This window comes from Flavobacterium sp. U410, assembly GCF_053570605.1.
The window spans coordinates 1-115,343 of the sequence record NZ_JBSEFI010000002.1; the positions used below are offsets into that span (position 1 = coordinate 1).

Genomic DNA, 115,343 nt, shown 5'->3' on the forward strand with positions numbered 1-115,343 from the left:
TAACTAATGATTGGATATTAGTTTATAAGGAAGAGTTTGTTTTACAAAGAGAAGCTATTCTGAGAGAAAAAGAAATTAAAAAATGGAAAAGTAAAACTAAAAATTCAAGATTTAATTCAACAAAAAAATAGCTCAGCTGGTTCAGAGCATCCCGATTTTATCGGGAGGCTCGGGGGTTCGAACCCCTCATCGTCCACTTTTAAAGAATAGTCAAAAGGGCTATCCTTTTTTATTTTGTAATAACTTTTCTTTTTTATGAATAGGTCATAAAACTGAATCACCTAAATATCTTTTGACTTAAAAACTATCTGTTTTTTCTAAAAAGCCATTAAAGGATATACTTCTAAATACTTAAAAATTTCGATACTTATTACGATAAAAACTGATTGTATTATTTTGTATTTTATAATTTGTATAAAATTTCGTACTTTGGTATGGCTTATAAATATTCAATGCTATGATATCACTTAAAATATTTTTGATAGAGGATGATGCTTTTTTTGGTGAATCATTAAAGTATCATCTTAAACTTAATCCTGATTTTGATGTTCATTTGTTTAAAACAGGTAAAGAATGTCTGGATAATTTATTTTTAAAACCAGATATTATTTGCCTTGATTTTGGACTTCCGGATATAAAAGGAGATATGCTTTTAAAAAAGATCCAACAGGCAAACAATCAAATCCCGATAATAATAATAAGCGGTCAGGAAGATATTGAAGTTGCAGTTAATTTTTTAAAATCAGGAGCAAGAGATTACATTGTAAAAAATAGTCATACTAAAGATATACTATGGAATTCAATTCTTAAGATAAGAGATAACTTGGATTTACTAAATGAAGTAGAAGAATTGAAAGAGAAACTAGAGCAAAAATTTAGTTTTGAAAATACAATTGTAGGACAAAGTGAAGCCATAAAAAGCGTTTTTAATAAGATCAATAAATCGATAAACAGTAATATCAATGTTTCCATAACAGGAGAAACAGGCACAGGAAAAGAGGTCGTAGCTTCGGCGATTCATTATAATTCTGATAGGAAAAACAAACCTTTTATAGCAGTTAATATGGCAGCTATTCCTAAGGAACTTGTAGAAAGTGAGTTTTTTGGTCACGAAAAAGGAGCCTTTACAGGAGCAGATACCAAAACTATAGGGAAGTTTGAACAAGCTAACGGAGGAACTATCTTTTTAGATGAAATAGCAGAACTGGATTTGAACCTTCAAAGTAAGTTGTTAAGAGTTTTACAAGAAAGAGAAGTTGTGCGTTTAGGAGGAACGTCCAAGATTAAATTTGATGCAAGATTGATAATTGCCACTCATAAAGATCTAAAAGAGGAAGTAAAAAACGGAAATTTCAGAGAAGATCTATATTATAGAATTATTGGACTACCAATAGAACTTCCGCCGTTAAGAGATCGGGGAAATGATGTATTGCTTTTGGCAAAACACTTTATAGATATGTTTGCTAAAGAAAATAAAATGAAGCCTCCGGTTTTATCTAAAGGAGCTAAAGACAGACTGTTAAAATATGCTTTTCCGGGTAATGTTAGAGAACTAAAATCGGTAATAGATCTTGCTTGTGTAATGTGTGAGAATTATGAAATTTTAGATGCTGACCTTACTTTTTCCAGTATAAACAATATGGATTTTTTCTTGTCGGAAAAGAAAACCTTAAAAGAATTTACGCATGAGATAATAATGCATTACTTGAAAAAGAATAATAATGATGTGTTGAAGACTGCCAAACAATTAGATATTGGTAAGTCAACTATATATAACTTAATTCAAGCAACCGAAAAATCCATCTAAATGAAAGTAGCTTCAATATTATTCAGAAACGGTTCTTTTGAACAAGAAAAAAATGAGGAAAATCTAAACTTTACAGACGCTGATCTTGTGCTTGGCTTTGGTGCAAGAGAATTAGTCTCTGATGAGGTTATTTATCAACGTATCAAAGAGGTGTTTCCTGTATCCAAATTGGTGTTGTGCTCTTCATCAGGAGAAATTAATGGAACGGAAGTTTTAGATGATACAATTTCCTTTACCATTATACAATTTTCGTCAACCATTATTAAGAGTTCAGAAGTTAACATTTCTGATTTTCCTAATAGTTTTGAAGCAGGGAAAACACTTATGCAAAATTTTGAACCCGATAATTTAAAGTTTGTATTTGTTATTTCAGATGGAGGATTAGTAAATGGTAGCGAACTGGTAAAAGGAATGAATATTTCCAAAACAAAAAATGTTCTTATAATGGGAGGACTTGCAGGAGATGCTGCCAGATTTGAGAAAACAGTAGTCGGATTAAACCAATTGCCTTCACAAGGACAGATAGTAGCACTTGGTTTTTATGGAGATAAATTGGTGCTGTCTCACGGTTCACTTGGTGGATGGGAAAGTTTTGGATTAGAAAGAACTGTAACCAAGTCAAAGGAAAACGTTCTCTCTGAAATTGATGATAAAAATGTACTTGAGCTTTATAAAAACTATTTAGGAAAGTATGCCGAAGAATTGCCGGGTTCTGCGCTCCTTTTTCCATTATCCATTAAGATAGACGATAGTGAAGAGCCAATAGTTAGAACAATATTATCTATTGATGAAAATAACCATACAATGACTTTTGCCGGCGATATTCCGGAGGGAAGCAAGGTTCGTTTTATGAAAGCTAATTTTGACCGACTCATTGATGCAGCAAGTGGCGCTGCAGATGCGTGTTTAGAGATCAACAGTTTTACTCCGAAACTAGCTTTATTGATAAGCTGTGTTGGTCGAAAACTGATTTTGGGAAACAGAATAGATGAAGAAGTTGAAGCTGTTTCAGAAATTTTTGGAGCACAAACCATGCTGACAGGTTTTTATTCTTATGGTGAAATCTCACCGGTAAAACCATTTGCAGATTGTGTTCTTCATAATCAAACCATGACAATAACATCATTAAATGAAATGGATTAATTATGGATATTCACAAGCTTTTACAGCGTCAGATCAATAAATATTTACCTTCGGGTTTAATAGACGACCCTTCATTTCAGTCATTTATTAAAGCTGTAAATGATTCTTATTTATCTTTTGAAAGAGATAAAGACTTAATGGATCATTCTTTTCAGGAAAGCGAGAAAGAATACAATCAAATTAATCAGAATTTAAAAAAAGAATATGAGTTAAAACAAGAGTCTATTTCTAATCTCTATGAAAGCCTTACAGAATTAAGAAACGATTACAATTTTGAAGAAGAAATAGAAAAAAATGACCTGCTTTTTATCTCAAGATATATCAGTGACGAGATTCGCAAAAGGAAAGAAACCGAAAAAAAACTATTTGAAACAGCCGAGTTTTTAAGGATTTTACTTGATAATCTTCAATCAGGGATATTAGTTGTTGATGACAACAATACTATTTTATATGTTAATCAGTATCTGTGTGAAACAAGAAATATAAGTGCATTGCCTCAAGAAATGATAGGGAAGAATCCGGATTTATATTTAGATGACGCAAAATTAATCTTTAAGAATACTGAAGCTTATAAAAATAGAATAGCGGAAATTTTAAACCAAGGAAATATCGTTATAGGAGAAATATTAGAAACCATTGACGGACGTTTCTTTGAAAGAGATTATATACCAATCATTGTAGATGATATTTGCATCGGACATTTATGGAAATCAACAGATGTTACTCAAAAGATTATAAGTAAAAATTTACTGAAACAGAGTGAAGAGCGTAATAGAATAATTATGAACTCTTCCTTAAATGCAATTATCACTATTGATATTAATGGAAAAATTACATTTTGGAATAATCAGGCAACGGTAATATTCGGATGGGATAGAGATGAAGTATTAGGCAAAACCTTGAATGAAACTATTATTCCCGATCGACATAAAAAACAACATTTTGATGGCTTGAAACATTATATCGATACAGGTGAAGGTCCTGTTTTGAATAAACAAATTGAACTTCCTGCAGTAAATAAAAATGGGGTAGAATTTCCTATAGAAATTTCGATTATTCCATTAGAACAAAATGGAGAAGTTTTCTTCTGTTCTTTTATTCAAGACATCTCCGAACGAAAGAAAGTAGAAACTAAATTAAGGATTCAGGAGGAAAAATATAGAAATATTATTGCCAATATAAATTTAGGACTTATAGAAGTCAACACGGAAGAAGTCATACAATTTGCAAATCAGAGCTTTGCCGAAATGAGCGGATTTGAGATAGACGAACTTATAGGAATGAGTGCTTTAGACACTTTTGTTTTTGGAGAAAACATTGAAGTGATGAAAGAGAAAAACCGTTTGCGAAAAAATGGTGTTTCCGATGTTTATCAAATTCCGGTACGAAATAAAAGAGGAGAATTAAGATGGTGGGCTGTTGGAGGTGCGCCAAATTATGACGATAAAGGGAATTTAGTTGGATCTATTGGCATTCATCTTGATATCACAGAACAAAAAAAGATGGAACTAGAGCTTGAAAGTGAAAAAATAAAAGCACTGGAAGCTTCTAAAGCCAAAGAATCTTTTCTCGCTAACATGAGTCATGAAATCAGAACACCATTAAATGCAATTATTGGCTTTTTGCGAGAACTTGAACGGCAAGGATTATCCGAAGTTCAAAAAAAATATGTAGATAATAGTGCAATAGCTTCCAAACATTTACTTTCTATTATAAACAACATCCTTGATATTTCTAAAATAGAAGCAGGAGAAATGTCTTTAGAAAATGAAGATTTCATCTTTGCTGATGCCATAAACAATGTGATAACTGTAATGCAACCCATAGCTTCCGAAAAGAGATTAAAGTTGTCATCTAAGATAGCCGATGATGTGAGTTCTGCATTTAAAGGAGATATATTACGATTGGAGCAAATCTTATTCAATCTGATTGGAAATTCATTGAAATTTACAAACCGAGGTTCAATTTCTTTACATTGTAAAGTAGTAAAGGATAACAATAATTTTCAGGAGGTTTGTATCTCTATTACTGATACAGGAATTGGTATGGAACAAAAGTTTGCAGACACTATATTCAATAAGTTTTCTCAGGAAGACAAATCCATAACACGGAAATTTGGTGGTACTGGTTTGGGTATGGCAATTACTCGGGAGTTAATACAACTAATGAAAGGGCATATTACTATAGAAAGTCAAAAGAATGTCGGAACTACAATTAATATTACTGTTCAATTTGAAAAAGGACAAATAGCTAATGTTAAGAAGTCTAAGAAAAAAGTAGATGTAGATATTACAGATACTAATATTTTATTAGTTGAAGATAATCTTATGAACAGAATGGTGGTCAACTATACACTCAATCATTTTAAATGTAAGGTTACAGAAGCTAATAACGGACTTGAAGCCATTGAAATACTCAAAAAAGAAAATTTCGATGTTATTCTGATGGACGTTCAAATGCCTGAAATGGATGGGATAGAAGCTACCAGAATAATAAGAGACGAATTAAAAATAAGTACTCCTATTATTGCGTTAACTGCCAATGCTTTTAAAAGTGAAGTTGACAAGTGTAAAGAAGCAGGCATGAATGATTATGTTCCTAAACCTTTTGAAGAATTTGTTCTTATCGAAACATTAGCAAGATATACCGTAAATAAAGATCTTCTTTTTCATAACAATATTGAGGAAAATGAAAACACAAAATTATACGACTTAAATATACTCAACACTATGAGTAAAGGAAATCATGAGTTTGTACAAAAAATGATTTCTATCTTTATAAGTCAAACAGAAGATGTAATTGAAAAAACAAAAGAAGCTTTAGATAAAGACAATTTTTTGCTTGTCAGTCAACTTATACATAAAATAAAACCCAGTATTGAAAGTATGGGAATTTTGATTATTCTTGACGATGTAAAACGATTAGAAAAGTTAGCCAAAGAATCTTCTGACCATAATCAAATTGCTAATTTATTTTCTCAAATAAAAAGTATCCTAGTAACGGCTATTGACCAGCTTAAAAAAGAAGTGAAAAACTGATTGAAAACCTAATAGCTGTGGAAACTTTTCCAATATTTGGAAAATTACAAAGCATATAAATATGTAAATACTTGTAAGTCAATTGTTTTTGATTTTGGTTTTAAAATTGGTACATGCTTTATCAAATAAAAAAAGATAAAGATGGAAACTCAAGACCAATTTAAAATTTTCATTGTAGATGATGATATTTTTTGTGCAAATGTCTACGAACAGTATCTCCTCACTACGTTGAATTATACAGACATTACATGTTACAGTAACGGTAATGATTGTTTAAATAATCTGCACCTAAACCCTGATATTATTTTTCTGGATCATAACATGGAAGATATAACAGGTTTTGAAGTACTCAAAAAAATAAAAAGATACAATCCTAATATTTATGTAGTCATGATTTCCGGACAGGAAAATATGAAGACAGCTATTGATGCTTTAAAATATGGTGCCTTTGATTATGTGATAAAAGACAAAGAAGTATGTGAAAAAATAGGGCAGATAATCCATAAAATCATCAAAGTAAAAGAAGAACTGGCAAAATCAGACCCAAGTATTATTAAACGTCTTTTATCCATCATTTTTTAATTAATCCTAAATATTTTAAGAAGATGAGAACTATACTAAACTATCTTTTAATCGCTCTGCTTTTTAGTGCTTGTAAAACACAAAATCTACTTGTAAGCGAAGATAAACCTGAAGACAAAAGCGCATTTTCATATGATTCAGCTTATCAATACAAGATACGTAAAGACGATAAAATATCAATTTCGGTATGGGGAGAAGATGATTTAAGTGTGGGTTCTGTCTATGGAATTTATAATTCCAATGAAGTGTATGGGAAATGGCTCATGGTCGATATAAACGGCAACATCGAAGTCCCTAAGATCGGTACTACAAATGTATTAGGAAAAACAGTACCGGAGCTAAAAGACATATTAACTGAAAAACTAAAAAAATGGTTGGTAAACCCTATTGTTGACATTAAGGTACTCAATAAAGAAATTACAATTTTAGGAGAAGTCAGAAATCCCAATACAGTTCAAGTGGATAAAGACAACGTTACGCTGCTAGAAATAGTAAGTAAGACAGGAGGATTTGAGTTTTATGCCAATCTTAAATCCATAAAAGTTTTACGTCAAGAAGGAGAAAACGTCAGGGTAACCAATATTGATCTAACTGTTGCGGATGATATTTTGAATACTAACATACAACTGCATCCGGGAGATATTGTAATTGTTCCTTCTAAAAAGAACAAAGAATTTGATAAACGCATAGCCACAATAATACCATTAACGACTACTATAAGTGCAGCAGCAATTGTAGCAGGACTATTATAGAACTAAAATTTGGATCATGAACGAGAACATCAGAATACTAAAGCCTTTTTTCAGAGGATTACCTATTATAATTGCAGTGATGGTTTTATCTGTACTTGCGGCAAAAAAATATCTTAATTATGTGACACCAATGTATGAAAGCACAGCAAAGTTAAAGCTGGCAGATGTACAGGAAGGTGTGCCTAGTGCTAATCTTTTTAAAGATTTCGATGTTTTTGCTTCTGCTAATAAAATAGCTACCGAAATAGAAGTACTTAAATCATCATTATTGATAGATAAAACGCTGAAAGAACTTCCTTTTCATAAAGAGATCTATAGAAAAGGAAGTGTACAATCTGTAGAGCTATTTGATAATTCTCCTATTTTGATAGATGCAACATTTAGTTCAGAAAAAGGATTAGATAAACGTTATGGAATCACCATATTATCCAATGAAGATTTCTTATTCAATTATCCCGATTCAGAAAAAAGTATCAAAGGAGTTTTAGGAAAACCTCTGAAAATGGACTATGGAACCGTACTTGTCCGATTGAATGAAGATTACATTAAAACTAAAAAAAATGTAAAAATCACCGACAATTATGAATTTGAATATTTGAGCTATGCAAAACTTATGGAGAAAATAAATAAAGGATTAGACATTGTAGCCGTGGATAAAGATGTACCGGTGATACGAATCAATTTTAAAAGCAATGTACCCGAAAAAGCCTCACTATTTGTAAACAAACTAGCTGAGGTTTATATTAAAGACTATATCGAAAATAAATATAAAGCTGCTGATACCACAGTTGATTTCCTTAAAGGTGAAATAGCATCTTCAAGTGAAAAGTTATCAAACTCTGAAAATAATATTCAGAATTTCAGAGATAAAAAGAATATAATTAACCTTACTCAGGAAACCGAAACCGACCTTCGAAAAATAGCCCAGCTAAAAATTGAAAAGACTAACCTTAAAATGAGCTTGAATGCGATTAAAGAACTTAATAGCTATATTGATTCAGGTAAGGATAATTATCTTGATTTAGCAGCAAATTTTGAAGCATTTACCGATTTGCTTTCTACCGAAATGGTTAAAAATATGAAAGCACTTCAGGCAGAAAAAAAAGATCTATTGCTTACGTATACGCCTGAAAATGATAAAGTAAAAATTATCGATTCTAAGATAAAAGACCTTACAGATTATCAAATTGAGAGTATTAAAAATACGGAGAAAAACCTACAGGTAAAGTATAACGAATTAGCTACCGAGATCAGTACTGCCGAACAAGCATTTGTAGGTTTGCCTGAAAAAGAAAAACAGTTGAATATACTCAACAGAGAATTCAATTTATATGAGAAAAACTATAATTTTTTAAACGAAAAACGCATTGATGCTGAAATCGCTAAATCGGCTAAAATAGCATTTCACAAAATAATAACTCCCGGAGATATACCAACATCACCGGTGTCGCCAATAAGAGCCATTATAATTATTGTAGCGGCTATAATGGGAATGTTTGGTTCTTTGGTACTGATATATGCAGTTCATTTTGCAAAAGCTAAAGTGAACGACACCTATACCATTGAAAAAAACAGTACTATCCCAATTGCACTGGCAACTCCTTTCATTAAAGATAAAGAATCTGTTAGAGAAACTTTCTTGCAAGAAGCCATGCAGATGGACTTGAAAGGGCTGTTACAAGAGAAAAGTATACTCGTAATTAGTTCACATGATCAATCAAAAGATCATAAATTTCATTCGTTAAATCTAATTAATTCTTTTAAAGAACAAGGAAGAAAAGTTTTAGTCATAGATGCTACAGGAGAACTTAAAAAAGAGAATTGTAAAGAAGATTATCTTAATTTTTCAGATAATAAATATTTAAGCTACACAAAAACAGTCTTTCAGGATATTATCAAAAAAGAAATGGAAAGGTATCAATTATGCGTCGTTCACAACCAACCTGTAAAAAAAGGAGCACTATCACTATTATTTATGAGTCTTGCAGATCAGAATTTTGTTGTGCTAGATAGCAGACAAACAGCAGAAAAAACGATCTTGAAAATTGAACTGCTTAAAGAAGAATACAATCTTCCGGGTATGTGGTTTATACTTAATAAATCAGGATATAATCCTAGCATTTTTTCTTCCTTTAGAAAAATGTATAGAAGAATTACAAACAAATAAGTCATAAGAAATGCAATTACTAAAAAAAATAACAGCTTCTCATTCCTTTCTGGCTTTTATAGATCAGGCATTATTTAGCGGAACCAGTTTTTTGCTAACCATACTTCTTGCTCAAAAATTAGATATTACAAGTTTTGGAATGTATTCATCTATAGTATTGGTCGTTTATTTACTAGTTAGTATATATAGTGCATTACTTATTCAGCCTTTTCAGGTTTCTTTTCCAAGAATTAAAGAAGCAAAACAATACATCTCTTTTTTGTTCTTAGGGTTTTTAGTTTTGTTGGTTTTTACACTCATAATGCTATTTTTTTTAATCTATTTTTTCTCTCAATATGATTATCATATAGCGATCGGATCTCTTTTATGCTTTTGTACAGGTTTTCTAATCAATGATTTTTTACGAAAAGTTTTTCTGGGTTTAGGAAATATATCTATTGTACTTATAATGGATGGGATCTACTTTTTAGTCCTTATATATTTACTTCTATTTTCCAACTTTAGTTTGTCGTATGCGTTATGGATTCTAGGTTCCGCAAATTTGCTCGCATCATTGCCCGGTTTAGTCTCTATTTTTAAAGATTATCAAAAACCTTTATTGTGGGAAGCATTTTTTAAAGATCATTTTTCACAAGGTAAGTGGCTGTTAAGCGTAGCGGTTTTACAATGGTGTTCCGCAAATTTTTTCGTGCTGGTTTCCGGTATTTATTTAGGTATTGAAGCATTGGGCGCATTGCGATTGGTACAATCTTTTTTTGGAATTATCAATGTAGGCCTTCAGACTATAGAGAATTATTTTGTACCCAAAATATCGTTAATCTACAATCAAAGCGTTGAGAAAGCAAAAACATATTTGACTAAACTCACAGTAACAGGACTAGTGATTTTTGGCGCGATCCTGTTGCCTGTTTTTATCTTTTCCGACCAAATTATAGTTTTGGCCGGCGGATTAAAATATCAACATTACAGTTATGTCGTAAAAATGATTTGTATTTTATATCTGTTTATCTTTTTGGGCTATCCTGTAAGGATATCAATAAGAGTCTTGATACTGAATAAAACATATTTCTTAGGCTATTTGCTGTCATTCATATTGTCTTTCGCTTCTTTCCATTTCTTATTGCAGTTTTATGGATTATACGGAGCAATTATAGGTCTTATTGCAAATCAAATAGTGATGATCTTGTATTGGCAAAGCCAATTAAACAATAAACAATTCGTGTTATGGAAATAATTCATTTAATACTCGGTAAAGCTAATCCTGAAAGGATGAATGGTGTGAACAAAGTAGTATACCAGTTAGCAACCAAACAAGCGGAGTTTGGTGAAAAAGTTGCCATTTGGGGAATTGTAAATGATATGGAAAAAAATTATGGCAGCCGCAATTTTGAAACCCGACTTTTTTTAAAGCAAGTATTTCCCTTTTTCTTTTCCAAAGCACTTAAAGATGCAATAATCGAAAAAAAAGGAAAAGCCGTATTTCATCTTCACGGAGGCTGGATTCCTGTATATTTTTTACTGGCAAAGTTGCTTTACAAGCATAATATAAAATTTGTAATCACAGCTCATGGCGCTTATAACAGCATTGCAATGAAAAAAAGCAGTTTTATAAAAGCACTTTATTTTCGGTTTTTTGAAAAAAAGGTACTTGAAATGGCGGATAGTATTCATTGCATAGGAAAAAGTGAGGTCTACGGACTAAAAAAGATATTTGATAAAGATACTGTCGTATTACTGCCTTATGGGTTTGAAAGTAACACATCTGTCACCATAAAAACTTTAGAAAAAGAGAACATCATATTTGGTTTCATAGGAAGACTTGATATTTATACTAAAGGACTAGATACTTTAATCCAAGCATTTAAAAAATTTCACAACAAGTATCCTGATTCTAAATTGTGGATAGTGGGAGATAGTAAAGAAAAGAAATTATTGGAGCAGTTCATCTTAAAAAATAACCTTCATGAATCTGTGGTTCTACACGGAAGTAAATTTGGTATAGAAAAAGACGAGCTATTAGAAAAAATGGATGTTTTTGTGCATCCTTCCAGAAATGAAGGTTTACCCTTATCGGTAATAGAAGCAGCCAGTTTTGGAAAACCTTGTATTGTTACAGATACGACTAACATAGGAAATGAAATAGCTAATTATAACGCCGGAGAAACAATATATTCCCAAAATGAACACAAATTGGAAGAAGCTATGGTTCACATGTTTGAAGTTTTTAATAATCCTGAGGCTTTTATGGCGATGCAAAAAAATGCGATACAAATGGTTCAGGAAAAATATAATTGGGAAAAGTTGCTTTTAAAATTTCGCCATAACTTATATCACATCTAATGGAAACTACAGTAAAAAAACACGATGCTTTTTTGAAAACAATAAATAATTATATGTTTATTGTGTTGCTACTCATGATTGCCTGTTTTTTTACATGGAGTGAAAATGTTGCAATAACCAGAGGAATAAAAGTAGTGGGGAGAATGGGATTAATGTTTTCTTCCATAGGAATTTATTATAAAATACTTAATTATGGTGCAGTAAATACTTTAGGATATAAAAATATATTTTCACTCTTATTTTATCTAATGTATCTCACATTGGGCTTTCTGTCTTTTATGTGGAGTACCAATCCGGGATTTAGCATGCTTCAATGGTTTATGACTTTTCAAAGTCTTGTTTTTGCTTATTTTTTTATAAAAAGTCTTAAAGTTCTGGATTATTTTTTTGAAGGACATTCCATACGTCTGTATCATTTACTAGGAAATTCTGTTTTTGTGCTGCAAACAATATTTGTGATAGGTATGTGGGTAGATCCTGATACTTTTTTCAGATTGACTAATGGTGGTGAAGAGGCAAGATTAGGTGGTGTAATGATGAATCCTAATGAATTGGGAATGTTAGCGGGATTAGGAGTAGCTTGTCTTATTTTTGACCTATACAGAAAAAAAAATAAAACATGGACCATTATTAAAATCCTGGTGATTTTTTATGCCTTGTTCATGACCGGATCTCGTTCCTCACTTATTGGTGTTCTTCTAATTATCTTTTTTCATATTAATCAAACTAAAAGACAAGGACTTAAAATAGCCATTATTGCAGGAGTGCTTTTAGTAGTTCCTTTTGCCATACAGCAAGTCATATTAAAAGGAGGTGATAAAGAACGCCTCGAAGAAATATTAACCTTAACAGGACGTTTGCCTTTCTGGCAGGCTCTCATTACCGAAGGTTTACCAAGAGAACCCTTATTAGGTTTCGGCTATATGCGGATAGACTACAAAGAGTTTTTTCAGAGTGTTCATACCTATCCCGGAAAAATGACGCATAATACTTTTATGCAGGTTTTAATGAACCTAGGATTTATAGGTTTATGCATAGCCATTTTTCAAATGATTTTTACTTTTAGAGCTTTCTTCTCTGAAGACAAAGAAAATAAGCTGATGCTCATCGGTATGCTTATACCGGTGCTGATAAACTCATTTACTGAATTTGGAATATTCGGCGAAAGCAATTATGGTATCCTATTCTATCAAATGATAATTTTTTCAGTTTCCTTTAAACACAATACACATCTTACTTCTATTCAGAAGATTTATTTAAGAAAAAGAAGAACAGATTTAAACGTATAGCTTTCCAAAAAAATATTTTCATTCCATAAAATGGAAAATAAGACACTTTGATTTGTTTGTAAAATGTTGTTTTTCAATGGTTTTTAGTTTTGGTACGGTTTTTCATCTAAACATTTTAAATTAAATTTTTTGTATCATGGAAAATATATTTAATAAAATAGGATATTCCCTATCACGTGTAAGAAAAAGTGCTAACGATTCTGTTTTGGATGTTTTATTTATTAAAAATCCTGATGGAAGTATAAGATGGGTTTGGAATGCAAAAAACAGAAAACCATTATTTTTAAAATTTTACAACATGGGCAGCAAAAGAGCCAAACTATTTGCTCTTATGATAAAAACTGTTTTTGCCTTGAGACTACAAAAATTATTCTTTAACAAACATAGATTCTACTATGATAAAGAAATAATTACACTTTTTGATTGTAATGAAGACTGGGCTTTGTTTACCGGAACTACAGGTCCAAACAATAAAGCTATTTTATACACTAATAACGTGTTCTTTAAAATAGCTACTACTTCTAATGCTCAGGAACTAATTAAGAAAGAAAGCATGATTTTAAGACACAGTTCTTTCACAAAATTCAAAGTTCCTAGGTCAAAACAAATATCAGATGATATCATTCAGCTTTCCGATGTTACAGGAAAAGGAATAAGAACAAATAAAATTGAGCAGGCTCATTTAAAAGCTCTGATAGAAATGAATCTACCGGACGATCAGGTTATAGAACTAAGTTCATGGAAATTATTTAATGAGCTTAAAAAAGATTTTAAAAAAATTAATGACGAAAGAATCCCTAAGAATCTGATCAGAAAAATGAATATTTTAATAGATGAATTAGCTTCAGAAGAAATTGTGGGTATTTGTCTCTCTCATGGTGATTTTACATCATGGAACATGTATGAAGTTGATGGGAAAATTGCATTGTATGATTGGGAATTAGCTGCTTTTGAAAGACCTAAAGGGTTTGATTATTTCCACTTTTTGATTCAGCAAGGCGTAATGGTCGATAGAAAATGCTGGAAAGAGATTTATGAAGATATTAAAAACCAATGTGTAGGCGATTTTTCGACCATAGTATTTGAAAATGATTTGGAAGTAGTAAAACGATATTTAAAATATTATTTACTGATAAATTGCATGAATTATTTGAAAGTATATGCCGAACAACCCAAATGGCATATACAAATCAACTGGCTATTTGAAGTTTGGAACGAGGCTTTCAATATGTTTCTGACTAATAGCAAAAGCTCAAGACAGTTAGTAATCATGGACTTATTTGACCATATACAAAATGAGAATTATGCAGCAGTTAAGTTTTTAAACGGATATCCTGAAAATCTTAGCATTAACTCAGATATAGATCTTATTATAGAAAACACTCTTAATGATAAACTGACTAAATTTTTTAAACAGCATTCACTTGTAACTAAAATGATCTCTAAACCGAAATCATTTATGAATACCATTCAACTGATATTAGATGATGGTTCTTTTCTGTCAGTAGATCTGATATGGCAGACAAAAAGAAAAAACATTGTTTTTATGGAAGTTAAAAAAGTGCTTAAAAATGCTTACATGAACAGTTTTGGAGTAAAAACAACTTCTGTTAATGATACTATGCGATATCTGTGTGGATTCTATTCCCTTAACAATGTTGAAATACCAGAAAAGTATAGAGTTTATGAAGAAGCTGTAGTTGGTATGAATAAAAAGAAAGATAGCCTTGTTAGTGAGTATTTTCAAGATTTCGGGAAAAATAAAAAAGCTCTTTTAAAAGAATTGAAAAAAAATAAAGAAAACAGAGGATTAAATGCTGTTAAAAATAGACTCTTATATTTTTATGATATTTTAACCTCATACAGAAGAAAAGGTTTTGTCATTACTTTTAGCGGAGTAGACGGAGCCGGCAAATCAACAGTTATAGAAAACGTAGCTCATTTAATAGAAAAGCAGTTAAGATATCCTGTAGTTGTTTTACGCCATAGACCATCTATACTTCCTATTATTAGTGTTATTTTCAGAGGAAAAGAAGAGGCTGAAAAAAGAGTTGAGTCTAGTTTACCTCGTACAGGTTCTAATGATAGATTGTTATCTTCATTATTGCGCTTCTCCTATTATTATGTAGATTATTTCATTGGCCAATTCTTAGTATTCTTAAAATACACATTAAGAGGTTATGTTGTGATTTATGATAGATATTATTTCGATTTTATTAGTGATAGCAAAAGAAGTAATGTGGTTTTGCCAAAAGGATTATCGTTTTTAGGCTATACATTTTTACTTAAACCAAAATTTAATTTTTTCCTTTTTGCAGATAAACGGATCATTTTGGAAAGAAAAAATGAGCTTGACGAATCAACCATCACAGAACTAACGAATAATTATGGTTCACTTTTTAGAAAACTAGGGAAAAATAATAAAAGCGAAGTATATGAGATTATTGAAAACAATGATCTTAATTTAACTTTAAATCATGTTTTACTAACCATAAAAAGCCATTAAGATGAAAACTTTATTACAAAAGATAATTCAGCTTAGAAATCCAAATTTCAGCTTTGACGACAATATAACTACAGCTATTCTCATGCAATTTATGTGGATACAGTTGGTGGCAATGTTAAGAGGTTTATGGGTGCTTTTTTATGGTAAAAGATCAAAAGGAATGATGTTAGGCAAGTCGGTAAATTTCTTTTACCTTTCCAAAATATCTTGGGGCAGATTTCTGCGTCTTGGCAACCAAGTTGTCGTATCAGCACTAAGCAAAAACGGGATCAGATTTGGAAATAATGTAAGCATAGGAGCCTTTAGTAGAGTAATCGTATCTACATCGCTCAATAATCTTGGCAATAAAATTGTAATCGGCGATAACGTAGGAATTGGCGAATATGCTTATCTGGGCGGCGGCGGCGGATTAGAAATAGGAGATGAATGCATCGTGGGGCAGTATTTTAGCTGCCATCCGGAAAATCACAATTGCGATGATCTTACAGTTTCTATAAGACATCAAGGAGTGACGAGAAAAGGAATACGCATAGGAAGCAATTGCTGGATCGGTAGTAAAGTAACAATACTTGACGGGGTCGAAGTAGGAAAGGGATGTGTAATTGCCGCCGGAAGTGTGGTAACCAAATCTTTTCCTGAAAACAGTATAATTGGAGGAGTACCGGCAAAAATCTTAAAAAGCAGGGATCATGAGTAGTAAAATCATATTGGCATCTTGCTACGCTGTTAATCCTTATAAAGGCTCCGAAGATGCTATGGGATGGAATTTTGTAATGCAAATTGCCCGATTCAATAAGGTGATCGCTATTACAAGGGAAAATAATAAAGAAGCTATCGAAAAGTTTATGACTGAAAATCCTGCTTCTGATTATTCCGGCATCACTTTTTTGTATTTTGATTTGCCTTATTACATGCGTTTTTGGAAAAAAGGGAGTCGTGGAGCCATGTTTTATTTTTACTTATGGCAAAGAGGAATTGTGAACTTTGTGAAAAAACAGAATATACATTTTGATATAGCTCATAATGTCAATTTTCATAACGATTGGACACCTAGCTTTTTATGGAAACTGAATAAACCTATGGTTTGGGGGCCTGTGGGGCATCATCCGCTTGTACCTAAAATGTATCTTAAACCATATTCAATAAAGTATAGCATTAAAGATAGTCTAACTTGGTTGGTCAAAAAAGTATTCTGGAAATATTCAACTGCTTTAAACAAAACAAAACAAAATGCGGCTCATATATGGTGTATGAATACAGATGTTCCGATTAAACTTAATTTAAAAACCGGTTATTCTGTTTTTCCTTCGGTAGCCTCAGAAGATTATTCTACAGTTGAGTCTGAAGAAAAAAAAGGGTTTCATGTTATAAGCGCAGGAAGATTTGTGCCTCTTAAAGGATTTGATCTTACGATCCGTTCGTTCATTAAATTTTTAGAGACTGTTCCTGTAGATGAACGCATGAATTGCAAATTAACTTTAGTAGGTTCCGGGGCGGAGAAAGGTTTTTATGAAAAATTAATAAACAATAGTATCGCTAAAGATAATGTTGAAATAAAAGAATGGGTAGAACGATCACATCTCATGAAACTGTATAAACAATCATCAGTATTTATGTTTCCATCGCATGAAGGAGCAGGAATGGTAGTTGCTGAAGCCTTGTCTTTCGGATTGCCGGTAATATGTCTTGACAACATCGGCCCTGGCCAATACATAACACCTCACTGTGGTTTTATAATACCTCAAACCAATTATAATCATACAGTTCAGGATTTAGCCGATGCTTTAAATACATTGTATTCTGAAACTGATCTTTTGAATAAAATGAGTCATAATGCCCGTGAAAGATATAACCAAAGATTTACATGGGATAGTAGAGGAGAACATTTAAAAGAAATTTATAACAACCTATCGATATGAGAATTATAGCAGCACATTTATTAAATGACTATAGCGGAAGCCCTAAAGTATTGAAGCAGCTACTGAATGGTTGGTCTAAAAGAGATATAGAATTGCATTTATTTACGTGTAACGGAAGAGAGGGATTTTTATCAAATTTGCCCAAAGTTACAAATCATTTCTATTGGTATCGGTTTGCAAAAAATCCTTTGATGAGGTTGTTTTTTCTTTTTTCCAGCCAATTATTTTTAGCAGTTAAATTATTTCTTTTCTTAAAAAGAGGAGATATTGTATATATCAATACTGTATTGCCTTTTGGTGCAGCTATAGCCGGCAAAATAAGAGGGAACAAAGTGATTTATCATGTTCATGAAACCAGTATGAAACCTTTGTTGTTCAAACAGTTTTTGTTTGGTGTTGTAAAGCATACAGCTACTGATGTAGTATATGTTTCAGAATTTTTAGCAAAGCAGGAACCCTTGAATATTCGCAAACATATAATTCATAATGCACTCGAAGAAGAATTTATAAAACAAGCCTCACTTGTTAACGAGCCTCTGAAAAAGGATAAAATTGTTTTAATGATATGTTCGTTAAAAGCATATAAAGGGGTTAATGAGTTTCTGAAATTAGCCCAAACAAATCCGAAATATATTTTCAAATTGGTAGTAAATGCTTCTAAGGCAGAAATCGATCTTTTTTTTAAAGACGAAGAATTGCCATCTAATTTAATGATTTACCCAACTCAGGTGAACACTCATTCATTCTACAAAGAAGCTAGTTTAGTCGTTAATTTATCAGATACGAATCTTTGGGTCGAAACTTTTGGACTAACAGTACTTGAAGCCATGGCTTATAATTTGCCTACTATAGTTCCGCCTGTTGGAGGAGTTACCGAATTAGTAGAAGAAGGCAAAAATGGCTTTTTAATTGACAGTAAAAATGCCTTTCAAATTTCTCAAGTGCTGTCCCGACTTTTTGAAGACGAAGCCTTGTATAAAGAAATGAGTGATTATGCTCAAAAAAAGAGTCAAATGTTTAGTCTTAAAGTTTTTGAGGAAAAATCACTTAATGTTGTTTCCTAATAATAAAATAAATTCCAAAATGTGGAATTTTTAAAAATCAAAATACTTATAACTATTTGTAATTCAGTAATTTAAAATTTTTAGTATGGTTTTGGTATTATATCCATAAAATATTTAGAATTATGAAAACATATAAAATTGCCATAATAGGAACCGTTGGCTTACCCGCTAAATATGGAGGATTTGAAACACTGGCAGATCATTTGGTAAGCAATCTGTCTGAAAAATATGATTTTACAGTTTATTGTTCCCAAAAAAAATATAAAAAAGAAGAACGTTTAGCATCATATAAGGGAGCAAAATTACAATACATCCCTTTGGAAGCTAATGGCGTTCAAAGTATACCCTATGACACGATTTCAATACTTCATGCCATCTTTAAAAATGATATTCTATTGATTTTAGGAGTTGCTGGTGCATGGATATTGCCTTTTGTAAAATTATTTACAAACAAAAAAATTATCATTTCAATTGACGGGATTGAATGGAAAAGAGATAAATGGTCGCTTTTAGCCAAACTTTACTTATGGTGGGCAGAAAAAATTGCCGTGAAATATTCGCATATCGATATTTCTGATAACGAGTCAATACAAGATTATACAGCCGTTCGTTATGAAACGCTAAGTCGTGTTATTGAATATGGAGCAGACCATACTATGAAAGTAGTACCCAATGAAGAAGATATTCAAAAATATCCGTTTTTGAGTGACAATTACGCTGTAAAAGTATGTCGTATTGAGCCTGAAAATAATGTTCATATTGTTCTGGAGGCATTCAAACAAAAATCAGATATGAACTTGGTACTCGTAGGAAACTGGAATAATAGTGAATATGGTAAAAGATTGAAAGAAGAGTATGGAAGTGTTAATAATATTCACTTACATGATCCGATATATAATCAAAGGGAAATTGATTTAATCAGAGGGAATGCCGGTTTATACATACATGGACATTCTGCCGGAGGAACTAACCCTTCACTTGTAGAAGCCATGTACTTAGAACTGCCGGTTATCGCTTTTGAAGTTTCTTATAATATCACAACTACAGAAGGTAAAGCTATTTATTTTTCATCTGTAGCAGATTTAATAGAACAATTGGAATGGATTAACGATGAAAGATTAACAGAATTAGCAGATAAAATGACAGCCATTGCACGAAGAAGATACACATGGAACAATATCGCTAAGAAATATGAGCTCTTAATAGAAGAAGCTCTTTCTACTAAAGGGAAAATGAATGTTTCTTCCGAAGTTAAAAAACTAGAAATCTCTTTTTTAGAAGAGTTCCAGTTATCCCATTTAAAAAATAGTAACTTCTTTTATGAAAAATAGATAGATTATGAAAACGCTATTAGAAATTACCTCTTACGGAGTTTTGTCACTTCTTCTAACCCTAATTTTTATTCCGTTTATTAGAAGTATGGCGATGAAAGTTAATTTGGTAGACAAACCGAATTATAGAAAGGTTCACTTGAATGCAGTGCCTTTAATAGGTGGAATTACCATTGCTTTGGTCGTATTTATGGTAGTCCTTATTTCAGGTTTTAGAGAAGTTTTTATTAAAGAGTACCTTTCGGTTTTTACAGGAGCTTTTATTTTACTTATTGTTGGGATTATTGACGACAAGAATGATATTCCGGCAAAATATAGATTAGCAATCCAATTGATTTTAGCTTTTATTATCGCATTTTCAGGAATTAGATTAACCTCATTATATGGTTTATTCGGGATTTATGAAATAAATGTGTGGATTCAGTACGTATTAACGATCTTGATAATTACAGGTGTTGTCAATGCTTTTAATCTCATGGATGGTGTTGATGGTCTTATTGGTGGAATTTCACTTTTAGGATTTGTACTGTTCCTCTTTTCTGCACTCTATTTTAAAGACTACTTTTTAGTGTTTTTAAGTACTGTTTTCATGGGATCTATTATCGGTTTTTTAAAATTTAATTTAGGGAAGAAAAAGATATTTATGGGCGATTCAGGTTCGCTATTTATAGGATTTATTATGGTAACCGAAGCTATTAAATTTTTACAAAAGAATGTAATGCTTAATCATAAAACTCCTGATATGGTAGTATTATTGTTAATTGTGTTTTTTTCAATTCCTGTTTTTGATTCGTTACGCGTTTACCTGGGAAGAATAAAAAAAGGAAAATCTCCCTTTAGTGCGGATAGATCGCACTTGCATCACCTGCTCTTAGGAATAGGTTTAACGCACAAAAAAGTAACTGTTGTAATTTCATGTATTTGCTTATCGCTTGTAATGCTAGGGTTAAGTTTGAAATTTTTTGCATCAATTACTTTAATTATTTTGATTTTAATCACTGCTTTTTCAATTATAGTAAGATTACTTTTAATGATGAACAATCTCAATAGTTGGAGAGATAAGATTAGAGAAATGGAATGTTCTGCACGATGAAAATTAACCGCTAAAAATCCCGTTTTAAACGGGATTTTTTGATTTTATAACGGTCTGAATTTATTTAAACTTTCAATATCTTTGTTATACAAAAAGCAAAAACATTGGAAACTAAAAATATTAAAATACTACATATCGATTCCAATAATCCAATATTATGGGATCAATTAGCAACATTAGGCTTTCAAAACGAAGTGGATTACACTTCTACTAAAGAAGAAATTGAAGCTAAAATTGAAAATTATCAAGGCATTGTCATTCGTAGCCGATTTAAAATTGATAAAACTTTTTTAGATAAAGCTAAAAATCTTCAATTTATTGCTCGTGTAGGTGCCGGATTAGAAAGTATCGATATTGAATATGCCGAAACAAAAAGTGTTTATTTAATTGCTGCTCCCGAAGGAAATAGAAATGCCGTGGGCGAACATGCTTTAGGAATGCTGTTGTCGCTTTTCAATAATTTAAACAAGGCAAATGAGGAGGTAAAGTCAGGGTATTGGAAGAGAGAAGCGAATCGCGGACATGAACTGGATGGAAAGACAGTCGGAATTATCGGTTATGGAAATATGGGAAAATCTTTTGCAAAAAAGTTACGCGGCTTTGATGTTGAGGTTTTGTGTTATGATATTTTGGAAAATGTTAGCGATGCCAATGCAAAACAAGTGTCTTTTGAAGAATTTCAACAAAAAGTAGATGTAGTGAGTTTACATACACCGTGGACACCTTTGACCGATAAAATGGTGAACAAAGATTTTATTGCCGGTTTTGCCAAACCGTTTTGGCTAATTAATACCGCTCGAGGAAAAAGTGTGGTAACGGAAGATTTAGCGGAAGCATTAGAAACTAAGAAAATTTTGGGCGCCGGTTTAGATGTTTTGGAATACGAAAAGCTGTCTTTTGAAACCTTGTTTGAAGGTGAAAAACCTAAAGCTTTTCAGTATTTATTAGAAGCTAAAAATGTATTGTTAACACCTCATATTGCAGGTTGGACGTTTGAAAGCCATGAAAAATTAGCACAAACCATTGTCGATAAGATTAAAGAGTTCTATAATTTGGAACCAAAAGTTGGACTTCAACCTAAAAAAGTAACCGGAATCGGTGGTTTTTTCTTTAAAAGTAAGAATCCAAAAGAATTAAGAGATTGGTATACTAAACATTTGGGTTTCAAAACAAATGATTATGGAAGTACCTTTTCTTGGAAAAATGAAGAAGGAGAAGATTGTACGACGCAATGGAGTCCATTTCAAGAAGATACCAAATATTTTAATCCATCTCAAAAAGAATTCATGCAGAATTTCCGCGTAGACAATTTGGAATGGCTTTTAGGCGAATTAAAAAAAGAAGGAGTTTCTCAAATAGGCGAAATGGAGTCCTATGATTATGGGAAGTTTGCTTGGATTTTAGATCCGGAGGGAAATAAAATTGAGCTGTGGGAAGAATAGATGATTGTGTTGTTAAACATTTTTATATATTAGTAGATAAAATTATATAACATTTTAAATCAAAATTATGGAGACAACTAAACCAAACGAAACATGGAATCAACCCAATCACTCAGAAGAACCACAGGAAAATAAAAAAATTCTAGCAGGTGTTTTAGCTTTATTATTTGGAGGAATTGGGATTCATAAATTTGTTTTAGGTTATACTAAAGAAGGAATAATACAAATTATATTATCAGTTGTTAGTTGTGGAGTACTTGGAATTATACCTTTTATAGAAGGAATAATTTATTTAACAAAATCCGATCAAGATTTTTATAATACCTATCAAGTAGGTAAAAAAGGTTGGTTTTAATACAAAAAAAGAGCTTGAATTTCAAGCTCTTTTTTTTGTGTTATTCTTGGGTAAGCCCAATTTCGTTTAATTCGTTGTCTTTGTCAAGTAAGTATTCTGCTGAACCATACCCTAAAATTGGATAAAAAATAAAAGGTAAGAGAATTAATCCAACCGTAAACCCTGTGTCTTTTCCAAAAGCTTTAGAAAGCTCGTTCGTTGCTACAACTGCATAATAAATATTAACAAAAGGAATAAAAAACATGAATAACCACCATGTCGGTTTTTTAATAATTTCAAGTAAAACAATTGCACTGTAAATAGGAATAATGCAAGCCCATCCCGGTTTACCCGCTTTTACGAAGATTTTCCAATACGCTCCGATAAAAAAGATAATAACTGCTAAATAAAAAATAAAGAATAGTAATAAAGCTGCCGCCATAAAATAAATATTTAAAAGTGTTAATGTTCTTGTGTTATCCTTTTTCTTTTCGTTCTAACTCGGCCTGAAATTCTTCCATAACAGGTTTGACCGTGCTTTCCGGTAAATCAGAAATTTTGATATACATTAAACCGTCAACGGCGTTGTTAAACAAAGGATCAACATTAAATGCAATAACTCTTGCATTTTGTTTAATATATTTTTTAATTAATACAGGTAAACGCAAATTGCCTGGTTCGACTTCATCAATAATTTTGTCAAACTTATTCAAATCGGCTTCTGTCTCATTAAAGACAAAATCTTTATCAGCATCTTTAAGTTTTACTTTGTATTCTTTTTTAGGTCTCACATATTGCGCTATGTAAGGATCATAATAATGTGATTTCATGAACTCAATCATCAACGATTTAGAAAAATCAGAGAATTGGTTACTGATACTCACACCACCAATTAAATACTTATGCTCAGGAAAACGCAATGTTGTGTGTACAATTCCTTTCCAAAGCAAAAATAAAGGCATTGGTTTTTGTTGGTATTCTTTACAAATAAAAGCACGTCCCATTTCAATAGATTTTCCCATCATATCATACAACTCCGGTTCAAAACGGAATAGCTCGTGTAAATAAAAACCGTCGATACCATATTTTGTATAAATATCGGTTCCTAAGCCCATGCGGTAAGCACCGGCAATTTGCTGAGTTTCGTCATCCCACAAAAACATGTGATGATAGTATTTATCGTATTGGTCGAGATCTAAAGATTCATTGGTTCCTTCGCCAACTTCTCTAAAAGTGATTTCGCGCAGGCGACCGATTTCATGTAGAATATTTGGAATTTTATCAGCAGTTACTAAGAAAACTTCATAGTTCTTGCTCTGTAATAATCGGTAATCACCATTTTTCAAGAAAGCCATTTCTTCCAAAATTTGTTCTTGATTTGCTGGTTTTGCAATCTGTTTTGGTGGCTTTGTTATTTTTAATGAAGGCGTGTTGATTAATTTTTGTTCACTTTCAAAAGCATTAGAAAGAATATAAGTTTTTCTTCTTAAGAAATCCCCATATTCAGCAATTGATTCGTGTTCATTCTGTTCGGCAACCGTAATGGGCTTTCCTATGCGAACTTTAATTATTCTATCTTTTTGCGTTAATAATTCACTCGGTAATTTAGCTGTTCGCAATGTATCATTCAAATTCGCTAAAAAATAAAAAAGTTTACTGTTTTTAGCATGAAAATAAATGGGGACAACAGGAACACTTGCCTTTTTTATAATTTTGAGTGCACTTTCCTCCCAAGGTTTATCAACAACTAATTTCCCGTCTTTATAAGTAGAAACTTCTCCGGCGGGGAACATACCTAATGGTTTTCCATCCGCTAGGTGACGAAGAGTTTCTTTAATACCAGCCACGCTTGATTTAGCATCTTTATGGTTCTCAAAAGGATTAACCGGCATGATATAAGGCTTCATAGGCTCAATTCTATGCAGTAAAAAGTTGGCAATGATTTTAAAATCAGGCTCTTTTTCCAGCATGAGCTTTAGCAATAAAATTCCATCAATACCGCCAAGCGGGTGGTTAGAAATGGTAATATAAGCACCATCTTTAGGTAGACGTTTAAAATCTTCTTCAGGAATTTCAAATTTAATCTGAAACTCATCTAAGATAGCATTTAAAAATTCAATATCCTTTAGGTGCTTATTTCTATCGTAGACTTTATTGAGAGTAGAAATCTTAAGAACCTTCATCAGTAACCATCCTGAAAATGTTCCTAAAAAACCATATTTATCGGCATTAATTGCGCTTGCTACTTCTTTGGCTGTTACTAATCCCATTCTCTTTTTTTAAGAAAACAAATATAGTAATTCTACTGAAATATTAAATCTATCCTTAAATTTATGATATCTTAAATTTGATAGTAATTATTTTTTGGATTAAGAAAATTAGTGTTTTTCTTTTTTTAAAATTATAAAAAAAGCATAGATCAATCCTAAAAATAATAGATATCTACTATTATTAAGGTCTAATGTCTGGAGAAGTATGTTTTTCATAGTTAGCAAGTTGTCTTTTTTCAATTAATACAATTACGCTATTTACATTTTGATAGTTTATTTTAAACTTTCTTAAATGTCCTTTGGCTTTTACAACGAGATAATCTTGTCTTACTTTGAGTCCGTAAAACATGAAAAAATATAATATTGCTATATAAGCAACGGTTTGATAGATTTCAATTTCAACAGATAGAAATATCACAATGAAAAGAAGCAGTATATACAAGATAAAGAAAAATACTTTGTGGTATTTCTTCTGCGTCTTTATGTTAACCTGTTCTAGTTCTGTGATGTGCAGTTTAGTGGTTCTGCCTTTTCTCTTCATAACGAAGTAGTCTTTTTCTAAGTAAAACATAACAATACTTTTTTGCTTTTGATTATTTTTTTGTAAGCCCCCCTTCAGTGAAAATAAAAATTTTCACGATTTAGATCATTTTTAGCAGTAGTGTTATTTCTTTTTAGGAAATTTCTAGCAGTATGTTATTTCCACAATAGATACCAATATAATGTATATCTCTATAGCATTATATTTCAATTAGTAGTGTTTTGTAGTTTGATGGATAAATTGTAATTTACGTTTGGGACTGTAACAAATATAATAAAAAATATTAATATAAAAAGTAAAAAAAAACACACAATTTTATTTGTTTGTCGAAAGATTTTTGATTTAATATTGTATTGTTTTGTATTTTATTGACTATCAGTGTTTTTTTAGGATTAGGTTAAAATTAAATTAACATTATGAAATGAAGATAAAAATGAATTCTAAATAAAGTATAGCTTAAAATTTGAATAAGCAGGCTAATTTTATACTTTTGGTGAATATTGATATACTTGGTTCAAGATGAAAATTATTTCTTATAATGTAAATGGAATTAGAGCTGCAATAAATAAAGGTTTTTTAGATTGGTTACAGCAGGCAAATCCCGATGTTATTTGTTTGCAGGAAATCAAAGCGACAGAAGATCAGATTCCGAAAATGGAAATCGAAATGGCAGGTTATCCTTTTCAATATTATTTTCCGGCACAAAAAAAAGGATATAGCGGAGTCGCTATTTTAAGTAAAGTGAAGCCGGATAATGTGGTTTATGGAACCGGAATTGAATATATGGATAGTGAAGGGAGAAACTTGCGTGCCGATTTTGGTGATATTTCAGTAATGAGTTTATATTTGCCTTCCGGAACCAATATTGATCGTTTAGATCATAAATTTCAGTACATGGATGATTTTCAATTGTATATTAATCAATTAAAAAAAGAAATCCCTAATCTTGTAATTTGTGGTGATTACAATATTTGTCACGAAGCTATAGATATTCACGATCCTATTCGCAATGCAAAAGTATCCGGATTTTTACCCGAAGAACGTGCTTGGCTTGATGGTTTTATGAAAAGTGGTTTTGTAGATACTTTTCGTTTCTTAAACAAAGAACCGCACAATTACAGTTGGTGGAGTTATAGAGCAAATGCCAGAGCCAATAATAAAGGTTGGAGAATTGACTATTGTTTGGTAGCGGAACCATTAAGAGATCAAATAAAAAGAGCTTTAATTTTACCGGAAGCAAATCATTCCGACCATTGTCCGGTTCTAGTTGAATTAGAATAAAAGAGTATAAATATTTATAAAATGATTAGAAGAATTGCCTTAGCAGCAGTAGTTCTAGGTTTGACTACTTCTTGCGTATCCAAAAAAATCTACCAAGATCTTGAAAGTAAATACGCTAATTTAAAAAAAGAGCGCAATACTTTAGCTGATGAAAACAAAGATTTGCAAGCAGCCAATAGTAAATTGGACTTAGAAAAAAATGCTCTGCAAGCGGAATTTGATAAATTGAAAGCAGAGCGAGATCAATTAGCATCTGACTACGCAGCTACTAAAAAGAATCTTGATAATTTAAAATCATCGTATGCTGCTTTAGAGAAAAATAGTAATGATGCCTTAGAAAGCAACATGAAAAAAAATCGCGAATTGTTAGCAGAATTAGAAGCTAAAGAGAAAGCTTTAAATGCAGAACAAGAACGTTTAAATAAATTAAAATCGGATTTAGAAGCTTCCTCTACGCGTTTAGCTGAATTGGAAAAAATGATGGCTGACAAAGAAGCAGCTATGGCTAAATTAAAAGAAACCTTATCTAAAGCTTTAAATGCTTTTGAAGGGAAAGGGTTAACCGTAGAACACAGAAACGGAAAAGTGTACGTTTCTATGGAAAACAAATTGTTGTTTGAATCGGGTAGCTGGACAGTAGGAACAGAAGGTCGTAAAGCGGTAAAAGCTTTGGGAACAGTTCTAGCTGATAATCCTGATATTTCCGTTTTAATTGAAGGGCATACGGATAATGATAAAATCACCGGAACAATCGGTGGTGGTGTTGAAAATAACTGGGATTTGTCAACCAAAAGAGCAACAGCTATTGTAAATATCTTATCAGAAAACAAAGGTATTGATAAAAAGAATTTAACGGCTGCCGGAAGAGGTGAGTTTGCGCCATTGGCCACTAATGAAACAGCTGATGGTAAAGCTAAAAATAGACGTATCGAAATCATCTTGACGCCTAAGTTAGATGAGATCACAAAATTGATGAATGAAATTTAAGATTTCTTAAGTCTTCGTTAAAAAGGTCTGAACCATTTGTGTTTAGACCTTTTTTGTTTTTAAACTTCGTAAATTTGGACAACTTAAATGAAAATTGAAATGAAATATACAACTTTACCAAGAACTGATATCAAAGTGAGTACGGTTTGTATGGGAACTATGACCTTTGGCGAACAAAATACCGAACAAGAAGCGCATGAGCAATTGAGTTTTGTTACCGATAACGGAGTAAACTTTATTGATACTGCCGAAATGTATCCTATAGCTGCTCGTCAGGAAACTTTAGGAAGTACTGAACGTTATATCGGTTCATGGTTAAAAAAGACCGGAAAAAGGGATGAGTTGGTAATTGCTACTAAAATTGCCGGACCTAATAGAGGCATGGATTATATTCGTCAGCCATTATCTTTTTCTAAACAAAATATTCACGCTGCAGTTGAAAATAGTTTAAAAAATTTGCAAACCGATTATATTGATTTGTACCAAATGCATTGGCCAGAACGTGTAATGAATATGTTTGGTAAACGCGGAATTGCAGACATTGATCGTCAATGGCAAGATAGTATTTTGGATGTGTTGCAAACATTTGACGGTTTAATCAAAGAAGGAAAAATTCGTCACATTGGTGTTTCAAATGAAAATCCTTGGGGTGTGATGCGCTATTTAATGGAAAGCGAAAAACACGGTTTACCAAGAATTGCAACCATTCAAAATCCGTATTCGTTACTGAATAGATTATTTGAAGTTGGTTTGTCTGAAATTGCCTTACGCGAAGAAGTTGGCTTGTTGGCTTATTCTCCATTAGGTTTCGGATTTTTATCCGGGAAGCATTTAAATGGGATTGAACCTAATTCACGTATTAGCTTATTTCCGCAATTTACCCGTTATACAAGTGAGAATTGTTATAAAGCTACGGCGAAATATCAGGAGATTGCACAAAAACACAATTTAACGCTTTCTAAAATGGCAATTGCTTTTGTAAAAGAACAACCGTTTGTGACTTCAACAATTATCGGAGCAACCACAATGGAACAATTAAAAGAGAATTTTGCAGCTTTTGATTTGGTTTTATCTGAAGAGATTATTGCTGAGATCAATGCGGTTCATGATTTAATTCCGAATCCGGCACCTTAATAAAGAATGAAAAGCGGTTCTTTTGAACCGCTTTTTTATAAAATTAATCTTCTAAAATTGGAGTGATTTTAGTAATGCTGTCTACCATAGTAGAATCAATGGCTGTGATTTTGAGATAATTCTTAGCCGGACCTTGAATGCTAAAAGGTGTTCTAATTAAAGTGTCTTCTGGCGTAATTAAATTGCGTTTTAACATGACGCTTTCAATAAAATGATTGCGTTTCAAAACGTGATCTCTTAAATTTCCATAGGCATCAAATTGCCAAATGAATTTTTTAGGTTTCGGAACAATTGAAGTTAAGTACAAACACTCTTCAAGTGTTAGATCTTTTGCCGATTTATTGAAATAGAATTGTGAGGCTTGTTGGATTCCGTACACTTTTGGTCCCCATTCAATAATATTAAAGTAAATTTCTAACATTCTTTCCTTGCTGATAAACGTATTGTTTTCCAGGATATAAACCAAAATAATTTCTTCTGCTTTTCGGGCGATTGTTTTTTCTTTCGTTAGAAAAATATTTTTAACCAATTGCATACTGATAGTGCTGGCACCTCGAGTGAATTTTTTGGTTTTGATGTTTTTTAAGATGGATTGTTTAAATGCATCGGGCTCAAAACCTTTATGGTAGAAGAAAAACGGATCTTCTGAGGTAAGTACGCATTTTTGTAAATAGGGCGAAATTTCACTAAGTGGAATATAATTGGGATTGCTGGCTCCAATTAAAAATGGTGTTTGCGGAATGCCGTTTTCAATAGGTTGATAGATGAATTCTCCATTTAATTTTAAAAGATTGGCATTGCCAAAACGCGTAACTTTTAGTTTATAGTTAGTTAATTTACTGTCTAACAATATATTATCAGGAGTTGATGTTGAATAACCAAAATGAAGTTTATATTCAAAACTTCCCTCGGCTTCTAAACCTTCAAGTTGTGAAAATAGACCTTTTGGTAGCGAATTAACAAAATCTTGAGCTTTTATCTTTGGTATATAAATACTCGCTGCAACTGTGGTGTCTTTGTCTTTAATAAGTTTTAGATAAGGGTTGATTTTTAATTTTTCGATGTTTATCGTAGAACTACTGTCTAAAACGATAGCTCGGTTTTGAATAATCGTGTGATATTCTATAGACGAATTTTGTATAGTAACATCTTTAGGTGCAATTTTGGGATGATTGACTAATAAGTTTTCCGTAGAAGTTTTACCTTCAATGTGAAAATCATCATCTTCCAATTCCATTTTATAGATTTCGAAAGTAGCTTTCTTGAATTGGGTTTTCAAACCTATTTTTTCTGCCAAAAGAGGAATTTTTACTACCGAATCATTTTTTGCACTTAACTCAATAGTTCCATTTCTTTTTCGTGGATTAGCTGTTCCCTTCAGCGCCCAATTTTGAACGGAATTTTCGGTTTTAATTTTCGTTTCAAAGTCAAATTTATGATCTGAAAAGTGGATTTTAGGGACAAAAACAGAAACGTAATTTGAGAAATCTTGAACTTTTATGTTGAGATTTTGGACTTCCATTTTTTCAGGAAGAAAATTAAGAAGTGTGTTAGTAATACGTTCTGCTAAAAAAGCATAATTGGTTTTCTCTTGTTCTCCTTCGTTTTCTTCTTGCTTTCTTTTAAGAAAATCTTCGTAATTGGTTCCGTATTTATTTTTAATCAAAGCAATAGAGCTATTTTTAAGTTCTAAAGAATTGATTTGTATGGTTCCGGTCAAAAGCGGTAGAAAGTTGATTTTAACACGAACCGATTCTGCAGAGAAAAGAGTGTCTTTTTTTATAGGAATTAAATTCAGATCAAGTAATTCAACTTCGGTTAAACTGGTGAAATGTGCTTCTTTAAGTGTTAACTCACTATTGTAGTCTCTTTTGAGCTTAAATTGTGCTTTTTTTACCGCCTGTTCTAAAAATGAATTTCGAAAGGAAAGTATAAGTAAAAACAGTGTGATTAGAAGAGTCAAAGCAATGATTAAAGCTTTTCTTCGGTTTAAAAACACCGCTCTTCTGTACCATTTCATTTTAAGTTTCATAATGTAGATTGGGCTAGATTAAATCTAAAACTCTCTCCAATTTCATACCTCTTGATCCTTTGATTAAAATCAATGTGTCTTTTGATTGGATGTTTTTAATAGAAGGAGTCAAATCTTCAAAAGTCTCAAAAAAATGAATGTGAGTGGAGTTTACTTGGTGTTCAAAGAATGCTTTTCCAACAAAATAAAATTCGACTTGGGGATGTTCTAGACAATAGCTTACAATTTTTTGATGTTCTTCTGAACTCTCAGAACCTAATTCGAACATGTCTCCTAAAACGGCTATTTTTTTTAGGTTCTCTAATTGAAAGAAATTCGTGAGTGCTGCTTGCATACTACTCGGGTTGGCATTGTAAGCATCTAAAATAATTTTGCAATTTTCTCGCTCAATTATCTGAGAACGATTATTCGTTGGAATATAATTTTCAATTGCCGCTTTAATGGTTTTATTATTGATACCAAAATATTTTCCGGCTGAAATAGCAGCACAAATATTCGTGGTATTGTAAATACCAATTAAATTGGATTGGATTTCTGTATCTTGGAAAGAAACTTTAGCAAACGGATTGGCTTCAATGGTGTCGAAGAAAAGATCAGTATTCTTGTCAGCATTAGAAAAAGTGAAGTGTGCAAAAGCTTGGCTTTTTTCTCTTTGAATTGGGTCGTCCCAATTGATGAATGCCATTTTTTGATGATCGGAAAGATAAGTGTAAAGTTCGCTTTTACCTTTGATAACCCCCTCAACTCCGCCAAAACCTTCTAAATGCGCTTTCCCGAAATTAGTGATGTAACCGAAGTCAGGTTGAGTAATGGAGCAAAGCAATTCGATTTCTTTTTGATGATTAGCTCCCATTTCTATAATTCCTAATTCGGTTTCTTTTGTTAAACGAAGAAGTGTGAGAGGAACGCCAATATGATTGTTTAAATTTCCAATAGTGGCAATGGTTTTAAATTTTTGCGAAAGAATGGCGTTGAATAATTCTTTTGTAGTAGTCTTACCATTACTACCGGTCAGTGCTAAAATTGTAGTTCCTAAAAAACTACGATGATATTTTGCTAATTCTTGAAGTGCAATTAGACTATCTTCGACAAGAATTGTTCTTTTGTTTAAATAGTACTCTTTGTTGTCAATAATAACATAGCTTGCTCCTTTGTTGAGTGCTTCTTTTGCAAACGTATTTGCATCAAAATTTTCTCCTTTAAGAGCAACGAAAAATGAATTTTCTTGAATAGCACGAGTGTCTGTGCTCACACCTGTAGTGGTTAAGAAAAGGCTATGTATTTGATCTATTTTCATAGAGCGAATATACTAAAAAAGCCCTTTCAATTGAAAGGGCTTTTGGTATAAAGTATGTGAAAATTAAAATTTAGGATTTCCTCTTGGTGTCTTTTTGTTAGACTTAGGTCCAACTTTAGACATTGCACATCTGAAACCAATGTAGTCAGTTGCCATATCTTGAGGGAAATATCTTCTTGAAGCCGGATCTAACCAGTATGCTCTATCTCTCCAAGAACCACCTTTGTAAACTCTTACGTTGTCATCAACTAAAGTAGTACGTTTACCTTCTTTCATGTCGGTTTTGTCATACTTTTTAATCATAACTCCAGCGCTATCCACTTCAATTTTGTGTTGAGGAGACTCATACATTTTGTATTTGTCTTCATTTCCTTCTCCGTCTTCAGAAGAACCAAAATCAAAATATCTTGTAGATGATCTATCACCATCTCTATAGTTTCTGTTGTCAGAAGTAGAGAATTGAGTTCTTAAATATGTTTCATTATCGTCAACCGGAACTTGAGCAATTTGACCAGGTAGGTTTCTTGCCATTACTTTACCATTACTTAAAGTATCATAAGTAATGTTGTCAGCTGTTACAACTTCTGTAGTTCCGTCTTCACCAATTTTATTTTTCATATAAACGTTACCTCTATAGTAGTTGAAGTCGTTCGCTTCATCATCTACTGTAGGTCTGTAAACGTCAGCAACCCATTCAGCTACGTTACCGGCCATGTCATATAGACCAAAATCATTTGGAGGGTAGCTTTTTACTTTACTAGTGATGTCAGCACCGTCATCAGACCATCCTGCAACTCCGCCGTAATCACCTTTTCCTTGTTTGAAGTTAGCCAATTGGTCTCCTCTGTATTGTCTTTTTCCAGAACGAGTATATTGTCCGCCCCAAGGGTATTTCTTTTGACCTTTATAAAGGTTGTATTCTCTGTTTCCAACTAAAGCAACAGCAGCATATTCCCATTCAGCTTCAGTAGGAAGTCTGTATTCTGGTAAAATTAAACCGGAACTTCTTTGAGCATATACATTTTTAGCGGTATCCGCTGCTTCTTTTCTTCCGCTAGCATTCATCTCTTTTCTTAAGACTAACTCTTCATTTCCACCAAAAGTTTTACTAGGAGCTGCTAAGTACGTTTCAGTACTGAATGTAGACTCTGCAGATACATCTTTAACTTTAGCATCTTTTTTCAAGTAACCACTTTGTTCTAAGATGTTTTCGTTAACACGGTCAGTTCTCCATTTGCTGAATTCAACAGCTTGAATCCAGTTAACACCTACTACTGGGTACTCTGCATAAGCCGGGTGTCTTAAGTAGTTGTTAGTCATCGTTTCATTGTAGCCTAAACGGTTTCTCCAAACCAAAGTATCAGGTAAAGCACCTGTGTAAATATTTTTATAGTTTTCTTCAGTAGGAGGGTAAACTGTTTTTAGCCAGAATAAATATTCTGTATACATTACATTGGTAACTTCAGTTTCGTCCATGAAGAAAGACTGAACGTGCTGTTGGGACGGGGTGTTGTTCCAGTCGTGCATTGGATCATCTTCAACTTTACCCATAGTAAAAGTACCGCCTTCTACAGGTACCATGCCTGGTGGAGTTTGTTGTTTTTTGTACTTAGTGTTGTACTGAAATCCGCCGTTTTTGTCATTAATCTTCCAACCTGTAGCTCTAGAACCACCTTTGGTTCCTGAATTTTTGCTACAGCTAGCTACACCTAACGCTACTGACAAAGCAACTAGCAATTTTAAAGTCTTCATACTATTAATTTTCATACTTTAGTAGGTAATAATTTTAGTGACGCAAGATAATAATAATGTATTAAAATGCAACACGATTTAAAAAAAAACTAAAAAAAAATAAAATTTTGTTAAAACTATAATAAAGATAACGCTTTAAGGTAAAATTTATTGTAATTGTTAGTAAAAGATAAAATATTTTTTTCTCTTTGTAATATATAAGTTGATTTAGCGTTGTATCCTAAGATGAAAAAAATTGCCATTCTTTTACTTTTTTTAACTGTTTCAGCCATTTCGCAAAATAATGTGACTATAAATTTGGAGTGGAATGGGATGGAAACGTATTCAAAAAACGACGAGTTTACGTTTAAATATCCTGTTTTTAAAGGAGGAACTTTTGACGTGTCTATTTCGGAAAGGGTTATTTTTTCGCGATCAGTATTGGATGTTTCCAACGCAGCTAATGTGTCGTCTTTGTCTATTGTTTCTCTGATTACTGAGGATATTTCGGAACAAGATTTAGGAGATTTGGATAAGACAAAGTTATCTGCTTCGATTGATTCGAAAGTAGAGAATGCAATGGTGAGGGATCAAAAGAAAATAGTTATTTCGTTCTCTCCGATTTTAAAAGAAGGAAGGCAATATAAAAGAGTTAAATCTGTTACGTTTTCTTATCAAAGTGCTTCATCAAGTGCTAAAGTGGTTAATTATTCAGCAATTAATCAAATTTCTAATTCTGTTTTAGCTAATGGGAGTTGGCATCGCTTTTATGTAGAAAAATCAGGAGTTTATAAAATAACAAAGTCTTTTTTACAAAGTTTAGGGTTTGATACTAATGTAGATCCTAGGAATATAAAAATCTTTGGGAACGGAGGGCGAATGCTTCAATTGCAGAATGTTTCGGATTATGTGATGGATATAAAAGAGAATGCGATACAAATTATTGGTGAAGATGATGGAGTTTTTAATGAAGAGGACTATATTCTCTTTTACGCAGAAGGAGTGGATGTGTGGAATGAAGAGAGTTTAACAAGTGTTAATTTGTATGATGATAAATCATATTATTATGTTACAAGTTATGGAGGCTCTGGGAAGCGAATTCAGCAAGCTGTACAGCCTTCAGGTAGTGCTTCTGTTCAGTTTTCTAATTATCACAATGTTCAAGTTTATGAAAAAGATTTGGTGAATCCCGGAAAAATTGGGAGAAGGTGGTATGGTGAAGATTTTAGATCAACAAATAGCCAGAGTTTTAATTTTAGTTTTCCAAATCTAATTACGACAATGCCATTGACTCTTAAAATTAATTTGGCATCACAATCTTATGGGAGCTCTTCTTTTGAGGTAAAAGCAAATGGACAAACTTTAGGGAATGTTAGTTTTCTTTCTTTGCAAGCTAGTGGAGGCGTGCAAGGATATGAAAATGTCTATAATGGGACTTTTACATCTTCGTCGTCTGATATAAATATAGGATTAACGTATAATAATGGAGGAGTGCCCTCCTCTAATGGCTTTTTGGACTTTATTAGGATAAAAGGAGTTTGCGGATTGCAAGGCTATGGACAGCAGTTTTCTTTTTTTAATGAAGATGAGGCAACTAATATAGGTATAGGGGAATATATTCTGACAAACGCATCAACAGTAGGTCAGATTTGGGATGTGACAGATATTTTTAATGTGAAGAATTATCCTAATAATGGGCAGAATAATTTTTCATTTAAAGTAAGTCTTGGTAGTGAGAAAAAATATATGGCAGTTGTGTCTTCTGATTATTATACTCCTTTAAAAGAATCGAATAGTGTTGTTTTGAATCAAAATTTAAAAGGAACGATTTTTAGGAATGTTCAGGGTGGTTTTGAAGATGTGGATTATGTTATTATTACTCCGGTCTTTTTGGCTTCTCAGGCTGAAACATTGGCCAGTTTCCATAGTTTGAATTCAGGTTTGAATACTAAGGTCGTTACATTGGAGAGTATTTATCAAGAGTTTGGTTCTGGGAAAAAAGATATAGCTGCTATTCGTAATTTTATTCGATACGTTTATCAGAATGCTTCATCATCAGAGAATCGAATAAAGTATGTCAATCTTTTTGGAGATGCATCTTATGATTATAAAGATAGAGTTTCGGGGAATAATAATATTGTTCCTGTCTTTCATGGATTTAATCCTAATGCTTCTGAGGTGAATAATAGTTCTAATTTTTCGCTTTACAGTTCTTTTATGTCTGATGATTTTTATGGGTTAATGGATGATGGTGAAGGGCAGATGTTGTTGAGTTATGATGGGATTGATATTGCGGTAGGGAGAATGTTAGTTTCTTCTGTTTCTCAGGCTCAGGAAATGATAAATAAAATAAAAGAGTATTATAATGTGTCGTCTTATGGTCGTTGGCGTAATAGTTATGTGATCTATTCGGATGATGCTGATAATCAAACTGATGTGCAGCTTCAATTTAATTTAAATGAGTTAGCAGATGAGTTGGTGGCGCAAAAACCTTTTGTGAATGTAAAAAAAATACATTCAGACGCTTACGTTCAGCAAGTTGCTGCAGGAGGTGAACGTTATCCGGAGGCAAAAGCAGATTTTTTAAATATGTTCGATATAGGTGCGTTAGTGTTTAATTATTATGGACACGGAAGTGAAGAGTTTTTAGCAAAGGAAAGATTGTTCGAAAAATTAGATGCTCAAAATTTGAATAATCAATACCGTTATCCGCTATTTATTACAATAACTTGTGAATTTACTCGTTTTGATGATCCTGGTAAACCTACTGGTGGGGAATACATGTATTGGAATACTAAAGGAGGAGCGGTTTCTTTAATAGCAACAACTAGGCAAATCGGAGTTACGACAGGATTGATAATGAATAATTATTTGAATGAGGATTTATATGCTTTCGGAACTTATGATTATCCGGCTGTTGGAGAGGCGTTACGTTTAACTAAAATTAGAACGGGTTCAGATAATAGAAGAGTGGTTTTTTGTATCGGAGATCCTGCTTTGCAATTAGCAATACCTAAACCGAAAGTGGTTTTAACTAAAGTTAATGATGTGCCGGTTTCGCAGATATTACCTCCTTTTAGAGCATTAGATTTAATGAAAGTAGAAGGTGAAGTGGTGGATGAAAATAATGTTTTGATGTCCGGGTATAATGGAGATGTAGCGATACAAATTTTTGATAAAAACATTAATAGGTCAACATTAGCGAATAATGGAGTTGTTGCTCCTGGTCCAAACGGAATAACTATTAACGGGGTGCATTTTGCTGAAGGGCAATTGATAAAAATGGATTTTACAACTTTAGGGGAAACTATTTTTAGAGGAAATGCATCTGTTAATGCCGGTAAGTTTGAAATTAGTTTTGTGGTTCCTCAAGATATTCGAATACCTTTAGGTAATGGAAAGATTAGTTTTTATGCTAAAAGTGAATCGCCTGATTTGCAGGATCAAACAGGGTATGATCTGTCAATACAGGTTGGAGGTGTAAACGAAAACGCTTCGGCAGATTCTACTCCGCCAACAATTAGTCTGTATATGAACGATGAAAGTTTTGTCTCCGGAGAGATAACGAATTGTTCTCCTATCCTTATTGTTAAGTTGGAAGATGAAAATGGAATTAATACGGCAAGTGGGATTGGACACGATATAGTAGCAATATTAGATGGAGATGAGGAAAATCCTTATGTGCTAAATGATTATTACGAAACAGAATTAGATGATTTTACCAAAGGGATTATTCGCTTTCCTTTCCGAGATTTAGAAGCAGGAATACATACGGTTTTGGTTAAGGCATGGGATGTGTATAATAATTTGGTTACTATGGAGATTCAATTTAATGCGGTCTGTTCGGATGAAGGATTGCGAATTGAAAGAGTGTTGAATTACCCTAATCCTTTTGTAAGTTATACTGAATTTTGGTTTACTCACAATATGCCGTTAGAGTCATTAGATGTTCAAGTTCAGATTTTAACGATTACCGGGAAATTAGTAAAAACAATAAATCAACAAGTAATTACAGACGGGTTCTTGTGTCGTGAGATAAAATGGGATGGAAGAGATGATTTCGGAGATAAAATAGGTAAAGGAGTTTATGTCTATAAGCTAACCGTTAAATCAACAACAACGGGAAGTAAGAAGGAAAAATACGAGAAACTTGTAATCCTGTAATAAAATAGTATATTTGTCAACTTAATAAATTGTTATAATGAAAAAAATTGCATTAGTATTAACTTTAATTATTACTACACAATTCATACAAGCACAAGAGCGTGTTATAACCACTGGAGTTCCGTTTTTATTAATTGCTGCTGATGCTCGTTCTGCAGGTATGGGAGACATGGGGGTTGCAACATCTGCAGATGCTTATTCTCAACAATATAATCCTGCGAAATATGCTTTCTCTTTAGATAAACAAGGTTTTTCTTTAAGCTATACGCCGTATTTAGCAAGTATCGCTAATGATATTTCATTGGGGCAGTTAACGTATTACAACAGAATTAATGAACAAAGTGCTTTTGCGGGTTCTTTGCGTTATTTTGGTTTAGGAGATATACAATTGACAGATAATAGTGGGAATCCAACCACTAATGTAAGTCCGAATGAATTTGCTTTAGATGGTTCGTATTCCTTAAAATTAAGCGAACGTTTTTCTATGGCTGTTGGCGGGCGTTATATTCGTTCCAATTTAAAAATCAATGACGGAACCAATGATTCATCTCCGGCATCTTCTTTCGCAGTTGATGTTGCAGGGTATTATCAGTCAGAAGAAATTGCGTATGATGATTTCAATGGTCGTTGGAGAGCAGGTTTTAATTTGCAAAATATGGGGCCGAAAATCAATTATAATAATGATGGAATAGATGAGAATGCAAATTTTTTACCGGCAAACTTACGTTTAGGTGCAGGATTTGATTTTATTTTTGATGATTATAATAAAGTATCCGTTACAGGTGAAGTAACTAAATTAATGGTGCCAACTCCTCCGGCTAATGATACAGATTTAAATGGTGATGGAGTGATTAATTCAACAGATTATCAACAGGCAATGGCGGATTATAATTCTCAAGGTTGGGTTAGCGGTATGTTCAAATCATTTAATGATGCTCCCGGTGGCTTATCAGAAGAATTAAAAGAATTTACATGGGCGTTAGGTGCAGAATATAATTATCAAGATTCATTTGCGTTAAGAACCGGATATTTTCATGAAAGTGAGCAAAAAGGAGCAAGAAAGTATTTTACTTTAGGAGCAGGATTTAAATACAACATTGTAAAAATAGATGTATCGTATTTATTCTCTGCATCAAAAGTTAGAAACCCGTTAGAAAATACATTGCGATTCTCTTTGACGTTTAATTTTGGTGATAAATACGACGAATTATAATAATAAGAACTAATTAAATTAAAATCCAAATTCTTTGCAGAGTTTGGATTTTTTTTCCTCAATTATGAAACAAATTTCAGTTACAACCAACTTTACAGTTTTTTCATCTATTGATGAATTGAGTGTTTTTGATAGGGAATTAATGATTAAAGCTCAGGAAATTAGAAGAGGGGCTTATGCTCCTTATTCAAAATTTCAGGTAGGAGTGGCGTTACTCTTAGATAACGGAGAAATAATTACAGGAAGTAATCAGGAAAATGCAGCTTATCCTTCAGGATTATGTGCTGAACGCGTTGCTATTTTTTATGCAGGAGCAAATTATCCTGATGCAATAGTTCAAAAGCTATTTATCTCAGCGTCACCACAAGATAAAGAGCTTTCTGACCCTATTCCGCCTTGCGGTGCTTGCAGGCAGTCTATTGCTGAATATGAAATCAAGCAAAACTCAGATATAGAAATATTTTTCATGGGAGCAACGGGAGAAATTTATAAGTCAAATTCATTGAAAAATTTATTACCATTATTGTTTGATAAAAAATATCTATAACGTTTTCGTAGAAAAAAATGTGATTTTATAAATAAAAAAGGTTAATTTCTTTGGAATTAATTTTTTCCATATTTATTGAAATAGTATTTTTGCTATTACTAAAATTTCTACTTTGGGATTTTTAGGTTTAAAAACAAAATTAACAAACAAATCAAAAATGAAACCAATCACAAAAGAAGTTTACCTTAAGTGGTATGAAGACATGCAGTTTTGGAGAAAGTTCGAGGACAAACTTGCTGCATTGTATATCCAACAAAAAGTAAGAGGATTTCTTCACTTATATAATGGACAAGAAGCCGTTTTAGCTGGAGCTTTACATGCTATGGATTTGTCTAAAGATAAGATGATTACAGCTTATCGTAATCACGTTCAGCCAATAGGTATGGGGGTTGATCCTCGTAGAGTTATGGCAGAACTTTTAGGTAAAGCTACGGGAACTTCTCAAGGATTAGGTGGTTCAATGCATATTTTTTCTAAAGAACATGGGTTTTACGGAGGTCACGGAATTGTTGGAGGACAAATTCCTCTTGGTGCTGGACTTGCTTTCGCAGATAAATATTTCAATACAGGAGGTGTAACGCTAACGTATTTCGGAGATGGTGCTGCTCGTCAAGGTTCATTACACGAAACATTTAATATGGCAATGAACTGGAAATTACCTGTAGTATTTATTGTAGAGAACAATGGATATGCAATGGGTACTTCTGTAGAAAGGACTGCTAATCATACCGATGTTTGGAAATTAGGTTTAGGATACGAAATGCCATGTGGACCAGTTGATGGAATGAATCCTATTAAAGTAGCAGAAGCCATGAGCGAAGCTATCGAAAGAGCACGTCGCGGAGACGGACCAACTTTCTTAGAGTTAAAAACATATCGTTACAGAGGACATTCAATGTCTGATGCACAACATTATAGAACAAAAGAAGAGGTAGAAGAATACAAAAAAATTGATCCAATTACTCAAGTTCTTGATATTATCAAAGAAAATAATTATGTTACTGAAGCTGAAATCGAAGCTATCGATCAAAGAGTTTCTGATTTAGTGGCTGAATGTGAGAAATTCGCCGAAGAATCTCCATATCCGGACTTAAATGTAATGTATGACGTAGTATACGAACAAGAGAATTATCCATTTTTACCTCATAAATTATAAGCAATATGGCAACAGTAGTAACAATGCCTCGTTTAAGCGATACTATGACAGAAGGTACCGTAGCGACATGGCTTAAAAAAGTTGGAGATAAAATTAAAGAAGGAGATATTTTAGCCGAAATTGAAACGGACAAAGCTACAATGGAGTTTGAGTCTTTCAATGCGGGTACTTTATTATATATCGGTATTAAAGAAGGAGAAACAGCTCCGGTTGATTCGCTTTTAGCAATTATTGGTAACGAAGGTGAAGATATTAGTCAATATTTAAACCAAGGAGCATCTGCCGCTAAAGTTGAAGAAACAACCGCTCCTGAAGTAAAAGAAGAGGCTAAACCTACTGCTTCTGCTGAAATTCCAGCAGGCGTAAAGGTAGTGACAATGCCTCGTTTGAGCGATACTATGACAACAGGAACAGTAGCTTCTTGGTTGAAAAAAGTAGGTGACGCTGTTAAAGAAGGAGATATTTTAGCCGAAATTGAAACAGATAAAGCTACGATGGAGTTTGAATCTTTCAATGCAGGTACTTTGTTATATATTGGTGTTCAAGAAGGAGAAACTGCTCCGGTTGACGCTATTTTAGCCATTTTAGGTCCTGCCGGAACTGATGTTTCTGATGTAGTGGCTAATTTTAAAGTAGGTGGTACATCTGAAGAGGCTCCTAAAGAAGAAACTAAAACAGTCGCTGCTTCAACTCCAAGTGCTTCAACTCCTGCTGAATTTGTGAGTAATGAAACAGGTAGAATTTTAGCATCTCCATTAGCTAAAAAAATTGCTGAAGAAAAAGGAATTAACTTGGCACAAGTTAAAGGAACTGGCGAAAACGGAAGAATTGTGAAAAGTGACGTTGAGAACTTTACGCCTTCTGCAGTTTCAATTCCAACTCAAGAAACAACTTCGGCAACTCAAGCTGTGGTGGCGGTAAAACCATTCGTTCCTGCTGGAGAAGAATATCGCGAAGAATTGAAAAATTCTCAAATGCGTAAAACTATTGCACGTCGTTTGGCTGAGTCTAAATTTACAGCACCTCACTATTATTTAACGATTGAGTTAGATATGGATAACGCAATGGCTTCACGTGCTATGATTAATACATTGCCGGATACTAAAGTGTCTTTCAATGATATGGTAGTGAAAGCTTGTGCTATGGCATTGAAAAAACACCCGCAAGTGAATTCTCAATGGAAAGATGATGTTATGGTTTTAAACCACCATGTGCATGTTGGTGTTGCAGTAGCAGTTGAGGACGGATTGGTTGTTCCTGTATTGAAATTTACAGATCAAATGACGTTATCTCAAATTGGGGCTTCAGTAAAAGATATGGCTGTAAGAGCAAAAGCTAAAAAAATTCAGCCGGCTGAAATGGAAGGAAGTACATTCACAATTTCTAATTTAGGAATGTTCGGAATCCAATCGTTTACGTCAATTATTAACCAACCGAATTCAGCTATTTTGTCGGTTGGTGCAATTATTGAAAAACCAGTAGTTAAAAATGGTCAAATTGTTGTAGGTAATACAATGACAGTAACACTTGCTTGCGATCACAGAACTGTAGACGGAGCTACAGGAGCTCAATTCCTTCAGACGCTTAAAGCGTACATGGAAAATCCTGTGACTATGTTGGCTTAATTTTTAATGAGTTAAGATATAAATCCCAAGATTTTCTTGGGATTTTTTTATTTTTTACCTTTACCCAAAACAGAATTAAGATGAAAAATATCATCATTACAGGAACTTCTCGCGGAATTGGCTACGAAATGGCATTACAATTTGCTAATTCCGGGTACCAAGTTTTAGCTATTTCAAGAAAAATACCTCAAGCATTAATCGAAAATCAAAATATAACGTGTTTGTCGATTGACATTTCGGCAGAGAAAGATTTGGAACAAGTAGCAAAATTTATCCAAGAATCATGGAGTGGCAAAGTGGATGTTTTAATTAATAATGCAGGAAGTTTAGTCAATAAACCTTTTGAGCAAATAAGTTCTGCTGATTTTTTGAAAGTATACCAAGTCAATGTTTTTGCAGTGGCAGCCTTAACTCAAATTTGTATTCCATTGATGCAAAAAGGGAGTCATGTGGTTACTATTAGTTCAATGGGAGGAATTCAAGGGAGTATGAAGTTTCCGGGCTTAGCGGCTTATAGTTCAAGCAAAGGTGCTGTAATTACACTTTCAGAACTTTTAGCAGAAGAATATAAAGAGAAAGAAATAGCTTTTAATGTTTTGGCGTTAGGTGCGGTGCAAACCGAAATGTTGCAAGAAGCTTTTCCCGGGTATGAAGCACCTATTTCTGCAAAAGAGATGGCCGATTATATTTATAATTTTGCTTTAACCGGAAATAAATATTACAATGGTAAAGTATTACAAGTTTCTTCAACAACACCTTAATTTTGAGTGAAGTTTTATCGAAATATTTGCCTGAACACGCTGTTCTTCCTTGTTTTGAACTGATAAAAATGCATCATGTGCATTTAAAAATAGTGAACGACAGGGTAACACGTCATGGAGATTATCGTAAAAACTCCGATGGGTATCATTTGATCACGGTTAATGCGAGTTTAAACAAGTATCGCTTTTTAATGACGCTGATTCATGAAATTGCGCATTTAGTCGCTTTTGAAAAGTATGGGCGGATGATTAAACCGCATGGGAACGAATGGAAATATACTTTTCAGCAGTTGATGATTCCTTTTATCCGACCTGAAATTTTTCCGAATCAATTATTGCCTCTTTTAGCGCGTCACTTTAAAAATCCTAAAGCAAGTAGCGATACGGATGCGACCTTGAGTTTAGCTTTAAAGCAATTTGATATTAAAGAACAATCGGATAAAGTGTATGTTTTTGAATTGCCTTATGGAGCTAATTTTAGAATCCATAACGGTAAAGTATTCAAAAAAATTGCACTTCGAGTAAAACGTTACGAATGCATAGAACTGAAAACAGGTCGGGTTTATTTGTTTCAACCCAATGCAGAAGTGGAACAACTTACTTTTTAAGAAGCATTCGGGCTCAAATAACCCAGACTTAACCTTTAATATCTTAAATATTTGGAAAAAACTTAGTATTTTTGAACCTTAGCAGACAAAGTATATATGAATAAGAATTATTATGCTATAATTATGGCCGGAGGCGTTGGGTCTCGATTTTGGCCTGTCAGTACAACAGAATTTCCGAAACAGTTTCACGATATGTTAGGGACTGGCGTTACGTTACTTCAAAAAACCTTTTCAAGATTGAGTAAAGTAATTCCGGTAGAGAATATTTTGGTTTTAACCAATGAAAAATATAATGATATTGTTTTAACCCAATTACCAGAATTAAAACCTGAACAGTTGGTTTTAGAACCCATGATGCGAAATACAGCACCTTGTATTTTATATGCATCCTTAAAAATTAAAAAGAAAAATCCAAATGCTTTAATGATAGTAGCACCTTCTGACCATTGGATTGAAGATGAAATTTCATTTGCTAAAAATGTAGAAGAAGCCTTTCAGTTTTGTAAAACGAATGATTCTTTAGTAACTTTAGGAATTAAACCTACTTTTGCAAATACAGGTTTTGGATATATTGAATATAATAAAGAAGATGTAAAAGCAGTAAAAAAAGTTGTTCAGTTCAGAGAAAAACCGGATTACGAAACGGCTAATAAGTTTTTAGAAAGTGGTAATTTTCTTTGGAATGCAGGTATTTTTATTTGGAGTGTACAATCTATTGAAAATGCTTTTAAGAAGTTTAAGCCAACCATGTATCAGTTGTTTATGAGTGGTTATGATTTTTATCAAACATCTGATGAAAAGCAATTTATAGCAGAAAATTACAGAATGGCAGAGAATATCTCGATAGATTATGCTGTTCTAGAACGGGCTAAAAATGTTTTTGTGCTGGAAGCTAGTTTTGATTGGAATGATTTAGGAACTTGGGGATCGCTTCATGAAAAGTTAGTAAAGGATTCTAATAATAATGCAGTTGTCAATGCAACGGTTATTTTAGAAAATTCTTCAAACAATATCATCCGAGCTGAGGGAAAAAAGCTAGTAGTTGTTGATGGTTTAGATGATTATATTATAGTAGATAAAGATGATGTTTTGTTGATTTATCCAAAATGTAAAGAACAAGACATCAAACAGATTGTTTCAAAAATAAATAATTAATGGAAGATAAAAATCAAGAACAAAAGCAACAAGCCCCTGAAATTTCCTTTTTAGCTAGTCTAAAAGCATTGGTCAAAGAAATTTTTGACATTTCTAAAGATACTGATCGAAAGGCTACTATCGAAGATATTAAAGCCGGTGTGGATATGAAAGGACAGAATGCTTGGGTTTTGATTTTTTCTATTTTAATTGCTTCAACTGGACTTAATACAAGTTCAACGGCTGTTGTTATTGGAGCCATGTTGATTTCTCCGTTAATGGGACCTATACTAGGGATGGGATTGTCTTTAGGGATTAATGATGTGGAACTGTTGCGCAAATCACTTAAGAATTTCGGAGTGATGGTTGTATTAAGTTTAACCACTTCATTCTTATTTTTTAGTGTTCCGCTTTTTCAAAATGAAACTCCAGAGTTAATAGCAAGAACTTCTCCTAATGTTTTAGATATTATCATTGCTTTATCGGGAGGTTTGGCTTTGTTGGTTGCATTAAGTCGAAGAAATAAGTCAACAAATACGATTGCGGGTGTGGCTATTGCAACCGCTTTGATGCCACCATTGTGTACTGCCGGATTTGGTTTGGCAACAGGAAAATGGGATTTTTTTGGTGGTGCACTTTTCTTGTTCTCTATTAATACTATTTTCATTGCTACTGCTACTTATTTAGTGGTAAAATCGCTTCGTTTTCCGCTTAAAGAATATGCTGATAAACAACGTAAAAAGCAAATTTCTCAATTGTTGACACTTATTGCTTTGGCGATTATTATTCCAAGTGTTTACTTTTTTTATAAATTGTATAAGAAATCAGATTTTGAAAAGAAAGTAGAAACAGTTCTCTTGGATTTGAAGGAAGATAAAGGAATTGGTGTTTTTGATATTCAAACCAGTTATAAAGATAATACAGTCAGTTTTGCTGTTATTGGTGAAAGCTTAAATAATGATGAAATTAAAAAAATTCAAGACAAAATAGCTTCTTTAGGATATTCAGGAATTAAAGTTAAAGTACTTCAGGATTTGGAAAGTCAGAAAACGTTATCTCGTTTAAACGAAATTGAAAATTCCTATTTAACCACACAACAGCTTTTGATGAAAAAAGAAGAACAATTGTTAGAAAAAGACAAAGAAATTTTTGATTTAAAAGCAAAGTTAAATAATGGTTCGGCTGTTTCATTTGTAGAAGTAGCTGACGAATTGAAAAGCTTAAATAATCAAATTGAAGAAGTTTCTTTTTATAGTGTTTTGCATACCAATTTTAAAGCTGTCGATACGGTTCCGCATTTCATCGTGAAATGGAATAAATCTATAAAAAGTGAAGAGCGACAAACTGAAACAGAACGCTTTGGAAAGTGGTTGAAAACCAAATTGAAAAATAAAAAAGTAGAAGTGAAGTCGGAATAAAAATTACATTCCGTCCTCTTCTAAATACATTCTGCGGACTTTTTTGAATAATTCTGAGGAATACACAAAATCAGTTACTGCTTCATTATCTGTTTTGAAGATTTCTTTGTTTGAACCTTCCCATTCCAATAAGCCATTTTTCAAGAACACAATTTTCTCGCCAATTTCCATTACTGAATTCATATCGTGTGTGTTAATCACTGTCGTTATGTTGTATTCCTGCGTGATTTCCTGAATCAAATTGTCAATTACAATGGCTGTTTTAGGGTCTAATCCGGAGTTGGGTTCGTCACAAAAAAGATATTTCGGATTGTTAACAATAGCTCTGGCAATAGCTACGCGTTTTTGCATACCACCTGAAATTTCAGAAGGCATTTTATAATGGGCATCTACTAGATTTACCCTTTCGATAACAAAATCAACACGTTCTTTTATTTCCTTTGGTGTTTTATTGGAAAACATTTTCAACGGGAAACCAACGTTTTCTTCTACAGTTAAACTATCAAATAAAGCACTTCCTTGAAATACCATTCCGATTTCAGTTCGAAGATCTTGTTTTTCGTCTTTTGACATTTCTGAATAAATTCTTCCGTCAAAAGAAATAGTTCCTTTTTCAGGCGTGTGAAGTCCTAATAAAGATTTTAGGAAAACTGTTTTTCCGGAACCACTTTGCCCAATAACTAAACTCGTTTGCCCAGCTTCAAATCGGGTTGAAATCCCTTTTAAAACCTTTTGTGAACCAAATGTTTTTTCTAAATTCTTAACTTCTATCATTTGCTTAATAACATTTGGGTTAAAATATAATTCATCAAAATAATAACAACAGAAGTCCAAACAAAGGAAACAGTACTAGCTTTACCCACTTCGAGTGCTCCGCCTTTCATGTAATAGCCGTGAAAAGAAGGAATAGTTGCTAAAATAAAAGCAAAAACGGCAGTTTTAATGAAAGCGTAAGCGATATGGAATGGAATAAAATCTTCCTGCAATCCAATAGTAAATTCATTACTCGTTGCGAATCCACCGTAAACAGTAGCCATCCATCCACCAAAATTTCCAAGGAACATCGCAATTCCAATCACAAACGGATATAAAAGCAAAGCAATGATCTTTGGGAAAACCAAATAATTCAACGAATTGACACCCATTACTTCCAAAGCATCAATTTGCTCGGTTACACGCATGGTTCCGATACTTGATGTAATGAATGAACCCATTTTTCCGGCCATAATAATGGAAACAAAAGTGGGAGCAAACTCTAAAATAACCGATTGCCTTGTAGCAAAACCGATAAGATATTTAGGAATTAACGGATTGGTTAAGTTTAAAGCCGTTTGAATCGCTACAACGCCACCTACGAAAAATGAAATGAAACAAACGATCCCAAGTGAATCAATGACTAAATCGTCTATTTCTTTTAAGATTAACTGCTTCATTACGCTCCATTTAGTGTGACGACTAAACGTTTCTTTAAGCATGATGAAATATTTTCCTATTTGCGATAAAATTCGAATGACAAACATATTCTGTAAATATTGGCTAAAATATAAAATAGTTTTCAGTTAGCGGTCACAGTATTCAGTTTTTTGCCAATTGCTAACTACGACTGTTGACTATTTTACCCTTCATTTTTCCCCAGCGGTATTCTCTAATAAATTTAGCTTGTTCTTGGGTAACCAGTAGCGGTTTTTTAGCTTTTTTAGCTTTCCAAAATCCGTTTAAGTAATCTATAAAAAGCAATGGTTTTCCTTTTCGTAAAGCTAATTTCAACGACGCAATGGCTGTAATTACAAAGCCGTAACCCAAAGAATAAAAAGCTTCGCCTTGTTTGTATCGAGATGCTTTGTTGTAATTGGTTCCGGTTGGTTTTAAATGCTTAACGTGTAAATCTGCATCAGTTTTTACTTGCCATCCGTAAAATTTGCAAAGCAATTCGTCTACAGTGTCCCAGCCCATCGCCGGTTTTAGTCCGCCAATTTGTTCAAAACAAGCTTTTCGATACGCTTTAAAAGCCCCACGAATATGATCTTTATCGGTTAGGTTTTCTAAGATCCATTCTCCGTTTTTCTCAATATAAGCAAAACCACCAACCATTCCAACTTTTGGATCGGATTGAAAATGTTTTATAATCGTTTCAAAGTAGTTTTCTGGGAAAATCAAGTCGGCATCAGCTTTTACAATAAAATCATAATTAGAATCCAAAGTTTTCAAACCTTTGTTAAACGCTAAAATAACTTTGCTTCCGGGTAAATGAATGGCTTCAGAAGTATTGTTGGCCAATGTAATCCAAGGATGTTTTTCGGAAAATTGGTTGACAACAGTTTCAGTATTGTCAACAGAATTATCATTGACAACCACAACTTTGCTTGGTAAAACAGTTTGGTTAGCCAAAGATTCTAGTGTTAATCCAATGAGATTGGCTTCGTTGTGCGCCGGAATGACAATGTAAAATTTCATAAAATACAGGAATTCAAAACAAAAATAAGCAATTAGGTGTTTACAGTGGAAATATCTTTATTTTTGTATGACAAAGAAAATTTGTATGACCACAAAAATTGCAGTAATTATTGTAACCTTCAATGGAGAAAAATGGCTTGATAAATGTTTGAAGTCACTGCAAAATTCAATTCTTCAAGTTCGTGTTATTGCTGTAGATAACGCTTCAACAGACCAGTCGGTAGCTGTTTTAAAACAATTCGATTTTGTAGAACTTATCCAATCTGAAAAAAATTTAGGTTTTGGAAAGGCGAATAATATTGGCATGCAAAAAGCGATAGAAGCGGGTTTTGATTATTTATTTTTATTGAATCAAGATACTTGGATTTATCCGGAAACCATACAAAATTTAGTTTTGGCAGCCGAAAGCAATTCAAATTACGGAATTGTGAGTCCAATCCATTTTTCTGCTGATGAAGTGACTTTAGATGCTAATTTTGAAACCTATTGGCACAGAAAAATTAAAACAATTTCAGAAGTAATGGATGAAGTTCCGTTTATCAATGCGGCCGCATGGTTACTTCCTAAAGCAGTTATTGAAAAGGTAGGTTATTTTGAACCGATGTATGATCATTATGGCGAAGATCGAAATTATTCGGATAGAGTTCGTTATCATGGCTTTAAAACAATTGTGGTAAAAAATGCGAAAATTTGTCACGATAGAACGATTACAAGGAGCTTTCAGAAGGACATCAAACAATCAAAATACAAAATGTTGGCTGAAGTTTTGAATGTAAATCACAATTATATAGTCGGATTATTAAGCGCTTTTCGAAATGTAGTTGGTTTGCCTAAATATTTCTCTAGGTATTATTCCTTTTCAAAAGTATTTTCAATGTTTTGGCAATTATTTGGGTATTATATACTTTTAAAATTACATTTTATAACGTTGCTAAAAGCCCGAAAAAGTTATAAATAATGCAAGACACACAATCACATAAACAAGCTTTTTGGTTTACGATAATTAATTATTTAGGAATTGCCATTGGGGTGCTTTCTACAGTTTTCGTATACCCGAATGACAAAGATTTTTTAGGAAAAGTGGGTTTTGTAGATAGTATTGCCCAAATGTTATATCCGGTTTTGGTGTTTGGTGGAGCACAAGCCTTAATTCATTTTTATCCTAACCTTTCAGAGAATAACAAACGTCAACTTTTCAAATACGGAATTTTTACAATCTTGGGAATTGGTGTTGGAGTGCTTTTATTGTTGTTTTTAGGAGAATTTGTGATTGATTGGGATCGATACCAATATTTGTTTTTTGCTTTTCCGCTCGCTGTTGCTTTGGCTTTCATCGAATTGTTTAAGCGTCAGGCTGCCAATTTACAGAAGATTGCTGTTCCAACGTTTTATGAAAAAATCATTCCCAAAGTAGCGCTTCCTGCTGTTTTCATTTTGGTGCTGTTAGGTCTGGTAACCGAAAATGTAGGAATTTACACGTTTATAGCCTTTTATTTTTTACTGTTACTTTTGTTGAGCCAATATCTATTCCGCTATTTTTCAATTAAAGGTGAAGGTAGTTTTCAAGAACTTTTCCAGGAAATTCCAAAAAACGAATATTTTAGCTATTGTTTTTATACATTTATCGGAAGTTTTGGTTCCTTTTTAGCTTTTAGAGTAGATGGTTTCATGATTCCGTTGTTTTGTGAATTTGAAGATAACGGAACCTATAGAATTGCCGTGAATTTAGCTTCGGCTTTGGCTATTCCTGCCACCGGATTGTTTACAGTGTATGCGCCACAAGTATCTGCCTTGATTAAAAACCAGGATTGGGAAACCTTACGAATGAAATATGTAGAAACGGCAAAGTTGTTGTTCTTCGTGGGGGCAATCTTGTTGGGCTGTATTTTTATAGGAATTGAACCGCTTTTTCAATTGCTGCCAACAGGAGAAAAATTGATGGCTTCTGTTCCTGTTATGTATGTTTTAGGGAGCAATGTGTTGTTTAATATGGCAACCGGTTTTAATTCAGAAATTATTTCGTATTCACAATATTATCGCTTCAATATTATTTCTGTTTTGATTTTGGTGGTTTTAAATGTTTCATTGAATTGGTATTTCTTGACTCAAACTGAAATAGGAATTTTAGGAGTTGCCATTGCTTCTTTTATAGCAATGACGTTATTTAATTTAGCGAAGTTGATTTTTATCTATAAAAAATTTGGCATACTTCCATTTGATAAAAGTTATGCCAAATTAATTTTTGTTTTGAATATTGTGTTCTTCGGAATTTATTTAATGCCCAGCCTAGAAAATCTTTGGTTGGAAGTTATTATGAAGGTAAGTGCCTTTTTGATTATTGCTTTGAGTTTGGTTTACCAAATGCAACTGATTCCGTCCATGAATTTTTGGTTCAATAAATTGTTGAAAAGATAAATTTACATTTGATAGACGAATGCATTAATGTTCATTCCGGCACCAACAGAAGCAAATATGATAACATCGCCTTTGTTTAGTTGATGATCTTTTAATTCTTCTTTGACCAATAAATCATATAATGTTGGAATTGTTGCAACACTTGAGTTTCCTAATTTATGAATACTCATAGGCATAACTCCTTCGGGAGGAGTTTGTTTATACAAACGGAAGAAACGCTGAATAATAGCTTCGTCCATTTTTTCATTAGCTTGGTGAATCAAAACTTTTTTGACTTGCGAAATGTCAGTCCCGCTTTTTTCTAAACATTCTTTCATCGCTTTCGGAACATTAGATAAGGCGAATTCATAGATTTTTCGTCCATACATTTTAATATAGCGAACATCCGGATCTGATTTTTTGTCATACGAATTTCCAAAGAAAAGATAATACGCTTCGTCATGTGCAAATGTCGCCGATTCATGAGCCAGAATTCCACCTTCTTCTTCCGTAGCTTCAATGATTGTCGCTCCGGCACCGTCGGAATAGATCATAGAATCTCTATCGTGCATATCAACTACTCTGGAAAGTGTTTCTGCTCCAATAACCAAACATTTCTTTGCCATTCCGGCTTTGATATAAGCTTGTGCTTGAATTACACCTTCAATCCAACCCGGACAACCAAACAAAATATCGTAGGCTACACATTTAGGATTTTTGATTTTCAACGTATGTTTTACACGCGAAGCCAAACTTGGTAAAATATCCGTTTGAATAGCTCCTTTTTTAACGTCACCAAAATTGTGAGCAAAAATGATATAATCCAATGTTTCAGGATCTATTTTAGCGTTATCAATGGCACGTTGAGCAGCAATAGCAGCAATGTCAGATGATAATAAGTCGTCAGAAACATATCTCCTTTCTTCAATTCCTGTAATTTCTAAAAATTTTTGAGCAACCACTTCATTAGGTTGTGGGAATTGTGTGCCGTCTTCATTTAAGAAGTTATGTTGAGCGAAATCTAAATTGGTTACTTTTTCAGTAGGGATGTAGGAACCCGATCCTGTTATTTTGATGTTCATTGTTTTATTATTTTAAGCTGCCTAAATTAGTTATTTATTGATTATAACAATTTTTACAGCAGTTTATTTTGTTTAAATTATTGAATTATTAAAAACTATTTATTTTTTTAATAAAAATAAAAGAAAATAAATAATTAAGCCAATTTCATTTGCATAACTGTAGCCATATTTAGAGACTGAGTTTTCATTTGTTCCGCTTTTGGACCCGAAAAATGTTCGTCAATAGTATCAAAAAGGTGAGTAAGCCAAGTTTTGTAATGTTCTGCAGAAAATGCACTTTGCTCATGAACCTTTTGATGAACTTCAATCATGTTGTTAAAATACCCGCCTCTTAAAAATAAAGCTTGTTCCCAGAAAGTAGCCAAAAGTTTAAAATGTTCCGGTAAATGTTGGCTAACGGTAGTAGTTTGAGTAAAGAAATGATGTATAGAAGCATCCGCTAAAAGTTTGTCATAAAACTTTTCCATCAGTAATAAGATGTCTTCACGAGTTTCAATATCTCTCATTGTTTTTGTTTTCAAAAGTACAATTTTGTGTTTTTATAATTATTGATATTTATCATGCATAAAAAAGGCTTCAATAATTGAAGCCTTTTTTATTATTTACTAGTCAAGTCACCAGGGACTGATTTATTCCTAAATTACATATATGCTTCAATAGGAGCACAAGAACAAACTAAATTTCTGTCACCGTAAGCATCATCAATACGTCTTACCGTTGGCCAGAATTTATTCTCAGCGATAAACTCTAACGGATAAGCTGCGGCTTCTCTTGTATATGGGTAATCCCAAGTGTCAGCTGTTAGCATAGCTAAAGTGTGAGGCGCATTTTTCAAGACGTTGTTTTTATCGTCAGCAGATGAAGCTTCAATTTCTTTTCTGATCGCGATTAAAGCATCACAAAAACGATCTAATTCCGCTAAATCTTCAGATTCTGTTGGTTCAATCATCAATGTTCCGGCAACAGGGAAAGATACTGTTGGTGCGTGGAAACCGTAGTCCATTAAGCGTTTTGCAATATCTCCGACTTCAATTCCTTTTTCTTTGAATGCACGACAATCTAAGATCATTTCGTGAGCAGCTCTTCCCATTTCTCCAGAATATAAAACCGGATAATGTTCCGCTAAACGCGCTTTCATATAGTTAGCGTTCAAAATAGCATATTTAGTAGCTTCTGTTAAACCGTCAGCGCCCATCATGCTAATGTAACCGTAAGAAATCAAACATACTAAAGCTGATCCGTAAGGTGCAGAAGAAATCGCTGTAATGGCATTTTCGCCACCTACTTTTATAACCGGGTTAGTCGGTAAGAACTCCACTAATTTTTCGTTTACACAAATTGGTCCCACTCCAGGTCCACCACCACCGTGAGGAATAGCAAATGTTTTGTGTAAGTTCAAGTGACAAACATCAGCGCCAATAGTTGCAGGATTTGTTAATCCAACTTGTGCATTCATATTGGCACCATCCATATATACTAACCCTCCGTTTTCGTGGATAATATTGGTAATTTGTCTGATAGCACTTTCGTAAACTCCGTGCGTAGAAGGATAAGTAACCATTAAACACGATAAGTTGTCTTTATGTTCAATCGCTTTTGCTCTTAAATCTTCAACATCAATGTTTCCTTCCGGAGTTGTTTTAGTTACAATAATATTCATTCCGGCCATAGCTGCGGAAGCAGGATTAGTTCCGTGAGCAGAAGCAGGAATTAAACATACATTGCGATGCCCTTCATTACGAGACATGTGATACGCACGGATAGTCATTAAACCGGCATATTCACCTTGAGCTCCTGAGTTGGGTTGTAAAGTGGTGCCTGTAAATCCGGTAATTACATTTAATTGTTGTTCTAATTTTTGAAGCATAGTGATATAACCTTCTGCTTGATCTACCGGAGCAAATGGGTGAATACTGTTCCAATTTGCCATCGATAACGGCAACATTTCAGAAGCAGCATTTAATTTCATAGTACAAGAACCTAAAGAAATCATCGAGTGGTTCAATGATAAATCTTTGCGCTCTAATTTTTTGATATAACGCATCAACTGACTTTCAGAATGATGGTTGTTGAATACATCATGCGTTAAGAAAGAAGAAGCTCTTTCTAAAGAAGCCGGTAATTGATTTGCAGTTGACAATTCAGTAACTGTGAAAGCATCTTTACCTGTAGCTTCGGCAAAAATCGCGATGATTTGGTTGATATCTTTGATAGAAGTTGTTTCGTTGAAAGAAATCGAAATCGTTTCTGCATCAGCATAGAAGAAGTTTACTTCATTTCTTTCGGCAATAGCTTTTACTTTTTGAGCATCTGCTTTTACTAAAATAGTGTCAAAATAAGCAGAGTTCATTTGGTAAATACCTAATTGGTTTAAAGCTTCAGCAGTAGTTACCGCAGCAGCGTGAACTTTATTAGCAATATATCGTAAACCTTTTGGACCGTGATAAACTGCATACATACCTGCCATAACCGCCAATAAAACTTGAGCCGTACAGATGTTTGAAGTTGCTTTTTCACGTTTAATATGTTGTTCACGAGTTCCTAAAGCCATACGTAAGGCACGGTTTCCGTTAGCATCGATAGAGACACCGATGATACGGCCTGGCATAGAACGTTTGTATTCTTCTTTTGTAGCGAAGTATCCTGCATGCGGACCTCCGTAACCCATTGGGATACCAAAACGTTGCGTAGTTCCAACCACTACAGCAGCTCCCATTTCTCCCGGAGAAGTTAAGGTAGCCAATGATAAAATATCCGCTGCAACAGCTACTTTGATATCGTTTGCCGCTGCTTTAGCAATAAAACCAGCATAGTCATAAACCTGACCGTATTTTCCCGGATATTGAAGAATAGCGCCAAAGAATTCGTCTGAAAAATCAAAAGTTTCGTGATTACCTACTACTAATTCAATTCCGATTGGAGTAGAACGTGTTTGTAATACTGAAAGTGTTTGTGGTAAAATTTCTTCAGAAACGAAGAATTTGTTGGTATTGTTTTTCTTTTGGTCACGAGTTCTTACATCAAAAAGTAGTGCCATCGCTTCAGCAGCAGCAGTACCTTCGTCAAGTAAAGATGCGTTTGCAATTTCCATTCCTGTCAATTCAATTATAGTAGTTTGGAAATTTAATAGCGCTTCTAAACGACCTTGAGCAATTTCTGCTTGGTAAGGTGTATAAGCAGTATACCATCCCGGGTTTTCAAAAATATTTCTTTGGATAGGCGCCGGAACAATTGTTGGGTGATATCCTAAACCGATATAGGATTTGAAAACTTTATTTTTTTGACCCAATTCCAAAATATGATTGGCATATTCATATTCAGTCATAGCAGGGTCTAATTGAAGAGGAGATTTTAGTTTAATGTCATCCGGTAAAGTTTCGTAGATTAATTGGTCTATCGAATCTACACCGATTGTGTTCAACATTTGATTTAGGTCAGCTTCTCTAGGACCTAAGTGTCTCAAAGCAAATGCATCTGTTCTCATTAATCAATAAATGTGTATTTGAAATTTGTGTTGTTTAAAAAGTAAGCAAATGTAATTATTAATCTTGTAATATTTAGTTTTTAAAAATTGATTTTTTGTGATTTTTTCAACTAAATTACGTTCTTATTAACACATTTGCTATTTTTGTGATATGCAGTTTTTACAGAAAGTTCTCGATTTTTATATAGAAAGCAGTGTTCATGTTGCTTTGGCTGTTTATGCTTTAATTAGAGTGACCTTCCTGAAATTGCACTTGCCTTATGATGAAGCAGTGGCTTATTTTGGTTTTTACGGAACAATAGTAGGTTATAACTTTATTAAATATGACGAATTGGCTCGTGTGCGCCGAGTTCCGTTGACCAATAGGTTTAAAGCGATTATAGGTTTGAGTTTTCTCTGTTTTTGTGCAACGCTCTACTATTTTTGGCAACTACAAACAATCACCAAGTGGCTTGGCGTTGGTTCTCTTTTTTTAACGATTTTATATACGATTCCCTTTTTTCCAAATACATCCAACATGCGAAATTGGAGCGGAATTAAAATATATTTAGTGGCTTTAGCTTGGGTTGCAGTGACCGTTTGGCTTCCGGTAATTAATGCACATTATTCTATCGATTGGGTCGTTATTTTAAAAAGTTTGCAACGCTTTATTTTGGTTTTCGTATTGATGCTTATTTTTGAAATTGTTGATCTTCAATTTGATGAATTGTATTTGAAAACCATTCCTCAGCAAATAGGAGAGAAAAAGACAAAACTATTAGCTTACTTTTTGCTGTTTCTTTTTGTTCTTTTCGATGCATTTAAACCCGATATGTCATTGCAACAGTTTTTTGTGAATACTTTTTTTGCTTTGATTTTGATAATTTTTACTTTTTATGCCAGTTCCAAAAGAAGCAAATATTTTACCAGTTTTTGGACAGAAAGTCTGCCTGTTTTTTGGTTTCTTTTATTGCTGTTAACATAAGTTAAAGTTCGTAGAATTGTAATAAAAAGGATAAATTTGCGAAAAAACAACAAGTGGAATTATATTATACTTTTTCAGCTTTAATAGTATTAGCTTCTTTTTTTGCTTATTTAAACCTTCGATTTTTAAAATTACCGAGTACCGTTGGAATTATGATTATTGCTATGCTTGTTTCGGTGGGGATTCGTCTTTTAGGTGACTCTTATTTTCCTAAAGCAACTAAAGAATTCTTTGACTTGGTAAAAGACTTCGATTTTAAAGATGTTTTGATGGGAGCCATGTTAAATTTCCTTCTTTTTGCCGGAGCTTTGCACGTTAATATTTCTGATTTGAGAGAACAGAAAATTCCCATTATGATTTATTCTACAGTTAGTGTAGTATTATCTGCTTTTATCATTTCAGGAATTTTATACGCTATTGCGCCTGTTTTCGGGATTGAGATTCCTTATATTTATTGTTTGATTTTCGGAACCTTAATTTCTCCTACAGATCCTATTGTAGTATTAGAAATATTGAAACAAGCCAAAGTTCCGAAGAAAATTGAAACCAAAATTGTAGGTGAATCCCTGTTTAATGATGGTGTTGCTGTTGTAATGTTTGCCGTTGTTCTTAAAATGGCAACAGATCATACTTTTGAAGTAACGACAGAATCGGTTTTAGGATTATTTGCTAAAGAAGGATTGGGAGGAATGTTATTAGGGTTGCTTTTAGGTTTGTCGGCATCTAACACGATTAAGAAAATTGATGATTATAAAGTTTCTGTATTAATAACACTTTCTATAGTAATGGGAGGGTTTTTAGTCGCTCAGGCTTTACATGTTTCCAGTCCGTTAGCCATGGTAATAGCGGGAATTACGATAGGGAATTATGGTAAGAAAGTGGCGATGAGCGAACAAACCAAAGATTATTTGGAAAAGTTCTGGGAAATTGTTGACGAAATAATGAATGCTGTTTTGTTTTTGTATATCGGTTTTGAATTATTACTTCTTCCGGATTTGACGAAACAAATTGTTTTAGGTTTTGTAGCTATTTTAATTGTATTGTTTTCGAGAATGTGTTCGATTATTTTACCTTGGAAATTCTTCGATATTATTAACTTCTTCGAAATTAAATCGACCTATACAAAAGGTTCTTTAATGGTAATGGTCTGGGGCGGAATCAGAGGCGGTGTTTCCATCGCGTTGGTTTTGTCAATGCCTGAAAGTCCATACAAAGCGTTGTTTTTAGAAGTTACTTATATTGTGGTGCTTTTTTCTATTTTGGTACAAGGTTTAACCGTCGGGAAATTAGCGAGAAGAGTGTTGAAATCTAATGAATAAAAAAACCGAAGCTATTAACCTCGGTTTATATTGATAATTGTCAAGCTGACACGAGCGTTAGTGAATTGACGAAGTAATTTATTTCAGCTTCTAAGATAATATGTTTAGATTTAGATCCTGAAATCAAAGATTCAACGTAGTTAAACAAGTTCAGACTCGAGGCAAAGCCGAACAGAGCGAAGCTAATGACAAGGGAGTTTTTATATCAATCCCGCTCTTTTCAACAATGCATCCGGAGTAGGTTCATGCCCTCTGAATTTTTTATACAATTCCATAGGATGTTCGGTTCCGCCTTTTGAAAGTACATATTCTTTGAACTTGGTCGCCACTTCTTTATTGAAGATTCCTTTTTCTTCAAAGTAAGCAAACGCATCTGCATCCAAAACTTCGGCCCATTTGTAACTGTAATATCCGGAAGAATAACCGCCTTGAAAAATATGCGAAAACGAAGTACTCATGCAATTTTCGGCAACATCCGGATACAATTTTGTGCTTTCAAATGCAGCTAATTCAAATGCTTTTACATCATTAATTGTTTGTGCTTTTCCATGATATGCCATGTCTAATAAACCAAAACTCAATTGGCGAACCGTAGCTAATCCTTCTAAAAAGTTGGCACTTTCTTTAATTTTATCTACATATTCTTGCGGAATAATTTCGCCTGTTTCATAATGTTTAGCGAATAAAGCCAAAGCTTCCGGTTGATAACACCAGTTTTCCATAACCTGACTTGGTAATTCCACAAAATCCCAATATACAGAAGTTCCCGATAAACTTGGATAGTTTGTGTTAGCTAATATGCCGTGTAATCCATGACCAAATTCGTGAAACAAAGTAGTTACTTCATTAAAAGTCAGAAGTGAAGGCTTCGTTTTTGTTGGTGGTGTAAAGTTGCAAACGTTCGAAATATGCGGACGCTCATTGATTCCGTCTTTGATGAATTGCGATTTAAAAGAAGTCATCCAAGCGCCATTTCGTTTTCCTTTTCTTGGGAAGAAATCGGCATAAAATAAGGAAACAAGGTTGCCTTCAAAATCTAAAACTTCGTATGTTTTTACATCTTCATGGTATTTGTCGATGTTGAAAATTTCTTTGAAAGTAATGCCATATAATTTTTCAGCAATGGTAAAAGCGCCTTGTAAAACGTTTTCCAATTTGAAATACGGTTTCAGTTTTTCGTCATCCAAATTAAATTTTTTCTGTTTCAATTTTTCCGAATAATAAGCGCTGTCCCATTTTTCCAAATGATCAATTCCGTCCAATTCTTTTGAAAAAGCAGTAAGTTCGGCAAATTCTTTTTCGGCAGCCGGTTTTGCTTTTTCTAATAAATCATTCAAAAATGATTGAACTTTCTCCGGATTTTGCGCCATTCGTTCTTCCAAAACAAAATGGGCGTGAGAAGTATAACCTAATAAATTAGCCCGCTCGTGACGCAAACGAACAATATCTTTGATATTTTGCTGGTTGTCAAATTCATTATTTTGAAACGCTTTTTTTCCGTAGGCAATAGATATTTCTTTTCGTAATTCACGGTTGTCAACATAAGTAACGAAAGGTAAATAACTTGGAAAATCTAATGTAAAAATCCAACCTTCTACATTTTTGCTTTTCGCTAAATCGGCAGCGGCTTCTTTTGTACCTTCCGGTAAACCTTGCAAATCGGCTTCGTTGATAACGTGCAATTGGTAATTATTGGTTTCTGCCAAAACATTTTCGCCAAAAGTCAGTTTTAATTTGGCTAATTGGGTATCTATTTCGCGAAGTTTTTTCTTTTGTTCTTCATTTAATAAAGCCCCATTGCGAACAAAACTTTTGTATTTTTTATCCAATAAAGTTTGTTGCTCGGTCGTTAGGTCTAATTGGTCTTTTTGATCGTAAACCGCTTTGATTTTTTGGAACAGATCCTCGTTTAAAGTAATGTCATTGCTAAATTCAGTCAACCAAGGCGATACTTCTTGAGCAATTTTTTGCATCTCGTCAGAAGTTTCTGCTGAATTCAAGTTGAAAAAGATACTCGATAAACGATCTAATTCTTGTCCGGCAAAATCTAGCGCCGCAATTGTATTTTCGAAATCAGGAGATTTTGTATCGTCAATTATGCAATCGATTTCCTGCTTAGCCTTTGCTATACAAGCTTCGAACGCCGGTTTGTAGTCTGAAAGTTGTATTTGGCTGAAAGGAGCCGAATTATACTTAGTGTTAAATTTTTCCAAAAAAGTGTTCATAATTTTGTCGTTATCGATAAAGTGTATAAATTTGTCGACGAAATGCTAACATAAAAGCATTCTTAAAGATTGAAAGAGTAGAATTTTTTTTATAGTTGTCACTTAATTGTGGACGGAAATACCCCGATTTTTTCGGGGTATTCTGTTTTTATACGTTAAGCTTTTAAATCAGCTGCTGCTTTTAAAACCGCTTGTTTCAATCCTTCTTTATAAGCGATGATTTTGTCTAAAACCGCTTTATCGTAACTTCCGATGATTTGTGCGGCCAAAATTCCGGCGTTTTTTGCTCCGTTTAAAGCTACAGTGGCCACAGGAACTCCGCCCGGCATTTGTAGAATCGATAAAACAGAATCCCAACCGTCAATAGAATTGCTCGATTTTACCGGAACGCCAATCACAGGAAGCGGACTCATAGAAGCGACCATTCCCGGTAAATGTGCAGCACCACCGGCACCGGCAATAATAACAGAAATTCCTCTGTTGTGTGCATTCGAACTAAAATCTACTAATTTTTCGGGTGTGCGGTGAGCAGAAACAATATCTACTTCTACCTCAATACCAAATTCTTTTATGATGTTGATGGCATCTTGCATTACCGGCATATCCGAAATACTGCCCATTACTACAGCTATTTTACTCATGTTCTTTTTTTTATTGTGGGGTTGGAATCATATTCCAAATATTAATTTTGAATTCTTCTTGGATTGCTCTCAAATATTTAATTGAATCTATTTCAGTATTTACTTTTTCTTGAAAGTAATCTTCAGCAGGAATATTTAGTTCATTGATTCTGTCTTTTCTTCTTTCAATGTATTTCTTTCTGTTTTTTGCAAAAATTTCATCGTTAGGATTCAATAAATCAATTAGATTTTTTGTTTCAATATCTTCAGGCTGATGTATAAAGTAACCATCAAAGTATATTAATCTAGTTTCAAAATCTTCTGCTGTTGGATGTAAAATAGGTTCAATCCAATTGGTTCTTTTCAGATTATTTGGTTTGTGCTTTACCATGAACCAATTTTGATAAGTGTCTTGATCTGTATATTTTAAGTTAGGGTTAAAATGCTCAATATCTACTGCATCATTATAACCAATGTATTCTTCAGTATAAGCACAAAAACTTTTTTGTTCTTTTAGAAGAATGGTGCTTAAATCGTTATTACCAGATTTTTTATAACCAATATTCTGTTTGATAATTTCAGAGTCAGGATCTTTAATAATTCTTTTCATAATTTAAAAATTATATTCATCCCCTAGTTTTTCTAATTTTTCTGAAATTAGTTTCTTTTTTTCCTCGTCCTTTTCGAAGTAAATCTGTTGCTTTAATTCGATGTACTCATTATACTTCTTTTGACCATATTTATTGATATAATTAATACCAAAGTCATTTTCAAGCATATCATTTGGGTCATCACCTATTGGGGAACTACCTCTTCTTACGGCAACCTTTCCTTCTTTATCAAAATATAGAATAAACCTTTCGTCTGGCTCAAACGAAGCAGCAATAAATGGAGAGTGAGTGGCTACTACAAACTGCGCCTCTGGAGCTAAGTTTTTGTAATAATCCATTAAATCCATTTGCATGTCAGGATATAAAGAACGTTCCGGTTCATCAATTAAAATGATGGAACCTTTAGTGTCTAATTTGAATAATGGCAAGAATGATAATAATAATCCTTTAGTTCCTGTACTAGAGTTCTGGATAGGAATTATATCGTCAGTTCGTTTATTTTTTATAGGAATAGAATACTCAGTATTTATTAAATCAACTTCCAAGTTTAACTTTTCTAAAATTGGATTGAATTTTTCAGCAAAAGATTCTAATTTATTAGGATTTTCTTTTTGCCATTTATTGAATTCTATTTCTAATTTGCTTCTATTTCCAAGTAATCCCTTGTGGATAAGTTCGGACATTTTTTGAGTGAATTTTTTTCGATATTGAAGTATTTCGCTAAGGAGAGAAAGCCATATTTTAGTGTCAACTTCATCACTAAATATAGTAGTTGATTCAATATTCCCTTTTAGAATGTTTTCTAGATTTATTTCGGTTGAATTAGAGTATTTTTCGAATAAATCAACAGGGTTTTTTGTAAATACATCTATGTTTTTGTCGGATATTAAATTTGCTTTAAAATAAAATATTTCATTTTTAAGATTTTCGGGAATTAGATCTGTTATAGTTCCTCCCTGTGAACTTTCTTTATAAGTATGACCTTTGTAAATTACCTCTTGTCCATACAAAATGAGTTTATCTTCATTTAGAATATATTCAACAATTCCATCAATTTTTTTTAAAGAAGTTTTGAGTCCACTTAATGAAGTTCCATTTAGGACTTCTAAGTCAAGAATATTAGTTGAATACGTATAAATCAACTCTAATAACCCTGTTTTTCCAGTAGCACTTTGTCCAATAAAACATATTTTGTCCAAAGGTTGTCCTTTGCGTTCGCCACTTTGATAAGTAAAATCAAAAGTTAGATTTTCCAAATGTCTAAACTGGTCGATATATAATTTTGAAATTTTCATTTATTGCTTTTTTACAAATCTAACTAAAAAAATGAATCAAAATCAAAGTTCTGAACTACTGAACACTAATCACTCGAATACTATTTTTCACTTCTTCGGCTACACGTCTCGCTTCTGCCATATCTTCATTTACGATAGTTACGTGTCCCATTTTACGGAAAGGTCGTGTTTCACGTTTGCCGTAAATGTGTGGTGTTACGCCATCAATCGCCATAATTTTTTCAATGTTTTCATACACTACTTGTCCGCTGAAACCTTCTTCTCCAACTAAATTAACCATAATTCCGGCTACTTTACTATCGGTATTTCCTAAAGGTAAATCTAAAATAGCACGAATATGATTTTCAAATTGAGAAGTATAACTTGCTTCAATAGAATAATGTCCTGAATTGTGTGGTCTTGGCGCTACTTCATTAACCAAAATTTCATCGTTTTCCGTTTGAAACATTTCAACGGCTAATAAGCCTACGTGGTTAAAAGCTTCTGAAACTTGTAAAGCAATAGCTCTTGCTTTTTCGGCAACTGCATCTTCAATACGAGCCGGACAAATCACATATTCCACTTGGTTAGCTTCCGGATGGAATTCCATTTCAACTACCGGATAGGTTTTGATTTCGCCCGAAGCACTTCTGGCAACAATAACCGCCAATTCATTTTTGAAAGGAACCATGTCTTCTGCTAAACATTCTACATCGGGTAAGTTGACTAAATCAAGAGCAGAACGACAAATTTTTACGCCATTTCCGTCATAACCGCCTTGCGCACTTTTCCATACAAAAGGAAAATCCAAAGTATCGTTGTTAAGCGCTTGGTGCAAATCATCAAGTCCTACAAAACGTTGGTGTTTAGACGTTGGAATATTGTTTTTAACGTAAAAATCTTTTTGTTTTCCTTTGTTTTGAATCAAACGTAGCGTTTTTGGCGATGGATAAACCGGTAAACCTTCTTCTTCTAATTGTTCTAAAGCTTCAAGATTTACATTTTCGATTTCGATAGTTAAAACATCAACCATTTTACCAAATTGATACACCGTTTCATAATCGTTTAAACTTCCTTTATAAAAAGCATTGCATCCAAAACGTGATGGCGCTTCGGCACTTGGATCTAAAACCAAGGTTTGTATATCAAATTTTCGGGTATCTGTTAAAAGCATTTTGCCTAATTGACCTCCGCCTAAAATACCTAATTTAAAGTCAGATGAAAAGTAATTCATTGTTGTACGTGAATCCATTTATTTAGATTTCTTTTTCGTTGTTTGTAGTTAGCTTTGCAAAGATACTTAGACAATTGATAAATTAAAATTAATTTTGAATTTTCCAAATTGATATAAAATTAGTATCATTGTGTAACTAATTTTAAAAACAAAAAACATGATTAAAAAATTACTTTTATCACTTTTATTTGTGACGCCATTCTATGTTGGTTTTGCACAATTTACAGAGAATTTTGATGCTGGAACAACAATTCCAACAGGGTGGACGGTAATAAATGGTGGAGATGCAAACACTTGGACTATTATCGATTTTACAGGTGCAAATATAAGCGCTTATAGTGGCGCAAATGCTGTAGGAATTGGTTATGGTTCAACCGCTCATGACGATTATTTAGTAACACCTGCCATAACTGTTACAGCTGGTGTTTCAGATCATTTGTCGTTTTGGGGAAGAAGTAGAGATCCTCAATATCCAGAAGTTATAAGTGTAAAATTATCTACTACAGGAATGGCTCCTGCAGATTTTACAATCATTTTAGATCCGAATGTCGCTCCAACTAGTGGAGCAAATTTTTATCAGTATCAATATGATTTATCGGCTTATGTTGGACAAACAATTTATATTGGATTTTATTCTGCTACAACAGATATGTTTTATTTTGATATTGATGATGTAACTGTTTCAGGGACTTTGTCAACTAAGGATTTTGTGTCTGGTCAGATTGGGGTTTATCCTAATCCAATAAAAGATTTTTTGAATATTACTTACAAGGGCTTAGTTAAAAGTGTTGAGATATATAATCTTTTAGGTCAGCAAGTTTTGTTGAGAGATATTAATGCGAGTGAAACTTCTCTTGACTTATCAAGTTTTATTTCAGGTACCTATGTTGCAAGAATTGTAACAAATGATGGAGTTGAAACTATGAAGATAATAAAAGAATAAATACAAATTAAGTGAAAATAAAAAACGAGACTTTAACTAGTCTCGTTTTTTATTTTATTCTTTTTAAAAGATTGCGAGAAGCGCTTTGATAAGCAGCCGAGTGATTTGGAAAATCCTGAACCAAAATCAGTTTCAGTTCGTCGGCAATCCACGGATACTTTTTGCTTAACACAAACAAGGCTTTCATAGCATATACTTTTGCAGCTACTTTTTCCTCTTGAATTAAACGGTCAATCAAAGCTTCAATAATATGGTGTTCTTGTTCTGAATTCAACGAAATTCCATTTTTTCGATGATTGCTTTTCGCTAGGAAAAAACAAATTTTAGTTGCCGGCCGAATCGCCGAATCGTCCTCTAATTGCGGTAAAACAGAACAAAACGAATCAATAAAAAGAACAAACAGTTTCAACTTTTTTTCGCAAACCAACTCTAACGACCAAAATGCTTTAACGTGATTCTCGTTAGTCGTCGAAAAAGCAATAGAAGTTAATTCGTCTACTTTTTCTTTGCGAATGCAATACTTGCTGATACTCTCTCTGCTTTTGCGATGAGCCGTGCTTTCGGTTAGTTTTTGTTCCAGTTCCGTTTTCATTTGGTAAATATATCTAATTTGCAAAAAAAGTTGATTACTTTAAACTTATATCTTGAATACTTCCTTAAATTTGTGCTTCATTGATAAAAAACAAACGAAGTGATTCAACTACACGATAAAACTTTTGAACCATTTATTTCTGCTCAAGAGTTAGACTACGCTATTCAAAATGTAGCGAAGCAAATTGAAGACGATTTTTATGATGACGTTCCGGTATTCATAGGAGTTTTAAATGGCTCTTTTATGTTTTTATCCGATTTAGCGAAACATTATTCGCGCCCTTGCGAAGTGAGTTTTATAAAATTAGCTTCTTACGAAGGGACACAAACTACTAACGCTGTAAAACAACTTATTGGTCTTAACCAAGATTTAAAAGGAAGAAGCGTTGTGGTAGTTGAAGATATTGTAGATACCGGAAACACAGTTGAAGAATTAAAAAAACTATTTAGAGAGCAACAAGTAAAGCATTTTAAAATAGCGACACTTTTCTTTAAACCCGAAGCTTATACAAAAGATATTAAAATTGACTACATCGGAATTCGTATTCCCAATAAGTTTATCGTAGGTTTCGGTTTAGATTATGACGGATTAGGAAGAAATTTAAAACAAGTATATCAACTATCAAATAAAAACAACACAATGATTAATATCGTATTATTCGGAAAACCAGGGGCCGGAAAAGGAACACAAGCCGAATTTTTAAAAGATAAATACAGCTTAGTACACTTGTCAACAGGAGATATTTTCCGTTACAATATAAAAAATGATACTGAATTAGGTCAGTTGGCAAAATCATATATGGATAAAGGAGATTTGGTTCCCGATGAGGTAACGATCAAAATGCTTCAAGATGAAGTAGAGAAAAATCCAAATGCTAAAGGGTTCTTATTCGATGGTTTCCCAAGAACTATTGCACAAGCAGATGCTTTAGATGCCTTTTTGAAAACTAAAAACTGGGGCGTAACGGCTACGGTAGCTTTGGAAGCTGACGACGAAATTTTAGTGCAACGGTTGTTGGAAAGAGGGAAAACATCAGGAAGAGCCGATGATCAAGACGAAGAAAAAATTCGTAATCGTTACCAAGAGTACAACGAAAAAACTGCTCCGTTAATTGATTACTACAAAGCACAAAACAAATTCCATTCGGTAAACGGAATTGGAGAAATTGCAGAGGTAACAGAACGATTATCTGGAGTGATTGACAATTTATAAAAAGTCAAAACCTGCTGTTCGTTACAAGTTTTTTTCGATAAAGCAGTTTTGTTAACATAAACAAAGGAGCTTCCGTTCGGGCGCTCTTTTTTTATGAACAAAAGTGTGCTTTTTCCTCAAAAAAGCTTTTTACTACCATCAGGGCTATAACTTACAGTTTTTAAATTCAGTAAATACACTATCTTTGCAAAATGTTGAATTATAGTTTAAGTTACTTGTAACTCATAATTCATAATTTCAAAATGACTGAAGATTTGATAGTAAGAGGAGGACAGCTGGTGGTTGTCAGGTAGTTAATCTTGGCTAAAAAATTGCATTAAAATTTAGAAAATGACAGAAGGGAATTTCGTAGATTACGTAAAAATATATGTTGCATCGGGTAAAGGAGGAAAAGGATCTACTCACTTACATCGCGAAAAGTTTATTGAAAAAGGAGGGCCTGATGGTGGAGATGGTGGTCGTGGGGGACACGTTATTCTAAAAGGAAGTAAAAACCTTTGGACATTATATCATTTAAAATTTACCAAGCACGTAAAAGCGGGTCACGGTGGCGATGGTGGAAGTAGTAGAAGTACCGGAGCCGATGGTGAAGATAGAATTATCGAAGTACCACTAGGAACTGTGGTAAAGGATAAAGAAACTGAAGAAATATTATTTGAAATTACCGAAGAAGGAGAAGAAAAAATCTTAGCTCGCGGTGGTAAAGGTGGTTTAGGAAACTGGCACTTTAGAACATCTACTAATCAAACGCCACGTTATGCGCAACCGGGACTTCCTGGCGAAGAGTTAGATATTATTCTGGAATTAAAAGTACTAGCCGATGTAGGTTTGGTCGGTTTTCCAAATGCCGGAAAATCAACATTGCTTTCTGTTTTAACAGCGGCTAAACCTAAAATTGCCGACTATCCGTTTACAACTTTAAAACCGAATTTGGGAATTGTGGCGTATCGCGATTTTCAATCGTTTGTTATTGCTGATATTCCGGGAATTATAGAAGGTGCTGCCGAAGGAAAAGGTTTAGGACATTATTTCTTGCGTCACATTGAGCGTAATTCGACTTTGTTATTCTTAATTCCGGCTGATGCCAATGATATTAAAAAAGAATACGATATTTTATTAGATGAACTGCGTCGCTACAATCCTGAAATGTTAGATAAAGACCGATTAATTGTTATTTCAAAATCAGATATGTTGGACGACGAGTTAAAAGCTGAAATGAAAGTAGAACTGGATGAAGCTTTTAAAGGACACGATTATATGTTTATTTCCTCAATAGCACATCAAGGGCTTCAGGAATTAAAAGACAAGCTTTGGAAAATGCTTAACGTTTAAAAATAGAGAAACAACCTTCGGGTTGTTTTTTTGTTTTGTTAAAAATAACTTAAAAAGTAAAGGCAACTAAAACGCTATTTTACTAAATATTTAAAAAAGATTTATCTTAGCTGCAAAATCAACAACTAAATTTAATATGAGAAAAATTGTTTTGTCATTGGTTATAACAGTATTGTTGGCTCCTGCCACTATGTTTGCCGATGAGGGAATGTGGTTTTTAATGTTTATTGAACGATTGAACCACCGCGATATGCAAAAAATGGGACTTCAGTTAACGTCTGAAGAAATTTACAGCATCAATCACCATAGTTTAAAAGATGCTATTGTGCAATTTAACGGAGGCTGTACCGCTGAAATTATTTCAAAAGACGGTTTGGTTTTAACCAATCACCACTGTGGTTATGATGCTATTGCCGAATTATCAACTCCGGAAGCTAATTATTTAAGAGATGGATATTGGGCTAAAGACAAAGCAAATGAATTGAAACCAAAGAGTTTATTTGTTCGTTTCTTTGTTCGTATGGATGATGTATCCAAAAGAATTTTGTCAAAGGTAAATCCTAAAATGACAGAAGCTGAACGTGAAGCGGCAATTAACAAAGAAATTGCTTTAATTCAAAAAGAAAATAGTGAAGACGGAAAATATACAGTTTCCGTAAAATCATTTTTTCAAGGAAATGAATACTATTATTTTGTATATCAAGATTATAAAGATGTACGTTTAGTAGGAACGCCTCCGGAAAGCGTTGGTAAATTTGGAGGAGATACAGACAACTGGGAATGGCCGCGTCATACAGGTGATTTTTCTATGTTTAGAGTTTATGCTGACGAACAAGGGAATCCTAGAGAATATTCTCCGGAAAATGTGCCGTTAAAAGCAAAATATCATTTACCTGTTAATTTGAACGGAGTTCAAGAAGGTGATTTTGCTATGATTTTGGGATATCCGGGAAGAACCAATCGTTGGATGCCTTCCGGAGGAATCGAGCAAAATGTAAAATACGCTTATCCTGCTTGGGTAGAAGGTTCTAAAACCGGAATGGATGCCATGAAAAAATACATGGATCAAAATGATGGAATTCGATTAATGTATGCTTCAAAATATGCTAGTGTTGCTAATTATTGGAAAAATCGCCAAGGAATGATAGATGCATTGACAAAACATGAAACAGCAGCAATCAAAGCAAAAAATGAAACTACATTTAACAAATGGGCTAATAAAAAAGAGAACAAAGCAAAATATGGCAATGTAATTAGCGATATTAATGCATATTATAAATTAACGAATGAAAAGGCACGTCACGATAACTATTTGATGACAATGATCAGAACAAGTTCATTTGCAATTATTTCTAGAACCCTAGGTAAAAAATTGAAAAATTATGCTAGTGCAGATGAAGAAGTTCGTAAAGTGATGAGACCGGAAGTTGAAGAGGAAATCAAGAGTTTTTATAAAGAAGTTTATCTTCCTGCAGAAAAAGAAATTTTGACCAATCAAATTTCGTTATACATTAATAAAGCGGGATATGAAACTTCACCACTGTTAGTAGAAGTTTCTAAAAAAGCTAAAGGTGATTTTGCACCTTATGTACATAATTTATTTGAGTTATCACTTTTTGGTAAAGAGGAGTCTTTGTTGAAGTTTTTGGATGTACCGGATTTAAAGATCTTAGAAAATGATGATCTATATAAGTTTTCAGAGGCTATGATTGCTCACTATTATCACAAACCGGAAGAAGTTGAAAAAGCAGAAGAGAAGTTTTCAAAAGCTTTCCGTTTATTAGTAGAGGGATTGAGAGAATCAAAATTGAGTACTATTCAATATCCTGATGCAAATTCAACGTTGCGTTTAACGTATGGAAAAGTAAGAGCATTGCCAAAAGATCAAAGAAATGATGCAGCTATTAACAATTATACAACAATGAAAGGTATGATCGCCAAATATAAACCTAATGATCCTGAATTTGATTTGCCAAAAAGAATGATTGAAATGTACAATAACAAACAGTTTGGTAGATATGCAGATAAAAAAGGATACATGCCGGTAAACTTCTTGACAGATAATGATATTACAGGAGGAAATTCAGGTTCACCGGTTTTAAACGGAAAAGGAGAGTTGATTGGTTTAGCATTTGACGGAAATATTGAAGCTATGGCAGGAGATGTAATCTTTGACACTGAATTACAAAGAACTATTAATGTGGATATTCGCTATGTGTTATGGTTAATAGATGAATTTTCCGGAGCAAAACATATTGTTGATGAAATGACAATTGTAGAATAGCTTATGTAACTTAAAAAGAATAAAAAAACCAAGCATTGCTTGGTTTTTTTATGGTTTATAATCAAACGGAAGAGCATCACCGATTTTTTTCCATCCCATATAATCGTATACTAACAAACTCAAAGGATTAAAAAAGTTACCGTCTGAAAAGATCTCTACTTTTTCATTTAACTCAATATATGAAGTTTGAGAGGCTGCATTTGAAAAATAATTAGGATCGGGTTTTTCTTTAGTATAGTTTATCCAAATATAATTTTTAAAATCCAAGAATTGATTTTCTAAAGTCAATTTTACGAAATCATCTTTAGAATATTCTCTCCCTATAATGAATAGTTTTTTAGATGGAAGATTTGACAGTAGATTAAAGTTTCCGGTTTTTTTAGCTTCATCTCTTAATTTTTTTAACTCTTCTTTCGAAGGATAACTAGGATTGTCTTTGATGATAAACTCATTTAGTTTGAAGCCTTCTTCTTTAAAAGTATTGTTATAAACCGATTTTATAAAATGATTTGTTGATCCTTTATAAGCTTCTAGCCTATTTTTGATCACTTTCTTCTTGTTCAATTTGTCTTTTTCTATAAGATCCTGATAAAAAGAATAGCCTGCATAATAGCTTTGCTTTCCTGTTTCCATAGAATTGAAATAACCAAATTCAATTAGATCATAGGTCAATAAGTATCCGATAGCTTTATTCTTTATAATTAAAGGTTTGTTACTATTAGCAATAAGTTTATAGCCTGTAGAGTCTGAGGTCTCAGTAAAAAAAAGTTCTTCTTTATTTAATATTTCTGCTTTTTGAGCAATAGTGCTGTTTCCTAAAAAATGGATTTTGAAGGTTTCATATTGCCTGAACCATTTTTTATCTTGTTTTTGTTTCGTGACAATAACTTCTTTTAAAGTATTACTTTTTTCTCTCAGGTAAATGTCTTTTGAAAAATCTTTCTTTTCTGATAAATCCAAACTGACATTAATAGTATTATAACCTAAATAGCTAATCACAATTTCTTTAGATTCGATAGGAAGCTGAAAACTGAAATTACCATCAATATCTGTTGTTGTTCCAATACTCGAATTGGGAACATATATTGAAGCTCCAAGAAGAGGCTCTTTTGTTTTTGCATCCATAATTTTTCCTGAAAAATTGATTTGAGAGAAGCTAACCAGAGGAATCAGAAAAAGTAAGAGAAATTTTGTCATGCTCTTTTATTTAATTTTTATTATTTGACTATTAGAATGACTACCATATTCTGGAGCGTACATGCTCTGTATGGTAGCAATGCCATCTGTAAATGTACCATTATTATTAATTTTTACATCATATTCTAAAATGTAAGTTCCTTTCCCAATTTCATCAAAAAAGAAATGAGTAGCAGTATCTCTTGTGCTTCTGTAAAAAGATAAGCCATCTTTATATTCGTAATTAGAAATCACATCTACAGGTTCAAAGCATGAAGCACGGGAGTCTTTTAAATGAACAAAATCCAAATTTTCTTTACTTCTTAGAGTTAATCGAATAGTGATTAAATCGCCCACATTGAGATTATTTTCATTTATTTCAACGAGTTCATTGCCTGTAGCTGTTTTTATCTTTTTATATAATTTTTTAGAAAGGTTTATAACAGAAGTACTGTCCGATTTTACATTTTCTAGATTCTCAAAATATTGCCAATATACACCACCAAAACCAGGGACATCAGATTTGTTATCCACTGTAATTTTGCCCATATCTGGAGTGATTTCTTCTTTTGTCCAATGAAGTTTTATATATCCCGTTTCTTTCTGTTTTTTATTTTTAGAAAGTTTTTTAGTTGCAATTTTTGAATCTCCAACAGTAAATTTTACATTTTCTTTTGCTGTGCTCCAATCTTTTCCATAATTAAGTAAAGCATAGGTAGCTTCAGAAGTTGATTTGGTTGTAGACCAATGACTAGTTTGTTTTTTGTTGAGTAACCATGCTTTTAGATCTTCAACAATTTTTTGATCTTTTTCTATTTCTGCGAAAGCTTCAATTAGTATGGCTTGCGTTTCAATAGGGGATTGGTACCAATGATAACCAAAATTGTTTTCAACCCAATACATTCCTTTTTCGTCATCTTTTGAAACGGTTTCTTTTAAATGAGTAATTATTTTTTTAGCCCATTCTTTTTCTCCCATTCTGTGTAAACATAAAGCGATTAAGCCTTTTTCGTATAAAGAATGTTGCAACCAATCTGTTTTGAGTGTTTCCAATTCTTCTTTAAAAATATCTTGTAATTTTTGTGTTAGAGGAAACTCTTCTAGGAAGAAACTCCTTGCGTACCAATAATGGAAATCTAAATAGGTTGGTGTAATTTTTCCTTTTTTGGTCGACTTTTCCATTATTTTATTATCCAAGAAAGGAATCGCTTTGGACGTTATGGCTTCAAATTCAAGGTTTTTTTCCGGATACATTTTGGACAAATGTCCTAATCCGGAAAGAATGTGTTGCGTGATGAAAAAGTTTTCTCTTCCGCCATCAAACCAAGGAAAAGCACCGTTTTCTTTTTGTTTATTTTTCAATTTTTCTAGAGTACTTTCAAGTGATTCTGCTAACGTTTCTAAATTCATTAACGTAGCCAAACGTTTGTTTTGTTCCTCTTCGCTTTCTGCATCTAAAAGCCAAGGCGTTTCATTCAGGATAATCGATTTTAATTCTTCATTCCAATTTAATTGAGAAGTAACTTTTTGATTTCTCCAAGTTTCAAAGATTTGCGCTATTTTTTCGTTACTCGAAATGATTTCGTGAGCAATACAATTGGCATAATATCGGGCAAAAGTTTGTTCAGAACATTCATGTTCATATTCCATTAAATAAGGAAGCGATTGCAGCACAAACCAAGTAGGATTTGAGGAATATTCCAAAGTCATTTTCTGATTTTGAATAGTTTCCGAAGTATTGTCTAGTAAGTTTTGGAAAACTATTTCTTTTTTAGTATTTGCTTTGACCCAAATCGGTCTGCTTTCTGTTAGCAAAATTTTGTTGCTCAGTATTGGGATAATGCTTTCTTCACCATCTGAAAAATTACCTGATTTAGCAACAATTTTATAATGCAAACCGCTACAGTTTTCAGGAATTGAAATGGTCCAATTTACCGGAACGCTTTCTTTTGGTTTACAAATAAAATTTTTGATGTTATCCGAATTTAAGGCAATGGAGTCAACAGGCGTATTATTTCCGGCGTCAAAAAGAAGTAACATTGCCATTCCTGATTTAGTTTCGTTAGTCATATTGACCACTTTTGCCGAAATGGAAATAGTGTCGGTTTCTCTAACAAATCGAGGCATGTTAGTTTGTATCATGACGTCTTTTTGCGAAATGATAGAAGATTCCAAATACCCTGTTTCATAGCTTTTGTTGTGAGCAAACAAACGTAATTTCCATTGTGTTAACGATTCCGGTGTAGTGAAATTAAAAGAAACTTTACCGTTTTTATCGGTTCTTAAACTAGGGAAAAAGAATGCTGTTTCATTAAAGTTAGTTCTGGTTTTTACTTGAGAAAGTTCTTGTAATGTATTTTTCGTAGTGATGATGATTACACCATTTGCACCTTCTTCTCCATACAAAGCAGAACCTTGAGCGCCTTTTAAAACTTGTATTTCATTTATATCTTTTGTGCTAATATTTTGAAATTCATTTGCTGTAGCAATTCTTCCATCAATCACGATTAGTGCTTCATTGTTTCCGGTTACGGAACGATTACCATTAATAACAATACGCATTTGAGAATTTTTATCAGTATTAATTTGTAAACCTGATACTTTTCCGACTAATGCTTGAATAACATTAGGGCTTGTTGCTTCAGAAATATCTTCCGATTTAATAATGGTGTAAGAAGACGTAATTTCATCTGCTTTTCGTTTTATTCCCAAAGCACCTACAACTTCAACAGCTTCTAGGTGCATTGCTTCCAAAGTAATATTATAGCTGTCTTTGTTTTCAATAAGGATTTCTTCTTTCATTCCTACATAGGAAACTTCCAGATATTCACCAGGTTTAGCAATTATGGAATAGTTGCCGTCAAAATCAGTTGTTGTACCTCTTGTAGTTCCTTTTACGATTACATTTGCTCCGGCAACTGGACCTAAATCATCAGAAATAACACCAATAATGATTCTAGCCCCTTTTGGTATTTTCGATAATTTTTGCAATTCTTTTTGGTACTTAATCGTATTTAATTTTCTTGTATTGAAATCAAATCCAAACCATTTAAGGTCAAGAGGTTTTAAGTCTTCACGGATGAATTTACGATTATAGCTGACAAAGTTTTTAAAGTAGGCGGTTTCTTTAGTTTGAAAGTTGTAAAAATTAGGGAATGACGAATGAAAATTATTGTTTCTAAAGAATATTTTTTCCCAGTTTTTGGTTGCAAATTGGTCTAAAGAACTATCATACATTGAAGCTAGTATTTCGGCTTCGGTTTTAGAATCCAATATTTTGAAAGACCAAATTTCATTACTTCCCGGCTCAATTTTATTTCTAAAACTTTCAATTGCTATAGTCAGTGATTTCTCGGCTTCTTGAGAATCGATACTGAGTGTTTCCGCGTACGTTTGGTTTTCCCAAATAACCGAAAATTGAAAATTATAATTAAGTGTTTTTTGTTCTTTTTTAAAACGAATAACTTTTTTACCGTTGATGAGTTGGTCTGTTTGTATATTAAAATTTTCAGATTGTGCATTTAGAAAACGAGTGGTTATCCATAAATCTTTGATGTCAGAAGAAAGTTCAATTTCTATAAAATCACTGTTTGGTTTTGTAATGTTGGTATAACTGAAAAGTTTATCATATAAATTTGGTTTGACTTTTGAATCTAACGTGAAGAAATTTTCTTTTTCTATTTCATTTCCATTGCCGTCTTTTGCTTTAGCGAGAATTTTATACCTTCCGTTTTCATGGTTTCTTAAAAAAGATAAATCTAAAGCAGTTGTTACAGCCGTATTCAAATCAATAGTTTTGATTAAAACTGGATTTAATATATAATCTGTTTCATCATAAGCTTCGTTAGGAAAGAGAGATTCAAATTCTGTTCTGCTCAACGTTTGTATTTCCGGAAATTCAAAACTTCTACGTTTTTTAAAATATTTTGATTCTATTTTATAAACTTCAACAACTACATTTGCTGGAATAGGATACTTATTTTGTGTAGTAGTAATAATTGTAGCTGTAAGCTCATTTTCTTTGTAAAGCGTGTTTTCAGTTCTTATTTCAATATCTAGCATGTATTTACTCACAAGAACATTTTGAGAGGTGCTTCGTGTTTCTCCGTTAGTGTCGGTTACATCAACATCAATGGTGTATTCGAAAGAGATAATACTGTCGTTAGAAATAGGATTTTGGGTCGCAGGAAAAACAATTGAAAAGTTACCTTTTTCGCCGGTTTCGGTTTCTGCAACAATATAGTTTTGTTCATAAGGAAGATATTTGTCTAAAGCCGAAATTCTTTTAGAAACGTTATATTTTACTTTGGCATGAGTCAAGTTGTTTCCGGCTAATGCTTTTGCATTTCCTTTGATTTTTAAAGTGTCTCCGATAGTGTAGTTTTCTTTTATTTTGTCAAAAGTCACTTCAAAGGTTGGTCTTTTGTATTCTTCTACTTGAAATTCTAAACGGCTTCGCCAGCCATCAAAATCTACATTGTCCCAAAATAGATGTTCGTCTTCTTTTGAGTCATAATATTCAGTGTCATTTTCGTAAGTATCAGGTTCATCAACGTATATAGTAAATTCGCCTGTTAAAACATTTTTAGGGATGTTAAATTCGCCTGTAAAAGATCCAAACTCATTAGTTTGTAGTTCATAGGTTTGTAATTCTTTACCATTTGGGTCTTTAATGTAAACTTCCACAGTTACATGAGGAACAACACTTTTTTTGAAATTTTTGTTTTGAACAAGAACACCTTTAAAATACATTTTTTGTCCCGGTCTGTAAATTGCTCTGTCCGTAAAAATTTGAGCTTGAGCTTCAAAAGGAACTTCATCGTCGTCATAAGTGCGAATAAAACTTCTATTGTAGGCATGAAAAATAGAATCTGTGCCTTTAGTGATTAAAATTTCATTGTGATAAAATTTGTCTTTGATATATTCTTGCTTGCGAAAATATGCTTTTCCATTACTGTTTGTTTTAGAATTTTGATCTTCACTCAGAAGCAGAACATTTTCAATAGGTTCTCCTGTTTTTCGATTTAAAATATAGATGTTATTATTTTCAATATCTTCATCTTCTACGACATAAAAATCGGTAACGGTGACTTGACTATAAGCAAAAGCTTTATTTTTAGTAACACTGTCATTTTGAGTTTCAAAAAAGATTAAATAGTTGCCCGTGTCTAGTTTTTCTAATACAATTTCAGAAGAATGGGGAAAATAATCATAAGGATTAGGTAGTTTTCGGGTAAATGATTTAACAGGGCGGTGTTTTTCAATGTAATTAATAATAATGGAATCCTTCTTAGATGAAAATCGGTATCCATAATAATCAGTTTTAAAATCTTTGTTAAAAGACACAGGAAATTTGTAATAACTCACTTTCACAGAATCTACATTTTTAAACTCAACGAAAGCCCTGTTGTTTTGGTTAGGATAAAGTGTCTTTTGGACTTCAATTTGAAGTGTTTTGTCAATGATGAGGTGTTTTGTTCTTTCGGCTTCTGCTAAAATATTTGGATGAACTCTAGTATTTAAAACAGAATCTAATAGTTGTAGCGCTTCTTTTTGGTATTGAGCTTCTCTTTTTTGTGAACCAATGGAAATTAGATTCTGAACTCGGTCGAGTCTTATTCTTTGTTTTAGGGTTGTGTTTTTAGTGCTTTTTTCTAAAGCCAAAAGTTCTTTGGAAAACTCATTTTTTTCCTGATCAATAGATGCAAAATAACTAATACGGTTGTAGTAAGAAAAATCTAATTTATCATCGTTTTTTAAAAGATAAATTTTTTCATAATCTTTAATACATTGGTGTAATTTTTTTAAGTTAGAATTGCTAATAAAATCAAGATTTGAAGTAGTAAACTCATCAGGTTTCATTAAGGATGATTCTTTTAATTTTGAATAAAAATCAGATGTCTTAAATTCCCAAAGCTTGATGTTGGATTTTAAATAGGCTAAATATTTCTCATGGAAAAAATCATATAAATTATATTCTTTTCCATCAGTGGTCGAAGGAATATCAAAAACCGTCTTCCAATCCGAAAGTGATGCTTTGTAAAGTTCGTCTTTATAATTAAAAATAGCTTCAAAATTACTATTGATTTCGTTATCAAAATCATTTAAATTCCAAAGCAAGAAATCTTGCGAGTTACTCAAAACTATTTTTGAATGTTCTTGAATTTTATATTGATTAGCAGATTTATAATCTTTTAAAATTGTAGCTAAGATGTAATGCAGAATAGCTTGAGAAATAGGAGAACGTTTTTTAATTTCATTTTTTAAATTCTCAACGATTTCTTTTTGAGCATCTTCATTTGTAATCATTTCAAATTTAGATTCATAGAAAAAACACTTAATAATTTCTTTTTCGTTGTTTTTTCTTGATGCCTTTCTGTGAATTTTTTGTACTTCTTTTTGAGCAGAAATTATTCTTCCGTCAATTTCAAATTGGTAAACTTTTTCCCATTCCTTATCAAAATTTTGAGCAATTAAAAGCATTGAAAAGAACAAAAAGCCTAGCGTGTAAATAAATTTCATAATGATTCTTTATACTATAGAGAGAAAAAACTTCAAAAAGGTTGGAAAGTAAATTTATAAAAATTATCTACGGTTTTTAATTGCCTTCAATTCTTTATCTTTGAACCTGATGAAAAAGCTTTGGTTTTTGTTATTGGTTTCTACTATTGGTTTTGCTCAGTCAAATTTTGAATTGGGCAAGAAATATTTTGCAGAAAAAAAATGGGAATTAGCACAAAGCAATTTTGAAAAAGTATTGGTTCAAAATCCAAATAATTATCAAGCGATTGAATATTTAGGCGATATTTTTGGTCACCGAAAACAATGGGACTTAGCAATTGAAAAGTACAAAACACTTCGCGATCAATTTCCGCAAAAGGCCAATTATTGGTACAAATATGGTGGCGCTTTAGGGATGAAAGCCAAAGAAAGCTCTAAATGGAAAGCCCTTGGAATGATAGACGATGTAGAAGGCGCATTTCTCAAAGCTGCCGAACTCGATAAAAATCATATCGATACGCGTTGGGCACTGGTTATGTTGTACATTGAATTACCGGGAATTGTTGGCGGAAGTGAAAAAAAAGCACAAAAATATGCCGCCGAATTATTGAATCTGTCTAAAGTAGATGGATATTTAGCAAAAGGCTATATCGATGTGTATTTTAAACGATACCAAAGCGCCGAAAAAAATTATAGCTTAGCACATAAAATTGGCAATTCAAAAATTACGTTTGAAAAGTTATATGACTTATATTTGAACAAGCTTAAAAATGCCGAAAAAGCTAAAATACTAAAAGAACAATTCAATAGTTAACAGGTTTTTAATTCGATTTTTTAACGAATTGTAAACTGTAAACTGTAAACTGTAAACTGAAAATGAGAGTACACTTCATAGCCATTGGCGGAGCAGCCATGCACAATTTAGCCTTAGCCTTACATGAAAAAGGATATCAAGTAACCGGAAGCGACGATGCAATTTTTGAGCCGTCAAAATCACGTTTAGAGAAAAAAGGTTTGTTGCCCAATGAATTAGGTTGGTTTCCCGAAAGAATCACAACCGATTTAGATGCGGTAATTTTAGGAATGCATGCTAAAAAAGACAATGCGGAGTTGTTACGCGCTCAAGAATTAGGAGTTAAAATTTATTCGTATCCCGAATTTTTATACGAACAATCGAAAGATAAAACACGTGTTGTTATTGGTGGTTCACACGGAAAAACGACTATTACTTCCATGATTTTACACATAATGAATTACCATGATATTGCTGTTGATTACATGGTTGGCGCACAATTGGAAGGTTTTGACACCATGGTGCATTTAACCGAAGAAAACGAGTTTATCGTTTTGGAAGGGGATGAATATTTAACGTCACCCATTGATTTGCGTCCGAAATTTCATTTGTACCAACCTAATATCGCATTGCTTTCAGGAATTGCGTGGGATCATATCAATGTGTTTCCAACTTTCGAAAATTATGTAGATCAATTCAGAATTTTTACCAATTTGATTACCAAAGGTGGAATTTTGGTGTACAATGAAGAAGATCCAACGGTAAAACAAGTTGCGGAAGAATGTGAAAACCAAATTCGTAAAATTGCGTATCAAACACCGGAATATTTAGTTGAAAACGGGACTACATTGTTAGAAACGCCGGATGGTGCCATGCCAATTGAAGTTTTTGGAGCACATAATTTAAATAATTTAGCAGGAGCGAAATGGATTTGCCAGTGTATGGGCGTTGATGAAGCCGAATTCTATGAAGCCATTGCCACTTTTAAAGGAGCAAGCAAACGTTTAGAGAAAATTGCGGAAAGTTCAAATAAAGTAGCCTATAAAGATTTTGCACATTCGCCAAGTAAAGTTTCGGCTACTACAAAAGCGGTAAAAGATCAATATCCCGATAGAAAATTAGTGGCATGTTTGGAATTGCATACCTATAGCAGTCTAAATGCCGAATTTTTAAAACAGTACAAAGGGGCTTTAGATGCTGCTGATGTTGCTGTGGTTTTCTATTCGCCCGATGTAGTTAAAATTAAACAATTGGAAGAAGTAACCTACGACCAAATTGCCAATTCTTTCGAGCGCAACGATTTAATTATTTATACGAATCCAACCGAATTTAAAGACTTTTTATTCAGTCAAAATTTAGATAATTCCGCTTTATTACTAATGAGTTCAGGAAACTACGGTGGATTGAATTTTGATGAAGTAAAAGGGTTAATTCGTTAATGTGTCAATTTGAAAATTTGAAAATAAATTATTTAATATTGATTTGATTTTGTAAAAACTCCATTAATGATTCTGTTTTTTGTAAGTCTTCATTTGAAGAATTAATTTTTAGTTTTCCAAATTTTGGATCTAATATAAATTCGAATGATGTTTGGTTTAAGTTTGCTGAATTTACTTTTATAACTTTATTTATAAATTTGAAAGGAATAATATTGAAATAGGGTTCGGGTTCATTTCTACTATTAGAGGATTCAGTTAAAGTTGAAGAATAGATTATGAAATATTTTTTTTCTAAGTCTAAGTATATTATTGGTTTTCCGGAATATTTATCATCTCTATAATATTTTGAAGTTGCAAGAATAACAATGTCTGGATTTTTTAGAATATTTTGGTTGTTATACCAAAGAATCTTAGATGTATTAAAATTTAATGAAGAGGCTTTACCTGTTTTACTATATTTATACCTCCTTGTTTCGTGACTAACTAAATAAATCATTACAATTAGAACTAAAATAGGGATAATAATCATAATCTTTTTTGAAAATAAAATCAAATATAACTTTTTCCCACTTAATAATTTTCAAATTTTCAAATTTTCAAATCAACATATTAACAAATCACTTCTCATAACGATAATGTCCAACAATTTTCCAATTGAAAAGGCAATCTTGTAAAACTTGTCCACTTCCTATGTTGTGGACAATTTTATTTTTACACAATTTTGTCATTCCGCAGGAATCTCATTTTAGGTATTTTAAATATAACTTTGTTTATTTTTGTCATTCTGTAAGAATCTAAAAAATAAACAAGGGAGTATTATGATTGAATATAACGAAGGTATTTATACTTTTTATGTTTACGTATTAACTAATGTGAATAAAACAGTTTTGTATACTGGTGTTACAAATCATCTGTCCAAAAGACTTTATGAGCATAAAGAAAAGATTAATCCAAAATCTTTTACATCAAAATATAATGTTCATTATTTAATTTATTTTGAAAAATTTTCTTGGATTCAATTGGCAATTGAAAGAGAAAAAGAAATTAAAAATTTAACACGTCAAAAAAAGTTAGATTTGATTTTAGCATTTAATCCTGAATTAGAATTTTTAAATAAAAGGTTTAAATATTCTGAACCAAAAGAGTAATTGATTTTTTTAAGTGTGTTTTTAGATTCTTACAGAATGACAAAACACACAATTTTCAAATCAACACATAAACAAATCAACAAATTTTCATACATTTGTTCTTATAAACGCCAAATAAAATTTTATGTATACGCCAATTAATCAGTGGGCTGAAGACGATCGCCCGCGTGAAAAATTTCTGCTTAAAGGAAAATCTTCCTTATCCGATTCTGAACTTTTAGCCATTCTTATCGGTTCGGGTTCTCGCAACGAGAGCGCCGTTCAATTATGTCAACGCATTTTAGCTACTTCACAGAATAATCTTAATCTCCTCGGCAAATTGTCCATTCAGCAATTGATGAATTTTAAGGGAATTGGTGAAGCCAAGGCAATTTCTATTGCAGCTGCTTTAGAACTGGGAAGAAGGAGGCGAGAAGAAGAAGTAATTGAACTCAAAAAAATCACATCAAGCAAGGCTGTTTTTGAAATCATGCAACCTTTGATCGGAGAATTGCTTCATGAAGAATTTTGGGTTTTATTTCTCAACAATTCGAATAAAGTCATTTACAAAACACAAATCAGTAAAGGCGGAATAACGGGAACAGTTGTTGATATTCGAATTATCTTTAAGCTGGCTTTGGAGCATAACGCTACATCGGTAATATTATCTCATAATCATCCTTCGGGTAAACTAAGTGTTAGCGAGGCCGATAAACATATTACTAGGAAAATTAAAGCTGCGGGACAAAGTCTGGATATTCAAGTGTTAGATCATGTGATCATAACCGACAAAAGTTACTATAGTTTTGTAGATGGAGGAATATTTTAAATAGGATGTCACCTTGAACGGCGTCGAAAGGTTTCTATTAAAAGAAAATTAGGTTATTTTTTTAGAAAGTATTAAGATATTTTTTTTGCTAAATACGTATCTTGCAAGCTGTTTGTTCTCGACTTCGCTCGAACTGACAATATTCAAAAATTTAAAACTCATAGTTCATAATTAAGAGAATGATTAGCACCAAAGGAATAACTTTTTCGTATGCCGATGATCAACAGTTTCACATGCCCGATTTGCATTGTGATGCAGGAAGTACCATCTTAATTACAGGCGATTCGGGAAAAGGGAAAACAACCTATTTACACATTTTAGCAGGTTTGCTGAAACCTAAAACCGGAGAAATTTGGATTGATAAAACAGATATTGTTCCGCTTTCGGAAGCTAAAGGCGATAAATTCAGGGGAAAACACATTGGTTTAGTGTTACAAAAATCCATTTTTGTGAGTGCTTTTACGGTTTTAGAAAATTTAGAAATGGCAAGTTGGTTGGCAACTGGAAAGAAAAATACCGAAAGAGCTAAAAGACTTTTGGAACAATTAGATATTGCCAATCAAGCAAATAAATTGCCTAATCAACTAAGTATTGGTCAGCAACAACGCGTGTCTATTGCTCGTGCTCTGATGAACGAACCTAAAGTGCTTTTGGCAGACGAACCTACATCGAGTTTGGATGGTAAAAATGCGGAAAAAGTAATTCAGTTATTAACGCATTTGTCTAAAGAATACAAAGCGGCTTTAGTAATAGTAACACACGATGTCCGAATCAAAGAGAAGTTTACTAACAAAATAACAATGGTATAATGATCACAAAATTAGCTTGGCGAAATATTTGGTTTAAGCAGTTGAACACTATTTTGAGTATTATTTTGTTGACTTCAAGTGTGGCAATTATTACGGTTTTAATCTTATTGGAAAAACAATTCGAAGAAAAATTCAACAATAATATCGATGGAATCGATTTGGTCATGGGTGCGCAAGGAAGTCCGTTGCAATTGATTTTGTCTTCTGTTTATCAAGTGGACGCTCCAACCGGAAATATCAGCTTTGATTCGGCAAAAGTTTGGATGCAAAATCCAATGGTTGGTAAAGCAATTCCGTTGGCTTTTGGAGATAATTACAGAGGTTTTAAAATTTTGGGGACAACCCAAGATTATCTAGAAAAATATGGTGCTAAAATTTTGAAAGGAAAGACATTTGAGAAGAACTTCGAAGTTGTTTTGGGAAGTGAAGTGGCTCAAAAACTTAATCTGAAAGTGGATGATGAATTTTTTGGTTCGCATGGCGATGCTGAAGAAGGAGAAGTTCACGAAGATTTTGCGTATAAAGTAGTAGGAATTGCTGCTCCGACCGGTAAAGTGGTTGATAATTTAATTTTGTCAAATATTCCAAGTGTTTGGCAAATGCACGGTTCCCATGATGAAGAAGCACACGAACATGGAGAAAATCCGGCACATGGAGAAGAAGGGCATCAGCATGAAGAAGGAGACGAACACGAACATCATGAGCATCATGAACACGAAGAACAAATGACCATTGATGAACCCGGTATGGAAATTACTTCAGTTTTATTGCAAATGCGTAATCCAATGGCAAAATTGACTTGGCAACGTATTATTCCGCAAAATACCAAAATGCAAGCCGCTTCACCGGCTATCGAAATCAATAGACTGTTTTCTTTATTTGGAGTTGGAATCGATGCTTTACGCTATTTGGCTTACGGAATTATGTTGATTTCCGGAATCTCCATTTTTATTGCGTTGTTCAATACACTAAAAGAACGTAAAAATGAATTTGCCTTGATGCGCGTTAACGGTGCCAAAAGATTTCAGCTGTTAAAACTAGTTTTAATAGAAAGTTTGCTTTTGTGTATCGTTGGTTTTATTTTTGGTACAGTTTTGGGAAGAGTAGGTTTAGTGTTGATTTCAAAATCGGCAGAATCGGATTTTAAATTGAGTTTTAATCCTTACGAATTTATTTGGAACAAAGAAGGTTGGTTGTTGGTGTTAACATTATTAGTAGGTGTTGCCGCCGCCTTAATTCCAGCTCTAAAAGCATATACATTAAATATTTCAAAAACATTAGCACATGCGTAATTTATATAAGTTAGGAGTGGCTTTAGTTGTAGCCATTGCACTATTTAGTTTTACCGATAAAAAAGAGAATTTTAAAAATAAAACTGCTGAAAATGTGGTTTTAACAGATACGTTGACTTGGAAATTGTTGAGTCAAATCGATTATACTAAAAAGCCTGATAAAACCTATGGCGAAGTGATGTTTCCTGTAATTAATCCGAAGTTAAAAGCCATGCAAGGCAAACCTATTGTAATTAGCGGTTTTATTATTCCGATTGATACAAAGAATTATGCAATTAGTAAAAATGTGTTTGCTTCTTGTTTCTTTTGTGGGAAATCAGGCCCGGAAACCATTATGGGAATTAAATTTAAAGATGGTTTACCAAAGTTAAAAACCGATCAGTATGTGACTTTGAAAGGAACATTTCGTTACAACGATAACGATGTGGAAGATTGGATTTACCACGTTGAAAATGCTGTTATTACCGCAGGCAAATAGTTAGAAATGTAGATTTTAACTTTGTGTAAATTATTATCTTCAAATTAACAGATTATCAAATCAACAAATTAGCAATAAATTGTTTCAACATAAAAAACACCTTTTCTTTGATTTAGATCATACACTATGGGATTTCGACAGGAATTCGGCAGTGGCTTTTGATGTTATTTTCAGAGAACGCGGATTTGATTTTAATACGGATGACTTTTTAAAATTGTACATTCCAAGAAACCAACATTATTGGAAATTGTATCAAGTCAATCAAATTTCTCACGAAGATTTACGTTATTATCGTTTGAAAGATGTTTTTGATGCGTTACGTGTTGAGGTTTCTAGAGAAACAGTAAATGAACTTTCGGAAGAATATATCACACATTTGCCCAATAGTAATCATTTGTTTGATGGTGCTATTGAAGTTTTAGAGTATTTGAAGCCTAATTATCATTTGCATATTATTACCAACGGATTTCATTTTGTTCAAGATAAAAAGCTGAAAAACTCAAATATTGAGCATTTTTTTCAAACGGTAACCAATTCAGAAATGGCCGGAGTAAAAAAACCACACCCTACTATTTTTGAACACGCATTACAATTGGCAAAAGCCGAAAAAGAAGAAAGTGTAATGATAGGGGATAGCCTTGATGCAGATATTGAAGGAGCCTTAAATTTTGGAATAGATGCTATTTTTTTTAATACAGAAAAGATAGAAGTAGAAGAAAAAGTAACACAAATCAATCATTTATTAGAATTAAAGAAAATATTATAATGAAAAAATTACTTGTAATTATTACGTTGTTAGTTACTGTTACTAATTGGTCTCAAGAGAGATATAAATATGTTATTGTTCCGGCTAAGTTTGAGTTTTTAAAAGAAGCCGACAAATATGGATTAAATACATTAACAAAATCCTTTTTTGAAACAGAAGGGTTTACCGTTTTTTATGATACAGAAGAGCTTCCTTTAGACATTGCTAATAATCGTTGCAGTGTTTTATATGCAAATGTAATTGATCAAAGTAAACTGTTTACTACAAATATTGCATTTGAAATTAAAGATTGCTTAGGTAAAATATTGTTAGTTAGTGAAATAGGGAGTAGTCGTGAAAAATCTTATGAAGTTGCTTATAAAGAAACTTTTAGAGAAGCATTAAGCTCAATGAAAGGACAATTAAATTTCAAAAATAATTATATAAAAAGTACTAATAAGGAAGTCATTGTTTCCTCTGTTTCAAATGAAGATAAAATAAAAACTGAAACTCCAAAAGTAACTAGTGTGAATCAATTGTTTGCTTTACCGATTGAAAATGGATATAAGTTAGTAGATAGTGTTCCAACTATAATTTATACAATTCAAGAAAGTTCAGTTGATACGGTTTATTTTGCTCAAAAAGGAGACATAAATGGTATTTTTCATAAGAAAATTAATGGTTGGTTTTTTGATAGTTATCAAAATGGAAAATTGATTTCGGAGAAAGTCGATGTGAAGTTTTAGTAAAAAGTAAAAAGTATTTTGCACTAACCACCTAATACCCATACTTATCTTTCCATCTATTTTTTAAAAACTGACGTAACTCGCGCTCGCGGGCATTTTCTCCCGGTTCAAAAAATCTGGTTTCCGAAATTTCAGTAGGTAAGAATTCCTGTTCGGCAAAGTTGTTTGGAAAATCATGAGCATATTTGTATTCGTCTCCATAACCTAATTCTTTCATCAGTTTGGTAGGCGCATTACGAAGATGAAGCGGAACCGGCAAATCGCCGGTTTGTTTAACCAATTGTTGCGCTTTGCCAATCGCCATATAACTAGCGTTGCTTTTAGCGGAAGTTGCCAAATAAATAGCACACTGACTCAATATAATTCTACTTTCAGGGTAACCAATAGTTGTTACCGCTTGAAACGTATTATTTGCCATAATTAATGCCGTAGGATTAGCATTCCCAATATCTTCGCTAGCCAAAATCAACATTCTTCGAGCAATGAATTTTACATCTTCACCACCTTCAATCATGCGAGCTAACCAATATACAGCACCATTTGGGTCACTTCCTCTAATCGATTTGATAAAGGCAGAAATAATATCATAATGCTGTTCACCGGTTTTGTCGTATAAAACCGTATTCTTTTGAACTAGTTGCATTACTTTGTCATTAGTGATTTCAATTTCATCACCTTCAGTAGCATTGATAACTAATTCAAAAACATTTAATAACTTTCTTCCGTCGCCACCCGAAAGTCGCAATAAAGCTTCTGTTTCTTTTAATTGAATATTTTTGGTTTTCAAAACTTCATCAACGGCAATAGCACGATGTAAAAGGGCTTCCAAATCTTCTTTGGTGAACGGATTTAAAACATAAACCTGACATCTCGACAGTAAAGCGGGAATCACTTCAAAACTCGGATTTTCAGTCGTTGCACCTATTAATGTAATCCAACCTTTTTCGACAGCAGCTAATAAAGAATCTTGTTGCGATTTACTAAAACGATGAATCTCATCAATAAACAAAATAGGATTTTTAGCCGTAAAAAGACCACCACTTTGTTTGGCTTTTTCAATCACTTCGCGCACTTCTTTAACGCCCGAATGAATAGCACTCAATTGATAAAACGGACGCTTACTTTCCTCAGCCATAATCTGAGCAAGTGTTGTTTTTCCTGTTCCCGGAGGTCCCCACAAAATCAAACTAGGAATGATTCCTCTGGCAATTTGATGAGTTAGTGAACCTTGTTCACCAACTAAATGCAATTGGCTAATATATTCTGATAAATGTTGTGGTCGTATGCGTTCTGCTAAAGGTGCTTCCATACTGTAAAAGTACATTTTTTTCAATTTTATATAAAAGAAAAAGGTTTGAAATTAAATTTCAAACCTTAAGTGATTTTATAACGATTTGGTTTATTCGTGTTTATCTGAATTTTTCGAAAGTAATAAATCTCGGGTGTTTTTTTGAACCGAAATTGCCGAGAATAGACTTAACAGGAATGACATGCCGTAAAAACCTTTTTCACTTAATTCTAAATCAGCATTCCAAAGTCCAATTACTAGTAAAGTGATTGATGCAATAGTTGTGAACCAGCTTATTCCATAATACATATCGGTTACTGGAATTCCTTCGGCTCTATCTCTTACTGATTTTTGGATAGAAATTACAGAGAATAAACCAAACAATAAAATAGTGAAATAGTAACCTTTTTCGTTTAATTGCATCTGTGCATTCCAAAGTCCAATACAATAAGAAACCATTCCGGTTATAAGTGAAAGCCATGCTGCTCCAATAAAAGCATCGGTTGGTTTTTGAACAATTATAATTTCTTTAGTTTTTGTATTCGCTTGTTCTACATTGTTTACTTGATTTGTTTCCATAATTTTAGATTTAAATTTCTAAAGCAAAGAAAGGGACAAGAAGAAGGTCAAACAATGAACTTCGGTTAACAAATTTGGAGGCAATTATATTTTTGCACGAATTCTGCTTAAGGCTTGTGGTGTAATACCAATGTAAGACGCTAAATACTTCTGTGGGATTTCCTGAATGAGGTTTTGTTGTTCTTTAAATAAGTTTAAATAGCGTTCGGTTGGCGAATCTTTCATAAAACTGAGTTCTCTTTTTGATTTATACATAAAGAATTCTTCAGCAAAAACTCTACCCATAGATTCTCCGCAAGAAGTGTTTTTATAGATTTCATCTAAATCTTCTTTGGTAATAAAAATCACTTTCGATTTCGTTAAACTTTGAATACAGGCAACACTTGGTGTTTGCGTAAGAAATGATGAATAACTGCTAATTAATTCATTAGGGAAACCAAAATCAGAAGTAACATCTTTTTCAGGGAGTTCAATGAAAATACGAAAAACACCTTCTAAAATAAAATAGATGTTTTGTTCGACTTGATGAGTAGTAATAAGAAATTCTTTTTTCTTAAATTCTTTTACTTGAAGTTTTGGATTTATAAAGTTCCAATCGTTTTCAGAAATTTCTACTTTTTCTGCTAAAATTTTCCGTAATCTTTCCACGAAATAAATGTAATTTTTTGCAACTAAAATAAAAAATAAATTGAATTAATTTTGATTTTGTCAGGTTTTCAGCAGTAGTTATGACAAAATTTCGGGAATATAATTCTGGTGTTATATTTGAGAATCAATTTATGCAAATCTGTCATTTGAAATTAAAAAGATTGTATAAAGAAGTAGTATGAAACAAATTATCAGAGACCACCAGTTTAAATTTTCAGAATCAGTTGTTTTATGGCCTTTGATTTTTGTTGCTTTAATGTGGTTGGTTTTTTGGATAGAAACTAAGTTTCATGTTAACTTTCATCATTGGGGAATTTATCCTCGCGAGTGGTTTGGTGTAAAAGGAATTTTGTTCAGTCCTTTTTTACATTCCGATTTTCAGCATATTGTCAATAACTCTTTTACTTTAATCGTTTTATTGGCATTCCTTCGGTATTTTTATAAAGAACAAACTTGGTTAGTAGTTTTTCTCGGTATCTTTTTTTCGGGTTTAGGAACGTGGCTTTTAGGTCGACCGAGTTATCATATTGGTGCCAGTGGACTGATTTATGTTCTGGTAAGTTTTATCTTTTTTAAAGGGATTTTTACTAAATATTTTCGTTTAATGGCGGTTTCCTTTGTGGTGGTTTTGCTTTACGGAGGAATGCTTTGGTACATGTTTCCGGAAGTTGATCAAAAGATTTCGTGGGAAGGTCATTTGAGTGGTTTTGTTACGGGACTGTTTATGGCAATGCTCTTAAAAACACCTCAATTTGGAAAGCCAATACTATACAATTGGGAACATCCTGATTTTAATCCCGAAGAAGATAAATTCATGCGGAATTTTGATGAAAACGGTAATTTTAATCCGCCACCAAAAATTATAATACAAGAAGAGGAAGATTCTGTTAAAAATTATTTTACATCGTCTATTAAAGTGATATATGATTATTTAGGAATAAAAAAGAATTTACCTTAAAGAAGTTTTTTTTATTTTATCTTTTTTCAATAACTTTTTCTATCGGTAACCTTCTTTTAGGGGTGATGTCAGGTTGATTCTTGTCTTCAAAGCTTCTTTTTCCCAAAGCGACAGCAAATACAGATTTATAATCTCTGGAAGGATTTAAAATGTTATCATATTTGTCAGGTTCTATACCGCCCATAGGAGTAGTGTCAATATCCATAGTTGCACACGCACTCAATAAAACACCTAATGCAATATGAACTTGTTGGATCATCCAGTTTTTTGTGTAAGATTCTCCTAAAGGCTTTATCCGGTCTTTATAGTACGTTAGTGCATATTCCGGTAAATTTTCAGCAATTTGTTTTTCAAATAAATCTAAGCGGTCAATAACATTGAAAACAATTAGGTGACTGCAATCTTCCACTTTTTCTTTATTGTGAAATGAAAAAGGAGCTAAGGATTTTTTTATTTCCTGATCGGAGATAATAGTGAATTTCCAAGGCTGAGTATTAAGAGAAGAAGGACTTAATCGTAAGATTTCCTCAATAGCAATTAACTGTTCATCTGTTAGTTTTGCTGTTGCGTCATACTTTTTTGTGGTATAACGTTTTTTCATCATTTCCAAGAAATTCATAAGTTTTCGATTTAGATTATAAATTTAACTAGTGTTTATTTTCTATACAAGAAGTCTCATGTTTTTTTATGTTTAATTTAATTGTTAGAAATATTGTTTTGTATTAGCGATTTGAAAAGGGGTGTTTTCAATTTTTTAATAAGAATAAATATTTTGAATAGAGGAAAGTTTAATATGTTTTGATAGGTAGAAAAATATTTCTAATTGCTGAATAAGCTCTTTTTACGTATATTTCGCTAAAAATTAATATAGTTTTTACATTGCACAAAATTTAACTTTAATAAAAAGTGTAATAATTTTTATTAAGTCTAAATAAATTTTATTTTTGCAAAGTTTATTAAACGTATTGAATTAAAGTATTGATAGAAAATGAACTTTAGTAGAAAATATAATATAGCCCCACTTTGTTTTCTAGTACTGTTTTTGTCTGGAATAAATCTTTTTTCGCAGAATTCAGACAAAATGGAATTACAAAAGAAGGTTGTGGCAAACGGACAACTTTTTAAAAGAAATATAGATGAAGCTTTTCAGCAAATGGATGAATTGCTGGAAGTATCTTTACGGTTAAAAGACTCGGCTTCTGAATTGAAAATATTGGATAGAAAATGTAGGTACTACTATGCTAAAAGAGATGCTGAAAAATTAATGGTATTTTCTGAACAGTTAAAAGAAAAGTCAGAAGGTTATCATAATATACAGATGCAGGGGATGTCTCATATTTATCTTGCCGAAACATACTCAATCAATCAATTCTATGACCAATCAATTACTGAACTAGAAACGGCTTTAAAAATACTTGAAAAAGGAGACCCAAAAGATATTACAGTTTTTTTTACAAAAGTAAATGCTTTAAATGGTTTTGCAAATGTTTACAATTACAAAGGACAGCCAGAAAAAGCTGTTGAAAAGCTCTTAGAAGTAGTAGATAATTATGATAAGCTTCCTGATCCTGAGGATGTGAAAAGATACCAATATATTAATTATTCAAATTTAGCTAATACTTATGTTTTGTTTGATCTTGAAAAAGCAGAATATTATGCTTTAAAATCAAATGCTTTAAAGCCAAAAGACTCTCCCGATGATAATATAATGATGACCAATTATTTTGTACTTGGCTTAGTTTGTAAAGGTGAAAAAAAGCATAAAGAAGCTTTAGATTATTTTCAAAAGTCTTATCAATTAAGTAAAGTTAATGGGGAGGAGTTAAATCTTGAAGAGTTATATCAGAATCTTGAAGAAATTCATAGAATTTTAGGAGATTCTGCTCAAGCCGCTTTTTTTGGAGAAAGATTAAAAGAAGTTCGACTTTCTACATTGGAGAGTAAGTATAACTCTCTTCAAAAAATTATGGATAAGGGCGCTACTACAGTTAAAGAAAAAAAAGGAAAAAAAATACCAGTATGGATATTTTATGTAATAGGAACTTCAATTCTGATTGTTATAGGGGGGTGGATTTATGTATTTAGAAAAAAGCAAGAAACAAAGGAAATATTTATAACAGATTATGATGACTTGATAGAAATGATCCGAAAAGATGATCCTGCATTTATGTTCGCTTTTGAGAAATTATATCCGGATTTTTCAGATAAACTTCTGAATATTGATTCTACATTAAATAAAACTGAAATTGAATTTTGTGCATTACTTAAACTCAATCTTTCAACAAAAAAGATAGCCGAATTAAAGTTTATAGAGATACGAACGGTTCAAAATAAAAAATATCGAATTAGGAAAAAGCTCAATATACCTCCGGCAGTTGATATTTACAATTGGTTCGCTTCTGTTTAATTTTTGACAAAATCAAGAGTTTTTGTTTAAAAAAACGTTAAAAGTACCTATAAAGTAGTTAATGAGTAGCTAATGAGTAGCCTTTTTTTGTTAAAAAAGAACGGGTTGAGTATTAAAAAATAAAAAAATGTTAAATTTTTAACAGAGATTTGTGGTGAATACTTTTTTAAAAGAAAATTATTAACCATTGAATTATGAAAAAACTTTACCAATCAATTAAAAAATTAACATTAGCTTGTTTGTTATTTTCAGCAAGTATTAATGCCCAAACGTGGGAAGATGTCGGAACATCAGGTAGTATATCAGCTTCAACAAGTAGCTGGAATAATCTGGCAGTTGATGCTAGTGGAAATTATTATGTTTCTTATTATGATCTTTCAGTAAGCAAAGGATCTGTACAAAAGTTTGATGGAACGTCATGGAGTTATTTAGGAGGGGCTGTCGGAATAACTACAGGTTCAGCAACTTATAGTTCTCTTTCTCAAGACGATATGGGGAATACATATTATACAAATCAAGCGGCTTATCCGTCTACAGGAGTAGAAGTGCGTCAATTTGACGGTACATCTTGGACACAATTGACTAGCGCAACAACAAGTTCAGCTAATTATCAGGCTTCAAAAGTTTCTCCTTCAAACGTTCTATTTGTATATAGTTCTGATGGTTCTGGTACGGTAAGACGTCTCGTTAACGGAACTTGGGAGCAAGTTGGAAGTGCCGGAATAGCAGGAGCAGTACCTTATAATGCAGAAATGGTAATAGGAACAGACAATAAAGTATATGTTTGTCATTATGCTTCAGGAGTAAAAGTGTATTCTAATCTTACAACAGCAACAGATTCTGATTCTTGGACGCTTGTTGGAGGAGGAACAGTAGGTTCAGGTTTTACAGAAACTACACATGCTACTTCGGATATAGCAATTGATGGTAGTAACAATATTTATGTGGTTTATTCTTCAAATGCTGCAAATAACAGAAGATTAAATGTTAAAAAATTTAATGGAACTTCTTGGGATCAAGTAGGAGATGCTAATTTCGGAATATCAAATGACCTTTATGATGTAGCTATTGCGGCAAGTCCTAATGGAGAAGTTTATGTCGTAGCTAGTGGTTGGGCTGTAAATAGCGGTAGAAATACAGCTTATAAATTAAATCAATCAACAAATACGTGGGAAACTTTCGGTGGCGATTTCATTTCAACGAGTACTGCAACTTATAATGATCTAGTTTATGATGCTATTAACGATGTTTTGGTATTGACATATACAGAAAGCGGTGTTAAAGTTAAAAGAATAGAAACAACAGAAGTAACTTATGATCCTGTAACTTCGGTTGATGTTACTACTTCAGGAAGTGTAGCTGCTGAAATTACTCAAAATGCCGGAACGCTACAATTAGTAGCAACTGTAAACCCATCAGGAGCAAACCAAGGTGTGACTTGGAGTATTATAAATGGTGGTGAATATGCTTCTTTGGGTGCTAATGGCTTAGTTTCTGCTTTAGCAAACGGGACTATTACTATTAGAGCAACTTCTGTACAAGATACTAGTATGTATGACGAAATAGATATCGTTATTTCAAATCAAGTTATTCCGAGTACTTGTACATTCTCTGCTTTAGAACTTAGCGGATTTAATGCAGATGTAGTGGCAGAAGGAACAGGCGGTAATACGGTTGATAAAACAACACATACTGTAGATGCCTTTTATACTTTTTATGCTCAAGATTTTGTACCTTTAAACCCTCATTCTTCAGGAGCTAGTGCTGATGCTTATGGCGGAGGTTTTCCAAATAACGGAACTTTGTCTAATACAGCAGTTAGCGGGCTTTCTTTTCAATTAGCTGATTTTAGTGCTAACAATGCGTTAGTATTAAGAAATAGTGTAACAAATCAAGGAACGTTAACATTAGCGACACCTAAAAAAGCACAAACCATTTACATAGCAGCTGTTAGAGGCGAAGGTGGTTCTACGTCAGCAGATAATCATGATGTAACAGCTACAGTTAATTTCTCTGACGGAAGTAGCGAAGTTTTAGTATTCCAAGCAACAGCTTGGTGGTTTGATAGTGGTGCGCCTTCAAATATCGTGATGGCCAATACAGGAGAAGTTTCAAGAAACACTGCAACAACAGGATGGGCTCCAAGAAACGAATTCAGAGGCTTAACAAATACAAATCTTTTTTATAACGAATTAACATTAGATCCTTCAAACTATGCTAAAAATATTATTTCCATTGATTTTGACAAAGCAGTTACTTCAAACGATGCACACACAACAGCAATCTTAGGAATCAGTATTTGTGAGTCAAATTACACATCTGAAATAACAGGGTTTAATTATGATATTATTGCAAATGGAATAGGAGATGCATCGGCTTCTTCGGATTTAGGTTTAGATGAAGTAAATTCAAGAGCTTTAGTATCTTTAGATTTTCAGGCAACAGCTAGTAGTAGTTTCCCAACTTATGGGTTACCGGCAGATGGTGTGATTAATAGTGCAAATACTTCAGGAGTAACGTTCCAATTAGCTGATTATTCAGGACCAAATGCATTATATTTAACACCATCATACGTGACAGGTTCTGTTAATACTCAAAGTTCAGGAACACTATCTTTTTCAGCAGATAATGTAGGCAATATTTATATTCTATCAGCAGCAGCAGGTGGAGGTTCATCTAACTTGCCATATACCGCAGTTGTTAATTTTAGTGATGGTTCTTCTCAAACAGCAGATTTGCAAGCAAAAGATTGGTATGATGGTTCAGGATATGCAATTCAAGGAATCGGTAGAGTAAATAGAGCAAATAACAATTTAGAAGGAAGTGCTTCAAATCCAAGGCTATATGAAGATGTAATTACATTGTACCCTGCAAATCAGACTAAAATAATTACAGGTATTACATTTAGTTTTGCAGGTGATTCAACAGCGCCTTGGGCAAATGAAATCAGATTAGCTATATTAGCTGTTACAACAACCCAGTCAACATTGAGTTCAGAAAGTTTTGATAAAGTTCAAACGGAAATTAGCGTTTATCCAAATCCGACACTTGGAGTAATTACAGTAAAATCGAATTCTGATTTAGCCTCAGTTCAAGTGTATAACTCAATTGGTCAGGAAGTTCTGGAATCAAAAGTTCAAAAAGAGATTGATTTATCAAACTTACCATCAGGTATTTATATTGTAAGAATACAATCAATAGAAGGTATAATTTCAATACATAAAGTGATAAAAAAATAGATATTAATTTGTAAGATTATAAAACAAGAAATTCAAAAAAATGAATTTCTTGTTTTTGATTTTTTAAAACTATAAAACCATAAAACAAACAATTTAATGAAAACAAAAATTATCTTATTTTTTATTTTAATCAGTACTTTTTTTAATAGTGCAAAAGCTCAAAATGTATCTTATACTGTATTTGATGAGATTTTATTTTATGATGGTTATGCTACTGTTGTTGATTATCCTGTTCCGGAAGGAGTTATAAGACATAGAAATGACTTATATGCAAGGAAGCTTACAGAAGATGTGTTGGCCTCTTTCGGAGATCAGATAACTATAAATGTAACTATAAAAGCAGCTTGTGATAATTATGATCGAATAGGGAATGTAAACCTGGCTTTTGTACCCAAAGGACAAAATACGTACGATTCTAATGCTGTACAGAAGATAGAAGTAGGAAGATACATAACCCCTTTTATGGATAAAAATGTTAGTCCGGATGAAGTCCCTTATAGCTATACTGTTGATAATTTAGGTGAAATTTTTAAGGATAACTCAATTATAGCAAACTATGATATTTGGGTTGAATTAGAGTTATTTGGAGTTCCTTATGCTGCCAATACGGAAATTGCAGGATGCTCCGGAAGAAGTGACGTCTTCTTTGGAACTTTAGAGATTGTTTCTACAGGAACTTTGGAGCAAAATAATCGAAATTTTCTTCTGCCTCTTTCCATGAAAGCAAATTTTAATAATTATCAAGAAGGAGCAAGTGATGCTATTGGAACCACAACAAAGACAATAACCTTCACTTTAGCAGAAGCTATTGAAAATGCCAAACTGTATTTAATCATATCAAATCATGGAGCAGGTTCTGGAGGTGAAGAATATGTTAGAAGATGGCATTATGTTTATTTTGATGGTACTTTAAGGTTGTTCTATAAACCAAGCGGAATCTCTTGTGAACCTTATAGAGTATATAATACACAACCTAATGGTATTTATGGAACAACTCCTCAATCAACTACTTGGTGGGCAAGTTGGAATAATTGGTGTCCGGGGAATTCAATTCCTATTAAAGAAGTAGATTTAGGTGACTTAACGGCAGGGACACATACTTTCGTTATCTCTGTTCCGGATGCTCAATTTGTTAATCAAGATGGCAATTTTCCATTATCCTTATACTTACAAGGACAATATATAGAAACCGCAGGTTTAACATCTTTCGATGAAACATCCCTTAACATATATCCAAATCCTGCTACAGATTTTCTAACAATTGATGCTTCAGAAAACATAGCAAATTTAAAAGTAGTTAACATTTTAGGGGAAAGAATGAGTTGTAAACTAAACTCAAATCGCCTGGATATTTCTCATTTAGAAGCGGGAATATATATTGTTCAAGTTGAGTTCGAAAATGGAGTTAAACTTAATAATAAAATAGTAAAGCAATAATTTTGTTATAAAACTTAATAAATTCTTTTGCTTAAAGAAATCATGTTAAGTTTACTGAATGTAAAATTTAAAATATCATGATGAAAGAAAAAATACTATTTCGCTTTTTAGTTTTTGTGTTATTATTTGGAGTAGATTCTGAATTGATAGCTCAACAATATCAGCCTTTACAAATTACGTCTGGTTTCAATCAAGACGTTATAGCTAATGGAGTAGGTTCACCTCTTAATTCCAGCTCTTCAGGGATAGATGGATCAAATTATGCTCTTCTTTCTACAGATTATCAGGCTACAACTGGAGGAACTACATATTCTAATGCTATTCCCGCAAGCGGTTTGATAACAAGTATGGATGATGCAAATTTAACTTTTCAGTTGAATTCATTATCCTCAAATAATTCATTGCGTTTAGCAAATCAAAACGATACTGGTACTTTAGCAGTATCAAATTCATTAGTAGCTATAGGCGTTTCTGCACTTGTTACATCAGGAGACGGGGCATCTACAGTTTCAGGAGTGATTACTTTTACAGATAATACTACTCAAACATTTTCAGGTCTTTCCATCCCGGATTGGTATAATTCAACCGCGCTTCCTGTAGCTTTATGGAATATGAGACGTATCAATAGAAACTCAGGTACAGTTGAAAACCCTTCAAATAACCCTAGACTTTATAGGTTAGATATTGATTTTGAGGTTACTAATTATGGAAAATCAGTTCAAACCATTCAATTCACAAAAACATCAGGAGGAGTAGCGAATATTCTAGCTGTATCTGCAAATACAACCACTTGTTTACCTCCTATTAATATCAGTGCAATCAATGGAACTTCAACGTCAGCAGATTTTATCTGGAGTTCATTAGGAACTGAAACACAATGGGAAATTATAATTCAAGCAGAAGGTTCACCGGCTCCCGGAAGTGGAGTGTCTGGAGTGTTGGTAAACAGTATGACGTATTTTGCCAATTTCTTTCAACCTAATGTAGGCTATGATATTTATGTAAGAGCAGTCTGTACTGCAGGTAGTGATTATAGTATCTGGTCAGGCCCTTACAATTATTATGCTCCACCAGCTAATGATAGTTGTTCTACACCGACAAATATACCTGTTAACTCTGGAGAAGATTGTATACAAGTGGCTTCAGGAGTTTTTCTAGGTTCGACGGTATCTCCGGAAGGAAGTTCTTGTGGTGCAACAAATGCCGGAGATATATGGTTTTCGTTTGTGGCTGAAAGTGAAGTTCAAGCCATTTCACTTTCTAACTTTAGTGGACCTAGTTTACCAATAGTGATGACTGTTTATGAAGGTAATGACTGTAATTCGTTATCACAAATTTTCTGTAGTTCGGTAAATTATATTACGGCTACAGGCTTAACAGTTGGAGAAACATATTATGTACAAGCATCTATTAACTCTACAGATACAAATCACAATTTAACATTAGATATTTGTGTGAGTACACCAACAATCACTTCTGGTAATAGCTTAGACTGTTTGATAGAGACTATCAATAGTGATTTTGAAAGTCCGGCTTTTTCTCTCAATTCAGGTGCTTGGTATAATCATAATCAAATCCAAGGCTGGAGAACAACGGCATCAGATGGTGTGATTGAAATGTGGAGCAGTGGTTTTCAAGGAGTAGATGCCTATTCTGGAAATCAATTTATTGAATTGAATGCAAATGAAGCTGCAGGAGTGTATCAAGATTTTGATACACCGGTTTCAACTACATTTAGTTTTAGTTTTGCACATAGAGGGAGATTGGGAACAGATACTTGTGGCTTGTATGTTGGTCCCCCGGAAGGTCCCTATACTTTAATTTTTACAGCAACAACAGGTAATAGTGACTGGGTTTATTATAATGATACTTATACAATCCCTAGTGGACAACCACAAACCCGATTTATTTTTCAGGCAATAAGTGCTGCAGGAGGAATTACTGTAGGGAACTTGTTAGACGCAATATCATTTACAGCAAATAACGGTATTTTAACAGACAATCCTTTGATTTTAGGTTGTGATGACAATTCGGCAAGTTTAATTGAAGCAGCCGGAGTAGGAACTTGGACGGCACATTCAGACAATCCTTCTCCAACGGTTATTGATAATCCAACTTCAAACACTCCGATAATTACAGGGTTCACAGAACCGGGAACTTATAGATATGATTGGGCTAACCTTTATTGTTCAACTACATTAGAGATCGTTTTTTCAGGTAATACGGTACCTGCACCAGATGTTGAAGATATAACGTATTGTTTAGGGCAAGTAGCATTACCTCTTGATGCAACAGCATTAAGCGGATACACATTAAACTGGTATACGGTAGCTGAAGATGGTACTCCTTTAACAGAAGCCCCTACTCCCGATACCTCCGTATCAGGTACAACGACCTATTATGTAAGTCAATCATCTGGAGCATCTACTTGTGAAGGACCAAGAGTACCTTTAAACGTTACAGTAAATAATCCGGTAGAGTTTACAATAAAAGGAGAATGTGAAGGCGTTAATTATTGGTTAACAGTCGAAGGAGAATTCTCAGATGAAGTAATGTATGAATGGACTGTAGAAAGCAATTCTTTTATACTGTCAGAAGAAAATAGTTTTAATGTAACAAACTATCTGGCTCAAAATCCTAGTGTTTCTATTCCAGAGGATGGGGTCACATTTCACTTAGGTGTAAATGACAATGGATGTGAATCTCAATCTGAATTTACAGTAACTTCTGCTTTTTGTACAATTCCTAGAGGAATTTCTCCTAATGGAGACGGATTGAATGATGAGTTTGATTTAACAGGTATGAATGTAGAAAAACTTTCAATTTACAATAGATATGGTAGAGCCGTTTATGAGTTTAGTGGAGAGTATACAAAAGAATGGAAAGGGCAAACAAATAATGGAAACGATTTACCAGATGCAACTTATTATTATTACATAAAAACACGTGAAGGAAAAGATTACACAGGTTGGGTTTATGTAAACAAAGAATATTAATTTTTGATGAATCAATAAATGAAAAAAATACTTTTCTTCGTTTTTTTTGTGATTTCATATTGGAGCAATGCTCAGTATGCAACAACACATTACATTGCACCTTCACCATGGCAATATTGGAGCAATGCCAATGAAGTTGTTATATCTACAAGAGAAACGGGAACAATTAGTGTAAACTTAAAAAAAAGTGACGGAACCTTTATAACAACACTGAGTGTGACGGCAAGCTCCCCTGTATCGTATAGGTTTACAGGGGTACCTTCTTCCTTAGCTAGAAATAATACAGGCGTTACTTATACAGATAGAGGCTTAATTGTTGAAGCAACGGGAGCAGTTTTAGTAAATATGAGAAATATTGCGTCAGATACTACTGGTGCTGATGCGTCAACTATTAAAGGTAACGCTTCTTTAGTAAGTTTTGGGAATGAAGGAAGAGGATTAGAATTTAGATTAGGGTATTATAGAAGCAGTTATACCGGATTAGCAACCGGAAGTCCCATTTATTCCGTTATGGCTATTGAAGATAATACAGAAGTTTCATTGAACGGAACTGTTCTAACAACCCTAAATGGAGGTGAAAGCAGATTGTTTACTGCAGCTATGGGAGCTTTATTAACAGCAGATAAGTCTGTTGTAGTTAATGTAGGAAGTTATGGTGATACTCCTCAAACTTGTAGTGGAAATGGAGAAGATGGGACAGTAGATCAAGTAGCACCGGTTAGTGTTTTAGGTTCTCAATATATAGTGGTTAGAGGTAGTGGTAGTTCAGGAAATGGGACAAATGATCCGGAACAGACAACAATAGTTGCAACCCAACCAGGGACTTCTGTACAAGTTATTAATTATAATTCGTTAGGTTTTCAAACAAGTACACCATTAACATATAATTTAACTAATGCAGGAAGCTATCAAACGTTTCATCATGGTGATGGTAGTAACCAGTATTCCAGTTCTTTTATTGTTTCAAATAACCCTATTATCGTCTATTCCGGAACGGCAGTAAATTGTGAAACAGATATTTCAACAGTAATGCCTATTGGTGGTTGTGCGGGAAGTACAAATATTATAACCCGAAAGTTCATTGATTATTCGGGTACAGATTTGCCTTATTTCGGGTATATATTGATTGAAAGTCAAACGGAACCAGTTTTGCTAAACGGACAAAATATTGAAACTTTAACAGGAAATTCAAGAATTGCAGTGGGAACTACAGGTTTTTATATGTTACGATTTAATAATACTAACATTGGAAATCCTACCACAATTCAAATTCAATCAGCGGCAAGGCTTACAACAAGTATTGTACAGCAAGGAATAGGGTTTTCAATGTCTGGATTCTTTTCAGCTTTCAACGATAGTCCGGAAACACCAACAGAAGTTTCATCAACTCCATGTTCATCAACTTTAACAACTACTCCCGGTTTAGATCCTTATCAATGGTATTTAAATGGTGTACTGATTGCAGGAGTAACCTCTGATACTTATACAGTAACGGAAACAGGAAACTATTCGGTAAACGGAACCAGAACTTGCGGTCAAACATTGACATCTGCTCCCACTTATGTGGAAATAAACCCTTGTTCAGATTTAGCAGTTCAAAAAACAGTATTATCAACAACTGGAAATCAGGCTGTTTTTGAAATAATTGCCTCTAATATTGGTCTGAACGATGATACAAATGTTATTGTAACAGATGTACTGCCTTCAGGATATACATTTGTTTCGTATACAGCTACCAATGGAGCTGGAACTTATGATAATACTACAGGTATTTGGACTATAGGCAATTTAGCTCATGGAGATTCGGAAACATTGACTGTTACAGTTACTATAAATCCAACAGGAAATCATAACAATATTGCTACTATTTCAGGGACTAATCATGATGTAGATACTACAAATAATACTTCCCAAGCATCTGCAACCTATCCGGCTCCGGATATAAGTTTTACCAAAGAATCTGAATTTTCAGCGTATCACAACATCGGTGATGTTATTCAATACGAATTGGTAGTGACTAATAACGGATCAGTTGCAATAACAAATTTTCAAATTACGGATACTAATGCTGATGCAGGCAGTATAAGCCCGGCTACTATTTCTAGTATAGGGGCAGGAGCAAGTGTTACAGTAACGGCAACGCATACAATTACTTTAGCAGATGTTCAGGCTGGGCAGGTAATTAACCAAGCGTCTGTAACTTTTACTAACCCTCAAGGAGGTACACTTACTGTGTTGTCAGATGATCCTAGCACAGTTGCAACAGATGATGCAACTATAGTCGATGTTGTATATGAAGCTGATTTAGAAATTGTGAAGACTAACGGACAAACGATGTATTATGCAGGAACAACAACTGTCTATACAATTACAGTAACGAATAACGGACCGAGTGATGCTACAAATGTGGTGGTTTCTGATTTAATTCCTGTAGGAATAACTGATATGAGTTGGACAGGAAATGGACAATCCGGTACAGGAGATTTAAACGATACTATTGCAACTCTATTGGTAGGAGATACCGTTACTTATGAGGTAACTGTAGATATTCCTGTTCAATTTATAGGAGATTTGACTAATGTTGTAACGGCGAGTAGTTCAGATGTTCCTGATCCTGATCTTAGTTGCCCTAGATGTACTGATATAGATGTGGAATGTACTTCCATGGGACCAAGTTCATTATCGGCTTCAGTTGTTGGAGGACAGTTTTCAAACCAAGCCGTGGTTACTGTACAGACAACAGGAGGTGATGGTAATTTTATATATTGGATGGATGAAGAAGGTTTGCCTCAATATGATGGTTATTTTACGAATGTTCCAAGTGGAGAGCATACCATCTACGTGCAAAGTGCAGATGGCTGCGGAGATGTGTTAACCACTCAAGTTATTGTTTTAAACTATCCAAGATTTTTTACACCAAATGGTGATGGTTACAATGATTATTGGCAGGTAATAGGTTTAGAAAATCAGCCTGATTCAAGAATATACATATTTGATCGATATGGTAAACTATTGAAAGAGATTAGTACAACCGGACAAGGTTGGGACGGAATGTATAATGGACATCAATTACCATCAACAGATTATTGGTTTAAGCTTATATACAGAGATCCGGTAACCAATGAATCTAAAGAATTCAGAAGTCATTTTAGTATGAAACGTTAAAAGGATTTTAGAAGTAATTTTTATAATTCTTAAGCAGCAAGTCTATTCCTGCTGAAACAATATCACCCATGGTGTCGCATTGCTTAAAATGGATATCATGGGTGTATTTTTGTAACGCATATTTCAAAGTCTCAACATTCTCTTTCGGGGCAATATCTTCTTTACGCATAATCACTAAAAGTTCATCTAATCTGGTCTCTGAACCCAAAATGCGTTTTACCGTTGCCGAACGAACTTCTTTTCGATACTGTTCTACGGAATTAGGTTTTAGCTTATCCATAACCAGTTTAACCATTTGAAAGTTTTCTTTAAAGAACTGCGGAAAGTAAATCTTTAAATTGCCTTCATAGGATTGTTGATCAAAATCAATAGGACGAATGCGATACACCACATGGTCAAAATCATGAATGGGAATAACCACATAATTATACGACCGCATATCACCTAATAAGCCTAAAAAGCAACGTTCGTTAAACTTGACAAATTCTTTAGCAATTTGAGCTTTTTCCAATTCGGTACATTTTGGTAACATTTTTTGAATGAAAACATCTCCCGGTACACCAATGATGTGCTCTTCAATTAACGTGTCTTTGTGAACCAAAAAGTTAATACGGTTAGGAGAAAGAATTTCCTCTAATTCTAATCCGTAAATGCGAGAAGCATCGGCTTTCTTAATGTAAAAATTGGTGAAGTTGTCGTTTAGAATATTTCGAACCTTAATGCGAAAAGGTTTGGAGTTACCAAAGGTGCAATAGTCAATCGAATCGACAGTTAAGAACGGTAATGTTTGTTCGTCTCCATCGGAATGGAGTAAAGTATAAATCTTGTTTAAACTCGCTTCAATTTCGGCGCGCTCAAATTCCGGATAATACACACGAAGCCACAATGTATCATTGCCTTGCTCATCTTCTAAACTGATATAACCCGAAAAACGCAGTAAATCATCATACAAAACCCTTGTTTGTGTAATTCGTCCGTACTTTTCTAAATACTTAAAAAGTTCAGGCGAAACATCATAATTGGGCTTGCGAAAATGTATTTTTACGTCGTCGGGTTTCATAAAAATTATAATCTTTGGCGAACAGCTTCGTATAGAAAAGCACCGCAAGCCACCGATACATTCAAGGAAGAAATTGTTCCAAACATAGGTAGTTTTGCTTTTTCGTCAATTACTTTTAACACGGAAGGATTTACTCCTTTATCCTCACTTCCCATAACAATAGCTACAGGTTCTGTAAAATTAATATTGTAGATATTATGACTCGTTTTTTCGGTGGCAGCAACGGTTTTTATGCCACTGGCTTGCAATTGAAAAACAGCATCTTTAATGTGATCTACTTTACAAATAGGAACGTTAAAAACGGCACCGGCACTAGTTTTTACGGTATCGCCATTTACAGGAGCACTCCCTTGTTTAGAAACAATAATTCCGTTGACACCTGTACACTCGGCAGTACGGATGATGGCACCAAAATTACGCGCATCAGAAATGCCGTCTAAAACAACAAACAAAGGCGTTTTGCCTTCTTCTAAAAGCGAAGTGATTAATTCGTCTAAATCATGAAAAGCTATGGGCGAAATGGTTGCCACAGCGCCTTGATGATTACGGTCGCCTAATCGGTTTAGTTTTTCAACCGGAACTTGTGAAAAGTTAACATTGTGTTGTTTCATTACTTTAAGCAGTTCGCGCATTAATTCGCCTTGACTGTCTTTTTGAATGAATACTTTATCAATTACGGTTCCCGATTGAATGGCTTCTATAATTGCACGAATACCAAATATTTGTTGTACTTTTTCCATAGTGCAAAGATAATTTAAAGTAAGATGTTAGGAACTAGAAGTCGGAAGTTTTTTTATAAGCTTCCAAAAATGCCTGAAATTTACTGACTAGCCCCGATGGAAGCGACACCTTGTACAGCGAACAGCGGGAAAATGGATGACCAATAAACGCTGAGTTGCGCTGCTAAAAATTGGTTTTAAAACTAATGTGAACAATGGAATTGGACAATTTAATGTTTTGCTCTTGAGTGGAACCGTTAGCATAAATTAAACTGAAAAGACCGTTTTGAGAAGCAAGTCCGAAACCGAAGCCAAGTCCCAATAAGTTTTCGGTAATGTTCGCGGTTTTATCTTGTAAATAACCATAGTCAATAATAGAATTGACGTATAAATTGGGAGCTAAGACATATCGGTATTCAGTAAAAATGCCCGAAAATAAACTGGCTTGAAGTGTATTTTCTCTGAAACCCCGAATGGAATTGATGCCACCAAACCGAAAAAGTTCGTTGACGACATAATCGTTGCTGTCTAAATAAAAGGTTTGGTTTTTGAGATAGAGAATGTTTTTTTCGTTGATATACAAATTGTGACTGGCTTCCAATTGCCCCATTAACTGATTTGTTTTTTGAGCAGTTAGCGTGCGAGAACCCATTCCGGTTTTGATAGAAAAATTGGTTTTCTCGGGAAATAAAAAGGAGTTTTTATCGCGTTTTAGATATTCAAAACTTAGGGTGTAAAACTTGCTGTTGAAATTTTGTAAAGAAGCCGAATTCAAATTTTGAATGTCTACTGAGTTGGTACTTTGGTAACCCAAAAAGGCTTTTTTGTTATAGGTAAAATAATAACCAACGTTTAGATCAAGATTGGTGTTCTGAAATGTACTGTCTTGCTTAAAAATTTTCAAATTGCCTTTTAAACCGAAAGCAGTTTTAAAAACATACGGAATTTCAGTTCCTAAATTAAAGGATGTTTGTTGATTGCCGTCGTTACGCCAATACAAATTGAACTTTTCACCCGAATTGAAAATATTTTGTAAAGACAAATCCAGATATCCGTTAAAAACGATTTTGCTCTTTTCGGCATCGTTGGCAAAGCCGATAAAACCATCAAATTTATTGGGGCGACTTTTTTCGACGTAAGCATACACTTTTGTGCTGTCTTTGGTGAGTAGAATTTCGGGATATTTAGTTTGACTCACAAAAGGGAATTCTGAAAAGTCCGAATAAATTTCTTCGACAAGTTCCTGATTGAAATCTCTTTTTTTGAGTTTCTTGTTCCAATTGTGTTTAATGTTTTTCGGGAATTTATCGTAACCAACGATGACCAATTCGTTAAAAGTTCGTTTGTTGCCGCTTTTAAGAAATAAAGTTGCTATAAGTTGATTATTGACAGATGTAATGTTTTGAAGTTGGAGTTTGGCTAGTGCATATCCGTTTTTTTCCAACAGCGTGAGTTTGCTGTTCATCCAATTTTCAACCGCAGCTGTAGCTAAACTTATCGTGTCATTTTTTTCCTGAATCAGTTCTTTTTCTTGTTCCGAAAGTTTTGTCAAATGAATTTGAATGCGATTAACAGCAACACCTAATCGATAAGTAAAAAGAAAGGAAGAATCGTTTACTTTTTTTTGATCCAGTAGTTCTTTTTGAAAGTAGCCAATAGAATTCAGTTGGTTTTCAAATTCCGATTGAAAAGAAATGATTTCATTTACCTTTTGAAATTTTTTAGGGTAACCAATGCTGTCAATAATTTTAGTTTCCGTTTCGTTTTGACCTTTGATTTCCAGATAGAAATTTTGGGTCCAAGCCATTTGGATACAAAAGAACAGTAAAAACAGCAGTTTCCTTTTCATATTGTAAAGAAACGAAAATGTTATGTATTTCGTATAAAAAAAGAAGCACCCGAAGGTGCTTCAAAAACTTATAAAACCAACCCAAATTTAGTTTTTAATCAGTTTTGTTGAAATGGATTTATTTTCTTTAGTGATTTGAACCAAGTAAATTCCTGATTTTAAATCGCTAATATTAATTGCAGCATTAGCTAATATATTTTTTTGTTCTAAAATACGTTGACCGGTAATAGAAAAAATTACAATACTGTCAGCATCGGAAGAAATAGAAAATGTGTCGTTTACCGGATTTGGGTAAAGTGTGAACTCATTTGCTAAGTCAAAAGACGAATTGGCTAAAGTAGCCGGTTGATTTCCATACACTCTAAATTGTCCGGAAGGAATTGAAATTTGAGCGGAAGTACTAGTTACAGTAATAGGGGTGTTATCCATTAAGTTGTACCAAGTACCTGTATAAGGAAAATCGGGAGTCACGTTAAGATTGGCTACAGAGAAGTTGGCTAAAACAACTACATTTTTTAAACTCGTTGATGGCAAACTGTTGTCGTAAATATAAATACGAGGTTTAACGTTATTAGCATCCGGACTTATGGCATAGTCGCCATTGAAAACAGGTTCGGTAGTTTTTAGCTCAATAAGCTTAGAATATTGGTTGTAAATAGTGCTGCGAATAGGATCGTTTAACCAATTTTCAGCCCATTGCGGTTGCGGTTTAGTTGACAATTTACAATCTCCTGAAATACCATCAGATTCTGTATTTACTGAACCATCAGTACAAGTATAAATAGAATCGTCCATACCTAATTCTTGAAAATGCCAAATCATTTTTGGACCCGGAACCAATAAACTAACCGCTCCTAAAGAAGCCATACGATTCAATGCATTATTCAAGTTGTTGTAAACAGGATTGGCTCCGTTAGGATTTCCATAAGTCACCGCTTCATATAGTAGACGGTCTTTATCATGACTTTCAGGATATCCCATTAAGCGTTTTCCATTAAAACCACGACTCACATGTCCCATTCTTGTAATTTCTGCATTAGTGGCATATCCCATAGCTAACTGACTGTAGTTATAGAACATTTCACCCCACATCATAATTCCTTTTCCTTCGTCTAAACGATAATTAGCCCATTGTTGCTCTTCGTAATCTGATCCTAAGTGTTCAAAAATAGCATAATGGTCAGGATCTATACTCCAAGTATAATCAACATAATCTTTTAGAATGTCAATACGATCTTGTTGGTAAGCATTGGTGCAACTATCATCACCGGCAGTACAATTTTGGGTAAAACCTTTGGTTAAATCCCAACGGAAACCATCGATATGAAATTCTTCAATCCAATAGCCAACAGTTCTTTTTACATATTCTTTAGTATGTAGTGAAGCATGATTAAAATCTTCACCCACATTGTAGCTGTGCTTTGCTACCGTATTGAAATAAGGATTGTCCGTATTTGGGCTACCCCAACCATCACCATCTGGATCATTCATCCACATGCGAACCATTGGATTTCTTCCAAAAGCATGATTGAAAGCAATATCAAGGATAACGGCAATTCCGTTTTGGTGACATAAATCTACCAGTTCTTTAAGTTTGTCAGCAGAACCATAAAATTTGTCTAACGCCATGTGGAATGAAGTGTTATAACCCCAACTTTCATTGCCTTCAAATTCCATTACAGGCATTATTTCGATAGCATTGATTCCTAGATTATTAAAGTAGCTAATTTTGTCAATCAGATCTTGATAGTTTCTATCGGCATCAAAATCACGAACTAAAACTTCATAAACCACTAAGTTGTCTTTTGAAGGTTTCGTGAAATTAGTTACTTGCCAATTGTATGGTGTTTGTCCTGTTTGTAAAACAGTTACTTCTCTTTCTTGTCCGGTTGGATAAGCATAAGTAGTGTTTAAATCTGCAAAAGAACTTGCCGAAATATAAGGATCGTCATAAGGCGACAATACTAAAGTGGAACAAGGATCGGCAGTTTTTACTAAAACTTGCGAGTTGGTTGTAGGTGTGGTGTCAAATACCCAATATTGATAGGTATACACTTGTCCCGGAGTTAACCCTGTTAATTCTAACCAAAACTTATCGGATGACGGATCTTTCTTCATGGCATGTACCGAAGAAGGTTTCCAATTGTTAAAGCTTCCGGCAACGTAAATAAAATCTTTTCCGGGAGCATTCAAAACGAAAGTAGCTTTGGTAGCATCACTATTGTTATAATTAATACCGATTACAGCGTTAGCTGGAAGTGCTTCTGAAATAATTCCGGGATTAATAATAGCCGAGAAGTATTTAGATTGTGTAATTCCGCCTAAACTAATTTGCAATTCATAATTTTTATTGGCAGTGATATTGGTATCAGTATAACTATAAGAGCTTCCGGTGAATGTGTGAATACTAACACCATTTGCTAATAAGTTATAATTTGCATTTCCATTAGTGTTTGAAGCACTAATAGCTAAATTGCCACCTGAGTTAAGAATAGTAGTACTATTTTCTGATGGTGAAAGTAATGTAGATTGAAAAGAACCTACGTTGATTTCTAAATCAGCAGTTTGTTGAGAACCATTTGCGCTTCTTAAAACAATATTGATTTTTGAAATAGTTCCCGAACTAACATTGTAAAAACTTTCTATGGTTGGTGTTAAATCTAATTTGTATACAGAACCCGATACTAAGGTTAAAGATGGCTGAGCAACATTATCTCCCCAAGTTCCGATTACATTTTGCCATGCCGAACCGTTTAAGGTAACACCAGTATGAGCATAAATGGTTCCTGAATAAGAAGCTAATCCAGTTCCTGCTTTATCAAACAATAAAACAGCAGATTGGTTTTGATCTGGGGTAACTCCTCCTTGCCAGGAAAGTTGAGCAAAGGAAAAGGCAGTAATACAAAAAAGAAGGTATGTAAATATTTTTTTCATTCTTCTTAAAGTTTAAAAAGGGCTAACTTTTGGCTAGCCCTTTGTGGTTTTATAATGCTGTTAGCGTGTATGTGTATTGTCTTGGATTACTTAAGTCAAGTTCAACTTTATAGTTTCCAGCAGCTCCACTAAATGTTAGGTTTCCTCCATTCTGAAGATGTTCGTCTTCATCTAGAGTTCCTAAATCAAATTGTCCCCATTCATTATTTCCTCTGAATTTAAATTCTCCAGGATAAAGATAGATATTAGCGATTTCTAGTTTTTTTGTAGTAGGGTTATAAGTAAAATCAATGTCTTGATTCCAACCGGAATCGTTACCAGCTGTTGCAAAACCTATTATCCCCCAACTTACAGAAGTTATAGAATAGGTTAATCCATTAGGATTCTCAGTAGTAATTTCTCCAGTATTCGCTTGAATATAGTAATATCCTGCGGTAGTAGCATTACAGTTTGTTTCTCCTGCACCATCAATTAAAACTCCAGAAAAAGTTCCGTCATCTCCATAATCTGGTCCGCCAGTAGGAGGGAAGCTAAATGTTCCATCAGCACTTTGCGCTAGAAATTTAAATTCGCCATCTAACCAAGCATAGCCAACAAAGTCAGTCTTTCCAAAATCAGATGCCGCTAAAAGTGGTGCAGTTGCAGGATTCCAGCCTTGGTGGTTACCAGGAACAGCAATTTTTGGTAAATCAGTTGGATATGGAGTAACAGTTAATGTGATAACATTTGAATAAGCAACCACGTCACCATTTGTTCCTAAAGATGATTTAATTCTTACATTAATATTAGTAGCAACATATGGAATTCCCCCAAGATCTAACATAATAGTATTCAGCTGTTCTGCTGTCCAAGTATAATACCTGTTATTTGTAGTTCCGCCAGAGATAATAGTTGCGAAATCAGTATCAGCAATAGCAGTTTCAATTTCATAATTAACTTCAGTTTGAACACCATAGTCGGCATGATTCCAAACTAAAGTCGTGATTTCATTACTTGCATTCTCTTGTAATAAAACATAGCTATTACCATCTGCCGGAGATAATAATTCTGGTCCACCGCTTGGTGCAATGATTGTTTGATCGTCATTTTCACAAGAAATTCCCATGAAAATTGTTAGTAATAAAGCTGATATTTTGAATATTTTTTTCATAATAGAATTCTTTAAAAATATTAATAACCTGGATTTTGAGTTAAGTTTGGATTAGCTTGTAATGCTGTTAATGGAATAGGAAATAAGTTATAAGTACTAGGAATTGCTGCACCATTTAGTGTATTCCCTTTCCAAGGCCATAAATAAGAGGCACCTGTAAATTTTCCAAAACGAATTAAGTCACTTCTTCTGTGTCCTTCAAGATTTAACTCTCTTGCTCTTTCGTCTAAGATAAAATCTAATGTTAAATCTGCTGAACCAATTGAAGTGGCATGTGAACGATTTCTCACCGCATTAACATATTCTAAGGCATCAGTAGCAGTACCACCACCACCTCTAAGGTGACATTCAGCATACATTAAGTAAACATCCGCTAAGCGGTATAACGGGAAGTCTGTTCCAGAGAATACGGTTGATGGACCTGAAATAGAATAATAATTAGTGTTTCTAAATTTAACAGAAGGGAATCCATTAGTCCATTCTTTATAATTAGTCATTTCATAAGTATGCCCGTCAGTCCAAAATAATTGAGCTCTATCATCAGTTGATGTTCCTAAATTACCGAAAAGGCCATACCAGGCTTTTGTAGCTCTATGTCCTGCCCAAGCATCATTTCCTCCTGGATTTCCAAATAATGAAGTATTCATAGTAGCACTATTCATGCTTCCATTAACAATATAGGTTGTGTTTCCATAACTTTGACTAGAAACAGCATCAGCTATCAAAGGATAGATAATTTCGTTAGAGGAATAGTTATCTCCAGAGAATAAAGCTACAAAGTTTGGTTCAAGAGTATACCCCCCTTCGGTGATAATCATGTTGATGTAAGGAAAAGCATCTGTATAGCGTTGTGTACCTGTGTAAACACCTGCATTCATGTAAAGTTTAGCCAATAACATAGCTCCAACATATCTATTTGCTCTACCATAAGAATTTGAAGTTGGAAGAATTTCCACGATATCGGTTAATTCGCTTTCTACAAAGTTGAAAAGTTCTGTTCTTGAAGATTCAGGAAGTGGAGTAGTAGTCCCAGCCTCGTTCTCAGTAACCAAAACACCTTTTCCAAAGCAGTCAATCATGTAGTAATAAGCTAAAGCTCTTAGGAAACGAACTTCAGAAATTACTTGGTCTTTATTAGGAACGTCAACATTCTGTAAAACTACTAATAAATTATTACATTGAGGAACCGTGTAATAGACACGGTTGTATAAGTAGCGGAAGAATTTGTTGTTCTCGTCCCAGTTAGACGTTGTTGTTAATTGGTCTAAACCATCGTCACCCCAACGATTTTTCATGCCATCAGCTGTGAAATCCTGTAGGTTGATGATACCACGTAAAAAAGGTGATTCTCCCGGGTCATCAGAAATATCAGAACTCCCAGCTCCGTTAGGACCTGATAAAGCGAAAGAGCCATATAGTTTAGACATAATACCCTCTATAGCATTAGGGTCTTGTGCTAAAAGTTGTTCTAAGGATAGTTCAACTTTTGGCTCTGTGTTTAAGTCATCTGTACATGAAAATGTGAAAGACAACAAAGCAATTAAACTTAATAATTTTATTTTTTTCATAACAATTTATATTAGAAGTCTAAACTTAAACCAAAGGTGTATACTCTCGGTCTTGGATAAAAGTTGTTGTCAATACCACTAAATACTTCTGGATCCTGACCGGAATATTTAGTAATTAAAAAGGCATTGTTTACTGAGCCATACAAACGAAGTGAAGTGTTGTCGTTTTCAAATAATTTTTTGAAACGATACCCTAAGACAATGTTTTCACAACGTAAAAACGTAGCGTCTTGGAGCATATAGTCGGAAAATTTTTCATTTCCATTGAAGTTGACAAAACTTGGGTCAGCTGCTCCATCATAAAAATTAAGCACATTAGTTAAATTACTTCCTCTAACAGGTACAACAGCATTTGTCCATCCAGAAGTAAGAATTCTAGAATTATAGGTTTGACCTCCAAATTGACCACGGAAACTAGAGCTTAAATCCCAATTTTTATAGTTAAAGTTAAATCCAAAACCAAAAGTCCATTTTGGAGTTCTTTCAACAAAATAACGGTCGTCATTTGTAATTTGCCCATCACCGTTGCGATCTACAAAAGCTCCTGGGATAACATTTCCGTTTGTATCATAAAGTTGTTCGAAAACCCAGAAAGAGTACGGTTGATATCCTACAGCATTTACTTGGCTATTTACATTGGTTCCAGTAGGTAAAGTACCTCCGGAATTAATCATGGTTACATCTCCTAAGTCAGTTATTTCTGTGTAATTGTAAGCGATGTTGGTATTAAATTCAAAACTAGTGTTCTCTGTTTGAACAGGTTTGAAATTCAGGTTCAATTCAAAACCTTTACTTTCTGTTTTACCAACATTGTTAATGAAACTATCTTTTAGATATTGACCTGGAGCGGTTGGAACAGTAGCTAATAAATCTTTTGTGTAACGTTTGTAGATATCAAATGATCCTGAAACGAAGTTGCCCTTGAAGAAATCAAAATCTAAACCTGCATTATAAGTTGTTGTTTTTTCCCAAGTCAAATTGGGGTTATAAGGATTTGCAGAATATAAGTTGGAACCCGGTAAATATTGACTAGTAGTACTTCCTATTGAAAATAGTGGAATGGATGGATAGAAACCAACTGAAGTAATATCTTGCTGTCCTGTTCTACCAGCGCTTAAGCGTAATTTTAAGTCATTTACAAAATTTACGTTTTGTAGAAAGCTTTCTTGTTTTAATTTCCAAGCTAAAGCAGCAGCAGGGAAGTACCCCCATCTATTGTCTTTATTAAATAAAGAAGAACCATCAGCTCTAAAAGAAATAGTAATTAGATATTTGTTATAGAAATCAAAATTTGTTCTTCCAAAAAAAGATTGTAGGTTTAAAACATTATAATATCTATTGTTAGGATTATTAGGGTTATAAAAAGCATTGGTAGGATCTAAACTAGACTCAATAACACCTGTGTCGTTATTCATGTTGTAAGTGTCTTTGTAACCATCATTTTTAAAGTTTTGGTATGAATAACCTCCTTGGACATCAAATTTTCGTAATGCACCTTCTAATTCTTTAGTGTAAACTAGATAACCATCAAAGGTTGTATTGGTAATACTCTGATGCTCTTCATAATTTTTACCAGAATTAAATACTTGATAGCTATCAGAGCTATATCTGTATAATGAAATGTTATTAGGAGAAAAAGTTTCTCTGATTTTAGCTTCTGATGCATCCAAACCTAAATTAACTACAGCTCTTAATTCTGGTAAAAAATGCAGTTTATAATCAATCTCCATGTTACCTAAGAAACGTAAATTTTTTTCAGGTCTCTTTCTCTGATTTAATAGAGCCACAGGATTGTATTGACCACTAATGATATTTGGATCAGTGTTATCCATGGTTTGATAATATGGACCAAAAAGGCTTGTTCCAAAATCGTCATAAATTGGCTTTGTTGGATCCATATTGACAGCTCCAGCCAGAACACTACCTTCATCAATAGCATTTTTGTTAGTGTAAATCCCTTTAGCATTTACATCTAATTTCAAATGACCATCAAAAAGAGTTGGTGTCATTTTAACAGAATATGAGTATCTTTCATAGTCATTTGTTTTTACCAATCCTTCATTTTTTGTATATCCTATTGACGCTCTAAAAGGTAAGTAGCCAAATAAATTAGCTCTTCCACTCAAATTATGATCTGTAGAAATAGACGTACGATAAATGGCATCTTGCCAATCAGTATTATAAATGACTTGTTCTCCAGTAGTTGGATTGACAACTCCTAAATCATCCATTAAATCGGGATGATATTCTGAAATGAATTGGGTAAACTCACTGCTATTCATTACATCAATTTTTTTAGTAACCTTACCAATAGATACATTGGCAGAATAGTTGAATTCAGGAGCACCTTTACTACCTCTTTTAGTCGTGATAATAATTACACCATTTGAAGCTCTTGAACCATAAATGGCGGTTGCTGAGGCATCTTTCAATACGGTAAAGCTCTCAATATCATTAGGATTAATTAAGGATAATGGATTGCTTACCCCGGCAGGTGTAGTATTGTCAACAGGAATACCATCTATAACAATTAAAGGACTACTATTAGCGGTAAGAGATGCACCTCCACGAATTCTAATATTTGGAGCAGAATCAGGTTGACCACCATTGTTGGTAATTCTTACTCCGGCGGCTTTACCTGTTAATAATTGATCAGCAGTGATAATTGTTCCTTTGTTAAA

The 115,343-nt window shown here is 33.3% G+C and carries 84 protein-coding genes, 1 tRNA gene and 2 pseudogenes (1 of these 87 running past the window's edge); 54 read left to right on the forward strand and 33 right to left on the reverse strand.

Annotated elements, in window-relative coordinates; all coding sequences use genetic code 11:
- Positions 1 to 129: 129 nt before the first annotated feature.
- The 19 genes and pseudogenes from ACUSJC_RS01665 to ACUSJC_RS01755 all read left to right on the forward strand — a co-directional run bounded on the left by ACUSJC_RS01665 (position 130) and on the right by ACUSJC_RS01755 (position 22,828).
- Positions 130 to 196, forward strand: a tRNA-Lys gene (locus ACUSJC_RS01665).
- Positions 197 to 457: 261 nt separating this feature from the next.
- Positions 458 to 1,807: a sigma-54-dependent transcriptional regulator gene (locus ACUSJC_RS01670; protein ID WP_449267818.1), complete on the forward strand. Its 1,350-nt coding sequence runs from the start codon at positions 458 to 460 to the stop codon at positions 1,805 to 1,807.
- Positions 1,808 to 2,950 (forward strand): FIST signal transduction protein, encoded by a 1,143-nt coding sequence (locus ACUSJC_RS01675; RefSeq protein WP_449267819.1) that lies wholly within the window; start codon positions 1,808 to 1,810, stop codon positions 2,948 to 2,950.
- A 2-nt stretch (positions 2,951 to 2,952) separates the two neighbouring features.
- A complete protein-coding gene (locus ACUSJC_RS01680; RefSeq protein WP_449267820.1) occupies positions 2,953 to 5,988 on the forward strand; it encodes a PAS domain S-box protein in 3,036 nt (1,011 codons plus the stop codon).
- A gap of 141 nt (positions 5,989 to 6,129) precedes the next feature.
- Positions 6,130 to 6,570, forward strand: coding sequence for a response regulator (locus ACUSJC_RS01685; RefSeq protein ID WP_449267821.1), 441 nt, complete (start codon positions 6,130 to 6,132; stop codon positions 6,568 to 6,570).
- A 23-nt stretch (positions 6,571 to 6,593) separates the two neighbouring features.
- Positions 6,594 to 7,322 carry a polysaccharide biosynthesis/export family protein gene (locus ACUSJC_RS01690; protein ID WP_449267822.1) on the forward strand — a complete coding sequence of 243 codons (729 nt, stop codon included), beginning with the start codon at positions 6,594 to 6,596 and terminating at the stop codon, positions 7,320 to 7,322.
- Positions 7,323 to 7,338: 16 nt separating this feature from the next.
- Complete coding sequence (locus ACUSJC_RS01695) at positions 7,339 to 9,489, forward strand: GumC family protein (RefSeq protein ID WP_449267823.1); 2,151 nt, start codon at positions 7,339 to 7,341, stop codon at positions 9,487 to 9,489.
- Between the two features lie 10 nt (positions 9,490 to 9,499).
- Complete coding sequence (locus ACUSJC_RS01700) at positions 9,500 to 10,723, forward strand: hypothetical protein (RefSeq protein WP_449267824.1); 1,224 nt, start codon at positions 9,500 to 9,502, stop codon at positions 10,721 to 10,723.
- Positions 10,714 to 11,829 carry a glycosyltransferase family 4 protein gene (locus ACUSJC_RS01705; protein WP_449267825.1) on the forward strand — a complete coding sequence of 372 codons (1,116 nt, stop codon included), beginning with the start codon at positions 10,714 to 10,716 and terminating at the stop codon, positions 11,827 to 11,829. The genes ACUSJC_RS01700 and ACUSJC_RS01705 overlap by 10 nt, the downstream gene beginning before the upstream one ends.
- Positions 11,829 to 13,118 carry an O-antigen ligase family protein gene (locus ACUSJC_RS01710; protein WP_449267826.1) on the forward strand — a complete coding sequence of 430 codons (1,290 nt, stop codon included), beginning with the start codon at positions 11,829 to 11,831 and terminating at the stop codon, positions 13,116 to 13,118. The genes ACUSJC_RS01705 and ACUSJC_RS01710 overlap by 1 nt, the downstream gene beginning before the upstream one ends.
- Positions 13,119 to 13,254: 136 nt before the next feature.
- Positions 13,255 to 15,624: a hypothetical protein gene (locus ACUSJC_RS01715; protein WP_449267827.1), complete on the forward strand. Its 2,370-nt coding sequence runs from the start codon at positions 13,255 to 13,257 to the stop codon at positions 15,622 to 15,624.
- Between the two features lie 160 nt (positions 15,625 to 15,784).
- The gene (locus tag ACUSJC_RS01720) at positions 15,785 to 16,321 is read left to right on the forward strand and encodes an acyltransferase (protein ID WP_449267828.1); all 537 of its coding nucleotides are present in this window, start codon (positions 15,785 to 15,787) and stop codon (positions 16,319 to 16,321) included.
- Positions 16,314 to 17,543: a glycosyltransferase family 4 protein gene (locus tag ACUSJC_RS01725; RefSeq protein ID WP_449267829.1), complete on the forward strand. Its 1,230-nt coding sequence runs from the start codon at positions 16,314 to 16,316 to the stop codon at positions 17,541 to 17,543. Before ACUSJC_RS01720 ends, ACUSJC_RS01725 begins: the two co-directional genes overlap by 8 nt.
- Complete coding sequence (locus ACUSJC_RS01730) at positions 17,540 to 18,607, forward strand: glycosyltransferase family 4 protein (protein ID WP_449267830.1); 1,068 nt, start codon at positions 17,540 to 17,542, stop codon at positions 18,605 to 18,607. Before ACUSJC_RS01725 ends, ACUSJC_RS01730 begins: the two co-directional genes overlap by 4 nt.
- A gap of 122 nt (positions 18,608 to 18,729) precedes the next feature.
- A complete protein-coding gene (locus tag ACUSJC_RS01735) occupies positions 18,730 to 19,938 on the forward strand; it encodes a DUF1972 domain-containing protein (RefSeq protein ID WP_449267831.1) in 1,209 nt (402 codons plus the stop codon).
- A gap of 7 nt (positions 19,939 to 19,945) precedes the next feature.
- Positions 19,946 to 21,031 (forward strand): glycosyltransferase family 4 protein, encoded by a 1,086-nt coding sequence (locus ACUSJC_RS01740; RefSeq protein WP_449267832.1) that lies wholly within the window; start codon positions 19,946 to 19,948, stop codon positions 21,029 to 21,031.
- A 104-nt stretch (positions 21,032 to 21,135) separates the two neighbouring features.
- Positions 21,136 to 22,080 (forward strand): annotated as a pseudogene (locus ACUSJC_RS01745) (2-hydroxyacid dehydrogenase); the annotation flags it as partial.
- 3 nt (positions 22,081 to 22,083) lie between these two features.
- Positions 22,084 to 22,473 carry a VOC family protein gene (locus tag ACUSJC_RS01750; RefSeq protein ID WP_449268035.1) on the forward strand — a complete coding sequence of 130 codons (390 nt, stop codon included), beginning with the start codon at positions 22,084 to 22,086 and terminating at the stop codon, positions 22,471 to 22,473.
- 67 nt (positions 22,474 to 22,540) lie between these two features.
- Entirely contained in the window at positions 22,541 to 22,828 is a 288-nt protein-coding gene (locus tag ACUSJC_RS01755; protein ID WP_449267833.1) for a TM2 domain-containing protein, read from the forward strand.
- Positions 22,829 to 22,868: 40 nt separating this feature from the next.
- Here the strand turns inward: ACUSJC_RS01755 and ACUSJC_RS01760 are convergent, their stop codons facing one another.
- The 3 genes from ACUSJC_RS01760 to ACUSJC_RS01770 form a co-directional block, all read right to left on the reverse strand.
- The gene (locus tag ACUSJC_RS01760) at positions 22,869 to 23,249 is read right to left on the reverse strand and encodes a DUF5684 domain-containing protein (RefSeq protein ID WP_449267834.1); all 381 of its coding nucleotides are present in this window, start codon (positions 23,247 to 23,249) and stop codon (positions 22,869 to 22,871) included.
- 34 nt (positions 23,250 to 23,283) lie between these two features.
- Entirely contained in the window at positions 23,284 to 25,077 is a 1,794-nt protein-coding gene (locus ACUSJC_RS01765; protein ID WP_449267835.1) for a GNAT family N-acyltransferase, read from the reverse strand.
- Between the two features lie 181 nt (positions 25,078 to 25,258).
- Positions 25,259 to 25,648 (reverse strand): hypothetical protein, encoded by a 390-nt coding sequence (locus tag ACUSJC_RS01770; protein ID WP_449267836.1) that lies wholly within the window; start codon positions 25,646 to 25,648, stop codon positions 25,259 to 25,261.
- A gap of 489 nt (positions 25,649 to 26,137) precedes the next feature.
- Between ACUSJC_RS01770 and ACUSJC_RS01775 the strand changes: the two genes are divergently transcribed.
- From ACUSJC_RS01775 to ACUSJC_RS01785, 3 genes are all read left to right on the forward strand, one after another.
- Complete coding sequence (locus tag ACUSJC_RS01775; protein ID WP_449267837.1) at positions 26,138 to 26,899, forward strand: exodeoxyribonuclease III; 762 nt, start codon at positions 26,138 to 26,140, stop codon at positions 26,897 to 26,899.
- 21 nt (positions 26,900 to 26,920) lie between these two features.
- Positions 26,921 to 27,886 (forward strand): OmpA family protein, encoded by a 966-nt coding sequence (locus ACUSJC_RS01780; RefSeq protein WP_449267838.1) that lies wholly within the window; start codon positions 26,921 to 26,923, stop codon positions 27,884 to 27,886.
- Positions 27,887 to 27,985: 99 nt separating this feature from the next.
- A complete protein-coding gene (locus tag ACUSJC_RS01785) occupies positions 27,986 to 29,020 on the forward strand; it encodes an NADP(H)-dependent aldo-keto reductase (protein ID WP_449267839.1) in 1,035 nt (344 codons plus the stop codon).
- A gap of 43 nt (positions 29,021 to 29,063) precedes the next feature.
- Here the strand turns inward: ACUSJC_RS01785 and ACUSJC_RS01790 are convergent, their stop codons facing one another.
- The 3 genes from ACUSJC_RS01790 to gldJ all read right to left on the reverse strand — a co-directional run bounded on the left by ACUSJC_RS01790 (position 29,064) and on the right by gldJ (position 34,116).
- Positions 29,064 to 31,052: a transglycosylase domain-containing protein gene (locus ACUSJC_RS01790; RefSeq protein ID WP_449267840.1), complete on the reverse strand. Its 1,989-nt coding sequence runs from the start codon at positions 31,050 to 31,052 to the stop codon at positions 29,064 to 29,066.
- Between the two features lie 13 nt (positions 31,053 to 31,065).
- Complete coding sequence (locus tag ACUSJC_RS01795; RefSeq protein WP_449267841.1) at positions 31,066 to 32,349, reverse strand: UDP-N-acetylmuramoyl-tripeptide--D-alanyl-D-alanine ligase; 1,284 nt, start codon at positions 32,347 to 32,349, stop codon at positions 31,066 to 31,068.
- A gap of 63 nt (positions 32,350 to 32,412) precedes the next feature.
- Positions 32,413 to 34,116 carry a gliding motility lipoprotein GldJ gene (gldJ, locus tag ACUSJC_RS01800; protein ID WP_449267842.1) on the reverse strand — a complete coding sequence of 568 codons (1,704 nt, stop codon included), beginning with the start codon at positions 34,114 to 34,116 and terminating at the stop codon, positions 32,413 to 32,415.
- 210 nt (positions 34,117 to 34,326) lie between these two features.
- On the opposite strand from gldJ, the gene porU reads away from it, so the two are divergent.
- From porU to ACUSJC_RS01845, 9 genes are all read left to right on the forward strand, one after another.
- Entirely contained in the window at positions 34,327 to 38,244 is a 3,918-nt protein-coding gene (porU, locus tag ACUSJC_RS01805) for a type IX secretion system sortase PorU (protein WP_449267843.1), read from the forward strand.
- Between the two features lie 37 nt (positions 38,245 to 38,281).
- The gene (gene porV, locus ACUSJC_RS01810) at positions 38,282 to 39,457 is read left to right on the forward strand and encodes a type IX secretion system outer membrane channel protein PorV (protein WP_449267844.1); all 1,176 of its coding nucleotides are present in this window, start codon (positions 38,282 to 38,284) and stop codon (positions 39,455 to 39,457) included.
- 64 nt (positions 39,458 to 39,521) lie between these two features.
- Positions 39,522 to 40,004 (forward strand): cytidine deaminase, encoded by a 483-nt coding sequence (gene cdd, locus ACUSJC_RS01815; RefSeq protein ID WP_449267845.1) that lies wholly within the window; start codon positions 39,522 to 39,524, stop codon positions 40,002 to 40,004.
- A gap of 157 nt (positions 40,005 to 40,161) precedes the next feature.
- A complete protein-coding gene (pdhA, locus tag ACUSJC_RS01820; RefSeq protein WP_449267846.1) occupies positions 40,162 to 41,160 on the forward strand; it encodes a pyruvate dehydrogenase (acetyl-transferring) E1 component subunit alpha in 999 nt (332 codons plus the stop codon).
- Between the two features lie 5 nt (positions 41,161 to 41,165).
- A complete protein-coding gene (locus tag ACUSJC_RS01825; RefSeq protein WP_449267847.1) occupies positions 41,166 to 42,785 on the forward strand; it encodes a pyruvate dehydrogenase complex dihydrolipoamide acetyltransferase in 1,620 nt (539 codons plus the stop codon).
- 80 nt (positions 42,786 to 42,865) lie between these two features.
- A complete protein-coding gene (locus ACUSJC_RS01830; protein ID WP_449267848.1) occupies positions 42,866 to 43,546 on the forward strand; it encodes an SDR family NAD(P)-dependent oxidoreductase in 681 nt (226 codons plus the stop codon).
- Between the two features lie 2 nt (positions 43,547 to 43,548).
- On the forward strand, positions 43,549 to 44,154 hold the full coding sequence (locus ACUSJC_RS01835; protein ID WP_449267849.1) for a SprT-like domain-containing protein: 606 nt from the start codon (positions 43,549 to 43,551) through the stop codon (positions 44,152 to 44,154).
- A gap of 96 nt (positions 44,155 to 44,250) precedes the next feature.
- Positions 44,251 to 45,309, forward strand: a complete 1,059-nt coding sequence (locus ACUSJC_RS01840) for a mannose-1-phosphate guanylyltransferase (RefSeq protein ID WP_449267850.1) — start codon at positions 44,251 to 44,253, stop codon at positions 45,307 to 45,309.
- Positions 45,309 to 46,706, forward strand: a complete 1,398-nt coding sequence (locus tag ACUSJC_RS01845; protein WP_449267851.1) for a TIGR00341 family protein — start codon at positions 45,309 to 45,311, stop codon at positions 46,704 to 46,706. The genes ACUSJC_RS01840 and ACUSJC_RS01845 overlap by 1 nt, the downstream gene beginning before the upstream one ends.
- A 3-nt stretch (positions 46,707 to 46,709) precedes the next feature.
- Here the strand turns inward: ACUSJC_RS01845 and ACUSJC_RS01850 are convergent, their stop codons facing one another.
- From ACUSJC_RS01850 to ACUSJC_RS01860, 3 genes are all read right to left on the reverse strand, one after another.
- Positions 46,710 to 47,480: an ABC transporter ATP-binding protein gene (locus ACUSJC_RS01850; RefSeq protein WP_449267852.1), complete on the reverse strand. Its 771-nt coding sequence runs from the start codon at positions 47,478 to 47,480 to the stop codon at positions 46,710 to 46,712.
- Positions 47,477 to 48,226, reverse strand: coding sequence for an MlaE family ABC transporter permease (locus tag ACUSJC_RS01855; protein ID WP_449267853.1), 750 nt, complete (start codon positions 48,224 to 48,226; stop codon positions 47,477 to 47,479). The genes ACUSJC_RS01850 and ACUSJC_RS01855 overlap by 4 nt, the downstream gene beginning before the upstream one ends.
- A gap of 73 nt (positions 48,227 to 48,299) precedes the next feature.
- Complete coding sequence (locus tag ACUSJC_RS01860; RefSeq protein ID WP_449267854.1) at positions 48,300 to 49,160, reverse strand: glycosyltransferase; 861 nt, start codon at positions 49,158 to 49,160, stop codon at positions 48,300 to 48,302.
- Positions 49,161 to 49,245: 85 nt separating this feature from the next.
- Between ACUSJC_RS01860 and ACUSJC_RS01865 the strand changes: the two genes are divergently transcribed.
- Both ACUSJC_RS01865 and ACUSJC_RS01870 read left to right on the forward strand, forming a co-directional pair.
- The gene (locus ACUSJC_RS01865; protein WP_449267855.1) at positions 49,246 to 50,118 is read left to right on the forward strand and encodes a glycosyltransferase family 2 protein; all 873 of its coding nucleotides are present in this window, start codon (positions 49,246 to 49,248) and stop codon (positions 50,116 to 50,118) included.
- A complete protein-coding gene (locus ACUSJC_RS01870) occupies positions 50,118 to 51,575 on the forward strand; it encodes a lipopolysaccharide biosynthesis protein (RefSeq protein WP_449267856.1) in 1,458 nt (485 codons plus the stop codon). The genes ACUSJC_RS01865 and ACUSJC_RS01870 overlap by 1 nt, the downstream gene beginning before the upstream one ends.
- A 2-nt stretch (positions 51,576 to 51,577) precedes the next feature.
- On the opposite strand, the gene ACUSJC_RS01875 is transcribed toward ACUSJC_RS01870, so the two are convergent.
- The 3 genes from ACUSJC_RS01875 to gcvP all read right to left on the reverse strand — a co-directional run bounded on the left by ACUSJC_RS01875 (position 51,578) and on the right by gcvP (position 56,120).
- On the reverse strand, positions 51,578 to 52,636 hold the full coding sequence (locus ACUSJC_RS01875) for a 3-oxoacyl-ACP synthase III family protein (RefSeq protein WP_449267857.1): 1,059 nt from the start codon (positions 52,634 to 52,636) through the stop codon (positions 51,578 to 51,580).
- Between the two features lie 134 nt (positions 52,637 to 52,770).
- Positions 52,771 to 53,142: a group III truncated hemoglobin gene (locus tag ACUSJC_RS01880; RefSeq protein WP_449267858.1), complete on the reverse strand. Its 372-nt coding sequence runs from the start codon at positions 53,140 to 53,142 to the stop codon at positions 52,771 to 52,773.
- A gap of 134 nt (positions 53,143 to 53,276) precedes the next feature.
- Complete coding sequence (gene gcvP, locus ACUSJC_RS01885) at positions 53,277 to 56,120, reverse strand: aminomethyl-transferring glycine dehydrogenase (protein WP_449267859.1); 2,844 nt, start codon at positions 56,118 to 56,120, stop codon at positions 53,277 to 53,279.
- Positions 56,121 to 56,271: 151 nt separating this feature from the next.
- Here gcvP and ACUSJC_RS01890 point away from each other — a divergent pair, with 151 nt between their 5' ends.
- Entirely contained in the window at positions 56,272 to 57,084 is an 813-nt protein-coding gene (locus ACUSJC_RS01890) for a hypothetical protein (RefSeq protein WP_449267860.1), read from the forward strand.
- A 53-nt stretch (positions 57,085 to 57,137) separates the two neighbouring features.
- Positions 57,138 to 58,403: a cation:proton antiporter gene (locus ACUSJC_RS01895; RefSeq protein WP_449267861.1), complete on the forward strand. Its 1,266-nt coding sequence runs from the start codon at positions 57,138 to 57,140 to the stop codon at positions 58,401 to 58,403.
- 200 nt (positions 58,404 to 58,603) lie between these two features.
- Here ACUSJC_RS01895 and ACUSJC_RS01900 read toward each other — a convergent pair whose 3' ends face one another.
- The 5 genes from ACUSJC_RS01900 to ACUSJC_RS01920 form a co-directional block, all read right to left on the reverse strand.
- Entirely contained in the window at positions 58,604 to 60,628 is a 2,025-nt protein-coding gene (locus ACUSJC_RS01900; RefSeq protein ID WP_449267862.1) for a M3 family metallopeptidase, read from the reverse strand.
- Between the two features lie 155 nt (positions 60,629 to 60,783).
- Entirely contained in the window at positions 60,784 to 61,269 is a 486-nt protein-coding gene (gene purE, locus ACUSJC_RS01905; RefSeq protein ID WP_449267863.1) for a 5-(carboxyamino)imidazole ribonucleotide mutase, read from the reverse strand.
- A gap of 10 nt (positions 61,270 to 61,279) precedes the next feature.
- Positions 61,280 to 61,858, reverse strand: coding sequence for a hypothetical protein (locus tag ACUSJC_RS01910; RefSeq protein ID WP_449267864.1), 579 nt, complete (start codon positions 61,856 to 61,858; stop codon positions 61,280 to 61,282).
- Between the two features lie 3 nt (positions 61,859 to 61,861).
- Positions 61,862 to 63,154, reverse strand: a complete 1,293-nt coding sequence (locus tag ACUSJC_RS01915; RefSeq protein ID WP_449267865.1) for an AAA family ATPase — start codon at positions 63,152 to 63,154, stop codon at positions 61,862 to 61,864.
- Positions 63,155 to 63,209: 55 nt separating this feature from the next.
- The gene (locus ACUSJC_RS01920) at positions 63,210 to 64,367 is read right to left on the reverse strand and encodes a 5-(carboxyamino)imidazole ribonucleotide synthase (protein ID WP_449268036.1); all 1,158 of its coding nucleotides are present in this window, start codon (positions 64,365 to 64,367) and stop codon (positions 63,210 to 63,212) included.
- Between the two features lie 190 nt (positions 64,368 to 64,557).
- Here ACUSJC_RS01920 and ACUSJC_RS01925 point away from each other — a divergent pair, with 190 nt between their 5' ends.
- A complete protein-coding gene (locus ACUSJC_RS01925; RefSeq protein WP_449267866.1) occupies positions 64,558 to 65,310 on the forward strand; it encodes a choice-of-anchor J domain-containing protein in 753 nt (250 codons plus the stop codon).
- 49 nt (positions 65,311 to 65,359) lie between these two features.
- On the opposite strand, the gene ACUSJC_RS01930 is transcribed toward ACUSJC_RS01925, so the two are convergent.
- Positions 65,360 to 65,902, reverse strand: a complete 543-nt coding sequence (locus ACUSJC_RS01930) for a hypothetical protein (RefSeq protein ID WP_449267867.1) — start codon at positions 65,900 to 65,902, stop codon at positions 65,360 to 65,362.
- Positions 65,903 to 66,001: 99 nt separating this feature from the next.
- Between ACUSJC_RS01930 and ACUSJC_RS01935 the strand changes: the two genes are divergently transcribed.
- The 3 genes from ACUSJC_RS01935 to ACUSJC_RS01945 all read left to right on the forward strand — a co-directional run bounded on the left by ACUSJC_RS01935 (position 66,002) and on the right by ACUSJC_RS01945 (position 70,730).
- Positions 66,002 to 67,114, forward strand: a complete 1,113-nt coding sequence (locus tag ACUSJC_RS01935) for an adenylate kinase (RefSeq protein WP_449267868.1) — start codon at positions 66,002 to 66,004, stop codon at positions 67,112 to 67,114.
- Positions 67,115 to 67,444: 330 nt separating this feature from the next.
- Positions 67,445 to 68,446 carry a GTPase ObgE gene (gene obgE, locus ACUSJC_RS01940; protein WP_449267869.1) on the forward strand — a complete coding sequence of 334 codons (1,002 nt, stop codon included), beginning with the start codon at positions 67,445 to 67,447 and terminating at the stop codon, positions 68,444 to 68,446.
- A 136-nt stretch (positions 68,447 to 68,582) separates the two neighbouring features.
- Positions 68,583 to 70,730 (forward strand): S46 family peptidase, encoded by a 2,148-nt coding sequence (locus ACUSJC_RS01945; protein ID WP_449267870.1) that lies wholly within the window; start codon positions 68,583 to 68,585, stop codon positions 70,728 to 70,730.
- A 48-nt stretch (positions 70,731 to 70,778) separates the two neighbouring features.
- Here ACUSJC_RS01945 and ACUSJC_RS01950 read toward each other — a convergent pair whose 3' ends face one another.
- On the reverse strand, positions 70,779 to 71,927 hold the full coding sequence (locus ACUSJC_RS01950) for a carboxypeptidase-like regulatory domain-containing protein (protein WP_449267871.1): 1,149 nt from the start codon (positions 71,925 to 71,927) through the stop codon (positions 70,779 to 70,781).
- A 6-nt stretch (positions 71,928 to 71,933) separates the two neighbouring features.
- Complete coding sequence (locus ACUSJC_RS01955; protein WP_449267872.1) at positions 71,934 to 78,428, reverse strand: alpha-2-macroglobulin family protein; 6,495 nt, start codon at positions 78,426 to 78,428, stop codon at positions 71,934 to 71,936.
- Positions 78,429 to 78,537: 109 nt separating this feature from the next.
- Between ACUSJC_RS01955 and ACUSJC_RS01960 the strand changes: the two genes are divergently transcribed.
- Positions 78,538 to 79,221 carry a tetratricopeptide repeat protein gene (locus ACUSJC_RS01960; RefSeq protein WP_449267873.1) on the forward strand — a complete coding sequence of 228 codons (684 nt, stop codon included), beginning with the start codon at positions 78,538 to 78,540 and terminating at the stop codon, positions 79,219 to 79,221.
- A 62-nt stretch (positions 79,222 to 79,283) separates the two neighbouring features.
- Complete coding sequence (locus tag ACUSJC_RS01965) at positions 79,284 to 80,639, forward strand: UDP-N-acetylmuramate--L-alanine ligase (RefSeq protein ID WP_449267874.1); 1,356 nt, start codon at positions 79,284 to 79,286, stop codon at positions 80,637 to 80,639.
- Positions 80,640 to 80,667: 28 nt separating this feature from the next.
- On the opposite strand, the gene ACUSJC_RS01970 is transcribed toward ACUSJC_RS01965, so the two are convergent.
- Complete coding sequence (locus ACUSJC_RS01970; RefSeq protein ID WP_449267875.1) at positions 80,668 to 81,168, reverse strand: hypothetical protein; 501 nt, start codon at positions 81,166 to 81,168, stop codon at positions 80,668 to 80,670.
- An 88-nt stretch (positions 81,169 to 81,256) separates the two neighbouring features.
- A pseudogene (locus tag ACUSJC_RS01975) lies at positions 81,257 to 81,352 on the reverse strand (DUF1287 domain-containing protein); the annotation flags it as partial.
- 105 nt (positions 81,353 to 81,457) lie between these two features.
- Between ACUSJC_RS01975 and ACUSJC_RS01980 the strand changes: the two are divergent.
- The 7 genes from ACUSJC_RS01980 (at position 81,458) to ACUSJC_RS02010 (ending at position 86,665) form a co-directional block, all read left to right on the forward strand.
- Positions 81,458 to 81,787, forward strand: coding sequence for a GIY-YIG nuclease family protein (locus tag ACUSJC_RS01980; RefSeq protein ID WP_449267876.1), 330 nt, complete (start codon positions 81,458 to 81,460; stop codon positions 81,785 to 81,787).
- A gap of 124 nt (positions 81,788 to 81,911) precedes the next feature.
- Positions 81,912 to 82,595, forward strand: a complete 684-nt coding sequence (radC, locus tag ACUSJC_RS01985; RefSeq protein WP_449267877.1) for a RadC family protein — start codon at positions 81,912 to 81,914, stop codon at positions 82,593 to 82,595.
- 179 nt (positions 82,596 to 82,774) lie between these two features.
- The gene (locus ACUSJC_RS01990) at positions 82,775 to 83,404 is read left to right on the forward strand and encodes an ABC transporter ATP-binding protein (RefSeq protein WP_449267878.1); all 630 of its coding nucleotides are present in this window, start codon (positions 82,775 to 82,777) and stop codon (positions 83,402 to 83,404) included.
- On the forward strand, positions 83,404 to 84,696 hold the full coding sequence (locus ACUSJC_RS01995; RefSeq protein ID WP_449267879.1) for an ABC transporter permease: 1,293 nt from the start codon (positions 83,404 to 83,406) through the stop codon (positions 84,694 to 84,696). Before ACUSJC_RS01990 ends, ACUSJC_RS01995 begins: the two co-directional genes overlap by 1 nt.
- Positions 84,689 to 85,174 carry a hypothetical protein gene (locus ACUSJC_RS02000; protein WP_449267880.1) on the forward strand — a complete coding sequence of 162 codons (486 nt, stop codon included), beginning with the start codon at positions 84,689 to 84,691 and terminating at the stop codon, positions 85,172 to 85,174. The genes ACUSJC_RS01995 and ACUSJC_RS02000 overlap by 8 nt, the downstream gene beginning before the upstream one ends.
- A gap of 79 nt (positions 85,175 to 85,253) precedes the next feature.
- Positions 85,254 to 85,940, forward strand: coding sequence for a YjjG family noncanonical pyrimidine nucleotidase (locus tag ACUSJC_RS02005; RefSeq protein ID WP_449267881.1), 687 nt, complete (start codon positions 85,254 to 85,256; stop codon positions 85,938 to 85,940).
- Positions 85,940 to 86,665, forward strand: coding sequence for a hypothetical protein (locus tag ACUSJC_RS02010; RefSeq protein WP_449267882.1), 726 nt, complete (start codon positions 85,940 to 85,942; stop codon positions 86,663 to 86,665). Before ACUSJC_RS02005 ends, ACUSJC_RS02010 begins: the two co-directional genes overlap by 1 nt.
- Positions 86,666 to 86,696: 31 nt before the next feature.
- Here ACUSJC_RS02010 and ACUSJC_RS02015 read toward each other — a convergent pair whose 3' ends face one another.
- The 3 genes from ACUSJC_RS02015 to ACUSJC_RS02025 all read right to left on the reverse strand — a co-directional run bounded on the left by ACUSJC_RS02015 (position 86,697) and on the right by ACUSJC_RS02025 (position 89,180).
- Positions 86,697 to 87,974, reverse strand: coding sequence for a replication-associated recombination protein A (locus ACUSJC_RS02015; RefSeq protein WP_449268037.1), 1,278 nt, complete (start codon positions 87,972 to 87,974; stop codon positions 86,697 to 86,699).
- Positions 87,975 to 88,064: 90 nt separating this feature from the next.
- Positions 88,065 to 88,532, reverse strand: coding sequence for an inner membrane protein YiaA (gene yiaA / locus ACUSJC_RS02020; RefSeq protein WP_449267883.1), 468 nt, complete (start codon positions 88,530 to 88,532; stop codon positions 88,065 to 88,067).
- A gap of 84 nt (positions 88,533 to 88,616) precedes the next feature.
- Positions 88,617 to 89,180 carry a Crp/Fnr family transcriptional regulator gene (locus ACUSJC_RS02025; RefSeq protein ID WP_449267884.1) on the reverse strand — a complete coding sequence of 188 codons (564 nt, stop codon included), beginning with the start codon at positions 89,178 to 89,180 and terminating at the stop codon, positions 88,617 to 88,619.
- Positions 89,181 to 89,358: 178 nt separating this feature from the next.
- On the opposite strand from ACUSJC_RS02025, the gene ACUSJC_RS02030 reads away from it, so the two are divergent.
- Entirely contained in the window at positions 89,359 to 90,138 is a 780-nt protein-coding gene (locus tag ACUSJC_RS02030) for a rhomboid family intramembrane serine protease (RefSeq protein ID WP_449267885.1), read from the forward strand.
- A gap of 16 nt (positions 90,139 to 90,154) precedes the next feature.
- Here ACUSJC_RS02030 and ACUSJC_RS02035 read toward each other — a convergent pair whose 3' ends face one another.
- Positions 90,155 to 90,757, reverse strand: a complete 603-nt coding sequence (locus ACUSJC_RS02035) for an NAD(P)H-dependent oxidoreductase (protein WP_449267886.1) — start codon at positions 90,755 to 90,757, stop codon at positions 90,155 to 90,157.
- 462 nt (positions 90,758 to 91,219) lie between these two features.
- On the opposite strand from ACUSJC_RS02035, the gene ACUSJC_RS02040 reads away from it, so the two are divergent.
- From ACUSJC_RS02040 to ACUSJC_RS02060, 5 genes are all read left to right on the forward strand, one after another.
- Positions 91,220 to 92,545 (forward strand): tetratricopeptide repeat protein, encoded by a 1,326-nt coding sequence (locus ACUSJC_RS02040; RefSeq protein WP_449267887.1) that lies wholly within the window; start codon positions 91,220 to 91,222, stop codon positions 92,543 to 92,545.
- Positions 92,546 to 92,739: 194 nt separating this feature from the next.
- Positions 92,740 to 95,784, forward strand: coding sequence for a T9SS type A sorting domain-containing protein (locus ACUSJC_RS02045; RefSeq protein ID WP_449267888.1), 3,045 nt, complete (start codon positions 92,740 to 92,742; stop codon positions 95,782 to 95,784).
- A gap of 96 nt (positions 95,785 to 95,880) precedes the next feature.
- Complete coding sequence (locus ACUSJC_RS02050) at positions 95,881 to 97,221, forward strand: peptide-N-glycosidase F-related protein (protein WP_449267889.1); 1,341 nt, start codon at positions 95,881 to 95,883, stop codon at positions 97,219 to 97,221.
- Between the two features lie 77 nt (positions 97,222 to 97,298).
- Entirely contained in the window at positions 97,299 to 100,217 is a 2,919-nt protein-coding gene (locus tag ACUSJC_RS02055) for a T9SS type B sorting domain-containing protein (protein WP_449267890.1), read from the forward strand.
- Positions 100,218 to 100,235: 18 nt separating this feature from the next.
- Complete coding sequence (locus ACUSJC_RS02060) at positions 100,236 to 103,382, forward strand: T9SS type B sorting domain-containing protein (protein WP_449267891.1); 3,147 nt, start codon at positions 100,236 to 100,238, stop codon at positions 103,380 to 103,382.
- A 7-nt stretch (positions 103,383 to 103,389) separates the two neighbouring features.
- Here ACUSJC_RS02060 and ACUSJC_RS02065 read toward each other — a convergent pair whose 3' ends face one another.
- From ACUSJC_RS02065 to ACUSJC_RS02095, 7 genes are all read right to left on the reverse strand, one after another.
- On the reverse strand, positions 103,390 to 104,442 hold the full coding sequence (locus tag ACUSJC_RS02065) for a hypothetical protein (protein ID WP_449267892.1): 1,053 nt from the start codon (positions 104,440 to 104,442) through the stop codon (positions 103,390 to 103,392).
- A gap of 5 nt (positions 104,443 to 104,447) precedes the next feature.
- Positions 104,448 to 105,182, reverse strand: a complete 735-nt coding sequence (gene rlmB / locus ACUSJC_RS02070) for a 23S rRNA (guanosine(2251)-2'-O)-methyltransferase RlmB (RefSeq protein ID WP_449267893.1) — start codon at positions 105,180 to 105,182, stop codon at positions 104,448 to 104,450.
- Positions 105,183 to 105,345: 163 nt separating this feature from the next.
- Positions 105,346 to 107,010, reverse strand: a complete 1,665-nt coding sequence (locus tag ACUSJC_RS02075) for a hypothetical protein (RefSeq protein WP_449267894.1) — start codon at positions 107,008 to 107,010, stop codon at positions 105,346 to 105,348.
- An 87-nt stretch (positions 107,011 to 107,097) separates the two neighbouring features.
- The gene (locus tag ACUSJC_RS02080; protein ID WP_449267895.1) at positions 107,098 to 109,944 is read right to left on the reverse strand and encodes an alpha-amylase family glycosyl hydrolase; all 2,847 of its coding nucleotides are present in this window, start codon (positions 109,942 to 109,944) and stop codon (positions 107,098 to 107,100) included.
- Between the two features lie 49 nt (positions 109,945 to 109,993).
- A complete protein-coding gene (locus tag ACUSJC_RS02085) occupies positions 109,994 to 111,094 on the reverse strand; it encodes a SusE domain-containing protein (RefSeq protein ID WP_449267896.1) in 1,101 nt (366 codons plus the stop codon).
- 20 nt (positions 111,095 to 111,114) lie between these two features.
- The gene (locus ACUSJC_RS02090) at positions 111,115 to 112,662 is read right to left on the reverse strand and encodes a RagB/SusD family nutrient uptake outer membrane protein (RefSeq protein ID WP_449267897.1); all 1,548 of its coding nucleotides are present in this window, start codon (positions 112,660 to 112,662) and stop codon (positions 111,115 to 111,117) included.
- A gap of 11 nt (positions 112,663 to 112,673) precedes the next feature.
- Positions 112,674 to 115,343: the 3' portion of a SusC/RagA family TonB-linked outer membrane protein gene (locus ACUSJC_RS02095; protein ID WP_449267898.1), read on the reverse strand. It continues 387 nt past the right edge of the window; the window shows 2,670 of its 3,057 coding nt (coding positions 388-3,057); its start codon lies off the right edge, out of view — the gene reads right to left on this strand; its stop codon occupies positions 112,674 to 112,676.

Coding starts and splice junctions, on each gene's coding strand:
- ACUSJC_RS02090 (WP_449267897.1), bottom strand. CDS start 112,662: ATGAAAAAAATAAAATTATTAAGTTTAATTGCTTTGTTGTCTTTCACA.
- ACUSJC_RS01875 (WP_449267857.1), bottom strand. CDS start 52,636: ATGAACATCAAAATAACAGGATCGGGTTCCTACATCCCTACTGAAAAA.
- ACUSJC_RS02050 (WP_449267889.1), top strand. CDS start 95,881: ATGAAAACAAAAATTATCTTATTTTTTATTTTAATCAGTACTTTTTTT.
- ACUSJC_RS01900 (WP_449267862.1), bottom strand. CDS start 60,628: ATGAACACTTTTTTGGAAAAATTTAACACTAAGTATAATTCGGCTCCT.
- ACUSJC_RS01690 (WP_449267822.1), top strand. CDS start 6,594: ATGAGAACTATACTAAACTATCTTTTAATCGCTCTGCTTTTTAGTGCT.
- ACUSJC_RS01825 (WP_449267847.1), top strand. CDS start 41,166: ATGGCAACAGTAGTAACAATGCCTCGTTTAAGCGATACTATGACAGAA.
- cdd (WP_449267845.1), top strand. CDS start 39,522: ATGAAACAAATTTCAGTTACAACCAACTTTACAGTTTTTTCATCTATT.
- ACUSJC_RS02075 (WP_449267894.1), bottom strand. CDS start 107,010: ATGAAAAGGAAACTGCTGTTTTTACTGTTCTTTTGTATCCAAATGGCT.
- ACUSJC_RS02040 (WP_449267887.1), top strand. CDS start 91,220: ATGGAATTACAAAAGAAGGTTGTGGCAAACGGACAACTTTTTAAAAGA.
- ACUSJC_RS01915 (WP_449267865.1), bottom strand. CDS start 63,154: ATGAAAATTTCAAAATTATATATCGACCAGTTTAGACATTTGGAAAAT.
- ACUSJC_RS01695 (WP_449267823.1), top strand. CDS start 7,339: ATGAACGAGAACATCAGAATACTAAAGCCTTTTTTCAGAGGATTACCT.
- ACUSJC_RS01740 (WP_449267832.1), top strand. CDS start 19,946: ATGAAAACGCTATTAGAAATTACCTCTTACGGAGTTTTGTCACTTCTT.
- ACUSJC_RS01715 (WP_449267827.1), top strand. CDS start 13,255: ATGGAAAATATATTTAATAAAATAGGATATTCCCTATCACGTGTAAGA.
- ACUSJC_RS01930 (WP_449267867.1), bottom strand. CDS start 65,902: ATGAAAACGGAACTGGAACAAAAACTAACCGAAAGCACGGCTCATCGC.
- ACUSJC_RS01765 (WP_449267835.1), bottom strand. CDS start 25,077: ATGGGATTAGTAACAGCCAAAGAAGTAGCAAGCGCAATTAATGCCGAT.
- ACUSJC_RS01890 (WP_449267860.1), top strand. CDS start 56,272: ATGCAGTTTTTACAGAAAGTTCTCGATTTTTATATAGAAAGCAGTGTT.
- ACUSJC_RS02000 (WP_449267880.1), top strand. CDS start 84,689: ATGCGTAATTTATATAAGTTAGGAGTGGCTTTAGTTGTAGCCATTGCA.
- ACUSJC_RS02015 (WP_449268037.1), bottom strand. CDS start 87,974: ATGGAAGCACCTTTAGCAGAACGCATACGACCACAACATTTATCAGAA.
- ACUSJC_RS01675 (WP_449267819.1), top strand. CDS start 1,808: ATGAAAGTAGCTTCAATATTATTCAGAAACGGTTCTTTTGAACAAGAA.
- ACUSJC_RS01755 (WP_449267833.1), top strand. CDS start 22,541: ATGGAGACAACTAAACCAAACGAAACATGGAATCAACCCAATCACTCA.
- ACUSJC_RS01860 (WP_449267854.1), bottom strand. CDS start 49,160: ATGAAATTTTACATTGTCATTCCGGCGCACAACGAAGCCAATCTCATT.
- ACUSJC_RS01980 (WP_449267876.1), top strand. CDS start 81,458: ATGATTGAATATAACGAAGGTATTTATACTTTTTATGTTTACGTATTA.
- ACUSJC_RS01795 (WP_449267841.1), bottom strand. CDS start 32,349: ATGAAAATAGATCAAATACATAGCCTTTTCTTAACCACTACAGGTGTG.
- porV (WP_449267844.1), top strand. CDS start 38,282: ATGAAAAAAATTGCATTAGTATTAACTTTAATTATTACTACACAATTC.
- ACUSJC_RS01780 (WP_449267838.1), top strand. CDS start 26,921: ATGATTAGAAGAATTGCCTTAGCAGCAGTAGTTCTAGGTTTGACTACT.
- ACUSJC_RS02030 (WP_449267885.1), top strand. CDS start 89,359: ATGAAACAAATTATCAGAGACCACCAGTTTAAATTTTCAGAATCAGTT.
- ACUSJC_RS01960 (WP_449267873.1), top strand. CDS start 78,538: ATGAAAAAGCTTTGGTTTTTGTTATTGGTTTCTACTATTGGTTTTGCT.
- radC (WP_449267877.1), top strand. CDS start 81,912: ATGTATACGCCAATTAATCAGTGGGCTGAAGACGATCGCCCGCGTGAA.
- ACUSJC_RS01685 (WP_449267821.1), top strand. CDS start 6,130: ATGGAAACTCAAGACCAATTTAAAATTTTCATTGTAGATGATGATATT.
- ACUSJC_RS01865 (WP_449267855.1), top strand. CDS start 49,246: ATGACCACAAAAATTGCAGTAATTATTGTAACCTTCAATGGAGAAAAA.
- ACUSJC_RS01775 (WP_449267837.1), top strand. CDS start 26,138: ATGAAAATTATTTCTTATAATGTAAATGGAATTAGAGCTGCAATAAAT.
- ACUSJC_RS01710 (WP_449267826.1), top strand. CDS start 11,829: ATGGAAACTACAGTAAAAAAACACGATGCTTTTTTGAAAACAATAAAT.
- ACUSJC_RS01720 (WP_449267828.1), top strand. CDS start 15,785: ATGATGTTAGGCAAGTCGGTAAATTTCTTTTACCTTTCCAAAATATCT.
- obgE (WP_449267869.1), top strand. CDS start 67,445: ATGACAGAAGGGAATTTCGTAGATTACGTAAAAATATATGTTGCATCG.
- ACUSJC_RS01955 (WP_449267872.1), bottom strand. CDS start 78,428: ATGAAATTTATTTACACGCTAGGCTTTTTGTTCTTTTCAATGCTTTTA.
- gcvP (WP_449267859.1), bottom strand. CDS start 56,120: ATGAGAACAGATGCATTTGCTTTGAGACACTTAGGTCCTAGAGAAGCT.
- ACUSJC_RS01910 (WP_449267864.1), bottom strand. CDS start 61,858: ATGAAAAGAATTATTAAAGATCCTGACTCTGAAATTATCAAACAGAAT.
- ACUSJC_RS01700 (WP_449267824.1), top strand. CDS start 9,500: ATGCAATTACTAAAAAAAATAACAGCTTCTCATTCCTTTCTGGCTTTT.
- ACUSJC_RS02060 (WP_449267891.1), top strand. CDS start 100,236: ATGAAAAAAATACTTTTCTTCGTTTTTTTTGTGATTTCATATTGGAGC.
- rlmB (WP_449267893.1), bottom strand. CDS start 105,182: ATGGAAAAAGTACAACAAATATTTGGTATTCGTGCAATTATAGAAGCC.
- ACUSJC_RS02045 (WP_449267888.1), top strand. CDS start 92,740: ATGAAAAAACTTTACCAATCAATTAAAAAATTAACATTAGCTTGTTTG.
- ACUSJC_RS01970 (WP_449267875.1), bottom strand. CDS start 81,168: ATGATTATTATCCCTATTTTAGTTCTAATTGTAATGATTTATTTAGTT.
- ACUSJC_RS01730 (WP_449267830.1), top strand. CDS start 17,540: ATGAGAATTATAGCAGCACATTTATTAAATGACTATAGCGGAAGCCCT.
- ACUSJC_RS02035 (WP_449267886.1), bottom strand. CDS start 90,757: ATGAATTTCTTGGAAATGATGAAAAAACGTTATACCACAAAAAAGTAT.
- ACUSJC_RS01855 (WP_449267853.1), bottom strand. CDS start 48,226: ATGTTTGTCATTCGAATTTTATCGCAAATAGGAAAATATTTCATCATG.
- ACUSJC_RS01705 (WP_449267825.1), top strand. CDS start 10,714: ATGGAAATAATTCATTTAATACTCGGTAAAGCTAATCCTGAAAGGATG.
- ACUSJC_RS01760 (WP_449267834.1), bottom strand. CDS start 23,249: ATGGCGGCAGCTTTATTACTATTCTTTATTTTTTATTTAGCAGTTATT.
- ACUSJC_RS02055 (WP_449267890.1), top strand. CDS start 97,299: ATGATGAAAGAAAAAATACTATTTCGCTTTTTAGTTTTTGTGTTATTA.
- ACUSJC_RS01950 (WP_449267871.1), bottom strand. CDS start 71,927: ATGACAAAATTTCTCTTACTTTTTCTGATTCCTCTGGTTAGCTTCTCT.
- ACUSJC_RS01830 (WP_449267848.1), top strand. CDS start 42,866: ATGAAAAATATCATCATTACAGGAACTTCTCGCGGAATTGGCTACGAA.
- ACUSJC_RS01770 (WP_449267836.1), bottom strand. CDS start 25,648: ATGTTTTACTTAGAAAAAGACTACTTCGTTATGAAGAGAAAAGGCAGA.
- ACUSJC_RS02065 (WP_449267892.1), bottom strand. CDS start 104,442: ATGAAACCCGACGACGTAAAAATACATTTTCGCAAGCCCAATTATGAT.
- purE (WP_449267863.1), bottom strand. CDS start 61,269: ATGAGTAAAATAGCTGTAGTAATGGGCAGTATTTCGGATATGCCGGTA.
- ACUSJC_RS02080 (WP_449267895.1), bottom strand. CDS start 109,944: ATGAAAAAAATATTTACATACCTTCTTTTTTGTATTACTGCCTTTTCC.
- yiaA (WP_449267883.1), bottom strand. CDS start 88,532: ATGGAAACAAATCAAGTAAACAATGTAGAACAAGCGAATACAAAAACT.
- pdhA (WP_449267846.1), top strand. CDS start 40,162: ATGAAACCAATCACAAAAGAAGTTTACCTTAAGTGGTATGAAGACATG.
- ACUSJC_RS01965 (WP_449267874.1), top strand. CDS start 79,284: ATGAGAGTACACTTCATAGCCATTGGCGGAGCAGCCATGCACAATTTA.
- ACUSJC_RS01845 (WP_449267851.1), top strand. CDS start 45,309: ATGGAAGATAAAAATCAAGAACAAAAGCAACAAGCCCCTGAAATTTCC.
- ACUSJC_RS01785 (WP_449267839.1), top strand. CDS start 27,986: ATGAAATATACAACTTTACCAAGAACTGATATCAAAGTGAGTACGGTT.
- ACUSJC_RS01880 (WP_449267858.1), bottom strand. CDS start 53,142: ATGAGAGATATTGAAACTCGTGAAGACATCTTATTACTGATGGAAAAG.
- gldJ (WP_449267842.1), bottom strand. CDS start 34,116: ATGAAAATTAATAGTATGAAGACTTTAAAATTGCTAGTTGCTTTGTCA.
- ACUSJC_RS02085 (WP_449267896.1), bottom strand. CDS start 111,094: ATGAAAAAAATATTCAAAATATCAGCTTTATTACTAACAATTTTCATG.
- ACUSJC_RS01735 (WP_449267831.1), top strand. CDS start 18,730: ATGAAAACATATAAAATTGCCATAATAGGAACCGTTGGCTTACCCGCT.
- ACUSJC_RS01945 (WP_449267870.1), top strand. CDS start 68,583: ATGAGAAAAATTGTTTTGTCATTGGTTATAACAGTATTGTTGGCTCCT.
- ACUSJC_RS01995 (WP_449267879.1), top strand. CDS start 83,404: ATGATCACAAAATTAGCTTGGCGAAATATTTGGTTTAAGCAGTTGAAC.
- ACUSJC_RS01670 (WP_449267818.1), top strand. CDS start 458: ATGATATCACTTAAAATATTTTTGATAGAGGATGATGCTTTTTTTGGT.
- ACUSJC_RS01920 (WP_449268036.1), bottom strand. CDS start 64,367: ATGAATTACTTTTCATCTGACTTTAAATTAGGTATTTTAGGCGGAGGT.
- ACUSJC_RS01870 (WP_449267856.1), top strand. CDS start 50,118: ATGCAAGACACACAATCACATAAACAAGCTTTTTGGTTTACGATAATT.
- ACUSJC_RS01725 (WP_449267829.1), top strand. CDS start 16,314: ATGAGTAGTAAAATCATATTGGCATCTTGCTACGCTGTTAATCCTTAT.
- ACUSJC_RS01840 (WP_449267850.1), top strand. CDS start 44,251: ATGAATAAGAATTATTATGCTATAATTATGGCCGGAGGCGTTGGGTCT.
- ACUSJC_RS01680 (WP_449267820.1), top strand. CDS start 2,953: ATGGATATTCACAAGCTTTTACAGCGTCAGATCAATAAATATTTACCT.
- ACUSJC_RS01850 (WP_449267852.1), bottom strand. CDS start 47,480: ATGATAGAAGTTAAGAATTTAGAAAAAACATTTGGTTCACAAAAGGTT.
- porU (WP_449267843.1), top strand. CDS start 34,327: ATGAAAAAAATTGCCATTCTTTTACTTTTTTTAACTGTTTCAGCCATT.
- ACUSJC_RS01990 (WP_449267878.1), top strand. CDS start 82,775: ATGATTAGCACCAAAGGAATAACTTTTTCGTATGCCGATGATCAACAG.
- ACUSJC_RS01790 (WP_449267840.1), bottom strand. CDS start 31,052: ATGAAACTTAAAATGAAATGGTACAGAAGAGCGGTGTTTTTAAACCGA.
- ACUSJC_RS02010 (WP_449267882.1), top strand. CDS start 85,940: ATGAAAAAATTACTTGTAATTATTACGTTGTTAGTTACTGTTACTAAT.